The organism is Candidatus Accumulibacter cognatus (assembly GCF_000584975.1).
Taxonomy (GTDB): Bacteria; Pseudomonadota; Gammaproteobacteria; order Burkholderiales; family Rhodocyclaceae; genus Accumulibacter; species Accumulibacter cognatus.
In genome coordinates this window covers 1-115,343 of record NZ_JDST02000003.1, presented here as the reverse complement: position 1 = coordinate 115,343, position 115,343 = coordinate 1, and the positions used below count along the sequence as shown (strand labels likewise).

General features: G+C 59.8%; 104 protein-coding genes, 1 pseudogene and 1 riboswitch (1 of these 106 running past the window's edge). Of the genes and pseudogenes, 39 read left to right on the top strand and 66 right to left on the bottom strand.

The genetic code is table 11. The features are described from left to right. The 3 genes in view from AW06_RS00775 to mnmG are tightly spaced (at most 13 nt apart) and all read right to left on the bottom strand, a layout consistent with a single transcriptional unit that may run on beyond the window. Positions 1–743, bottom strand: the 5' portion of a protein-coding gene (locus AW06_RS00775; RefSeq protein ID WP_034944006.1) for an AAA family ATPase. It extends 70 nt beyond the left edge of the window; only the first 743 of its 813 coding nucleotides appear in the window; its start codon is at positions 741–743; the stop codon falls past the left edge of the window. Positions 744–756: 13 nt separating this feature from the next. After that, on the bottom strand, positions 757–1,392 hold the full coding sequence (rsmG, locus tag AW06_RS00770; RefSeq protein ID WP_034944003.1) for a 16S rRNA (guanine(527)-N(7))-methyltransferase RsmG: 636 nt from the start codon (positions 1,390–1,392) through the stop codon (positions 757–759). Continuing rightward, positions 1,389–3,311 (bottom strand): tRNA uridine-5-carboxymethylaminomethyl(34) synthesis enzyme MnmG, encoded by a 1,923-nt coding sequence (mnmG, locus tag AW06_RS00765; RefSeq protein WP_034944001.1) that lies wholly within the window; start codon positions 3,309–3,311, stop codon positions 1,389–1,391. The genes rsmG and mnmG overlap by 4 nt, the downstream gene beginning before the upstream one ends. Before the next feature lie 192 nt (positions 3,312–3,503). Here mnmG and ahpC point away from each other — a divergent pair, with 192 nt between their 5' ends. From ahpC to AW06_RS00750, 3 genes are all read left to right on the top strand, one after another. Next, positions 3,504–4,067 (top strand): alkyl hydroperoxide reductase subunit C, encoded by a 564-nt coding sequence (gene ahpC, locus AW06_RS00760; protein WP_034943999.1) that lies wholly within the window; start codon positions 3,504–3,506, stop codon positions 4,065–4,067. Between the two features lie 117 nt (positions 4,068–4,184). Continuing rightward, positions 4,185–5,744 (top strand): alkyl hydroperoxide reductase subunit F, encoded by a 1,560-nt coding sequence (gene ahpF, locus AW06_RS00755; protein ID WP_034943997.1) that lies wholly within the window; start codon positions 4,185–4,187, stop codon positions 5,742–5,744. 97 nt (positions 5,745–5,841) lie between these two features. Next, positions 5,842–7,566 carry a response regulator gene (locus AW06_RS00750; RefSeq protein ID WP_034943995.1) on the top strand — a complete coding sequence of 575 codons (1,725 nt, stop codon included), beginning with the start codon at positions 5,842–5,844 and terminating at the stop codon, positions 7,564–7,566. Here AW06_RS00750 and AW06_RS00745 read toward each other — a convergent pair whose 3' ends face one another. The 19 genes and pseudogenes from AW06_RS00745 to AW06_RS00660 all read right to left on the bottom strand — a co-directional run bounded on the left by AW06_RS00745 (position 7,567) and on the right by AW06_RS00660 (position 25,841). After that, on the bottom strand, positions 7,567–8,346 hold the full coding sequence (locus AW06_RS00745) for a TSUP family transporter (protein WP_034943993.1): 780 nt from the start codon (positions 8,344–8,346) through the stop codon (positions 7,567–7,569). A 6-nt stretch (positions 8,347–8,352) separates the two neighbouring features. Continuing rightward, the gene (locus AW06_RS00740; protein ID WP_034943990.1) at positions 8,353–9,114 is read right to left on the bottom strand and encodes a methyltransferase domain-containing protein; all 762 of its coding nucleotides are present in this window, start codon (positions 9,112–9,114) and stop codon (positions 8,353–8,355) included. 6 nt (positions 9,115–9,120) lie between these two features. Beyond that, positions 9,121–9,464 (bottom strand): annotated as a pseudogene (locus AW06_RS19595) (type II toxin-antitoxin system PemK/MazF family toxin). A 536-nt stretch (positions 9,465–10,000) separates the two neighbouring features. Further along, positions 10,001–11,092, bottom strand: a complete 1,092-nt coding sequence (locus AW06_RS00730) for an adenylate/guanylate cyclase domain-containing protein (RefSeq protein ID WP_034943984.1) — start codon at positions 11,090–11,092, stop codon at positions 10,001–10,003. A gap of 301 nt (positions 11,093–11,393) precedes the next feature. Next, positions 11,394–12,278 carry a hypothetical protein gene (locus AW06_RS00725; RefSeq protein WP_273704262.1) on the bottom strand — a complete coding sequence of 295 codons (885 nt, stop codon included), beginning with the start codon at positions 12,276–12,278 and terminating at the stop codon, positions 11,394–11,396. A 190-nt stretch (positions 12,279–12,468) separates the two neighbouring features. Next, complete coding sequence (locus AW06_RS00720) at positions 12,469–14,193, bottom strand: ABC transporter transmembrane domain-containing protein (RefSeq protein ID WP_273704261.1); 1,725 nt, start codon at positions 14,191–14,193, stop codon at positions 12,469–12,471. Between the two features lie 95 nt (positions 14,194–14,288). After that, a complete protein-coding gene (locus tag AW06_RS00715; protein ID WP_034943977.1) occupies positions 14,289–14,684 on the bottom strand; it encodes an MAPEG family protein in 396 nt (131 codons plus the stop codon). A gap of 55 nt (positions 14,685–14,739) precedes the next feature. Beyond that, positions 14,740–15,456, bottom strand: coding sequence for an RDD family protein (locus tag AW06_RS00710; protein WP_046534946.1), 717 nt, complete (start codon positions 15,454–15,456; stop codon positions 14,740–14,742). Beyond that, on the bottom strand, positions 15,453–16,241 hold the full coding sequence (locus AW06_RS00705) for a BPSS1780 family membrane protein (protein ID WP_034943974.1): 789 nt from the start codon (positions 16,239–16,241) through the stop codon (positions 15,453–15,455). Before AW06_RS00705 ends, AW06_RS00710 begins: the two co-directional genes overlap by 4 nt. A gap of 96 nt (positions 16,242–16,337) precedes the next feature. Beyond that, positions 16,338–17,645 carry a DUF58 domain-containing protein gene (locus AW06_RS00700; RefSeq protein ID WP_034943971.1) on the bottom strand — a complete coding sequence of 436 codons (1,308 nt, stop codon included), beginning with the start codon at positions 17,643–17,645 and terminating at the stop codon, positions 16,338–16,340. Between the two features lie 7 nt (positions 17,646–17,652). Further along, positions 17,653–18,642 (bottom strand): MoxR family ATPase, encoded by a 990-nt coding sequence (locus AW06_RS00695; RefSeq protein WP_034943968.1) that lies wholly within the window; start codon positions 18,640–18,642, stop codon positions 17,653–17,655. 10 nt (positions 18,643–18,652) lie between these two features. Further along, on the bottom strand, positions 18,653–19,792 hold the full coding sequence (locus AW06_RS00690) for a DUF4350 domain-containing protein (RefSeq protein WP_034943965.1): 1,140 nt from the start codon (positions 19,790–19,792) through the stop codon (positions 18,653–18,655). Then, the gene (locus AW06_RS00685; RefSeq protein ID WP_273704260.1) at positions 19,789–21,276 is read right to left on the bottom strand and encodes a hypothetical protein; all 1,488 of its coding nucleotides are present in this window, start codon (positions 21,274–21,276) and stop codon (positions 19,789–19,791) included. The genes AW06_RS00690 and AW06_RS00685 overlap by 4 nt, the downstream gene beginning before the upstream one ends. Then, entirely contained in the window at positions 21,266–22,252 is a 987-nt protein-coding gene (locus AW06_RS00680; RefSeq protein ID WP_034943959.1) for a stage II sporulation protein M, read from the bottom strand. The genes AW06_RS00685 and AW06_RS00680 overlap by 11 nt, the downstream gene beginning before the upstream one ends. 14 nt (positions 22,253–22,266) lie before the next feature. Then, positions 22,267–22,998: a serine protease gene (locus AW06_RS00675; protein WP_034943956.1), complete on the bottom strand. Its 732-nt coding sequence runs from the start codon at positions 22,996–22,998 to the stop codon at positions 22,267–22,269. A 145-nt stretch (positions 22,999–23,143) separates the two neighbouring features. Continuing rightward, positions 23,144–23,284 carry a hypothetical protein gene (locus AW06_RS19590; protein ID WP_171047405.1) on the bottom strand — a complete coding sequence of 47 codons (141 nt, stop codon included), beginning with the start codon at positions 23,282–23,284 and terminating at the stop codon, positions 23,144–23,146. Positions 23,285–23,472: 188 nt separating this feature from the next. Beyond that, complete coding sequence (locus AW06_RS00670) at positions 23,473–24,225, bottom strand: amino acid ABC transporter ATP-binding protein (protein ID WP_034944084.1); 753 nt, start codon at positions 24,223–24,225, stop codon at positions 23,473–23,475. Positions 24,226–24,244: 19 nt separating this feature from the next. After that, positions 24,245–24,898 (bottom strand): amino acid ABC transporter permease, encoded by a 654-nt coding sequence (locus tag AW06_RS00665; protein ID WP_034943953.1) that lies wholly within the window; start codon positions 24,896–24,898, stop codon positions 24,245–24,247. 151 nt (positions 24,899–25,049) lie between these two features. After that, positions 25,050–25,841 carry an amino acid ABC transporter substrate-binding protein gene (locus tag AW06_RS00660; RefSeq protein ID WP_034943950.1) on the bottom strand — a complete coding sequence of 264 codons (792 nt, stop codon included), beginning with the start codon at positions 25,839–25,841 and terminating at the stop codon, positions 25,050–25,052. Between the two features lie 175 nt (positions 25,842–26,016). On the opposite strand from AW06_RS00660, the gene AW06_RS00655 reads away from it, so the two are divergent. Further along, positions 26,017–27,180: a CaiB/BaiF CoA-transferase family protein gene (locus AW06_RS00655; RefSeq protein ID WP_034943947.1), complete on the top strand. Its 1,164-nt coding sequence runs from the start codon at positions 26,017–26,019 to the stop codon at positions 27,178–27,180. Between the two features lie 123 nt (positions 27,181–27,303). On the opposite strand, the gene AW06_RS00650 is transcribed toward AW06_RS00655, so the two are convergent. Continuing rightward, on the bottom strand, positions 27,304–27,549 hold the full coding sequence (locus AW06_RS00650) for a hypothetical protein (RefSeq protein WP_034943944.1): 246 nt from the start codon (positions 27,547–27,549) through the stop codon (positions 27,304–27,306). Between the two features lie 59 nt (positions 27,550–27,608). Here AW06_RS00650 and mgtA point away from each other — a divergent pair, with 59 nt between their 5' ends. From mgtA to AW06_RS00635, 3 genes are all read left to right on the top strand, one after another. Beyond that, a complete protein-coding gene (mgtA, locus tag AW06_RS00645; RefSeq protein WP_273704259.1) occupies positions 27,609–30,206 on the top strand; it encodes a magnesium-translocating P-type ATPase in 2,598 nt (865 codons plus the stop codon). Between the two features lie 465 nt (positions 30,207–30,671). Further along, entirely contained in the window at positions 30,672–31,406 is a 735-nt protein-coding gene (locus AW06_RS00640) for a queuosine precursor transporter (RefSeq protein WP_034944077.1), read from the top strand. A gap of 177 nt (positions 31,407–31,583) precedes the next feature. After that, the gene (locus AW06_RS00635; RefSeq protein WP_034943941.1) at positions 31,584–32,063 is read left to right on the top strand and encodes a hypothetical protein; all 480 of its coding nucleotides are present in this window, start codon (positions 31,584–31,586) and stop codon (positions 32,061–32,063) included. A gap of 220 nt (positions 32,064–32,283) precedes the next feature. On the opposite strand, the gene AW06_RS00630 is transcribed toward AW06_RS00635, so the two are convergent. Together AW06_RS00630 and AW06_RS00625 are read right to left on the bottom strand one after the other, a co-directional pair. Then, positions 32,284–32,643 (bottom strand): SUMF1/EgtB/PvdO family nonheme iron enzyme, encoded by a 360-nt coding sequence (locus AW06_RS00630; RefSeq protein ID WP_171047208.1) that lies wholly within the window; start codon positions 32,641–32,643, stop codon positions 32,284–32,286. A 97-nt stretch (positions 32,644–32,740) separates the two neighbouring features. Further along, complete coding sequence (locus AW06_RS00625; protein WP_034943938.1) at positions 32,741–33,190, bottom strand: hypothetical protein; 450 nt, start codon at positions 33,188–33,190, stop codon at positions 32,741–32,743. Positions 33,191–33,275: 85 nt separating this feature from the next. Here AW06_RS00625 and AW06_RS19585 point away from each other — a divergent pair, with 85 nt between their 5' ends. Then, positions 33,276–33,443: a hypothetical protein gene (locus tag AW06_RS19585; RefSeq protein WP_273704258.1), complete on the top strand. Its 168-nt coding sequence runs from the start codon at positions 33,276–33,278 to the stop codon at positions 33,441–33,443. A 132-nt stretch (positions 33,444–33,575) separates the two neighbouring features. On the opposite strand, the gene AW06_RS19580 is transcribed toward AW06_RS19585, so the two are convergent. From AW06_RS19580 to AW06_RS00600, 4 genes are all read right to left on the bottom strand, one after another. After that, a complete protein-coding gene (locus AW06_RS19580) occupies positions 33,576–33,707 on the bottom strand; it encodes a hypothetical protein (RefSeq protein ID WP_273704257.1) in 132 nt (43 codons plus the stop codon). Positions 33,708–33,855: 148 nt separating this feature from the next. After that, a complete protein-coding gene (locus tag AW06_RS19575) occupies positions 33,856–35,436 on the bottom strand; it encodes a diguanylate cyclase (RefSeq protein ID WP_273704256.1) in 1,581 nt (526 codons plus the stop codon). A gap of 1,396 nt (positions 35,437–36,832) precedes the next feature. After that, entirely contained in the window at positions 36,833–37,099 is a 267-nt protein-coding gene (locus tag AW06_RS00605; RefSeq protein ID WP_034943929.1) for a hypothetical protein, read from the bottom strand. A gap of 79 nt (positions 37,100–37,178) precedes the next feature. After that, a complete protein-coding gene (locus tag AW06_RS00600; RefSeq protein ID WP_034943926.1) occupies positions 37,179–37,682 on the bottom strand; it encodes a hypothetical protein in 504 nt (167 codons plus the stop codon). Between the two features lie 574 nt (positions 37,683–38,256). Between AW06_RS00600 and AW06_RS00590 the strand changes: the two genes are divergently transcribed. After that, positions 38,257–40,038 (top strand): gamma-glutamyltransferase family protein, encoded by a 1,782-nt coding sequence (locus tag AW06_RS00590; protein WP_034943919.1) that lies wholly within the window; start codon positions 38,257–38,259, stop codon positions 40,036–40,038. 107 nt (positions 40,039–40,145) lie between these two features. On the opposite strand, the gene AW06_RS00585 is transcribed toward AW06_RS00590, so the two are convergent. The 8 genes from AW06_RS00585 to rapZ form a co-directional block, all read right to left on the bottom strand. Further along, complete coding sequence (locus AW06_RS00585; protein WP_273704255.1) at positions 40,146–41,396, bottom strand: hypothetical protein; 1,251 nt, start codon at positions 41,394–41,396, stop codon at positions 40,146–40,148. Next, positions 41,397–42,119: a hypothetical protein gene (locus tag AW06_RS00580; RefSeq protein ID WP_034943913.1), complete on the bottom strand. Its 723-nt coding sequence runs from the start codon at positions 42,117–42,119 to the stop codon at positions 41,397–41,399. Further along, positions 42,119–42,676 carry a hypothetical protein gene (locus AW06_RS00575; RefSeq protein ID WP_034943909.1) on the bottom strand — a complete coding sequence of 186 codons (558 nt, stop codon included), beginning with the start codon at positions 42,674–42,676 and terminating at the stop codon, positions 42,119–42,121. The genes AW06_RS00580 and AW06_RS00575 overlap by 1 nt, the downstream gene beginning before the upstream one ends. After that, entirely contained in the window at positions 42,676–42,951 is a 276-nt protein-coding gene (locus tag AW06_RS00570) for a DnaJ domain-containing protein (protein WP_034943906.1), read from the bottom strand. The genes AW06_RS00575 and AW06_RS00570 overlap by 1 nt, the downstream gene beginning before the upstream one ends. Positions 42,952–43,098: 147 nt before the next feature. Further along, positions 43,099–43,947 (bottom strand): methylenetetrahydrofolate reductase [NAD(P)H], encoded by an 849-nt coding sequence (metF, locus tag AW06_RS00565; RefSeq protein ID WP_034943902.1) that lies wholly within the window; start codon positions 43,945–43,947, stop codon positions 43,099–43,101. Between the two features lie 13 nt (positions 43,948–43,960). After that, complete coding sequence (gene ahcY, locus AW06_RS00560) at positions 43,961–45,367, bottom strand: adenosylhomocysteinase (protein ID WP_034943899.1); 1,407 nt, start codon at positions 45,365–45,367, stop codon at positions 43,961–43,963. A gap of 106 nt (positions 45,368–45,473) precedes the next feature. Then, positions 45,474–45,546: riboswitch (S-adenosyl-L-homocysteine riboswitch) on the bottom strand. 40 nt (positions 45,547–45,586) lie between these two features. Then, a complete protein-coding gene (locus tag AW06_RS00555; RefSeq protein ID WP_034943896.1) occupies positions 45,587–45,961 on the bottom strand; it encodes a NusG domain II-containing protein in 375 nt (124 codons plus the stop codon). Beyond that, the gene (rapZ, locus tag AW06_RS00550) at positions 45,961–46,839 is read right to left on the bottom strand and encodes an RNase adapter RapZ (protein ID WP_034944072.1); all 879 of its coding nucleotides are present in this window, start codon (positions 46,837–46,839) and stop codon (positions 45,961–45,963) included. Before rapZ ends, AW06_RS00555 begins: the two co-directional genes overlap by 1 nt. A gap of 472 nt (positions 46,840–47,311) precedes the next feature. Between rapZ and AW06_RS00545 the strand changes: the two genes are divergently transcribed. The 3 genes from AW06_RS00545 (at position 47,312) to AW06_RS00535 (ending at position 50,965) form a co-directional block, all read left to right on the top strand. Continuing rightward, positions 47,312–48,487, top strand: coding sequence for a M20 aminoacylase family protein (locus AW06_RS00545; RefSeq protein ID WP_034943893.1), 1,176 nt, complete (start codon positions 47,312–47,314; stop codon positions 48,485–48,487). Between the two features lie 338 nt (positions 48,488–48,825). Then, entirely contained in the window at positions 48,826–49,506 is a 681-nt protein-coding gene (locus AW06_RS00540; protein WP_034943890.1) for a response regulator transcription factor, read from the top strand. Continuing rightward, on the top strand, positions 49,475–50,965 hold the full coding sequence (locus AW06_RS00535; protein WP_246148294.1) for a sensor histidine kinase: 1,491 nt from the start codon (positions 49,475–49,477) through the stop codon (positions 50,963–50,965). The genes AW06_RS00540 and AW06_RS00535 overlap by 32 nt, the downstream gene beginning before the upstream one ends. Positions 50,966–51,037: 72 nt before the next feature. Here AW06_RS00535 and AW06_RS00530 read toward each other — a convergent pair whose 3' ends face one another. Continuing rightward, on the bottom strand, positions 51,038–51,949 hold the full coding sequence (locus AW06_RS00530; protein WP_034943887.1) for a LysR family transcriptional regulator: 912 nt from the start codon (positions 51,947–51,949) through the stop codon (positions 51,038–51,040). A gap of 116 nt (positions 51,950–52,065) precedes the next feature. Between AW06_RS00530 and AW06_RS00525 the strand changes: the two genes are divergently transcribed. From AW06_RS00525 to tkt, 3 genes are all read left to right on the top strand, one after another. Then, on the top strand, positions 52,066–53,148 hold the full coding sequence (locus AW06_RS00525; protein ID WP_034943884.1) for a class 1 fructose-bisphosphatase: 1,083 nt from the start codon (positions 52,066–52,068) through the stop codon (positions 53,146–53,148). Positions 53,149–53,197: 49 nt separating this feature from the next. Further along, positions 53,198–54,073: a phosphoribulokinase gene (locus AW06_RS00520; protein ID WP_034943881.1), complete on the top strand. Its 876-nt coding sequence runs from the start codon at positions 53,198–53,200 to the stop codon at positions 54,071–54,073. 67 nt (positions 54,074–54,140) lie between these two features. After that, positions 54,141–56,159: a transketolase gene (gene tkt / locus AW06_RS00515; RefSeq protein ID WP_034943878.1), complete on the top strand. Its 2,019-nt coding sequence runs from the start codon at positions 54,141–54,143 to the stop codon at positions 56,157–56,159. A 22-nt stretch (positions 56,160–56,181) separates the two neighbouring features. Here the strand turns inward: tkt and murA are convergent, their stop codons facing one another. The 10 genes from murA to AW06_RS00465 form a co-directional block, all read right to left on the bottom strand. Next, entirely contained in the window at positions 56,182–57,441 is a 1,260-nt protein-coding gene (murA, locus tag AW06_RS00510; RefSeq protein ID WP_034943875.1) for a UDP-N-acetylglucosamine 1-carboxyvinyltransferase, read from the bottom strand. Next, positions 57,434–57,679 carry a BolA/IbaG family iron-sulfur metabolism protein gene (locus tag AW06_RS00505; RefSeq protein WP_138677337.1) on the bottom strand — a complete coding sequence of 82 codons (246 nt, stop codon included), beginning with the start codon at positions 57,677–57,679 and terminating at the stop codon, positions 57,434–57,436. The genes murA and AW06_RS00505 overlap by 8 nt, the downstream gene beginning before the upstream one ends. A 3-nt stretch (positions 57,680–57,682) precedes the next feature. Continuing rightward, positions 57,683–58,438: an ABC transporter permease gene (locus tag AW06_RS00500; RefSeq protein WP_034943868.1), complete on the bottom strand. Its 756-nt coding sequence runs from the start codon at positions 58,436–58,438 to the stop codon at positions 57,683–57,685. Continuing rightward, complete coding sequence (locus AW06_RS00495; protein ID WP_034943865.1) at positions 58,435–59,358, bottom strand: ABC transporter ATP-binding protein; 924 nt, start codon at positions 59,356–59,358, stop codon at positions 58,435–58,437. The genes AW06_RS00500 and AW06_RS00495 overlap by 4 nt, the downstream gene beginning before the upstream one ends. Before the next feature lie 35 nt (positions 59,359–59,393). Beyond that, the gene (locus AW06_RS00490; RefSeq protein ID WP_034943863.1) at positions 59,394–59,687 is read right to left on the bottom strand and encodes an STAS domain-containing protein; all 294 of its coding nucleotides are present in this window, start codon (positions 59,685–59,687) and stop codon (positions 59,394–59,396) included. Beyond that, positions 59,684–60,292, bottom strand: coding sequence for an ABC transporter substrate-binding protein (locus AW06_RS00485; RefSeq protein WP_246148301.1), 609 nt, complete (start codon positions 60,290–60,292; stop codon positions 59,684–59,686). The genes AW06_RS00490 and AW06_RS00485 overlap by 4 nt, the downstream gene beginning before the upstream one ends. A 55-nt stretch (positions 60,293–60,347) precedes the next feature. Further along, the gene (locus AW06_RS00480; protein WP_138677335.1) at positions 60,348–61,028 is read right to left on the bottom strand and encodes a VacJ family lipoprotein; all 681 of its coding nucleotides are present in this window, start codon (positions 61,026–61,028) and stop codon (positions 60,348–60,350) included. A 73-nt stretch (positions 61,029–61,101) separates the two neighbouring features. Beyond that, positions 61,102–61,572 carry an outer membrane lipid asymmetry maintenance protein MlaD gene (gene mlaD / locus AW06_RS00475; protein ID WP_034943857.1) on the bottom strand — a complete coding sequence of 157 codons (471 nt, stop codon included), beginning with the start codon at positions 61,570–61,572 and terminating at the stop codon, positions 61,102–61,104. Next, positions 61,572–62,384 (bottom strand): lipid asymmetry maintenance ABC transporter permease subunit MlaE, encoded by an 813-nt coding sequence (mlaE, locus tag AW06_RS00470; RefSeq protein WP_034943853.1) that lies wholly within the window; start codon positions 62,382–62,384, stop codon positions 61,572–61,574. The genes mlaD and mlaE overlap by 1 nt, the downstream gene beginning before the upstream one ends. Continuing rightward, on the bottom strand, positions 62,371–63,189 hold the full coding sequence (locus tag AW06_RS00465; protein ID WP_034943849.1) for an ABC transporter ATP-binding protein: 819 nt from the start codon (positions 63,187–63,189) through the stop codon (positions 62,371–62,373). The genes mlaE and AW06_RS00465 overlap by 14 nt, the downstream gene beginning before the upstream one ends. A gap of 129 nt (positions 63,190–63,318) precedes the next feature. Here AW06_RS00465 and AW06_RS00460 point away from each other — a divergent pair, with 129 nt between their 5' ends. From AW06_RS00460 to AW06_RS00405, 12 genes are all read left to right on the top strand, one after another. Further along, positions 63,319–64,776 carry a sigma-54 dependent transcriptional regulator gene (locus AW06_RS00460; RefSeq protein ID WP_034943846.1) on the top strand — a complete coding sequence of 486 codons (1,458 nt, stop codon included), beginning with the start codon at positions 63,319–63,321 and terminating at the stop codon, positions 64,774–64,776. Next, a complete protein-coding gene (locus AW06_RS00455) occupies positions 64,776–66,164 on the top strand; it encodes an AAA family ATPase (RefSeq protein ID WP_034943843.1) in 1,389 nt (462 codons plus the stop codon). The genes AW06_RS00460 and AW06_RS00455 overlap by 1 nt, the downstream gene beginning before the upstream one ends. Before the next feature lie 88 nt (positions 66,165–66,252). Further along, positions 66,253–68,091, top strand: coding sequence for a type II and III secretion system protein (locus AW06_RS00450; protein WP_034944063.1), 1,839 nt, complete (start codon positions 66,253–66,255; stop codon positions 68,089–68,091). Continuing rightward, positions 68,088–69,308 carry a tetratricopeptide repeat protein gene (locus AW06_RS19570; protein ID WP_273704254.1) on the top strand — a complete coding sequence of 407 codons (1,221 nt, stop codon included), beginning with the start codon at positions 68,088–68,090 and terminating at the stop codon, positions 69,306–69,308. Before AW06_RS00450 ends, AW06_RS19570 begins: the two co-directional genes overlap by 4 nt. A 51-nt stretch (positions 69,309–69,359) precedes the next feature. Then, complete coding sequence (locus AW06_RS00440) at positions 69,360–71,078, top strand: GspE/PulE family protein (protein ID WP_273704253.1); 1,719 nt, start codon at positions 69,360–69,362, stop codon at positions 71,076–71,078. A 5-nt stretch (positions 71,079–71,083) separates the two neighbouring features. Next, positions 71,084–72,286, top strand: coding sequence for a type II secretion system F family protein (locus tag AW06_RS00435; RefSeq protein WP_034943840.1), 1,203 nt, complete (start codon positions 71,084–71,086; stop codon positions 72,284–72,286). Between the two features lie 70 nt (positions 72,287–72,356). Next, positions 72,357–73,820 carry a hypothetical protein gene (locus tag AW06_RS00430; protein ID WP_273704252.1) on the top strand — a complete coding sequence of 488 codons (1,464 nt, stop codon included), beginning with the start codon at positions 72,357–72,359 and terminating at the stop codon, positions 73,818–73,820. Continuing rightward, a complete protein-coding gene (locus AW06_RS00425) occupies positions 73,820–74,422 on the top strand; it encodes a hypothetical protein (RefSeq protein ID WP_034943834.1) in 603 nt (200 codons plus the stop codon). Before AW06_RS00430 ends, AW06_RS00425 begins: the two co-directional genes overlap by 1 nt. A 36-nt stretch (positions 74,423–74,458) precedes the next feature. Beyond that, the gene (locus AW06_RS19565; RefSeq protein WP_273704251.1) at positions 74,459–74,899 is read left to right on the top strand and encodes a hypothetical protein; all 441 of its coding nucleotides are present in this window, start codon (positions 74,459–74,461) and stop codon (positions 74,897–74,899) included. Positions 74,900–74,976: 77 nt separating this feature from the next. Beyond that, complete coding sequence (locus AW06_RS00415) at positions 74,977–75,948, top strand: hypothetical protein (protein ID WP_273704250.1); 972 nt, start codon at positions 74,977–74,979, stop codon at positions 75,946–75,948. A 107-nt stretch (positions 75,949–76,055) separates the two neighbouring features. Beyond that, positions 76,056–76,793 carry a prepilin-type N-terminal cleavage/methylation domain-containing protein gene (locus tag AW06_RS00410; protein ID WP_034943830.1) on the top strand — a complete coding sequence of 246 codons (738 nt, stop codon included), beginning with the start codon at positions 76,056–76,058 and terminating at the stop codon, positions 76,791–76,793. Next, entirely contained in the window at positions 76,793–78,073 is a 1,281-nt protein-coding gene (locus AW06_RS00405) for an adenylate/guanylate cyclase domain-containing protein (RefSeq protein ID WP_034943826.1), read from the top strand. Before AW06_RS00410 ends, AW06_RS00405 begins: the two co-directional genes overlap by 1 nt. On the opposite strand, the gene AW06_RS00400 is transcribed toward AW06_RS00405, so the two are convergent. After that, a complete protein-coding gene (locus tag AW06_RS00400) occupies positions 78,070–79,785 on the bottom strand; it encodes an ATP-binding protein (RefSeq protein WP_034943824.1) in 1,716 nt (571 codons plus the stop codon). The two genes, AW06_RS00405 and AW06_RS00400, sit on opposite strands and share 4 nt — an antisense overlap. A 191-nt stretch (positions 79,786–79,976) precedes the next feature. Here AW06_RS00400 and AW06_RS00395 point away from each other — a divergent pair, with 191 nt between their 5' ends. From AW06_RS00395 to AW06_RS00365, 7 genes are all read left to right on the top strand, one after another. Next, positions 79,977–80,684, top strand: coding sequence for a prepilin-type N-terminal cleavage/methylation domain-containing protein (locus AW06_RS00395; protein WP_034943821.1), 708 nt, complete (start codon positions 79,977–79,979; stop codon positions 80,682–80,684). Between the two features lie 216 nt (positions 80,685–80,900). Continuing rightward, the gene (locus AW06_RS00390; protein ID WP_034943818.1) at positions 80,901–81,884 is read left to right on the top strand and encodes a KpsF/GutQ family sugar-phosphate isomerase; all 984 of its coding nucleotides are present in this window, start codon (positions 80,901–80,903) and stop codon (positions 81,882–81,884) included. After that, positions 81,884–82,435 (top strand): 3-deoxy-D-manno-octulosonate 8-phosphate phosphatase, encoded by a 552-nt coding sequence (locus tag AW06_RS00385; protein WP_034943816.1) that lies wholly within the window; start codon positions 81,884–81,886, stop codon positions 82,433–82,435. Before AW06_RS00390 ends, AW06_RS00385 begins: the two co-directional genes overlap by 1 nt. Beyond that, positions 82,432–83,025: an LPS export ABC transporter periplasmic protein LptC gene (gene lptC, locus AW06_RS00380; protein WP_034943814.1), complete on the top strand. Its 594-nt coding sequence runs from the start codon at positions 82,432–82,434 to the stop codon at positions 83,023–83,025. The genes AW06_RS00385 and lptC overlap by 4 nt, the downstream gene beginning before the upstream one ends. After that, on the top strand, positions 83,022–83,639 hold the full coding sequence (gene lptA / locus AW06_RS00375) for a lipopolysaccharide transport periplasmic protein LptA (protein ID WP_034943811.1): 618 nt from the start codon (positions 83,022–83,024) through the stop codon (positions 83,637–83,639). Before lptC ends, lptA begins: the two co-directional genes overlap by 4 nt. 254 nt (positions 83,640–83,893) lie before the next feature. Continuing rightward, positions 83,894–84,445: a phasin family protein gene (locus AW06_RS00370; RefSeq protein WP_034943809.1), complete on the top strand. Its 552-nt coding sequence runs from the start codon at positions 83,894–83,896 to the stop codon at positions 84,443–84,445. A gap of 54 nt (positions 84,446–84,499) precedes the next feature. Beyond that, positions 84,500–85,048, top strand: a complete 549-nt coding sequence (locus tag AW06_RS00365) for a phasin family protein (RefSeq protein ID WP_034943807.1) — start codon at positions 84,500–84,502, stop codon at positions 85,046–85,048. A gap of 68 nt (positions 85,049–85,116) precedes the next feature. On the opposite strand, the gene AW06_RS00360 is transcribed toward AW06_RS00365, so the two are convergent. From AW06_RS00360 to AW06_RS00320, 9 genes are all read right to left on the bottom strand, one after another. Further along, entirely contained in the window at positions 85,117–85,872 is a 756-nt protein-coding gene (locus AW06_RS00360; protein WP_034943805.1) for a molybdopterin-binding protein, read from the bottom strand. Between the two features lie 18 nt (positions 85,873–85,890). Further along, positions 85,891–89,823, bottom strand: a complete 3,933-nt coding sequence (gene hrpA / locus AW06_RS00355) for an ATP-dependent RNA helicase HrpA (RefSeq protein ID WP_273704249.1) — start codon at positions 89,821–89,823, stop codon at positions 85,891–85,893. A gap of 242 nt (positions 89,824–90,065) precedes the next feature. Then, positions 90,066–90,866, bottom strand: coding sequence for an enoyl-CoA hydratase (locus AW06_RS00350; protein WP_034943803.1), 801 nt, complete (start codon positions 90,864–90,866; stop codon positions 90,066–90,068). Between the two features lie 117 nt (positions 90,867–90,983). Further along, positions 90,984–92,621 (bottom strand): acyl-CoA synthetase, encoded by a 1,638-nt coding sequence (locus tag AW06_RS00345; protein ID WP_034943800.1) that lies wholly within the window; start codon positions 92,619–92,621, stop codon positions 90,984–90,986. 25 nt (positions 92,622–92,646) lie between these two features. Continuing rightward, entirely contained in the window at positions 92,647–93,276 is a 630-nt protein-coding gene (locus AW06_RS19560; RefSeq protein WP_273704248.1) for an ABC-type transport auxiliary lipoprotein family protein, read from the bottom strand. After that, a complete protein-coding gene (locus tag AW06_RS00335) occupies positions 93,273–94,208 on the bottom strand; it encodes an MlaD family protein (protein WP_034943797.1) in 936 nt (311 codons plus the stop codon). The genes AW06_RS19560 and AW06_RS00335 overlap by 4 nt, the downstream gene beginning before the upstream one ends. Positions 94,209–94,210: 2 nt before the next feature. Then, positions 94,211–95,017: an ATP-binding cassette domain-containing protein gene (locus tag AW06_RS00330; protein WP_171047207.1), complete on the bottom strand. Its 807-nt coding sequence runs from the start codon at positions 95,015–95,017 to the stop codon at positions 94,211–94,213. Position 95,018: 1 nt separating this feature from the next. Further along, the gene (locus tag AW06_RS00325) at positions 95,019–96,137 is read right to left on the bottom strand and encodes an MlaE family lipid ABC transporter permease subunit (protein ID WP_034943794.1); all 1,119 of its coding nucleotides are present in this window, start codon (positions 96,135–96,137) and stop codon (positions 95,019–95,021) included. Between the two features lie 17 nt (positions 96,138–96,154). Beyond that, positions 96,155–97,678, bottom strand: a complete 1,524-nt coding sequence (locus AW06_RS00320) for a Ppx/GppA phosphatase family protein (RefSeq protein ID WP_034943792.1) — start codon at positions 97,676–97,678, stop codon at positions 96,155–96,157. Between the two features lie 203 nt (positions 97,679–97,881). On the opposite strand from AW06_RS00320, the gene ppk1 reads away from it, so the two are divergent. Beyond that, positions 97,882–100,002 (top strand): polyphosphate kinase 1, encoded by a 2,121-nt coding sequence (ppk1, locus tag AW06_RS00315; RefSeq protein ID WP_273704247.1) that lies wholly within the window; start codon positions 97,882–97,884, stop codon positions 100,000–100,002. Positions 100,003–100,043: 41 nt separating this feature from the next. Here the strand turns inward: ppk1 and AW06_RS00310 are convergent, their stop codons facing one another. Next, positions 100,044–102,266, bottom strand: a complete 2,223-nt coding sequence (locus AW06_RS00310; RefSeq protein ID WP_034943788.1) for a bifunctional (p)ppGpp synthetase/guanosine-3',5'-bis(diphosphate) 3'-pyrophosphohydrolase — start codon at positions 102,264–102,266, stop codon at positions 100,044–100,046. A 66-nt stretch (positions 102,267–102,332) separates the two neighbouring features. Between AW06_RS00310 and AW06_RS00305 the strand changes: the two genes are divergently transcribed. The 4 genes from AW06_RS00305 (at position 102,333) to AW06_RS00290 (ending at position 106,714) form a co-directional block, all read left to right on the top strand. Beyond that, positions 102,333–103,238 carry a DMT family transporter gene (locus tag AW06_RS00305; RefSeq protein ID WP_034943784.1) on the top strand — a complete coding sequence of 302 codons (906 nt, stop codon included), beginning with the start codon at positions 102,333–102,335 and terminating at the stop codon, positions 103,236–103,238. Next, positions 103,235–104,023: a M90 family metallopeptidase gene (locus AW06_RS00300; protein WP_034943781.1), complete on the top strand. Its 789-nt coding sequence runs from the start codon at positions 103,235–103,237 to the stop codon at positions 104,021–104,023. Before AW06_RS00305 ends, AW06_RS00300 begins: the two co-directional genes overlap by 4 nt. A gap of 103 nt (positions 104,024–104,126) precedes the next feature. Continuing rightward, a complete protein-coding gene (locus AW06_RS00295; RefSeq protein WP_138677324.1) occupies positions 104,127–106,118 on the top strand; it encodes a PAS domain-containing sensor histidine kinase in 1,992 nt (663 codons plus the stop codon). Next, the gene (locus AW06_RS00290) at positions 106,115–106,714 is read left to right on the top strand and encodes a response regulator (protein ID WP_034943779.1); all 600 of its coding nucleotides are present in this window, start codon (positions 106,115–106,117) and stop codon (positions 106,712–106,714) included. The genes AW06_RS00295 and AW06_RS00290 overlap by 4 nt, the downstream gene beginning before the upstream one ends. Positions 106,715–106,736: 22 nt before the next feature. On the opposite strand, the gene tilS is transcribed toward AW06_RS00290, so the two are convergent. The 7 genes from tilS to AW06_RS00255 all read right to left on the bottom strand — a co-directional run bounded on the left by tilS (position 106,737) and on the right by AW06_RS00255 (position 114,495). Next, positions 106,737–108,143: a tRNA lysidine(34) synthetase TilS gene (gene tilS, locus AW06_RS00285; RefSeq protein WP_138677323.1), complete on the bottom strand. Its 1,407-nt coding sequence runs from the start codon at positions 108,141–108,143 to the stop codon at positions 106,737–106,739. Continuing rightward, positions 108,112–109,080, bottom strand: a complete 969-nt coding sequence (locus AW06_RS00280) for an acetyl-CoA carboxylase carboxyltransferase subunit alpha (protein ID WP_034943776.1) — start codon at positions 109,078–109,080, stop codon at positions 108,112–108,114. The genes tilS and AW06_RS00280 overlap by 32 nt, the downstream gene beginning before the upstream one ends. Positions 109,081–109,174: 94 nt before the next feature. Continuing rightward, positions 109,175–109,753, bottom strand: coding sequence for a DNA-3-methyladenine glycosylase (locus AW06_RS00275; protein ID WP_246148291.1), 579 nt, complete (start codon positions 109,751–109,753; stop codon positions 109,175–109,177). Positions 109,754–109,909: 156 nt separating this feature from the next. Further along, on the bottom strand, positions 109,910–110,413 hold the full coding sequence (locus AW06_RS00270) for a universal stress protein (protein WP_034943769.1): 504 nt from the start codon (positions 110,411–110,413) through the stop codon (positions 109,910–109,912). A gap of 222 nt (positions 110,414–110,635) precedes the next feature. Further along, the gene (locus AW06_RS00265) at positions 110,636–112,852 is read right to left on the bottom strand and encodes a SulP family inorganic anion transporter (RefSeq protein WP_034927201.1); all 2,217 of its coding nucleotides are present in this window, start codon (positions 112,850–112,852) and stop codon (positions 110,636–110,638) included. A gap of 247 nt (positions 112,853–113,099) precedes the next feature. Then, positions 113,100–113,816 (bottom strand): hypothetical protein, encoded by a 717-nt coding sequence (locus AW06_RS00260; RefSeq protein WP_034927198.1) that lies wholly within the window; start codon positions 113,814–113,816, stop codon positions 113,100–113,102. A gap of 112 nt (positions 113,817–113,928) precedes the next feature. Continuing rightward, positions 113,929–114,495, bottom strand: a complete 567-nt coding sequence (locus AW06_RS00255) for a hypothetical protein (protein WP_273704246.1) — start codon at positions 114,493–114,495, stop codon at positions 113,929–113,931. Positions 114,496–115,343: the final 848 nt, after the last annotated feature.

Here is a 115,343-nt window from a genome sequence, read left to right as displayed (position 1 = left end):
ACCTCCTGCGCCAGCAAGAGATATGCTTGTGCGCCCTTCGAGCCACGGTCGAATGCAATCACTGGCTTGCCATAGGACGGAGCCTCGGCCAAGCGTACATTACGCGGAACGATCGTCCGATAAACCTTCGAACCGAAATGACGTTCAAGTTCGCGGGAAACCTGTTGGGTCAGCGTCGAACGCGGGTCGTACATGGTCCGCAACAGCCCCTCGATCTCGAGCACCGGATTCAATTTGGCTCGCACCTTCTTCAATGTCGCCACCAAGTCCGTCAGGCCTTCCAACGCGTAGTACTCACATTGCATCGGGATCATCACGGTATCGGCAGCGACCAGTCCGTTGACGGTCAGCAGGTTCAGTGCGGGCGGACAATCCATCACGATGAAGTCATAGTCGCCACGGATGTCGGCAAGTGCGTCGCGCAGCCGATACTCGCGCTTTCCGAGATTGATCAGATCGATCTCGGCACCCGCAAGTTCGCGATTCGCGGGCATCAGGTCGAAGCCGAATTCAGTACGCAGGCTGGTGCCACGCATCGTCGAGCGACCGATCAGAATCTGATAGACCGTCGACAGAGCGTCGCTCCTGACGACACCGCAACCGGTCGTGGCGTTGGCCTGCGGATCAAGATCGATCAGCAACACGCGCTGGCCGATTTCGGCGAGACAGGCCGTGAGGTTGACGGCCGTCGTCGTCTTGCCAACGCCGCCTTTTTGGTTGGTTACCGCGAGTATTCTTGCCAAATCGACTCCCTCCTCAATGCTGCGCCTGACTGCTGCTCATGATTACCAGGTGCCGTTCACCGGTGATGCCCGGCACCTTCAAGCGATGCACTGCGTCCACGACCACATCAACCGACAGATTTGCCATTTCGTCCTGCGGCCGAAGGCCTTTCATGGCCAGCCAATGACCCCCCGTTTGCAACAGGTGACGCGACAGTCTCACGAACTCGCCGAGATCGGAAAATGCGCGTGCGCTGATCGCTGAGAAACTGGCCACGGGCCTGTACGCTTCAACACGGCCACAGTGTACGGCAATATTCACCAACCCAAGCTCAATCGCCACCTGTTGCAGAAAGGCCGTCTTTTTCGCATTGCTGTCCAGCAGGACCACCCCCAGTTCCGGGCGGGCGATGGCCAGCGGGATACCGGGCATGCCGCCACCGCTGCCCACGTCGAGTAGTGTCTTCCCCTCGATAAAGGGCAGGATCGCCAGCGAATCGAGCAAGTGATGGCTAACCGCCAGCGACGGATCTTTCAGGCCGGTCAGACGATAGGTCTTATTCCACTTGTCGAGCAGGGTCACGTAAGCGAGCAGCTTATTCTGTGCGGCGTGCGAAAGATCGATCCCCAGGACATGCAGTCCCTGCGCGAGTTCCGTGGCCGGCGTCATGAACCACAACCGGCGATTCGCTGGCGCTGCGCATTCAGTTGTGCACGCTTCAAATGCACCAGCAGGATCGAGACGGCCGCCGGGGTCACTCCCTGAATGCGGGAAGCCTGCCCCAGAGTCTGTGGACGATGCAGAACGAGCTTTTGCTGAACCTCCCTGGACAAGCCCGTAATGCTGCAAAAGTCGAAATCGTCGGGAAAGAACGTTTCCTCGTTGGCCAGATGCTTGTTCACATCATCCCGTTGACGTTCGATGTAGCCCTGATACTTGGCTTGGTTCTCGACCTGTTCGATGACCTGTGGATCGCGCAGACCCGTGTCCACCGAAACATCGCCCAAGCACAACGTCATCAAAGCAGAGTAACTCACGTCCGGGCGGCGCAGCAGATCATGCAGGTTGTATTCGTGCTCCAGAGGCTTGCCGAAGATCCTGCTCGTGTCTTCATCTGCAAGCTTTGCCGGCTGTACCCAGGTCGACTTCAGGCGCTCCTGCTCGCGTACGATCGCCTCCCTCTTCTCGCAAAATACTGCCCAACGCTGCTCGCCCACCAGCCCCAAACGATGGCCTTGTTCGGTCAGACGCAGGTCGGCATTGTCCTCACGCAGTGACAAGCGGTACTCCGCGCGACTGGTAAACATCCGGTAAGGCTCTGAGACGCCACGAGTGATCAGATCGTCGGCCAGAACGCCCAGGTAGGCCTCGTCCCGACGAGGTGTCCAGGGCTCCTTTTCCTGCACCTGCAGGGCGGCGTTGATACCGGCCAGCAGGCCTTGCGCCGCAGCTTCCTCGTAACCGGTGGTACCGTTGATCTGACCGGCGAAGAAAAGACCACGCAAAGCCTTCGTTTCCAGTGAGCTGCGCAGGCCGCGCGGATCAAAGTAATCATATTCGATGGCGTAGCCGGGGCGCAGGATGTGGCAGTTCCCGAGACCGCGCATCGAGCGGACGATGGCCAACTGGACATCAAAAGGCAGACTGGTCGAAATCCCATTCGGGTAAATCTCGTGGGTTGTCAAGCCTTCCGGCTCAAGAAAGACCTGATGGCTTTCCTTAGCCGAAAAACGATGAATCTTGTCTTCGATCGACGGGCAATAGCGCGGACCTATACCTTCGATCACACCGGTGTACATCGGAGATCGGTCGAGGTTCTCCCGGATGATCGCATGCGTCCGAGCGTTGGTGCTGGTCACCCAGCACGGCAACTGTCGTGGATGCTGGGCAGCGTCGCCAAGAAACGAGAAAACTGGCAAGGGATGGTCCGAACATTGCTCAGTCAAGGTCGAGAAATCGATGGTCTTGCCATCCAGCCGTGGCGGTGTGCCGGTCTTGAGCCTGCCGGCCGGCAATTGTAATTCGCGCAGGCGGGCGGCCAGCGAAACCGACGGTGGATCACCCATACGGCCACCGCTATGATTGGACAAACCCACGTGAATCCGGCCGTTCAGGAAGGTGCCAGCCGTAAGGACTACGGTTCGCGCGGAGAAGCGCACTCCCAACTGGGTCACGACACCTGCAACATGGTCGCCTTCGAGGATCAGGTCATCACATGCCTGCGCAAAGATCACCAGATTTGGCTGGTTTTCGAGGCGACGGCGGATCGCCTGCCGGTACAGCACGCGATCTGCCTGCGCACGCGTCGCGCGCACCGCCGGACCCTTGCTCGCATTGAGAATCCGGAACTGGATGCCGGACTCGTCGGTAGCCTCGGCCATCGCCCCGCCCAGAGCATCAATCTCCTTGACCAGATGCCCCTTGCCGATGCCACCGATCGACGGGTTGCAGCTCATCGCGCCGAGTGTCTCCAGGTTGTGCGTCAGCAGCAAGGTCCTGATGCCCATCCGCGCGGCAGCGAGCGACGCTTCCGTGCCGGCATGGCCACCCCCTACAACAATGACCTCGAAACGCTCAGGAAATAACATGGGCCGTCGCCATTTGTAGCATGCGGAAGACTCTGGAAAAGATCGGCATTTTACGGCAATTTGTTGAAAGGCCGGCCAAATAGCCTTGGACTATGGCTTGAATTACCAGAATTAATTGGAACAATTCTAGCGACTCCACTATGATCCAGCCGTCGCTTGTTTTCATTCACCGAACTCGAAGGAGAGCTCAAGATGTCACTGATCAACACTGAAATCAAACCGTTCAAAACCACTGCTTTTCACAACGGCAAGTTTGGTCCTGTATCCGACGCCGACCTGAAGGGCAAATGGTCTGTCGTGGTCTTCTACCCGGCTGACTTCACCTTCGTCTGTCCGACCGAACTGGGTGATCTGGCTGACGAGTACGAGTCATTCCAGAAGATCGGCGTCGAAGTATACGCGGTATCTACCGACACGCATTTTACACACAAGGCCTGGCACGACGCTTCCGAGACCATCAAGAAGATCCGGTATCCGATGCTCGGCGACCCGACCGGCACCATCACCCGCAATTTCGACGTGATGATCGAAGAAGAAGGCCTGGCGCTGCGCGGCACCTTCGTGATCAATCCCGAAGGCATCATCAAGGTCTGCGAGATCCACGACCTCGGCATTGGTCGTGACGCCAAGGAACTGTTGCGCAAAGTTCAGGCCGCCCAGTACGTCGCCAGCCACCCGGGTGAAGTCTGCCCGGCCAAGTGGACGCCGGGTGACGCCACGTTGGCCCCGTCGCTGGACCTAGTCGGCAAGATTTAAGAACCGTGTGAGCCACGCGGCAGGGGGCTGCTTTCCCTGCCGTGATTCGGGGTCTCAGTGCAAAGGGGCCGCTGCTTGGCGGCCCCTTTGCAATGCCACTCACCAGGGACAAGACGCATGTTAGACGCAAACATCCAGACTCAACTGCGGGCATATCTTGAAAAAATCCAGCATCCGATCGAACTGGTCGGCACGCTCGATGGCAGCAACAAGGCACAAGAGATGCTGGCCCTGCTGCAGGACATCGCCTCCCTTTCAGACAAGGTCAGCGTCCGGCAAGATGGCAATTCAGCGCGCAGGCCCTCCTTCTCGGTCGGTCGGCCCGGCGAACCCGCGCGGATCAGCTTTGCCGGCATCCCGGTGGGACATGAATTCACTTCGTTGATTCTGGCCCTGCTGCAAACCGGCGGCCACCCGCCAAAAATCGAAGCCAGCGTAATCGCGGAGATTCGCTCCATTCCCGGGCAGTTCCATTTTGAAACCTTCATTTCGCTGTCGTGCCACAACTGCCCGGATGTCGTGCAGGCGCTCAACCTGATGGCGGTGCAGAACCCGGGCATCAGTCACCAGATGATCGACGGTGGGCTGTTTCAGGACGAAGTGACTGAACGCCAGATCATGGGCGTGCCAACGGTTTTCCTGAATGGCGAACCTTTCGGGCAGGGTCGCATGACGCTCGAGGAAATCATCGGCAAAATCGATACCGGCGCCTTGCAGCGCGAGGCGGAAAAGGTCTCGGCGCGCGCACCCTTCGACGTGCTGATCGTCGGCGGCGGCCCGGCCGGCGCCGCTGCAGCGATCTACGCAGCCCGCAAAGGCATTCGTACCGGCGTGGTCAGCGAGCGTTTCGGTGGACAGGTGCTCGATACCCTGGCGATCGAGAACTTCATCTCGGTAAAGGAGACTGATGGTCCGCGACTCGCCGCCGGGCTCGAGGAACACGTCAAGGAGTACGATGTGGACATCATCAATCTGCAGCGCGCCGAAGCCCTGCTGCCGGACAGTGAAGGCGGCCTGACCGAAGTCCGTCTGGCCAGCGGCGCCAGGCTCAGGAGCAAGACGGTGATCATCGCCACCGGGGCACGCTGGCGCGAGATGAATGTTCCCGGCGAGAAGCGGTATCGCGGCCATGGCGTCGCCTACTGTCCGCACTGCGACGGACCGCTGTTCAAGGGCAAGCGGGTGGCCGTGATCGGTGGCGGCAACTCCGGCGTCGAAGCGGCGATCGACCTCGCCGGTGTTGTCGGCCAGGTCACCCTCCTCGAATTCGAAGCCATCTTGCGTGCCGACGCCATATTGCAGAAAAAGCTTTTCAGTCTGCCCAACGTGAAGGTGATCACCCAGGCCTTGAGCACCGAAATCACCGGCGATGGCCAGAAGGTCAACGGCCTCTTGTACACTGATCGTGCCAGCGGTGAGTCGCAGCGCCTCGACATCGAAGGGGTGTTTGTACAGATCGGCCTGCTCCCCAACAGCGAGTGGCTCAGGGACACCATCGCCCTCTCTCGGCACGGCGAGATCGAGGTCGATGCGCGCTGCGAAACCTCGCTGCCTGGCGTCTTCGCCGCTGGTGACGTCACCACGGTTCCTTACAAGCAGATCGTCATCGCCATGGGCGAAGGCTCGAAAGCCGCACTCAGCGCCTTCGACCACCTGATTCGCCGCTCGCTTTCCTGAAGGAAGGTTCTGCCATCAGCACCTGCGGGTGCTGATGGCCAGAAGGGACCCTTCTGACGGCTTGATCACCAGACCACGCTCAGGTAAGGTTCAAGCCATGAAGATCCCCGAGACGACTGCGGACCTGCAGCAAACCCTCGGCAAGGAAATGTCGAGCAAGCGGGCACTGCTGATTGATCGCTATCCGAACGCCCGCACTTCGCTGCGCATGATGCTTTCGGCGATGGGTGTTGGCCTCATAGACAATGCCGGCACCTCGGCCGACGTCTTCCGGCAACTCAGGGCGCACCGTTTCGACATCATCCTCTCCGACTACCTGCTCGAGGACGAGCGCGACAGCCAGCAACTGCTCGAAGAGTTGCGCGCACAACAGCTCCTGCCACGGTCTACCGTATTCATCGTGATCACCAGTGAACGCGCCTATCACAACGTCGTCTCGGTGGCCGAACTGGCGCCGGATGACTACCTGGTCAAGCCCTTTACCGCCCACGAACTGAACGTACGTCTGGCGCGCGCGCTCCACAGGAAGCGCTTCTTTGCGCAACTCTACGAGCACCTCGACAACGGTGCTTACGTTGAAGCGCTGGGAACCTGTGAACGTCTGATCAGACAGGACAGCGGCTTTCGGTTTGACGCCCTGCGGTTCAAGGGAGAGATACTCAATACGCTGGGCAGCCATGCCGAAGCGCAGCGCGTCTACCAGCAGGTGCTGGCACAGCGGGCCGTCCCCTGGGCCCGCATGGGCTTGGCCATGGCGCTGCGAGGACAACAACAAATGTCCGAGGCAGAAGCATTCGGGCAATCACTCATCGACGACTTCCCCGAATTTATTGCGGCCTACGATTTTCTCGCCGAAGTGCAGGAGGAAGTGGGCAAGCTTCCGGAAGCCCAGGAAGTGTTGCAGCGAGCAGCGATGATTTCACCCAACAACTCGGCACGACAACGCATGGTTGGCGACGTGGCGGCACGTAACCAGGATCTCCAGGCCGCCGAAAGAGCCTACGGCAAGGTGCTCCAGCGTCGCCGCAACTCGTCACTGAGGGACATTGACGACTACACCAATCTTTCACGGGTGATGCTCGACCGTGGTCATACCACTGCTGCCCGCTTGGTCACCGAAGAACTCCGCCGTGACTGGCGGGGCAACCAGCAAGGCGAATTTGCTGCGCTGGTCATGGAAAGCCTGTGTGCAAACAAGGAGGGCGAACCCGCCAAGGCCAAGCGGGCAGTGGAAAAGGCGCTCATCCTGCATGAAGCCTTGAAAGACGAAGGCCGTAGTGCAGCGGTTTCGGAGAAACTAGCACTCGACCTGGCACACGCCTGTCTCGTCACTGGCGACGAGAAAAACGCACGCGAGATCGTCCGCAGGATCGCCGCCGAAAACCATGAAAACCGCATCATGATCGCCCAGGTCCAGAGCATCTACGCCAAAACCGGCAAGGCCGCAGATGGTCAGGCGCTGCTCGCACAGGTCGGTCGAGAAATCGTCGAACTCAATAACCGCGGCGTTCTGGCCGCCCGCCGCGGCGATGTCGAAGGCTCGGTGAAGTTGTTGATGGAGGCCGCGGAACGGGTACCCAATCTGCAGTTTCTGGTCAATGCCACGAAGGCGATTTTCACCCTGCTGGAACGGAAAGGCTGGGATCCTGTGCTCGCCAGGCGAGGCATTCGTTTCCTGCAACTGGCACAGGCCAGGGAAATGCGCAACCCGAAGGTGGTTTCGGCGCGCGAGCTGTACCAGCGCGTCGCACGCAAATACGGCGTCGCCACGGTTCCGTTCAACGCTTCGAGAACGTTGCGCGGCAAGGGTAGCTTCCCATAGTCATTCCAATCGAATGGTGTCGATCGCGAATTTGATAATCAGGACGCTCACCACGCACAAGAACCCCTTCCTGATGAAACCGCTGCCATGGCGTATCGCAAGATGCGTGCCGAGGAACGAACCGAGCACGTTGCAGCTCGCCATAATCAACGCCAGCAAAGGTAGAAAGTGGCCGTGCGGAATGAAAAAGCCCAGCGCGGCGATATTGGTGGCAACATTGACGACTTTCGACGCTGCCGAGGCGTGCAAGAAATCAAATCCAAAAAGACGGACAAATAGAAAAATCAGGAAACTGCCGGTCCCGGGTCCAAAAAAACCATCGTAGAAACCGATCGCACCGCCCAGAATCAGGGCATAGGCGAACTCTTGCCCACCTTTGTGCCGAGGCTGATGAATCGCCCCAAAATCGCGCCGAAAAAAAGTGTAAGCGGCCGCTCCGACAAGCAACCCCAGGATCAGCGGACGCAACATCGCCGGATGCAGCCAGGTGACGGCCATGGCGCCGGCATAGGAGCAGGCAAACGCCGCCAGAGCGGCCGGCAATGTCGTTCGCCAGGGCATCTCGACACGGCGTGCGTAGCGCCAGGCTGCATTGCTGGTGCCGAATACACTCGAAAACTTGTTGGTCCCGAAGAGAGTCGCCGGCATTTCCTGCGGCAACGCGTTGAACAACGCCGGGATCTGGATCAGCCCACCACCACCAACCACGGCATCGAGCAGGCCAGCGAACAGAGCGGCCACTGCCAGGCCGGCCAGCAGCGAGTAGTCAGGGGCCGCCATCGCGGCTCAGCTCTGCGCGACGAAGAAGAGGCGTTTGAACGGAAACAGCACGTGTCCATCAGGCTGCCGCAGATAGGTGGTGCGCAGCCGTTCTCGATAGATAGCCAGAAAGCGCTCGGCTGCCGCCGAGTCGAGGCGTGCCAGATAAGGCACCAGCGTGCTACCTTTCATCCACTCGAAAACCGCATCGTCACCGCTGAGCAACTGCCAATAGGTAGTCTCCCAGAGTTCCAGGTGACGACAATGCGGTGTCAATAGCTGCTGGTATTCGGCAGCCGACAAGACGCAACCCATGCGGACGCCGCCAAGCACCTCGCGCCACTCGGTCTTGGCAGCCAGTTCGCGCAGAATTCGATGTGAGGGAGCATTGAAATTGGCCGGCATCTGCACCGCAAGCATGCCACCCTTAACGAGTTGGCCGAGCAACTGTGGCAGCAGCTGCAGGTGATCGTCTAGCCAGTGCAGTACCGCATTCGAGAAAATCAGGTCAGGAGGGAAGTCGGCCTGCCAGCTGGAAATTTCCGCTCGCCGCCAGTCGATCATTGGCGCCGTCGCAGCGGCTTTAGCCAGCATCGCCGAATCACTGTCGACACCGATGATCTGTGCGCTCGGCCAGCGTTCGGCCAATAGCTGCGTGATGTTGCCGGCCCCACAGCCGAGATCGACGATGCGGCTTGCCGACTTGCCGTCAAGCCGGGCCAAGAGATCCCGAGCCGGTCTTTGCCGGGCGGCAGCGAATTTCAGGTATTGCTCGGGGTTCCAATTCATCTTGATTTACAAGGAAAGGGCGCGTCGGAGCCCGTCATCAACAGAAGCCAACAGGCTCGGCGGTACGCGTCCAATCCTCTCTGTGAGAAATGCCTTGTCGACGGTGATGATGGGAGAGACGTTCACCACTGACGGTTTGGCGATCCCTGTGCCGCACGCCGGCAAGCGCACCTTGCCTGAGGCTTCTGCCAGCCGTAGATGGAGGTGATGATAGCGGCGATTACAGTGCTAATCCGGCTGATGTTGAAACTATTGGCAGAGATGATCAGGCACGGCCTGCAGTACACAGACTCCGAACCCGATGGCTCGGGCAGAGAGGCCCACCAAACCTCCCCGCGTTGTATTACCACTTCTCACGGGAAATGGACCGTGATTGAATTACGACTAGTTCGTTATCTAGTGACGACTCTTCCCCGTCCTGGCCGTACACTTTGTTGAGCTTGGAAGTGATGTCATCTTCGCTGTGTTGCTCAAGGAGCGAGACCAGTGCTCGCGCATAAAATTGACTACGTGAGACTCCTAGCCGGACTGCGAGCTTCTCGGCTGATTGGAACACTGGATCGGGGATTGAAACGGCGGTCTTCATGTGCCAAGTATAACCGCGGTCATGCTTTCGTCAACCGCCGACTCCGCGAGGGCCAATCGGGATAGGAGAAAGCCTGGCGGCCTCCCGCTCCCACACCACCTGACGAACGGGTCACGTATCCGGCGGTTCGATGAAGCCAATTTCTACCGAGGCGTCAGGCTCAATAGTCCCATTTGTTCGAAGAACCGCAAGGATAGCGCGCTCGACCAGGTCGGCGTCTGCAACACCGGCAATGGAGCGTGTGCGGACTGGCAAATGTTACATGCTTCACGCACGCCAGCTGCCAGAGCCACGCAACACTCAAGACCTGTCTGCGAAAACCAGAAGTTGGACAAAAAGCTGAATCTTCATGTTCGCCTCCGGAGGGAGTGAGGTGAACTCGGAACCCATGCGCACAATTCCGTTCGCAGGCTTGCGATTCAGAATCTTGGCGTAAACGTCGCGCGCTTGATAGGCCACTATCGGCAAGTCAAGGCTGAGTTTGATTTCGCAATAAATCGGCAGTTGGCATTCCAGTTCAAGCAGAGCGCCGTGGTAGCCAAGATCGAGAATCGTGCCTGGGCGAATTTCGGGAAAGACGATACCGTTTTCGATGATCTGGTAACCAAACGGCAGTTTGACCCGGATGCGGTGAGAACGACGTTTCTCCTTGCGCGGAACATTGAAACCCAGCGAAGGAATGCCAATCAATTCGCGCAGGCTCACGGGTACCGGCTTCCCCTTGAGATAAATGTCGATCGGACCTCTGGTGTCGACGAAGTCCTGGCAACGCTCATAGGTGCTCTGACTGATCAGGACCTGACCGCGCAAACTGAGAGCCTCGATGCGCGACGCCAGATTGACTTCATTGCCAATGACGGTGTACTCATGATAGAGGTCTGATCCCAGCGTGCCCACAAGCACCTCGCCGGTGTTGATGCCGATGCCCATGTACAGTTCCGGCCATCCCTGATCCCGGTGCGCCTGGTTGAGGGCATCCATCGTGATCTGCATTTCGACAGCGCAAGTGAGTGCTCGCTGAACATCGTCAGTACGCCGCACTGGCGCGCCGAACAGCGCCATGATCGAATCCCCCATGAATTTGTCTATGGTTCCCTGATACTTGAAAATGATCTCGCTCATCCTGACGAGGCAGGGATTGAGAATCTTGATGACATTACCCGCCGGTTGATTGGCGACCATTGCCGTAAACCCGCGCAGGTCGGCGAACAGAATGGTGACCTCGCGGCTCAGAAACTCCCGCCCGAGATGCGCAGGAGGAGAGCGCGTGTCGAGTTCATTGAGCAAGGTCTCGACCTCTGCTTGGGCTGGGCCGCTGAGCGTCCTTCCGGTATCTCTCGCAATGATGCCGTGCAGACATTGCAGCACACGCTGTACCGAACTAAGTCTCATATCCTGAGGAGGATACGATGCGTCAACCACGCATCGTTCTTTTGCAGAGGGTCATGCTTGCGCAGGCACATCATGTTTTATCCAAGGCCAACTCATGTTTTATCCACGGCCAACATGAGGTATTATGACATACAAATCGATGTTGCGACAATGAATATTGATGTGGCAGGACATGTCCGGTTGTATGCGTCTTCAATGATGCGGCGTATCGCTTCCAATAAGATTGAGCGATACGATATCGGCGACGAACCCGGAAGCAGCACCTTCGTCCAGGCAAGCCGCTCCCCGGCGCTTCTGGCGTTCATCTGGAGGGGATGGGTAGGCGCTCGACTTCAAGAACCCGACCGCGGCCCTGCTCGGCAAGCAACAGATGGCCCGGTGCCAGCGACAGAACGGTTTGCCCCGAATGCAGACCGCTCAGGATGGTCTGCAACGATCCGGTCCTGTCGAGCAGCAGCAGGCGTGCCCGATGCGTGGCATCTTCGGTGATCCACAGCCCTTCATCGTTGCACATCAGAAAACCCGGCGCGTTGAGCTGTTCGAGGACCAGCACGTCGGCGCCGTCTGCCTGCCACCGCTTGACCCAGCGTTTTCCCTTTTCAGCGTAGAACAACTGCCCGTCGGGACAAATCGCGACGCCCTCCGCCTCGCTGAGACCGCTGCGCAAGACAGTCAACACCCTGGTGAGCGGGTCGAAGCGCAACAGACGCCCGTCACCCTTCCGATCTTCGACGGCGTACAGAGACTGGCCATCAGTGGCGAGACCTTCGACACTTCGACCCTGGAATAAGGTGTCCATTTGGCCGCCATGCAACCAGAGCACCGGTAGATCGCCTTCTTCCTGACTGATCACGATGCCCTCTCGAAACGCCACCAGCCCGTCTGGCTTGGACAGCCCGACCACTATCTGGGTCAGGCTGGCATCGGCTGCACGGCTGAACAGAATGCCGCGCCCATTGCCGAGTTCCTTGCTGATGTATAAGGCACCCTCCCGGTCTTTCGCTAGGGCGCTGACATGCGGAATTCCGTCGAGGTAAACCCGGAATGACCAGCCATCCGCGACCGTCACCGGGGCGAAATGCTGCCATCCAAAGAAGCCGCCGAGTAGCACGGCCAGCAGCGCTGTCAGCCATAGCCCCTGCTTCCTACATGTCGACGAAAACGGCGTGGCAGTCATTCTATTCATCGGAGGTGTCGTATTGGATCCTGCCACGATAGTGGACAGCTGACTGCATGCGTTTTCCTCTCCGAACATGCGCCCCGAGAGGGATCGGAGCGTATCCTAAGCCATGGGATCCTGCATACGCAGGCTGAATTGAGCCTTAAACCGCGCTTGCCGATGCACACCGCAGCCAGTCTCTTCAAGTCAAGTCAAGTCAAGTGCCGAACTGTAGCGCCGCCAAGCGAGCATACAAGCCGCAGCGCTCGACCAGCGACGCGTGCGTGCCAACCTCGATGACCCGACCCTGGTCAAGAACGATGATCCGGTCGGCGCGTTGCACGGTGGCCAGGCGATGCGCAATGACGATGGTCGTTCGCCCGGCCATCGCGGCTTCGAGCGCGGCCTGCACGACGCGTTCGCTTTCGGCGTCGAGGCTGCTGGTTGCTTCGTCGAGCAATAACAGTGGCGCGTTCTTCAATATCGCACGCGCAATGGCGATGCGCTGGCGCTGGCCGCCGGACAGGCGGACACCGCGTTCACCGACGAAAGTGGCGTAGCCGCCGGGCAGCCGCTGCACGAATTCATCGACGAAGGCAGCGCGCGCAGCGGCATAGGTTTCCTCATCGGAGGCGACAGGTTTGCCGTAGCGGATGTTGTCGGCAATGCTGCCCGAGAAGATCACCGCCTCCTGTGGCACCACCGCGATGCGCGCGCGCAACTCGGCCAGGCGCGCACGCCGCAGGTCGATGCCATCAATCCGGACAGACCCCGCATCAACGTCGTAGAAACGTTGCAGCAATTGGAAGAGGGTCGTCTTGCCGGCGCCCGAAGGGCCGACCAGGGCAACCGTCTGTCCGGCCTCGATGGTGAAATCGAGCCCTTGCAACACCACTTGTGCCGGGCGTGACGGGTAGGCGAAGCGTACCCCGCAGAAGCTCACCTGCAGGCCTGCCGCGGCTGCCGGCAGGGCGATGGGTCGCGCCGGCTCGGTGATCGGCGAGCGTGCACCGAGCAGTTCCATCAACCTTTCAGTGGCCCCCGAAGCGCGCAGCAGATCGCCCCACACCTCGGCCAGCACCGCCACGCTGCCGGCGACAACCATTACATAGAGCGCCGTCTGGCTCAGTTGGCCAGCACTGATCTGGCCGGCAAGTACCGCCTGGACGCCGCCGTACATGCCGTAGAGCAGTGAGGCAAAGACGCCGATGATGACGAAGGCGGTGAGCAGCGAGCGCGTACCGCTGCGGCGGATCGAGGTGGCAAAGGCCTGTTCGTTGGCAGCCGCAAAGCGTATCGTCTCGGCGCTTTCCTGGGTGTAGCTCTGGACCACAGGAATGGCATTGAGGATTTCGCCGGCGATGCCACTGGTATCGGCAATGCGATCCTGGCTGGCACGCGAGAGCTTGCGCACGCGACGAGCGATGAGCGCCGCCGGCAACACCACCAGCACGATGATCACCGCCACCGTCAGCATCAGCCGCGGCGTCGTGGTAACCAGCATGGCCAACCCGCCAACCAGCAACACCAGGTTGCGCAGGCCCATGCTGATGCTCGAACCAACGGCGCTGTGAATCACCGTCGTGTCGGTGGTCAACCGCGACAGCACTTCACCAGTCTTCAGGGTCTCGAAGAACTGCGGACTCTGCCGCAGCACATGCGCATAGACCGCCTGCCGCAAATCGGTGGTCACCCGCTCGCCGATCCAGCTCACCATGTAGAAACGTGCGGCGGTCGCCAGCCCGAGTACTACCGCGACGGCGAACAAAACGATGAAATGGTCGCGAATTGCCGGCAGTCGAGCGTCGAGCGACCAGCCAGCCGGCGCCGCGAGACCGCCGTCGACCAGCAGTTTCACGGCGTAGGGCAGCGCCAGCGTCGCGCTGGCGGCGAGCAGCAGGAACACCAAGGCCAGTGCGACCTGCCCACGGTAGCGGGCCACGTAGGGCAGCAGCGTGCGCAGCGGCCGCAGTTTGCGTGCCGGTCGCAGTGGTTGCGCGCCGTCGTCGGTTGACGTGGGCCAGGAAGGTTCTTGGTTCAGACGAGCAGCCCACGCAGTACACCCCAGGCACCGCCGAGGGCCAAGGCGCCGAAGGCAAGCATCGATACCAGGAAGCCCTTGCCGCGCGTCTTCGGATCGCATGCATAGGCCCTGGCATACCAGACCCGGCCCAACAGCCAGACGCATCCGATCCCCGTCGCCCAGAGGCTCGACAGGAAGATCGCGAACACCCACAGTACCGGCAGGAAAGCCACTGTATTCTCGAGGGTGTTCAACTGGATCCGATAAGCGATCTCGAATTGCGGGTGACCACTGGTTGCCGGCGCCTGGATGCCGAACTGGATGCGGCAGCGGCCGACATAGGCCGCACAGGCGAACAACAGCAGCGCCGTGGCGAGAGTGACCAGAGCCGGTCCTGGATAAGCATTCATGAGGTCGATCCGTATCAGGGCAGAGCAGGCAAAGACAGCGGGAAGCCGGGAAGATTCAAGATACCTGACTCCCGAGCAGGAAGTTGCCGATGCGCAGCAGACGCCGCCGCGCTGCCTCACCGTCGAGACCAGCACTCAGCGGCCCGGCGGCGACGGCCAGTTCGGCTGCCCTCTCGGGTGTCAGCAGCGCGGCGCGCTGGCTGTACTCGATGATCGCCAGCTGTTCTTCGCGTGTCAGCACACAGGGGGGGGCTTCGCTGCCGAACTCGCTACCAGCACTGGCTGGCCGGCGTGTAGCGCCATCAACATGCACCACCAGCGTACCGGCAGCCAGGTCGCCCAGGCGTTTACCCTCGGCATTAAGCAGGCTGGTGACGAAACCAGCAGCGTAGAGCAGCGGCAGGAAATCGACGCTGCGCAGCGTGTTGCGGATGAACGCGGCACTCCAGCCGACGGGGCAACCATCGTCATGGACGACCGCCAGGCCGCAGGCTTTCTTGCCCGGCGTCTGGCCGTGGCGATACACCTCGAATATGATCGGATACCCCCACTCGAGCAGGAATGCACCGAGCAACAGCAGGCCAATGCCGAAATCGCCGATCTGCCCGGCAGCCATCGCCAGCAACAGCCAGAGTCCCAGGCGGAGCAGAAAATCGAGAATCCAGGCACGCGCGCGCGTGAACGGTCCAGCCACCCGCAGTTCGATCTCGCAGCCTTCGGGCGTGGCGATGCGGCGGAGGCTGTCCAGCGGGGCGGCAAGCACAACGGTCATCGATGTTCGGCGAAGAACAGCTCCCGGTAGGCCGCGTACAGCGAAGCATAGAGCACCGGCAGCAGCACCAGCCAGCCGAGCAGCAGCGGCAGGCTGGCCAGCACTGCGGCGACCAGCACCAACAGGACGTAGACCAGAAACGACGGGAAATTGCGTAGTGCAACGAGGACGCCGGTCTTGATCGCCTGATAAGCGGACAACTCGTGAAAGAGCAACAATGGCGGCGCCAGCCAGACTGCCATGGCCAATGGCGCGAACACCAGGATCATGGCCAGAAAGGAAACCACAACGGCCCACGCGGCGGTACTCCCGGCGCCGTCGAGACCGATCGTCGCCAGCGCGGCGATTCCGGTGACGGTGGCAATGATGCCGACCGCGACGGCGACCACCAACAAAGCCAGCAGGTAGAGCAGCCCGACCATCAGCAAACCTCCCGGTTGACGCGAAAAACCGGCAAACAGGTGTTCGAAGCGAATTCCCTCGCCCTCTTCAATGGCACGACAGCCCACGCTGATGCCGCCGATGAATACCGGGATCAGCAGGTTGGCGAGGATGTTCAGGAGCGGGAGCATCCCGGCGATCAGCATCACCGCCATGAAGGCAACGGCAATGCCGATCCAGGTGCCCGGCGCAGTGCGGAACATCTCCCAGCCGCGCAACAACCACTGCAAACCGCTCCCGGCCGACACCAGCCGGCCCTCGGGAATGAAAGTGCCAAAGTTGCTTTCACTGTAGTCATACAGCCGCGCAGAAGGTCGCCTGAACGGATTGTCGTCGATCTGCATTGCGGCCCCCTGCCGTCAAAATAGTGGAGTCACGATTCTTCGCGATCGGGCAACCGGTTTCTTTGCCCGGCGGCAATGATCACACGGCGCATACTATCACGCGCCAGAACGCTTTCTGGCCCAGTAGTGATTGATCAGCGCCACCGGCAGTTGGCGCGCAGCGACGTCGAGAACTTCGACGCCACCGTGTCGCAACAGCGCCACCTGCCGCCGCCTCGTCTGCAAGTATTCAATGCCGGCAGCGCGTACCAGCGCGGCTTCAAAATCATTGACCGGCGCTTCGAGCAACTCGTCGAGTACCGCTTCGCGCAGGCTGGCAACGCTCACCGCATGACGGCGCCGCAACTGTTCGACTGCCGGCAGCAGCGTGTCGTCATCCTCGTCGCGAAGGTTGGTGACCAGAATCACCAACGCCCGTTTGCGCAGGCGCTGGCTGAGGGTTTCACTGGCGCTCAGATAGTCGGGCACCTGCAGTGACGGTTGCAGGTCGTAAACTGCATTCATCATCGCTTGCAGGGTCGCCAATGACTTGCGCGGCGGCAGCACGCGCGGTGTGGGGTGGCCAAAGGTTGCCAGTCCCACGGCGTCGCCCTGGCGCAGGGCAACCCAGGCGAGCATAAGCAAGGCGTCGAGGGTGTGGTCGAAATGCGAAAGCTCACCGTCGCGAGAACGCATCCGGACACCACAATCCAGCAGAAAGACGATCTGCTGGTCGCGTTCATCGGCGTATGCACGCGAGATCAGGCGGCCGACGCGGGAACTGGCTTTCCAGTCGATCTGCCGCGGCGAGTCGTCCTGACGATAGTCGCGCAACTGCTGGAACTCCATTCCCTCGCCACGCCGCCGACGCTGCAGGATACCGATCTGCGACAGGCGGTGATCGGTCGCCAGCAGCGTGTAATGTGCAATGCGCGCGAAATTCGGGAAGACCCGCACCACGTCCTGCTCTACGACGCTTTCTTGCAGCAACCACAGGCGCAGCGGCGACGAGCAGCGCAGGCTGACGCCTTCGAACACTTGCCGGCCGCGCTCGCTCACCGAAACCCGGTAGGCGACGCGCAGGCAGCGATCGGCGGTGACCGTGAAGCGCAGTGGCAGGCCCTCGCTGAGGAAAGCTGTCGGGTGCCGGTCGATCAGCCAGCCGGTAGCCTTCCCTGAATCGCAGTGAAGGCGCAGGCCAACGTTCTGCCAGGTTCCGACCGGCATGGCATGCGAGAGGTCGCGCTGCACGGCGATGCGGCCGCGATGGCGCCAGGCGCTTAGCGCGTCGGCAGCGGCCAGGCCGAACAGCGTTGCCGCTGCCGCCTGCCAGAGGGCCAGCAGGCTCGGCACGACGGCCACCGCCAGACCCAGCCACAGCCACAGCCCGGCAGCAAACAGCAATCTGCGGTCGGGAAGCAGCATTTGACCGTCAGGTCCGCGGCGCCGGCACACGTTCGAGCAACGCGCACAGCAGGTCGTCGGCGCTGAGCCCTTCGATCTCTGCCTCGGCGGCCGGCGTCACGCGGTGGCGCAGCGCCGGCAGCGCCACCGCCTTGATGTCGTCGGGCGTGGTGAAACCCCGCCCGGCCATCAGTGCCCGCGCCCGTGCTGCCCGCACCAGCGCGATCGGGCCACGTGGACCGGCGCCACTTGCCAGCCCCGGTGTTCCGCGACTGGCACGAACGATAGCCACGGCATAAGCAACGACGCGCTCGTCGACGGTGACATGCGCCGTCCATTGCTGCAGGCCAACCACCGTTGCCGGCTGGATCAGCGTGGCGACCGCCTCGACGTCGAGGTCACCGCCGGTTCTCGCCCTCGTCACCTGCCGGGTCAATGCCACTTCCTCCTCCTCGCTCGGGTAATCGATGCGGATCTTGAACAGAAAACGGTCGAGCTGCGCTTCCGGCAATGGGTAAGTGCCTTCCTGTTCGATCGGATTCTGGGTCGCCAGGACCATGAACGGGCGCGGCAAGGGTGAGCTTTTCCCTTCCAGGGTGACCTGTTTCTCCTGCATCGCTTCGAGAAGTGCCGCCTGCGTCTTGGCGGGCGCCCGGTTGATCTCGTCGGCAAGCAACAAATGCGTAAACACCGGCCCCTGGCGAGTGACGAAATTGGCCGTCACCGCGTCGAACAGCGTGTGGCCGACCACATCGGAGGGCATCAGGTCGGGGGTGAACTGAATGCGCCGGGTCTGACCGCCGAAGGTTCTGGCCAGAACTTTCACCAGCAGCGTCTTGCCGAGACCCGGAACACCCTCGATGAGCACATGCGCATCGGCCAGCAAACCGATCAGCACTTCGTCGATGACCGCCTGCTGGCCGATCACCGCCTTGGCGATTTCGGTGCGCAGCGCACTCAGCAGTTGTCGTGCCTGTTGGAGTTTTTCTGCCGGCAGAACCGGCACGGGGGTATTCATGGCGGGGTTCTCAGAGCTGACGTTCGAGGTCGCGCAGGGTGCGCAGGGCATCGGTAAATGCGTGCGGGGCATCGACCCGGCCATCGAGGGCGGCGGCGATGCGCTCCGCCGACAGGCCGGTGAGGGCCGCCAGGGCGGTAACCTGTATCCTGGTGGGATGAGCGGCGATGCCCGGCTGACGCAGCGCGAGGCGGTTGCGAAAATGCTCGCGCGCGGGGACCAGCAGCGTCGCCAGCGCACCCGACCGCCACAGGTAGCGAGCGACGGCAGCCAGGTGTTCGCGTAGTTCGCGGCTCGCCGGCGGCACCTCCGGCTGCGCTCTCCCGAAGCGCGGAACGATGCGCCAAAGCCAGAGGACGAGCAGCGTTGCCGCAGCGACGCACGCTGCCCCGGCATTGTCCAGTAGCCAGTCCAAAAGGGTCGGCATCTGCAGACGCGACAGCAACAGAACCTGCGGCGGTGACGAGCGGTCATGCTCGCCGAGCAGTGTCCAGAAGAGTTCGGCATGATCCATCGCGCCGATGCGCTGGTTGCTCAATTGCCGGTCAAGCTCGCTGGCGATCGTCAGGTGCCCACGACCGAGGTTGAAATGCAGGATCTGTTTCCCGACCCCGTCCGCATTCTCGCCGGCCGACCAGTCCGGTTGCCGCCCGCCGGCCTCCAGGTGTTGCCAGCTAGCGTCGATCCGCAGCGGTCGGAGCATGCCGGGCAGTGTCACTTCAAGTACGCGCTGCTGCGCGCGCGGCGCTTCCGGAAGTGTCTCGGAGTGCCTCACCCCGAGGCTGTCGAGCAGCGGATCGGCGACGCCAGGACGTTCGGCGACAGCGATCAGGTAGCCGCCGTCCTCGACCCAGGCGAGCAGGCGATGCAAGCGCTCGGGCGGCAGCCGATGTGCGCGCTGGCGATCGAGAAACAGCGTACCGCCCGCCGGCAGCCGATCGATGACGCGCGCGTCCGATTGCCGTGTCAGTTGGCCACCCATGCGCATGGTGAAGCGTTCGAGCGCCAGATAAGGATTACGCCGGGCCTCGGCCTGCGGCGCTTCGCGGTAGGTGACCGGCACCCGTTCGAGATGGTTGCCCAGCCAGCCAGCGAACAGTGCCAGCATGACGAGGGCGAAGATCGATGCCATGCGCTGGCGGCGCGTCATGGTCGTGACGCCGGCTTGCCGAACAGGACATCCCAGCCTGCCAGCAGTTCCTCGATTCGCTCGACCGGGATCGACAGGCGGCCGTAGGCCGCCATCCGCCAGGTCTCGACGATCGCATTGAAACGCCGGTCAAGCGCCTCGGGGACGCGCCCGGCGATGCGGCGCAGGCAGTCGTTTTCGGTGTCTCCAGAGGCAAAGTCGATCTGCCGCTGATGCATCAGGGCAACCAGAGCACCGCGGTAGAGCAGACTCAACGCTTCGACGCTATCGCCCTGATCCAGCGCCGCGTGCGCCGCCGCCGCCACATCCGCCGGCAGGGAAGTGGGGCGCAGGTCGAGACCGAACAGAAACTCCGGAGCCATGGGTGCAGTGCGCACGCGCAATCCGGCCTGCCGATGGCGAAGCACCAGAAATATCGCCGCCGCCAAAGCGAAGCCGGAGAAGATCCAGAGCAGGCTCCTGAGCCACTCGGCGAGGATTTCGAGGATCCGCAAGATTCCCATGATCCAGTTGCTCTGATGGTCATCGAGGTTGTCAACAGGCGAACTCGACGGCTGCCAGCGCCAACGCCAACGCAAGTCGTTCTTGACCTGACCGAAAACCGGATCGGCGAGGACTGCGTCGATCGTCTGCCTGGCCATGCTGGGCGGCTGCGGCACTTCTTCGGCATGCACGGGTGCCGCTGGCGGCACCGCCAGTGCCAGGAAAACTACCAGCAGCGATGTCGTGATGGCTGTCGGAGACTGCCGCTCGGCCAGGCGTCGGAATGCAAGCTCGATATCCCAGGCTTCGAGTTCGCTGCGCCGGTTCAGATAGAGCGAAAACCCCGAGGCCACATAGAGCGGCTCGACCACCGTTTCGGCAAGCATGAACATCAGGTTGCCGGCGAAATACCCGGCAGTCGAGCGCTCGCCCCCGAACCACTGCCAGGGCGACAGATCCTGCCCATTTCCCGGTACCAGCACCAGCAGCACGATCACGATCGAAACCAGAAGAATCGTTGACATGTTGGCGCAAAAGAAGGTCAGCCAGACAGCCTGCGCCCGGCAGCGCCTCGACAACAGCCGGAAACGCGCACGCGCGCGCGCGCCGGTCTGCTGCTCGAGCTGCCATACCGGCAGCAGCAGCGAGCGTGCCAGGCTGCCGCGGCGCAGCGTCAGGCCGGAGACGACGCCCGGCCCGCGCAGCAGCCGCGGCAGTGCGCGCAGCAGGTCGCGCATGCGACACTCGTCGCCGAAGACCGAACGGCTGAAAACGAATAGCAGTACCCGGTCGAACAGTGGCTTCAGCCACCACAGCACGAGCATCGCGTATTCCGGCCACGGCCACATGACGAGCAGAATGACGACCCCGACCGGCCAATAGGTCGCGAACCAGGCGCGGTAGACCCGACCGCTCCAGTGGCGCAACAGCACACGCCCTAGATCCAGCGCCTCCCAGGGGCTGCGCCGGCGCAACCGGACGGTCATCTGCTCAAGTTGCACGGGATCGGCGTCCAGCCAGCAGCAGATAGGCGCCGGTGAGTAACCAGAAAGCGCAACCGACCGCAATCTTGACTGCCAGCGGCAAGCCGCGCAGAGGCGACCAGAAAGCCTCGATGAATGCGGCCAGAAAGGTCAATGCCGCCGCGCCATAAAGCAGCCTCACCGCAACGCGGCCGTTCTCCTGCAAGGCCACCAGGCGCGTCCGGAGACCTGGCGCAAGTAGCGCCATCCCGAGCTTCAGTCCGGCAGCGCCGGCAAGCACCGCGCCGGTCAATTCGAAAGCGCTGTGGCCGGCGACAAAACCCCAGAACGTCTCGACCAGGCCGATCTGCGTCAGATGACCGGCAATCGCCCCGATGTAGAGGCCGTTGTAGAGCAGATAGAATACCGTGCCGAGACCAAAGGCGATGCCACCGGCGAATGACTGAAAATCGATGCGCACATTGTGGCCGATATAGAAAGCCCACATCGCCCACTCGCTCGACGCTGTGCGTGGACGGCCGAAGTGCGGGGCCGCCGGCGAGTACATCTCTTCGATCTCGCTGACGGTATCCGGTGAGAGCAGCAGGAAAGCAGCATCGGGCCAGACCTGAATGGCCATCAGCATTGCCAGCAGGGGCCCCAGCAGAAGCAGCATCGCGGCGACAACGACCCGCCACTCGCCGCGCACCAGCACCGGCAAATCGCCGGCGAAGAAACTGAGCAAGGCATTGCCTTCGGGCTTTGCAGCTCCGTAGATGTACTGATGGACAGCCAGCACGCGCTGTTGCAGCTCCTCGGCCAGCGTCGCCGAATAATTCCGGTCACGTACCAGCGCCAGGTCATGGCACAGGCGGCGAAAGCGCTGCGGCAAGCCGGCAGGATCGATGGCGAGCAGCTCCGGCATGGCAGCGACAGGCCGTTTCGCTGGCGCCAGCCAGCGGTCCCAAGCCTGCCATTCTGCCTGCCGGCGAGCAATGTATTGGCGTTCCTTCACAAGGCAGTACGCAATCAGTAAGCGGTCAGCGTCATCAGGATGTCGGCATACCAGGCGCAATTGAGGCCCAGCGCTTCATCGAGCTTGCGGTCTCGACCGCCGACGTCGAGCCGCGCCGAATGAATACCGAGCAGTAGCCACGGCAGATCGCCGCGCGTCGGATCCTGGCCGTAGGTGCGCATGACGACCGCTGCGCCGCTGGTGCCGCGGTGCGTACGCGCATCGGTCAGAAAGTACCCTTCGCCCTTGAAGCGCAGGCCGAATGACGATGACAGCACTGCTTGCCGAACCACCGGCATGTGGTGCAGGGTGTCGTGGAAGCCGAGTGGAAAACCGACCACCAGCAACGAACTGCCGACCTCGACGGCGTCCCCGCAGGCGGGCAGATGCCCAGGAGTGAAGGCGCGATAGAGAGTCGCGGCCGGCAGGGCGCTGCGGTCGATCTCGATCACCGCCACGTCGATGTCCCCAGCTGTGTCCAGTCCCTGCCGCCAAAGGCTTTTTCCCCCGTTGTACAGCGGAATCGAGAACCTCGTCGACCCGGCCAGGTTGTTCGGGTCGATGTGTAACTCGATCTCGATACGACTGGGGAAATGCCGGCTCGGCTTGTCGAGCAGCACATGCCGGCTGGTCACCAGAAACAGTCGCTGGTCGCGCGCGAAGAAAAACCCACTCGCGTTCGTCAGAGGCCACTGCTGCTCGAAAGTGCAGATGCGCGCAGCGGTGAGCAGAATGGTGTCAAACATGGAACATGAAAACTTGAATCCGGAAGATGAACGGGGTTGATTGATTGAATGCTGGTCTTGCCATCACTGTAGGGTATGAGGTATCTGCTTACGCTGCGCCAACCCGATCTGTGCGCTACCCGTGACACGCCTTCAGCGCAACCGACTACTTCTTGTTCTCGCCTTCCGGGCTGGGCGGCGAGGCATCCTGCTTCGGCGCATCGCCGAGCACCGTTTTCAGCGGGCAGATCGAAAACGCCGGACATTTCTTGCAACCGGCAACAATGGCGATTGGACACAGAGTCATGGCAATGCTCCTTCAGAGTGGCAACCTCCCTAGCATACAACGGTTTAAGTCACGTAGATCAGCTTAGCCCGACGGAAGCCGACACCCCAGCCGAAGCTTTCACTCCTGCCTTTCCGCCGGACGTATTGCCGCCCAATACGGAAGACACATTTCTTCACACCCGGTTTGATCAGGCATCTTGCTTCGCTTTACAGCATATGTTCGAGAAAAGCCTGCGTACGCGGATGCTCCGGACTCGCAAACATTTCGCCCGCCGGACGCGCCTCGACGATCTCGCCTTCGTCCATGAAGACGACGTTGGTCGACACCTCGCGGGCGAAAGCCATTTCGTGGGTCACCACAAGCATCGTCATGTGCTCTTCGGCAAGCTGGCGCATGCTGCGCAGGACTTCGCCGGTGAGTTCTGGGTCGAGCGCCGAAGTCGGCTCGTCGAAGAGCATGATGTCGGGTTCCATGGCCAGTGCTCGAGCGATGGCGACGCGCTGTTTCTGGCCGCCAGAAAGGCGTGATGGATAACTGTCACGCTTGTCGAGCAGGCCGACCTTGCGCAGCAATTCCTCGGCTTTGGGAATGATCGTCGCTCGCGCCAGACCCTTGACGGTGATCGGTGCTTCGATGATGTTCTGCAGTACGGTGAGGTGCGGAAACAGATTGAACTGCTGGAAAACCATTCCCATCTTGCGGCAGATGCGGCGCAGCTCGGTATCCTGCGCGTAGCGGCAGACACCGGCGGCGTCAGTACTCACCAGCGTTTCGCCCGCGATCACGACGGCACCGGAATCGATGCTCTCGAGGTGGTTGAGGCAGCGCAGAAAGGTGCTCTTGCCCGACCCCGACGGGCCGATGACCGCAACGACGTCACCCCGGTCGACTTCTAGCGAGACACCCTTGAGGACATCGACGACGCCAAAACGCTTGCGGATATCACGTGCGACGATCATCGGCAGCACGCCGGACAGCTTATTCGTCGTAGACGGCATGTCGCTTTTCCAGGTAGTTGAATCCCCAGGTCAGGGCCAGCGTCATCAGCAGGTAGAAGGCGGCGGCGACGACGAAGGGCATGGTCGTGAAATCGCGCTGGACGATCCCCCGCGCGGCGCGCAAGAGGTCGTTCATCGCCAACACATAGATCAGCGAAGTATCCTTGACTAGGGTAATGGTTTCGTTGCTCATCGGCGGCAGGATGCGTTTGACGACCTGCGGCAGGACGATGCGGCGCATGGTCTGGCCATACGTCAGGCCGAGCACCCTGGCCGCCTCGTACTGCCCACGCTCGATCGACTGGATGCCGGCGCGAAAGATTTCGGCAAAATAAGCGGCGTAATTGAGGACGAAAGCGACGATCGCCGCCGGGAAATCCGGCAAGCGTACGCCGATCACTGGCACAAAGGGCAAGGCAAAGTAGATGAACAGCATCTGCAGCATCAGCGGCGTGCCACGCATCAGCCAGATATAGCCATTGACGATGCTACTCGCAAGCCGAAAGTGTGAGACGCGCAGCAGCGCCAGGACGAGCCCGAGCGGCACCGAGAGCAGCAAGGTCAGCAGGAAGACCTGCAGCGTCACCGCCGTCCCCGCGAGCAGCGGGCCGAGAATCTGGATGATGTAGTCCATGGAGTCAGCCTGGTCAGCCGAAAGGCGCGGCACTGGCGGAAAGCAGCAGCGAAGCGCAGCTTGCGCAGAATCTCTTGCCGCGTAGAGGCAGCGCGAGAATCCCCTTCCGTTTCTTGCCGGGGAATGCCTTCCCGATCGGCAAGATACAGAATTACTTGACGATGTTCTTGCCGAACCACTCGCTGGAAATGCGGGCAGCGGCACCGTCTTTCTTCATTTCATCCATGGTCTTTTGCAGTTTGCCGAGCAGCTCGGTGTCGTCCTTGCGGACACCGACGCCATATTCCTCTGTGCCGAAATGGTCTTCGAGCACGAGGTATTCGCCGGGTTTCTTGGCCAGGTAATAGCGGCCGACGACTTCGTCCACGACCAGCGCGTCGAGGCGACCGGTCGAAAGGTCCATCAGCGCCGTGACGTTGTCGCCGTACTTCCTGACTTCCTTGATCGATTTGGCGACGCCATCCTTCTCGACCGCTTCGACCGCGCTGCTGCCTTCCTGCAGTCCGACGATCTTGCCGGCGAGGTCAGCCTTGCTCTTGACCGGCGACTTGGCGGTGACCACGACGATCTGCCGGTTTTCCAGGTAAGGCGTGGTGAAGGCGATCTTTTCCTTGCGTTGCTCGGTGATCGTCAGACCGTTCCACAGGGCGTCAACGCGCTTGCCGTTGAGTTCGGCCTCCTTGGCGTTCCAGTCGATCGGCTTGAACTCGACCTCGGCACCGAGACGCCTGGCTGCTTCACGCGCGAGGTCGATGTCGAAACCGACCAGCTTGTTCTCCTTGTCGCGGAAACCCATCGGCGGGAAGTTGTCGTCGAGGCCGACGACGATTCTGGTGACCGCAACCGGCTGGGCCGCCGCCTGCGACTTCGGCGCCTCCTGCTTGCCACAGCCAATGAGCAGGACGCTGGTAGCCAGCGCGCCGAGCAGCAATGAAATTTTCATACATTTTTCCCTGATTGAATGGACATGAAGTAGCACGAGATCGCCTGTTGTCCCGGCAGCCGACCGATTTTTTGAGGATGGCGAGTACAAACCTCGAACAGGCGGCGATTATCCCGGAAAATGAGTCCCTCAAGCCTTTTTCCCCAGCAAAACACTTTCTCGAAAGCCCATTCCCATGCGTTCTCCCCCTCTCGCCGGCCTGCGTGTCCTCGACCTGACACGACTCTTGCCGGGGCCTCTGGCCAGCATGCATCTCGCCGACCTCGGCGCCGACGTGATCAAGATCGAAGATACCGGCGCCGGTGACTACGCGCGTAGCGCCGGTGCAGTGCACGGCGACATCAGCTACTTTCAGCTCGTGAACCGCAACAAGCGCAGCCTCACCCTCGACCTCAAGCAGGCTGCCGGTGTCGCGGCATTCATGCGCCTCGCCGCGACCGCCGATGTCATCCTCGAAGGCTTTCGCCCTGGCGTGGTAGACAAACTCGGGATCGGCTACCAGGCAGTGTGTGCGATCAACCCGCGCATCGTGTACTGCGCGATCACCGGCTATGGGCAGAACGGGCCGTATCGTGACCGTGCCGGCCACGATCTCAACTACCTCGGCTATTGCGGTCTGCTCGACCAGATCGGCGTCGCCGGCGGCACCCCTGCAATACCGAACTTCCAGATCGGCGACCTGCTCGGCGGCTCCTTGAGTGCGCTGGTCGGCGTCCTCGCGGCCGTCCACGATGCCCGCGGCAGCGGCAGCGGCCGCTACGTCGATGTGGCGATGGCCGACGCGGTTTTCGCACACACGATCTTTCCCTTGCTGGCCGTACTTGGACTCGGCCGGGCCTTGCCCCGCGGCGAGGACGTGCTCTCCGGCGGCATGCCCAGTTACGGGGTTTACGCAACCAGCGATGGCCGCCATTTGGCGGTCAGTGCGATGGAACCGAAGTTCTGGGAGATGTTGTGCAAGGCCATCGACCGCCCGGACCTCAAGCCTTTCGCTTTCGCGACCGGTGCCGAAGGCCAGCGCATCCGCCACGAACTCGAAGCCGCTTTCGCAAAGCGCAGCTTTGCCGAATGGACGGCGCTGTTCGAGCGCGTCGATTGCTGCGTCACGCCGGTGCTTCGTTTCGAGGAGAGCCTGCAGAACGAACAGTTGCGGGCGCGCGGAATGATCGTCGAGGTCGCCGGCGTCAGGCAGTTCGCACCGCCCTTCAAAATCAGTGAACTGCCTTTTGAAACCCGTCTGCCGCCACCGGAAGCCGGCGAGCACAGCGAGGAGATTCTGCGCGAGAGCGGTTTCAGTGCCGACGAGATCGCCGACTTGCGCGCGCAGAAGGTGATCTGAGAGGCATCTCCTTCAAGGTATTTTGACCGTGGCGTCGCAGAGGAAAAGGGCGGTGGAGAGATGTTTGCGAACCACAGCGGCATCGACATCAAACCCGGGCTGTTCCTTCTTGGAGGAGCGCTTTCAGGTGGCCACACGGCGCGGTGAGACTTGACTGTCGTGAATCTGTTGCTGGAACACGGCGGCGTCGATCGACAGTCCCTTATCGAGGAGAAGAATGGTCCGCGCTCGCCGACGTTCGCGCCAGTATCTGTCACGCTCGTCTATCTGCTTGAGTTGGCCGCCTTCCTCATCGGTGAGCGTCAGCGTTCTGGCCTTACGGGACAGGGCGAGGCTTTCGGGAGGTGGGGGTGGCAAGTATTCGCGCATAAGTCGGAGGATTTTTCCGGAAGCGCTTATCAGAGCCTGGAACACTTGCGGAAGTGGCGATGGATTTCCTATCCTTTGGTGGCAAACTTGCCGGCAGCCGGGAGAGCCAAGCGATGAAGGACGCGAATCTGCAATCGGCAAGCGCGCGCAGTGCCGGTGGCGAGGCCGTGTGCCGGCTGGCCTTCTGGAGCGCTGGCGCGCACGCTGCGGCGCAGGCCGAACAGCAACTCGCGCGCTGTGGACCGAACGTCCTGCGCGGGAAGTCTGAGCCGGCGCTGATCGTCGAATTCCTGGCCCGTTTTCGCAACCCGCTGGTACTCGTCCTGCTTGCCGCCAGCGGGATTTCCGCGCTGACCGGCGAAGAAGCGAGCTTCCTGATCGTCGTGGCCAGCGTCACCCTCGATTTCTTCCAGGAGTACCGCGCAGGACAGGCAGCCGAGCGCCTCAGCGAATCGGTCACCGTTCGCGCCAAGGTGCTGCGCAACGGGCGCGAGACCAGCATAGCCGCTACGACGGTCGTTCCGGGCGACGTCATCGTCGTGGCTGCTGGCGATCTGGTGCCTGCCGACAGCGTGCTCATCGAGGCGAAGGACCTCTTTGTCAATCAGTCGTTGCTGACCGGCGAGTCGTTCCCCGCCGAAAAACGCGCGCAAACGCCAACGGGCGCGAGCACCGACCCGAGTTGCGCCAGCAATGCCCTGTTCATGGGCACTTCGATCATCAGCGGAACGGGCAAGGCGCTCGTCTGCCGCACGGGACGATCGAGCGAATTGGGCGAGATCGGCGAAGCGCTGGGGCGGCGAGCACCGCCTACAGCCTTCGAGCACGGAACGCGCCAATTCGGCATGCTGATCATGCGTCTCACGGTTCTGCTGGTGCTCTTCGTGTTGCTGGTCAACACGCTGCTGCACCGGCCGTTGCTCGAATCGTTTCTTTTCGCCATCGCGCTGGCCGTGGGACTCACTCCCGAGCTGCTGCCGATGATTGTCTCGGTCACGCTGTCGCGTGGCGCGCTGCGCATGGCGCAACATGAGGTGATCGTCAAGCATCTGCCGGCAATCCACAACCTCGGCAGCATGGACGTGTTGTGCACCGACAAGACGGGAACGCTGACCGAAGCACGGATCCGCCTCGAGCGGCACGTCAACGTCGCTGGCCAGGACAGCGTAGAGGTACTGCACCTGGCCTTCCTGAACAGCTTCTTTGAAACCGGTCTGCGCAGCCCGCTCGACGCGGCGATCCTCGAACACCAGGAAATCGACGTCAGTGCATGGCGCAAGATCGACGAAGTCCCTTTCGACTTCGAGCGCCGGCGCGTCTCGGTGCTCGTCGATGACGGGCAGCACCGGCGCCTCGTCGTCAAGGGAGCGCCGGAAGACATTCTCGGACTGTCGACGCACTGCGCTGACGATTCGGGCCAGTTGCAGTGCCTCGACGAGCAGACGCTGGCGCGCGCCATGGCGGTACACGACCTGCTCGCCGCCGATGGCTTTCGTGTTCTTGGCATCGCCTGGCGCGACGTCGCTACCGAGCACATACACGCGCGCATCGACGACGAGACCGAACTGACGCTGGCCGGCTTTGCCGCCTTTCTCGATCCGCCGAAAGCCGGAGCAGCCGCCGCGCTGGCCGCGTTGCAGGCCAGCGGTGTCAGCGTCAAGGTGGTCACCGGCGACAACGAGCTCGTCACGCGTCACGTCTGTGCCGAGCTCGGCCTGGCGATCAGCGGCGTTCTCCTCGGCAGTGAAATCGAAAATCTCGACGATCCGGCGCTGCTCGCGCGTGTCGAACGCGTCAACGCCTTCTGTCGCGTCACGCCGGCACAGAAGAATCGCGTGATTCTGGCGCTGAAGGCGGGCGGCCACACGGTTGGCTACCTCGGCGACGGCGTCAACGACGCCCCTTCGCTGCACTCGGCCGACGTCGGCATATCCGTTGACAGCGCGGTCGATGTGGCAAAAGCTGCCGCCGAGATGATCCTCCTGCGCCACGACCTTGGCGTCCTCCACGAAGGGGTCATTGAAGGCCGGCGTACGTTCGGCAACATCATGAAGTACATCATGATGGGTACCAGCTCGAACTTCGGCAACATGTTCAGCATGGCCGGCGCGACGCTGTTTCTGCCTTTTCTGCCGATGCTCCCGGTGCAGGTGCTGCTGAACAACCTCCTCTACGACATCTCAGAAGTGCCGATTCCGTTGGATCGCGTAGATGACGATTACCTAGCGCAGCCTCGTCACTGGGACATGAACTTCATCCGCAACTTCATGCTGGCGATCGGCCCGGTCAGCTCGCTCTTCGATTTTCTGACCTTCGCCGCGTTGATCGTCCTGTTCCAGGCCGGCGAGGGACTGTTCCGCACCGGCTGGTTCATTGAATCGATCGCCACACAGGTTCTCGTGATCTTCGTCATCCGCACGCGTGGCGCCGCGCTGCATAGCCGGCCGAACCCGATGCTCGCGCTGGCCTCGCTGGCCGTCGTCGCTCTCGCCTTTGTGCTGCCGTTCACCCCCGCGGCGGCGCACCTCGGGTTCGTCGCACCGCCGCCGCAGTTCTTCGTCTTCGTCGCGCTGATGACTGCTCTCTACCTGTGCGCAGTCGAAATCGTCAAGCGCGCTTTCTATCGCCGCTTCGGCCACGGCCCGACGGCCAGCTAGCGTCGGCATGGCGATTCGCCCGGCAGCGACGGAGTTGCACCTGGCGAACACCGAACATCTGATGTCATCGTTATATCATCTTTCTGTAGTGTGATACACGGTTGCGCTGGCTCTCTTTGCGATGGTGAAAGGCCATGTACTCCTCGAAGTCGCCGCTGGCACAAAGCGAGCGCAAGCGGAACACCGCTTCAGCACCGTCGTGACCCGGCGAACGCGTGCAGCGGTAGGTTTCCCGTCGGACCGACGGGAAGTCTTGCGCAATGACGCTGATCCTGGCGCCACGGATCGCTCGGCGCAGCGCCGGCGCGCTCCGGCTTACGCCGAGGGAAAATGCCCTGCCGCCCTGCTCGCGGCAATGGACGATTTCTGCCGGACCGTCCGGCCAAGGGCCATACCGAACGCGGTCAAGGCACTTGCGGCGCAGGCCTTTCGGCCATGGCCGATGTTCCGTGGTATAAAGCCGCCATGTCCACCGACGTGCAACTGCCTTCGACGCCACAAGCCAGCAGCGGGTACCGGTATTACGACCTGGTCATGGCTGCTTTCGTCGCCGTCTATCTGTGCTCGAACCTGATCGGCCCGGCGAAGGCGGCGCAACTGACGGTCCCGGTGATCGGACCGGTGACTTTCGGCGCCGGCGTCCTGTTCTTCCCGATTTCGTACATCTTCGGCGACATCCTCACCGAGGTCTATGGCTACGCCCGCGCGAGACGCGTGATCTGGGCGGGTTTCGCGGCGATGACTTTCGCCTCGCTGATGGCCTGGGTCGTCGTCCATCTGCCGCCGGCGCCCGCATGGCAGAATCAGGCAGCGTACGAAATCGCCTTTGGCTCGACCTGGCGCATCGTTCTCGCTTCGCTGACCGCCTTCTTCTGCGGCGAATTCGTCAATTCCTTCGTTCTCGCCAAGATGAAGATCCTGACGCACGGGCGCTGGCTTTGGACACGCACGATCGGCTCGACGATCGTCGGCGAGGGCGTAGATTCGCTATTGTTCTACCCGCTTGCCTTCTACGGTTCCGGACTCATTCCGAACGAGATTCTCTGGCGTGTGATGCTCGCGCAGTTCGTCACGAAAGTCGGCGTCGAAGTGGTCTTTACGCCACTGACCTACAAGATCGTCGCGGCGCTCAAGCGCGCCGAGCACGAGGACTACTACGACATACGCACCAACTTCACGCCTTTCCGCCTGAGGACCTGAGACGCTGTGAACAAAGCCACCGTGCGGCCGAACTGCGGCGTTGCACGCTCGCGCCACGCACCTCGGCCGGTTCGCGACGATTTCTGCACCAGCTCCCGCTCATGCCGCGCGTGGCGCTGGCCCGGCGCCAGCGCTGTGTCTGCATTGCCCAAGCAAACAAGGAGGAAGACAGTATCCATGAACCAGTCGCTCGTACGCATTCTCTCGACCGCCGCAGTGGCCGTGCTCAGCCATTGTCCGGCATTCGCCGACAGCACGCCCAGCGCGAGCGCCGCTCCCGACACACTGGCGCAAGCGCGTGCGTACGTCGAGGCCAGACAATGGACAGCGGCGATTGCCGAACTGAAGCGCATCAACGATCCGGCCAGCGCGGACTGGAACAACCTGATGGGGTACAGTCTGCGCAAGTCTGCGTCGCCGGACCTCGAGGCTGCCGAGCGCCACTACAACGAAGCGCTGCGCATCGACCCCAGACACCGCGGCGCGCTCGAATACTCCGGCGAGCTCCACCTGATGCGGGGTGACCTTGCCGCGGCAGAGAAACGCCTCGCTGTCCTCGACAAGGCGTGCCTGTTCGGCTGCGAAGAGTATACGCATCTGAAGAAGGCGGTCGAGCGCTTCAAGGCATCCGGCGGCAAGGCAAGCACTTCTCAGTAGCGGGCGATCGCCACACGCAAGCGTTCCGGCGCCACCGCGCGCTCACCGTGCTCCCAGGCACCGATCGCTTGCGCGACTTCGCGCGCGCGCAGTCCGCGCCGGGCGGCTTCGCGCCTGGCGGAGGACGCGGCTGCGCCGCGTCCGTGGAATCGCCACTGCGCGGCGATTCAGAGTTTCCGTGGACCAGAGTTGCCAGAGATCAGCGTTCCAGTGGGCAGCGTTACAGGATGGGGGAGAAACACACCAACCGCAACCCCAGGGACTTCGCTCCGGAGGCCTGGATCGTTGGCGCGGCGGTAGGCGCCGCGCGCGTAGTCACTGGAGTTGCCCAGGAGCCGCCGCGCACCACAAGCCGGGTATCCGCCTGGCCCGCGTCCTCGCGCCCATCGTCGGCGACGTACGGATACTGCCCGACCACGCTGTTCGTCCACTCCCCGACGTTGCCGCTCACATCGGCCAGGCCTTCCGGAGTATCGCCGCAGAGAAAGACGCCGACCGGAGTCTTTGCGCACACGTTCTTACGGTACTCTTCGGCGTTCTCGCGTATCCATTGCAGATCGTCGCGTAGCTGCTGCTTCATTCCGTCGGCGCTTCCCTCGCCACTGCGCCAGCGCTTTGCCACCAGCGCTCGTCGTCGTAGCCGCCGGCTTCGAGGAACATCCGCCATTCGGCGTTGGTCAGCGGAAAGCGTGCGATCGCGAACTCGCCGACTGCGAGCGTGTGCGCGGGCGCCTCGTCGGGGTCGATTCCCTCGTCGCTGCCGATCGGGTACGTTCCGGCCGGAATCGTGACCAGCGGCAGCAGGTAGTCGCCGTACGCGCCTTTGCACCGTTCGAAGCGCGGTTCGCCGAGCGAGCGCGCAGGTCGGCGCTGGCGTCGCGGCTGCGCTCGAACAGCGTCTGCTGCAGCATGGCGCGCAGCGCCGGCGAGATCGACACTTCGGGCTGCGCCGCGCAACGCCCGGCGAGCGGCACGTTGTGCGCCAGCAGCGCGCGGACGAAGCCTTCGCTGTCGGCGGCCAGCGCATCGGCGAGGACGAACGTTTCCTCCCAGCCGGTCGGCGGCGCTGCCGGCAGTGCGTCGGCAACGGCGAGACCGGCGAGCACTTCGGCCAGGCCGGACTGCATCTCGGCGGCGCGCCACGCGCTCGCCGTGAGCGCGGGCTGTGGCCGGACGGCAAGCGCGTGCGGCGAAGTATTCCTGCAACAGTTGATGGACGAAGAACACTTCGTCCCATTGCACTTCGAGCGCCGGCAGCGCGACGCCGGCGTACAGCAGGTCTTCGGCAGACGTGAGCGCGTGCAGCGCGAGCAGCGCGAGCGCGTCGTTCCTGCATCGCGTAAGCCAGGCGCGCCAGCGACTGGCGGACGAAGCCGGTGAACAGCGCGTCGGTGCCATCGTTTGCCTGCGCGAGCAGCAGCCTGAGGTAATACGGCGGGCGGAACAGGTCGAACTGCGCCGTTCCGCGCAGGTGCTGCAACAGGCACGGGCCGCGTGCGGCGTCGTAGAGCGTCAGGAAGAGTCCGACAGCGCTTCGACGCGCAGGTGTAGCACCGGCAGGTCAGCAGTCGACAACGATGAGCTGTAAGTGAGACGGTATTCATCGAGGCTGCGCGCCGGGTGGTGAACGATTTTCTGCAGCATTGTTCAGCATATGGGATGCCCAGGCATGGGGTGCGGACCTGCCTCGCGGTACTCATGGATGAGGCCCTGCGCGACCAGGCACACCGCCGCCAGGACCTCGGACACGATGCAGCAGGTTCCCGTACGGAGAGTTCTGCGAGTGCGTGCGTCAACTCGGCGATGGATCAAGATTCCATGGCCCCCGAACCTCGCCGAAACGGGCGTGGGCATTCCGACCCTTTGCCGGAACCGGAACGACTTGATTCTTACCTCCCTGTTTCGCCAGATACACGCCTTGATCGGCCCGTCGGATCAAGCTGTCCTCCGTTTCCGGTTCCGAAAGCTCGGTCGCACCAATACTTGCCGTGATCTTCAGGGGAATGCCCGCAGCGGTGGTTAGCGGTTCTTCGGCAAGACACCGACGAAGGCGTTCGGCAAGTCGAACGGCACCCGCCAGGTCCGTCTCCGGAAGCAGGAGAGCGAACTCTTCTCCACCATATCGGAATGCAGCATCGAGCCCACGCAGGCAACGCCTGATCACTGCACCGGTCGTTGCAAGGGCCTGATCCCCTTCAAGGTGGCCGAAGGTATCGTTGAGTTGCTTGAAGTTGTCGAGGTCGATGACGAGCAGGGAAAGTGTTCGATGGTACCGTCGCGCTCTTTCGGTTTCGATTTTGAGGCGCTCGTGAAAATGACGCGCATTGAACAGAGAGGTGAGAGCATCGGTGATGCTCATCGTGCGATGAAGGCGTTCGCTTTCACGCAGCGCTTCTTCGGCGCGCTTGCGCTCAGTGATGTCTTGGAGTGTTTCGATCGCGCCGATCAGGTTGCCTTCCACATCATGGAGCGGTGCCGCGGTAAAGAACAGCCACAAGCCGCTTTCTCCGAGATGGGGAAAGAAGTCTTCGATCTCGTACGCCCCATCGAGCACTGTGGAGGGGCGAAACTTGCCTTTGTAATAACGAGAAACGCTTTCGTCCACGGCAGATTCCAGGATCAGATCGGCAAAAACGGGGCGTTGGGATTCGTAGAACGGTTGCCATTGATTCCGGGTACCCACCATCTTCTGCGCGGAATGGCCGGTGATCAGTTCGCAAGCACGGTTCCAATGGGTCAGCCGGTGCTCGCGGTCGATGACAAAGGTGGACACCGAGCTGCAGTAGACGATCTGACGCAAAAAGCCCTGGCTTTCCAACAGCAGGGCTTCGGTGTGATGTCGAGCGGTGACGTCGAGCAAGATCTCGATCGCGCCAACGATCTGCCCGTCTGCATTCTTGAGCGGTGCTGCGGTAAAGTGCAGCCAGAGACCGTCCGGACCAAGGCAGGGAAAGAAGTCACAGACTTCGATGCCGCCCTCGACCAAGGGCGAACGATGGTATTTCCCGTGATAGAGTTTTTCCACCTTTTGATCCACGGTCCCGTCGACGATCAGATCGGCGAGAGTGGGTCGCGGTTGCGTATGAAATGCCCGCCATGAGTCGCACGTGCAACACATCCTTTCGGCATCGAGGCCAGTCAGTCTGGCAAGCGCCTTGTTCCAGACGATGATCTGGTGATTCTGGTCAATGACGAAAACGGGAATCGACAGTTCCGCCGTGGCTTCGGTCAGGAGAAATGGCGCCAGCGGCCCGAAGTGGTTTGCCTGGGACAGGAGGTCGTGCTGGTCTGCCCAGGAAGTACTCTCCTCACTCGCCCGGTTTCGCACGACTCGCTCGCTGTCGGACGTCCTTTCTGTGTCTTTGTCACTCATGTGTTTCCTCCTCCTTGTTTTTTTTCTACCAATGACTGAAGAAAGTGGTGTGATCCAGGCCGGCTAAGGATCAGCGACAAGAAGAGGGAAGTTTGCCATGCAAGGCGGCGATATTGCTATGCATGCAGGGACAATTCCTGCACTCCAACATTCTGACTGCCCATGTTACTGCCAGAATCCTCCGCTACCCATGGGGTAGGCGATCACTCGCGCAGAATTCTTCCAATGGATGTGCTACTTCGGTTGGAATCAGGCAGTTTTTCGGGTGGAAACTCGATGTTCAAGTTTTTGCTATCTGACGACCAGCGGCTAACATGAAAGTATTGTTCCGGAGGGTTCTGCCATGTTTGCCGACACCTTGCCCTTTGCCAGCCAGTACGTGTCCCGTTGAGGGAGGAACTGAGCCGGCGGCATCCCTAACATCGCCTGAGCCGGCTCCAGCAGGGCTGGCTGAGTTTCTGCCTAACTGGGCGATTGCTTGGGGAGCCTGAACTGGTCGGCGTTCGAACGTATGGGCTTGGGCCGCTATAATATTGGCGCGCTTTCCTGGATGTTTCGCTATGCCCAATTGCCGTGATCGAAACTGCTCCAGGCCGGCGTCTCTCTTCTTCTGCGCCGCTTCCACCTCAAGCGCGGCGTTCTGGTTGCCGATGACACCGACCATCAGCGGGCGAAAAGGACCACGCTGATCTACGGCGCCCACAATCTATTCGACAAGAAGAGCGGCGGCTATTTCAACGGCCAATACAAGGAGATGTCGATCCAGGACAAATGCACCCGGCATCAGAGCACGCCGCAAACGGTTGCACAGCGAGGCGCGGAGTCCGTCCAAATGAGGATCAACAGTGCCCGCCTGAAGGTCAAGGCGCATGGCACGCAGCGTTTTGTGATTGCAGTCAAGCGCGTTGATGAAGCGCAATACCGTTATTGGGTGGCGACCGACTTATCCTGGCGAACGCTAGATATCGTAGGTTGCCATACGTTCAGATGGCGGCTGGAAGTGTTCTTTGCGGACTGGACAGCCGGACGAAGACGGATCAGTACGAGGGTTGCCCCTGGGCCTGCTGCTAGACCATGCCTTGCTCATCCACCCTGAGCAACGTGCCTGCCTGGAAAACAGGGCACCCGCGTGCACCGTGAGTAGCCTGAAACAAGCCGCCTGTGCCGAAACCGTCATGCGGCTTGTCCGGAACATTCTGGCCGCAGGCGGAACCTGCACGAATGCCTTATGAACTGGCTGAAAAGCTCAGCATGCTGTTCTCGCTGGCGCCCTCGGGAAAACACATGAGCGATCGGGATCTCGTCCGACTTGAACCTTCGGCGTCACTTCGCTATCAGGCCGCTGCACCATAAGGGGGTGACAATCCCGGCATGAAAACTTGAACATCGAGTCACATCACTTGGATATCTTGCCATCCTTGATGATCAGCGAGTCGTTGCCGCTGGCCGTCGCGCTCGAACCGGTCTTCTTGACCGTCACGGTACACGGCCCATTGCCCAGATCACGCGTTGAGCTGGCGCCCACGCTGCCGTCAGTGGTCGAGGAGCATTTGATCAGCACGTCGTGCGAGGTGCTGTCCCGGTTGACCAGCTTGACAGCGGCCAGCGCCGACTGACTGACACAGAGCATGCCGGCGATCGCGGCCATCGAAACGATTCTCATGATCTCTCCTTGGTCAGAACCGATTGTGGCAACTGACGCCAGTCACCTCGGGTCATGCTACTCCGGTGTGTCGTTTATTTCAACGACAACACGACTGGACATGTGCAGCGTGGCGTTCGCGCAAATCGCGCCAGATGGTCTCGGGTACCAGCGCCTGGATCTGCCCGGCCAACTCGTCGGCCAACCGGGCGTCGTCTGCGGACAGTTGCGTTGGTACCTGCACCTGGCGGTCACCCCGGCACAGGCTAAAGGCGCGATGGCTACCCCCAACCATGAGGCTCGGAGATTCCGGCCATGGCCGCTCCACGATCCGCTGGCCGCGTACCCAAGCCTTCAGGGCCGCGGCACGCTCGGGCGCGATGGGAAAAGGTTGCACCCACTGAGGCGGCGCCTCAAAAGGGTAGCCCGGAACGAAGACGATCTGACCGTTCCCGCCAGTCCAGCCCTTGATGCTGAACCAGTAGTGGTGTGGTGGCGGCACACTGCCTTCATGCCAAACGTATTCGAACTCGATCTCGGCACCTGACGGATCGACCTTTTCGGCCGACCATGCGGTACCCGGCGACGGTGATGAATCGGACATGGTTGCACCTGCTGAGGTTATGTGTTGCACGACACTCATCAATGGCCAGGGCCCCTGCGGGAATACGCGACCTAGAGAGAGGAGGCATCGCAGGGAACATGGCCAGGACAATGTAGCCGAGCAAGCGAGATCCAGTCAAACCGCCAGCGGGTCAGCTCGACCAGTGGCGCGAGCTCAGTCACGACACGAACCAGCATGCCTGCGGTCGATAGGGCTTGGTCCGGCCAGAATAGGAGACGACCGTCCCGGCCCGGCACCTTCAGCATCGAGACCTCGGAACCCATGGCTTAGCGCGGCGGTTGACGGCAATCAAAAAAGCTCCGCCTCGCGTTGCCGGCGTATTTATGCCGTCGTATTTAATTTGCGAGGACAATATTCTCAACCCCAAGCAGGAGGTAGGCCACCACACGGCAACGGAGGCGATATGGGCATTTTCCTCGAAAACACCGGGAATCAATCCTGGATATATTTCAACAAGCACAATGTACCAGCGGCATCGTCTGCGCACCGGCCAGCTTGACGAGTGATAGTCTTGAATGAGACAAAGCAAGGGTCTCCCGATTGGAGTATAGCCATGCACATCATTTTCCTCGTTCTGCTGATGCTGGTCGTGGGCTGCAGTCATTCCCCATCGCTGACTGCGAGCGCAACTGCCGAAAGCCGTCAACCTGAAGGCGCCTCGGGCCTCAGTGCACAGCCCGGATGGCACGGCCAGAAGTTTGCCATTGCCACGGCCAATCCACTGGCCAGCGCTGCAGGACTCGCCATGCTCAAAGACGGCGGCACGGCGATCGACGCGGCGGTTGCCGCGCAGATGGTGTTGACCCTCGTCGAACCACAATCCAGCGGCATCGGCGGTGGCGCTTTTCTGCTCCACCACGATGGTCGCCAGACGGTTGCCTTCGACGGTCGCGAGACAGCACCAGCAGCAGCCAGTGAGAGTCTGTTCGTCAAGGCCGACGGCAAAGTGATGACTTTTCAGGAAGCCATCGTTGGTGGCCGCGCCGTCGGCGTGCCAGGTGCCCTGCGGATGCTCGAAGTGGCGCACGCCGAATATGGCCGGCTGCACTGGCCGACCCTTTTCGAACCGGCGATCCGGCTAGCCGAAAATGGATTTCCGGTCAGTCAGCGCCTGCACACACTGCTCAAGGCCGACCCCCATCTCCGGAAGGATCCGCAGGCCGCTGCCTATTTTTATGATCCGGATGGTCAACCCGTCACCGTCGGCAGCCTTTTGCGCAATCCCGAACTGGCTGGCGTCCTGCGCAGGATCGCCAGCGAGGGGTCACGGGCACTGCACGAGGGCGAGATCGCGCAGGCGATCGTCGATAAGGTGCAGCAATATCCGGAAAACCCCGGCCAGCTTACCTTGGCGGATCTGGCCGCATACCAGCCGCAGCGCCGCCAGCCGCTGTGCAGCAGCTATGCGCCCAAACGGGTTGAGCCACCGCGAACTTACCTTATCTGCGGTTTTCCGCCTCCAGGTTCGGGAGCGATCGCCATCGCCCAGATTCTCGGCATCATCAATCACACCGAAGCTGCATTCCTGCCGTTTGCCACCCCACTCTGGATGCACTATTACAGTGAGGCAGCACGCCTGGCTTTTGCCGATCGCGCCCAGTATGTCGCCGATCCGGATTTCGTCGCTGCACCGGTGGGCAACTGGTACGCGCTGATCCAGCCGGAATACCTGGCTGAAAGAGCGAGGCTGATTGGCCCGCACAGCATGCAGGTCGCCAGACCAGGCTCGCCATCGCCGGGACCAATGACCCAGGCAGCGATGCCCGAACAGCCTGAATACGGAACCTCGCACCTCAGCATCGCCGACCAGTACGGCAACGTCTTGGCAATGACCACCACCATCGAGGATGCCTTCGGAGCACGCCAGATGGTACGGGGATTTCTCCTCAACAACCAGCTCAGTGATTTCGCCTTTACCCCGACCGATAACCGAGGTTTGCCCATCGCCAACCGCGTCGAACCGGGCAAGCGCCCGCGCTCATCGATGAGTCCAACGTTGGTCTTTGACCAGGACAGCGGTGAGCTGGTGATCAGCGGCGGCTCACCGGGCGGCGCGTTGATCATCCACTACACGGCCAAGCTGCTTTACGCGATGCTGAACTGGGGATTAAAACCGCAACAGGCCATCGACCTGCCCAACTTTGGTTCGCTGAACGGGCCGACACTGCTTGAGGAAAAGCGTTTTTCCCCGTCCTTTGTCGAAGCGCTTAGGGCCCGCAGCCACGTGGTGAACGAAGTCGGCATGAACAGCGGTCTGCAGGCCATCGAAAAGACCTCGGCTGGATTCGCCGGCGGAGCCGATCCACGCCGTGAGGGCCTGGTGCTGGGCGAGTGATGATCACGCTTCCATGCCCTCGCTGATGCGGGCAGCAAGCGAACCGGGGACTTGGCCTGCCAAGCAACGTCACCAGCAGACCACCCTCACGGCGCCACAGCACACCACTACATCACATAACAGTGTTCTTTAAGGAAAGCCACTGCCTCGCCAAGGGTCGTATCAGAGCTATCGAGCAGATAGCTTTGAGCCTCCGGAAAAAATTCATTCCATAATTTTTCCAGGCCTTCCTGCATCTCATGGGGCGCGCACTGACGAATGAAGCCGAGCACTGGTTCCTGCTTTAAACCGTCTGCACGAACCTTGCGGATCAGGGCTCTCGCTGCCGATCGTGTCAGAGTAGGTTTGGGAACCGTATCGGCTGCGATGCAGACAAAAATCGTCAGCAGCGAGTCATCGTCAGTCTTGCCTGCAGTCATCTTTTGCCACTCCTTCGAAACTGCGGCATCGAATAGACTGGCATCTTCGAGATCGACATCCCGCAGAAAATACCCTTTCTGAACAGTCTCTTCGAACAACTTGTCGATCGCCAATGAGGAATCGAGAATCCTCGGAAGATCCTCTGTTTCGACCTCCTGCAAGTGGCGTCTGGCAATCTCCTGGTACGATTCAGGCAGGATCTGGAATATCTCCTTGACTCGCTTTCTGCCTTTCGGCGCTATCCCTTTCTTCCTGATTGCCTTCAGAATACTGACTAAGCCGGCAGCATTGGGGAATGCAGGTGGGGTGTTTCCGCCAAGATAGACGAGCATGGCCGTACGCAGGAACGATCCAACGGGCACCATCGAAAGGCTGGAGGGGGCTACTCCAAGGTTTTCGGCAAACCAGAGTGCCGCTTCAATCGCCAAGTGATACGCCTTCCTTTGTTCGAGGGCGATTCGATATTCGGCATGCTCCCTGAGCGACCACTCAGCCAGGAATTCCCTTTGTGACTTCGCGCTCATACCGCCAATGATGTCACAATCGGGCAAGGCCCAGAGCGCCTTGATCATTTCGGAACCGCCACGCGAATGTGACAGAAAAGTGTGGTCCCGCAACGATCGAGCTGCTTTGTCGAGGTCACCACCGCTGCGGTCAGCAAGAAAAAGACTGACCAGATTGACGATCCGCGTACGCGCCTCCTCGATATTCGGCCGCAAATACTGCGTCCCGAAATACTCGGCAATCTGCAGCATTCCCTTTGGGGCGTCATTCAGGATACTGACAACTCTATGCTGATCGATGATCCCATTGCGCACCCCGTGAGCGAGGGCCTTTTCGAAAAAAGACCGCGCATCGAATACTGCGATTTTCTGGCAGCTAGGCGGCATGGGCGGTAACATCCTTCTGTGAGTAGCCGGTAATTCAGAAACCTGCAACTATAGCGCTGACTCCTCCCCCAGCTCGACCGGCGACCTGTCCGCAGGCCTGGGCCTTGCCAGGTCAGGCGACACGAGTTCTTCGGCCCTGCTACGCGCACGCAGGATCAGCAGGACATCCCGAAAGATCTCGGGGTATTGGTAACGAAGTATCCAGGTCAGCTCCATCCAGTCGTGATCGTTGACTTCATTGTGCGTCAGGAAAGGACGATTGACACCGGGATCAGCGAGCGCGTCCAGACGTTCTTCGTCGGTCATGTCGTCGGCAGATTCCTCTGCATCGGCGAAGAAATCAAAGGTCGCCGTCTTGAAGAAATGCTCGACGTTTTCGACACGCTCGCAGAGATAATCGGCCAGGACCTCGCAGCCGCCTTCGAATTCTCCGATCGCCTCGAGGAATTCGCCGGGATCGCTGCCTGCCCGGAAAACCACTGAATTGATCATGCCGTGCAACCGCTCATGACTTTGCTCGCCGTAGCGCCGTTCGAGGACGATTGCACGGGCGAACTGTTCTGGCGAGACCAACAGGTTCACCACTGATTCCCGAGATGAATCGAAGTCGCGCAGAACAGCCAGCAGGTCTTTGGCTGGAAAGTCATCGAGAGCCACCACCAAGGCATCGTCACCATCGCTTTCCGCCAGCGAAGCCAGGGCTGCTTCGGCACCGACGATGTTGCCGAGTTGGATCAGTCTCCCTGCTTTCACCAGTACCGGATGGCCCATCAGTGATCCTCCGAAAATTGATCTTTCCGATCAAAACCCTGTTCGGCAAGCCAGTCGGCACCGGACTCTGCAAGGTCGAGGCTGTCATCGAAGTCCTGCTCGTTCTGGTCGCTGTTGACAGCGTCACGCGTGTCTGTCGACCGTTCAGGCTCTGGCTCAGACGACGCTGCAAAGCGCCCTTGCAGATATTCCAGGCAGGCGGTCACCACCATGAACCGGTCACCGTTCGGGTCCTTGAGGACGACCTCGGCGAAGGCTTCGGCCCAGGATTCCAGCTCCACCGCCGTCAGCAGTGTTGACCAGTCGGGCAGGTCTTCGGGCTCCTGTGCGGCAAGCTCCCGCATTACTTCCGGACTGGCAAAACGCATGCCGCCGTGAAAGGCAACGGCTACCATTTCAGGATTGCACTCAATCATCGGCAGGAGTTGCGCAAGCTGCCCGCGCTTCGCCTTGAGCCGCTTGGCCAGGACATCGTGCCCTGCCGAATCGGTCATCAAGTCGTCTAGCTCGGCGTCATAGGCAGACTTCAGATCTTCAAAGAATGGCGACAGCCTCACTACAGTACTCCTTCAAGATAATTTTTCCAGATTTCCCGCGCAGTTTCCAGAGGCTTATCGAGAAGATTACGGCGTCGATTCTCATCGTAGACCTGTCGACGACTGGTGTCAGAAAGTGTTTCATAGGCTTCCTGAACGTCGCGAAAATGGTCGGTCGCTTCCGGAGCCTTGTTGCGGTCTGGATGAAGTAACCAGGCCTTTCTGCGATATGCAATCTTGACCACATCTTTTGAGGCATCACTGGCGATCCCGAGTATGGCGTAATAGTCTTTCATGCATTCTCATCAAGACGGTTGCTCCGGAGGCTTCGACCAAAGGCCATGACTTTATCATGGTCAGAGCCACTGCCGTTCCCTTCGCCCCCGAACCTTCTTCGGCGTGCGGGCGAGTGAAGGTTCGTGAGTTGCTGACGCGATTTCACCTTAATATCGCCTAGAAAGGCCGAGACGCTGCCACAGGGTAGTGGTCAGCTCCACTTGGTTGAGTGTATAGAAATGCAAACCAGGAGCGCCACTGGCCAACAGTTTTGCACAAAGCGAGCTGACCACATCGAGACCGAAAGCGTGGATCGACAAGGTGTCGTCACCGTAGCTTTCAAGTTTTTTCCTGACCCAGCGCGGTATCTCCGCACCACAGTTATCCGAGAAGCGGGCAAGACTGCTGTAGCTGGAGATCGGCATGATGCCGGGGACGATCGGCACATCAATGCCGAGCGCCTGGCACTCGTCGATAAAATGCGCGTAGGCGTCGAAGTTGTAGAAATACTGCGTGATTGCCGAATTGGCACCAGCGTCGAGCTTTCGTTTGAAAGCCAGGAGATCCTCCATCGGGCTTTTTGCCTGCGGATGGTATTCCGGATAAGCCGCGACTTCAATATGAAACCAGTCGCCTGTTTCGGCGCGAATGAACTCGACGAGCTCGTTGGCATAGCGAAAGGTGCCCGGCCTGGCCATACCCGACGGCAGGTCACCGCGCAGTGCAACCAGATGGCGAATACCATGTGCCTGATACTGTTCGAGAATGCTGCGAATGCTATCCGGAGTCGACCCGATGCACGACAGGTGCGGTGCCGCCTGATGACCTTCGCGCTGGATTTCAAGCACAGTCTCGAGCGTGCGGTCACGCGTCGAACCGCCGGCGCCAAAAGTAACCGAGAAAAACCTGGGCTCCAGAAGCGCCAAGCGAGCACGCGTGCCCCGCAACTTTTCCGCTCCCTCGAGGGTTTGCGGCGGAAAAAGCTCTAGGCTGAAAACGGGAGGCTGCGGGGTCATGAGTCGGCAAATGTCAGTAGCGATATTGCTCGGACTTGTAAGGACCTTCCTTCGCTACGCCGATGTAGGCAGCTTGCTGATCCGTCAGCTCGGAGAGCTCGGCATTGAGTTTCTTGAGCTGCAGGCGGGCCACCTTCTCGTCGAGGTGTTTGGGCAGGGTATACACCCCGACCGGATAGTTGGCATTGCGTGTAAACAGTTCGATCTGGGCAATCGTCTGGTTGGCGAACGAGGAACTCATCACGTACGAGGGATGGCCGGTACCGCAACCGAGGTTGACCAGACGACCTCTGGCCAGCAGGATGATGCGCTTGCCATCGGGGAAGATCACATGATCGACCTGCGGTTTGATCTCTTCCCAGACATAGGTCTCGATCGAGGCGACGTCGATTTCGTTGTCGAAGTGGCCGATGTTGCAGACGATCGCCTGATTCTTCATCCGGGCCATGTGCGCATGGGTGATCACGTGATAGTTGCCGGTACAGGTAACGAAGATATCGGCCTTGTCAGCCGCGTAATCCATGGTTACCACGCGGTAGCCTTCCATGGCCGCCTGCAAGGCACAGATCGGATCGATTTCGGTGACCCACACCTGTGCGGACAGGGCGCGCATGGCTTGTGCCGAGCCCTTGCCAACATCGCCATAGCCGGCGATCAGGGCAATCTTGCCAGCGATCATCACGTCGGTGGCGCGTTTGATACCATCGACCAGCGATTCGCGGCAACCGTAAAGGTTGTCAAACTTCGATTTGGTAACCGAGTCGTTGACATTGATCGCCGGAAATTTGAGCTCACCCCTGGCGTGCATCTGGTACAGGCGATGCACGCCGGTCGTGGTTTCCTCGGTCACGCCCTTGACCGCTGCCAGACGACGCGAGTACCAAGTCGGATCATTGGCCAGTTTGGCCTGGATCGTCGCAAAGAGGATCGCCTCTTCCTCGGAAGTCGGGCTGGCAAGCACCGACGCGTCACCTTCGGCTCGGGCACCAAGGTGCAGGAGCAGCGTCGCGTCGCCGCCATCGTCGAGGATCATGTTGCTGTAACCCGCATCCGGCCATTCAAAGATGCGATGAGTGTAATCCCAGTAATCTTCCAGCGACTCGCCTTTGACGGCGAAGACCGATACTCCGGAAGCTGCGACAGCCGCAGCAGCGTGATCCTGGGTCGAAAAGATGTTGCACGAAGCCCACCGTACTTCAGCACCAAGAGTAACCAGGGTCTTGATCAGTACGGCGGTCTGAATCGTCATGTGCAGCGAACCAGTAATGCGTGCGCCCATGAGGGGCCTGGTGGTCGCGAACTCTTCGCGAATCGCCATCAGTCCCGGCATTTCGGTTTCGGCAATACGAATTTCCTTGCGACCCCATTCGGCGAGGCCAAGGTCAGCAATCACATAGTCTTGAGTAACAGCATCCGACATGGCAAGGCTCCTTAAGAACGGTGACCAGGGGAAGGAAGCTGTCGGGCATATCTGCTGAAGGACTTCAGCCTGCGCCCATCCCTCTCCTCGCGCCCGGCACGGGTTGGTTGGATGAGCGCCGTTTGAAAAATCCGAGCCTGAAACTGTCGGACGACAGCCCTGCAGCGCTCCTCGGATTGAACCCGGATTATAAACTGGCTCGGCAAGTACTGGCCAGTATTAGTACGCGAGCGAATCATAGGTCCGTTGCCTTCCCTGGATTTCGACGCTGACCTGATTGGGTGCACAGATGGCGATTTCGCCAGGGCGAGTTAGCCAACCTTGGCGCACGCAATATTGCCGGGGACCTGGATCCGCAGCGACACGCACCCGACGCTGGTCGACGACAACCGTCGTCATGCCCAGTGGCCCAGGGACTTCAATGCGGCGATTGCGTGCCAGATCGAGTTCTGAGAATACTTCGCCGCCGCGCTTGACGATGGCTTTTTCAGCGACGCCGGCCCGCCATGCCCAAGGAAACGACGCGGCGCAAATGCACAAACCCAAGATGACCAGCATCCAGTCGCCGGACCTGAGCAGCCCGACCCAGCTCATCACGGATTTTCGACAATCACCATTGGAAAGCGCAACTCGCGGTGACGAACCAGAACACGCGCACAACCACGAAACTCGCGTCCCAACCATTCGGCAAAATAGACCGAGCGATGCTGGCCACCCGTGCAACCGATGCCTACCGTCAGATAGTTGCGGCTGTCCCGAACATATGACGGCAACCACGTACGAAGGAAACCGGCGATATCGCCACGCATACGCAGCACTTCGGGCTCGGCTTCGAGGAAATCAATGACGGGTGCGTCACGACCAGTGAGCAGACGCAGGATGGGATCGTAGTGCGGATTAGGTAGGCAACGAACATCAAAAACGAGGTCGGCATCGAGCGGCATGCCATGCTTGAACCCGAACGATTCGAAAAGCAGGGTCAGTCCCTGACAGGAATCTGAAGGAAGATCTCTAGTCACGAACTGGCGGACCCACTCGCGCAGTGCGCTGGCCTTGACGCCGCTGGTATCGATGTGATGACCAAGGGCGGTCAACTCGGCAAGACGAACTCGTTCTTCGGTAATGGCCTCGGTCAGCGTCAGCTTGTCACTGGCCAGAGGATGTCGGCGCCGGGTTTCAGAGTAGCGCTTGATCAAGGTTGCATCCTGCGCATCAAGAAACAGGAATTGCAGGTCGAGATCGTTGGCGCGCAGGGCATCGAGTTGCAAGGGAAGCATGGCCACGCTATCGCCCCCGCGAATATCGATCACAACTCCGACATGGTCGTAACCCTGCTGCTCAAGTTGTCCGACAAGCGGCTGCAACAACTGAGATGGCAGGTTGTCCACGCAATAATAGTTGGCGTCCTCAAGAACTTTGAGGGCGATCGATTTACCCGAACCGGACAGGCCACTGATGAGAACGAGATGCATGCCTCGCAGCATAACGGATGCCAGGCTTGACGGGCAAGCCATTCGTCAATAACGTTTTATAACATGCTGAATTAAAATATGTTTTATTTATTTTTTGGGCCCGTGTAGGAACTCATGGTGGGATTCCTTCGGTGCAAGTCGCAGTAGCCTTCTCTTTCTCTGCAAGCCGGGTATCTGATCCTGTATCAGAAGAATCTATATATAAATACTACCATAGCTATAGTGACAACAAACCTGTTGATATGTTTTTTTCTCTCTAAAAATCAAAATGATATACCGTCTTTTCGGGTTACAGAAAGACGGTATGAAGCTGTGGAAAAAATCTGATAACTTACCCACAAGCGCTTTTTGCTAAGCTTATTCACTGCTTCTCAGAGGTTTTTCCCCTGACTTTTCCCAAGACCCGGCGGCTTCTCGAGGCTGCCATGCGATCTCGCATAAATTCTTCTTTCCAAGCAATTGGTTCGAACTCATGACAATTCTGAATATCCCTTTCCTCGTCGACCTCGTGGCAATTCGGCGCGATATACATGCTCACCCTGAACTAGCCTTCGATGAACTGCGAACAGCTGAATTGGCGGCTCGCGAGTTGACCAGCTATGGACTGGAAGTTGATTGTGGTCTGGCACGCACTGGCGTCATCGGCATCCTGCGCAAGGGCAGCAGTCCCCGTGCCATTGGACTGAGAGCTGACATGGACGCGCTTCCTATGTGCGAGAAGAACGACTTTCCACACTGTTCGAGAAACGATGGACGTATGCATGCCTGTGGTCACGACGGGCATACGGCGATTTTGCTCGGTGCCGCGCGCTACATGGCCGAGCACCGGAACGATCTGGATTTCGACGGCACCGTTTACTTCATTTTCCAGCCTGCCGAGGAGTCCGAGGGAGGCGCCGAGGTGATGATTGCTGAAGGGCTGTTCGAGAAATTTCCGATGGACGCGGTGTTTGGTCTGCACAATTGGCCGGGTATCCCGGTTGGTGAGATGGCAGTGATGCCGGGGCCAGTGATGGCGGGCACATCTACCTTTGAAATCTTGGTACGGGGGCAGGGTTGCCATGCCGCGATGCCGCATCAGGGGGTCGACACGCTGGTTGTAAGCAGTCATCTGGTACTCGCGTTGCAAACTATCGTTGCCCGCAACCTGCATCCCTGCCAGTCGGCGGTGGTGAGCATCACCCAGGTGCATGCTGGTGAAGCCTGGAATGTCATCCCCGACGATGCTGTTCTACGCGGTACGATCCGCAGCTTCAACGTCGAAACCCAGAATCTTGTCGAAGGCGCAATCGAGCGGCTGTGCAATGGCATTGCTCGTACATTCGGAGCGCAGATTACCGTTTGTTTTGACCATCGCTATCCTCCGACGGTAAATAGTGTTTCGGAAACGGAAATCTGCCGGCGTGTGGCAAGCGGCCTGCTTGGTGCTGATCAAGTGCATGTGCATGAGCTGCCCTCGATGGGGGCCGAGGATTTCGCTTACATGCTTCGCGAAAAGCCAGGTTGCTACGTTTGGCTAGGCAATGGTCCGGGCTCCGGGGGCTGCACCCTGCACAATCCGCATTACGATTTCAACGACGAGATTCTGCCGCTAGGGGTGAGTTACTGGGTCAGGTTGGTTGAAGCGGTGTTGGGGCGTAAGTCGTGACTGGAGCAGCCCGGCTGTCCCTTCGGGGCAGGGCAGGTTGTGTCTCAGCTGGCCCTGGAAACCATGGGCAGATTCGCGCGTACGTTTGCCAACGAAACCAATGTCTTTTTTGTTACACTCGCCAGGTGAACCCATGGGCAGCGTACCCGAGGATTGGCAAAACGCGCCGATCCCCCTATTTCAAAAAATGGTGGGGAGTACCCGGTGCAGTATTCAGGCACCCCCCGAGTCCGGGCCAAAACCAGAACTCCCAGGACCATAAAAGGAGAACAGCAAGGATAGTGTAATGGCGGGGACTTACAAGCAACTTACGCCAGTTAAAGCAAGAACGGTACGCCGTGCGAATTCTCCTCGCTGAAGACGACCGAATCATTGCTGATGGTCTGTGCCGGTCACTGCGTCAGGGAGGCTATGCGATTGACTGTGCCTATAACGGCACTGACGCCGATACGGCCTTGTTGACCAATCCCTACGATCTACTGATTCTCGATCTTGGTTTGCCGAAAATGCCGGGTTGGGATGTGCTGCGTCGTCTGCGGGCGCGCAATGCAACGACGCCGGTCCTGATTCTGACTGCGCTTGACGGCATCGACGATCGGGTGAAGGGACTCGATCTCGGGGCTGACGACTACATGGCCAAGCCCTTTGAACTGGCTGAACTCGAGGCTCGTGTTCGGGCGCTAAGCCGTCGGTCGTCCGGTACTTCACGGATGATCCAATGCGGGTCGCTGACTTTCGATCAGACCGACCGCTGCGCGCTGGTAAATGGCGAGATGCTTGATCTTTCGGCACGCGAACTGGGTCTGCTCGAGGTTCTTCTGTCACGGGCAAAACGCCTGGTCAGCAAGGATCAATTGGTGGACCACCTCTGCGGTTGGGGTGAGGAGGTCAGCCACAATGCAATCGAGGTCTATATCCACCGCTTGCGCAAGAAGCTCGAATCAACCGGAGTCAATATCATTACCGTGCGCGGGCTCGGCTACAGTCTTGAGAAACCTGCGGAAGAGAGAAAATCCTGATATCCAGCGCTCGCTGTTTGGCGAGATTCTCGACTGGATGCTGGCCCCGCTTCTTTTCGTGTGGCCAATCAGCATTGCGTTCACTCACTACTTCGCCAACAGTGTTGCCAGTTTCCCGTACGATCAGTCCTTGCGCGAACATGTTGCCGCGATATCGCGCCAGGTCAGCTTCGTCGACGGGCAGCCGCAGTTGGCCTTGCCCAGTCTGGCACAACTCTTCCTGCGCTCGGACGAGATCGATAACGTCTATTTCCACATGCTCGACCAAGATGGTCAGTTGATTGCCGGCGATCCGGAGCTGCCCGTGCCGAAGATGGCTGGCACGCTCTTGAAGAATGAGCATAATGAGGTGTTTTTTCGCGATGACGAGTACCACGGACAGTCCCTGCGTATAGCCTACATATCGCTGTTCGAAGCAGGGCCTGACGGGCGTGGTGTCCTGATTGAAGTCGGTGAAACCACTGAAAAACGTTCTCAACTGGCGAACAAGATCATCGCCAGTGTCATCCTTCCACAGTTCGTGATCATTCCGCTCGCAGTGATCCTGGTTTGGTTCGGCTTGTCGCAGGGTTTGCGCCCGCTGACGCGTTTGCGTGACCGGATTGAAGCTCGTCGCGAAGCGGATCTATCGCCGATTGCTCTGCGCCGTATCCCTGAAGAATTGCGCCCGCTGACCGAAGCATTCAATTCAATGTTGGCAAGGATGCAGCAAAACGTGGCTGCACAGCGCCGTTTCATCGCCGATGCTGCGCATCAGATGCGGACCCCGCTGACCGGCCTGAAGACGCAAGCTCAGTTGGCGATGCGCGAGACCGATCCAGCCGAACTGCGGCACGCCCTCAGGCAGATCTTGAACGGTGCTGATCGTGCTTCGCATCTGGTCGATCAGCTACTGGCTCTGGCCCGTGCGGAGGCAAGCGAGCACTCGCAACAGACCCTGGTGGCGCTCGATCTTGATCACTTGCTGCGAGAGGTCGTCGAAAACTGGGTTGTGCAGGCACTCGAAAAATATATTGACCTGGGTTATGAACCTGCCGGTAGCGTGCTTATCCTGGGCAATGCCTTTCTCTTACGCGAAATGATCAACAACCTGCTCGATAATGCTTTGCGCTATACGCCTTCTGGCGGACGGGTGACCGCGCGGGTGGTTGCGCAAGGCGATTTCGCCCTGCTTGAAATCGAGGATAGCGGACCAGGGATTTCCGATGCCGAGTCCCAGAGGGTTTTCGACCGCTTTTACCGCGTCGATGGCAGCGACGGGGAGGGCAGTGGCTTGGGATTGGCCATCGTTCGCGAGATCGCTGAAGTCCATCAAGCCGCAGCCAGTCTGCGTCCAAACAACAGAGACACAGAGACTGATGAGCCCAGTGGTTGTGTCGCTAGAATTGTCTTCCCGGTGTTTAGCCCGCAGCGTTCCCAGGCCTTGGCACAGGATCCTGTTCAGACTGGTTTTGCCTGATTGCCTATCGAGGATCGAGCATTCAACGCTCAAATGTACCAGTGGACTCGGTGCCTTCTGTGCGGGACGTCGTCAGACCAGCTTTCGCAGTTGGGCGGGGGCCACTTCGACCATGAAATCCCAGAAGGCGGCCAGTGCAGGGGTCAGGTGTTTGCTCTTGTGGCGAACGATGTGCCAGCGACGCATCACGGGTGTTCCTTCGACCTTGAGGATGCGCAGACGTTCGGCTTTCAGTTCGAGGCCGAGCGTGTGCTGGGAAATGAAACTGATGCCAAGACCCGCCACCACTGCCTGCTTGATGGCTTCATTGCTACCCATTTCCATGCCGATGCGCGGCTTGACCGAACGTTCGAGAAAGAATTCCTCCATTGCCGATCGTGTGCCCGATCCCGATTCGCGGACGATCAGCATTTCGTCCGCAAGGTCCTCGACGGCTACATTGGGCAGCCGGCTCAAGGGATGTGCGGTGCTGGCAATGATCACCAGCGGATGCGGTGCAAAGGCCACCGCTACAGCGTCGAGTTCGGCCGGCGGACGGCCCATGATGGCCAGGTCGACCTCGTTGCCGGCGAGAAGGCGATTGACGGTATCCCGGTTGTCGATCAGCATCCGGATACGCACGTCGGCCTGGGTCTTGCGAAACTCGGCCAGCAGTCCTGGCGCGAAATATTCGGCAGTGCTGGCCACGGCGACGGCAATGCGTCCGCCCTTCAATCCTTTCAGAGCGAGCAGCGCTTCATCCGCCTCCTTCAGCGATTGCAGGATCTGGCGCGTATGACCGAGGAGAATTTCGCCAGCTTCGGTCAAAAAGACGCGTTTGCCGATCCGTTCGAACAGCAGGGTGCCGCTGACTTCCTCCAGCTGTTTGATCTGCAGAGAGATGGCAGCATGCGTCAGGTGCAGCTTTTCCGCTGCGCGCGCAAACGACAAATGACTGGCGGCGACCGAAAAGATCTGGAGTTGGCGGATCGTGGCGTTTCTCATCGATAAGGTTATATTAAATTAAATGAACAATACGTTTAACTGGCGTTTTTGTATCAGACCGCTAGAATCCGAACAATCCCCGGTTCGACAAGATTTCAATCGCCTGGAGTATCACCATGCTATGCGGACGCACTAACGTTAACAAATTCCTGATCGAGGAACAGCGCCGGAATCCAGCGCTATTCGGAGATTTTTCGATGCTCATCAGTGACGTCGTGCGCTCGTGCAAGGCCATTGCACAGGGAGTTTCGCGGGGCTCACTGGCCGGTGTGCTGGGTGATGAGGGCCGTGAGAACGTTCAGGGCGAGGCCCAGAAAAAACTTGACGTGCTGGCCAACCAGGCGTTCATTCACCACTGTGAATGGGGTGGCCATCTGGCTGCAATGGCGTCGGAGGAAATGGAAGACATCTATCCGATTCCATCCGAGCATCCTCGTGGCAAGTATCTGCTGGTCTTCGACCCGCTCGATGGTTCGTCGAACATTGACGTCAACCTTTCTGTCGGCAGCATTTTTTCAGTCCTGCGATGCCCCGAGAATTGTAATGCCGACGCACCGATTGCAGCCGATTTTCTACAGCCCGGCAGCCGTCAGGTTGCTGCTGGCTACGCACTTTACGGTCCATCGACGATGTTGGTGCTCACCGTTGGCAGTGGCGTGTATGGGTTCACACTTGATCGTGACATCGGCGAATTCCTGCTGACGCACCCGCATCTCGTGATTTCCCCGGAAACCCGCGAGTTTGCGATCAATGCTTCCAACGAGCGTTTCTGGGAGCCGCCGGTGCAGCGCTACGTCAGCGAGTGTCTGGCAGGCAAGACCGGCATTCGCGGCAAGGACTTCAATATGCGCTGGGTGGCTTCGATGGTCGCTGAGGTCCATCGGATTCTGATGCGCGGCGGAGTTTTCTTGTACCCGCGCGATAGCAAGGATATCTCCAGACCCGGGCGACTGCGCCTGATGTACGAGGCCAATCCGATGGCGATGATCGTTGGCCAGGCCTGCGGCCTGGCATCGACCGGCAGGGAACGTATTCTCGATGTGCTGCCGACTAGCCTGCACCAGCGGGTGCCGGTCATTCTCGGTTCGCGCGACGAAGTGGAGCGTATCGAACGCTACCACCGCGAACATGAAACCGGCGAAGACCAGCCTTACAAATCGCCCCTCTTCTCGACGCGAACCCTGTTCAGGAATGATTGAGCAGCACCGCGAACCGGAAAAACACTCTTTATGCAACGGAGCCACACCCATGTCGATCAAAAATCCAGTTATCGCAATCACCGGTTCTTCGGGTGCCGGCACGACCTCGGTCACGCGCGCGTTCCAACACATCTTTCGGCGCGAGAAGCTGAACGCTGCGATCATCGAGGGCGACAGTTTTCACCGTTACGACCGAGAGGCGATGCGCGCAACGATGGCTGAGAGAAGCCTCGCTGGCGACAACCATTTCAGCCATTTCGGACCCGAGGCCAATCTGTTGACCGAACTTGAAGGACTGTTCCGCGAATACGGCGAGAGTGGCCGCGGCAAGAGTCGCCACTATGTTCACGACGATGCCGAGGCCAAGCTTTATGGCTCGCCACCGGGAACTTTCACCGAATGGGTCGATCTGCAGCCGGGCAGTGATCTGCTCTTCTATGAAGGCCTTCATGGTGCTGCCCAGACCGACGCCATCGACATCAGTCGCCATGTGGACCTCTGTGTTGGTGTCGTGCCGATCATCAATCTCGAATGGATCCAGAAACTGCATCGCGATAAGGCGCAGCGTGGTTACTCGACCGAAGCGGTGATGGATACCATCCTGCGGCGGATGCCTGATTACATTCATTACATCTGCCCGCAATTCTCCAGGACGCACGTCAATTTCCAGCGCGTACCGACGGTGGATACTTCGAATCCCTTCATTGCCCAGGATATTCCGTCGCAGGACGAAAGCATGCTGGTGATCCGTTTCGCCAATCCCAAGGGGATCGACTTTGCCTATCTGCTGAGCATGCTGCACGATTCGTTCATGTCGCGGCCGAACATCATCGTCTGTCCTGGCGGCAAGATGGGTCTGGCGATGCAGATCATCTTCACGCCGATGATTATGCAGTTGATGGACAAGAAGCGTCGTTCGCGCTGAATGCGGCAAGCCGTGTTGCCTGCCCCATTGTGTTGTCTAAACCTAGCTCTGATTAAAGGAGATTGTCTTGCCCACTGAATCCCGCAAATTCCGCCGCCGCTGCGCCAATGCGCTGCGCTTTCTTGCCATCGACGCCGTTCAGGCAGCGAATTCCGGCCACCCTGGAATGCCGATGGGAATGGCAGACATCGCCGAAGTGCTCTGGCGCCACCATCTCAAACACAACCCGGCCAATCCCCGATGGCATGACCGCGACCGCTTCGTGCTGTCGAACGGGCATGGTTCGATGCTGATCTACGCCTTGCTGCACCTCAGCGGTTACGGTTTGTCGATCGACGAATTGAAGTGCTTCCGGCAACTTCATTCAAAAACCCCTGGACACCCAGAGTTCGGCATCACCCCCGGCATTGAAACGACCACTGGCCCTCTCGGTCAGGGCCTTGCCAACGCAGTCGGCATGGCCTTGGCAGAAAGGCTGCTCGCCGAGACCTTCAACCGTGATGGTCATCGAATTGTCGACCACTATACCTACGCCTTCATTGGGGATGGCTGTCTGATGGAAGGCATTTCGCACGAGGCCTGTTCGCTGGCTGGCCGACTGTCCTTGTCAAAGTTGATCGTATTTTACGATGACAACGATATTTCGATCGATGGCCATGTACAGCCTTGGTTTGCCGACGACACGGCAAAACGCTTCGAAGCTTACGGATGGCGCGTGGTCTCCCACTGCGATGGCCATGATGCCGATTCGATCGAAGCTGCAATCCGTATCGCCAGGACCGCAACCGGGCGACCCACGCTGATCTGCTGTAAGACGATGATCGGCTTCGGGTCACCAAACAAGGGTGGCACACACGATGTGCACGGCGCGCCCCTCGGTGCCGAAGAGATCGCCAATACGCGTCGCCAGCTTGAATGGCCTTTCGCCGCTTTCGAAGTGCCCGCCGACGTACGCGCCGGCTGGAATGCAAGAGGCAGGGGAGAAGCCGCAGAATATGCCTGGAAAGCAGACTTTTCAGCCTATCGTGCCGCTTTTCCCGCACTAGCTGCCGAATTCGAACGCCGGATGGGGGGGGAATTACCCGCCGAATGGCCGGATCATGTAGCCGCGCTGCTCGCCCAATGGACGAGTCAAACCACTGCCGTGGCCACACGCAAAGCCTCGCAGAATGCCATCGAAGCGATTGCCCCGCTGCTGCCTGAACTACTGGGCGGTTCGGCCGACCTGACCGGATCAAACCTGACCAACTGGAGTGGTACCCGGCCGGCCAACCGGGAGGCCGGCGGCAACTACATCAACTACGGGGTGCGTGAATTCGGGATGACCGCGATTGCCAACGGCATTGCTTTGCATGGCGGCTTCATTCCCTACACGGCAACCTTTCTGGTGTTCTCGGATTATGCGCGCAACGCGATCCGTCTGGCTGCACTGATGAAACTGCGGCAGTTGATGGTCTATACGCATGATTCCATCGGCCTTGGCGAAGATGGCCCAACGCACCAGCCGATCGAGCATGCAGCCTCCTTGCGGCTGATTCCAGGTCTCGACGTCTGGCGCCCAGCCGATGCCATGGAGACAGCTGTAGCTTGGACTTCAGCACTTGAGCGGGACGATGGTCCTTCATGCTTTCTGTTGTCGAGGCAGAACCTGCCGGCGTTGCCCCGCAGTGCCGAGCAGATAGCCAGCATCCGGTTGGGTGGCTATGTCCTGCGCGAGGCCGAAAGTGGAACGCCAAGTGTCGTGTTGATCGGAACCGGCTCAGAACTCGGCCTCACCCTGAATGCCCAGGCCATTCTCGCTCGGGAAGGAATCGCTGCGCGCGTTGTCTCCATGCCTTGTACCCAACGCTTTGATCGGCAGCCCCTGGCTTATCGCAGGGGAGTGCTGCCGCCATCGCTGCCGATGCTTGCCGTAGAAGCCGGACACCCCGATCTGTGGTGGAAATACGTTGGGCTAAACGGAGCCGTGATCGGTATCGATCGCTTTGGCGAATCGGCGCCAGCGGCCGAGCTTTACGAATACTTCGCAATCAACGTCGCGAACATCGTCGCGCAAGCGCGCTATCTGATCGCACCAGAACCTTGAGGAAAGTGGCAATTCTTCAGTCTCAGCGGAGCCGCCTGACTTGCGCTCCAAGTTGTCCGAGTTTCTCCTCCATGCGTTCGTAGCCCCTGTCAAGATGGTAGATACGCTCGATTAGCGTCTCGCCCTGCGCGACCAGACCGGCAATAACCAAGCTGGCCGACGCGCGCAGGTCGGTAGCCATCACTGTTGCACCTTCGAGACGCTCGACGCCGGTGACCATCGCATTGCTGGCGTCGATCTTGATGTCTGCCCCCAGGCGAATCAGTTCAACAGCGTGCATGAAGCGATTCTCGAAGATTGTCTCGCGGATTACTGCCGACCCCTCCGCGACACAGTTGATGGCCATGAATTGCGCCTGCATGTCGGTCGGGAACGCAGGATAGGGCGAGGTGCGAATGCTCACTGCCTTGAGCCGTCGCGGTGCCTTGAGAGTAATCGCTGAACGCTCGGCTGTGATGTCGCAACCGGCGTCGAGCAACTTGTCGACCACCGCATCAAGGCAAGCAGCCGAAGTTCTGGTCAGACGAATGCTGCCACCGGTCGCAGCTGCCGCGCAGAGATAGGTGCCGGTTTCAATGCGATCGGCCATGATCGAATGCGATGCGCCGTGCAGGCGCGCAACGCCGTGGATACGAATCTTGTCGGAGCCGGCACCGGAAATCCGCGCACCCATTGAAATCAGACAGTTGGCCAGGTCGACGACCTCGGGCTCACGCGCAGCATTCTCGATGATCGTTTCGCCTTCGGCGAGGACCGCTGCCATCATCAGGTTTTCGGTTCCGGTGACGGTGACCATGTCGGTCACGATATGGGCTCCCCTGAGGCCTCCAGCACCTGACTTGGCATGAATGTAACCGTGCTCGACATGGATCCTCGCACCCATTGCCTGCAAGCCCTTGATGTGCTGTTCGACCGGCCGGGCACCAATCGCACAGCCTCCCGGTAGCGATACCCTTGCTTCGCCATGACGCGCCAGCAACGGGCCGAGCACCAGGATCGAGGCACGCATGGTTTTGACCATGTCATAGGGAGCTAGCGGGTTGTTGAGACCGAGGCTATTCAATAGCACACCATCGACTCCCTCACGAGTAATCGCGACGCCCATTTGCTCGATCAGACGGAGCATTGTCGAGACGTCCTTCAATCGCGGCACGTTGCTCAGATGTAGCGTCTCGGGCGCGAGCAAGCTGGCGCAGAGGACCGGCAGCGCTGCATTCTTTGCACCGGAAATGGCGATCTCGCCTGAGAGCGGCAGCCCCCCCTGGATCAACAGCTTATCCACTCGCTGTACTCCACTCTTCAGGAGTCTGGGTTTTCATCGATAGGGCGTGCAAGTCACCGCTGTCAAAATGCAGCCGCAATATTTCGTTGACGCGCTGCTGCCGCTGTACGCGACTTCTGCCAGCAAACTCAGTACTGACGATCAGCGCCTCGAAATGCTGGCCATCACCCACCACTTGCAGATGCTCGCAGGGAAGGCCTTCGGCGATGATTTTCTGGAGTTGTTCAGGGTGCATCATGATTCAGGACCTCAGTTTGTAACCGCTCCGGAGGAGTGCCAGGGTTGCCGCCGACACCAGCAGGAAGCTCGTGCCAACGACCGTCAGACTATTTTCCGGCGGCACGTCCGAGACGCCGAAAAACCCGAAGCGAAAGCCATCGATCATATAGAAGACGGGATTGAAACGCGATACCTGCTGCCAGAATCCGGGTAGCGAATGCAGGGAGTAGAAAACGCCGGAGAGCATCGTCAGTGGCATGATCAGGAAATTCTGAAAACCCGCCAATTGGTCGAACTTGTCAGCCCAGATGCCGGCGATCATGCCCAATGCCCCCATCGTTCCACCACCGAGAACGAGAAACAGCAGAATCCACTGAGGTGCCACCATGGCCGGTACAGCAAACCAGATCGTTATCAGCAGTACGCCCAGAGCCACCATCAAAGCGCGCAGTACCGCCGCGACGACGTAGGCGAAAAAGAATTCGACGTAGGATATCGGCGGCAAGAGAACGAAAATCACGCTGCCCGTCACCTTCGACTGGATCAGGCTCGAAGAACTGTTGGCGAAGGCGTTCTGTAGCGCCGACATCATCACCAGGCCGGGAATCAGAAAGCTGGTGTAGGCGACACCATGCACCCACACTTGAGCTTCGAGTACATGCGAAAAGATCATCAAATAGAGGAGAGCCGTCAGCACCGGCGCAGCGATGGTCTGAAAGTTAACCTTCCAGAAGCGCAGAACTTCCTTATAGAGCAGGGTCCGAAAACCGGATATCATGACACGGTTTCCTTGCGGTAACCGCTGCTCTGCATCACTCCCAGGAAAACGTCTTCCAGGTCGGCCTGCGTCAGGCGCAGATCGTCAATGACGCAACCGGCCTCGCGCATTGCGGCGAGAAGCGGTTCGATTTCGCCAAGACTGCCGAGATGAAAGGTCCACATGCCCTCGTTTTGCGTTGCGCGCGCAGAGAGCACTGATGGCAGCCTAGCAGCACTTGCCAGACGCAGGGTCAGGGTATGACCCGCGAAGCGTGCCAACAGGTTGCTGGTCGTATCCAGAGCGACCACACGCCCCTGTTTGAGCATCGCAATCCGTCCACACAGGGCTTCGGCTTCTTCGAGATAATGCGTGGTCAGAATCACCGTGTGCCCATCTCGATTCAGGCGCCGGATGAATTGCCACAAGCCTTGCCGAAGTTCGACGTCTACCCCGGCGGTCGGTTCGTCGAGAACAATGACCGGCGGTTTATGCACCAGTGCCTGGGCGACGAGAACCCGGCGCTTCATGCCGCCGGACAGACGACGCATATTGGTATCAGCCTTGTCGGTCAGATCCAGATTGGCGAGAATTTCGTCGATCCAGCCTTCATTGTGGCGAATTCCAAAATAGCCGGATTGAATGCGCAGGGTCTCACGTACAGTAAAGAACGGGTCAAAAACGAGTTCCTGCGGCACCACCCCAAGCAGGCGCCGTGCGGCGCGGTAATCGCTGACCACATCGTGTCCCATCACTACCAGCTTGCCGGCACTTGGACGAGAGAGGCCGGCCAGGCAGGAAATCAGGGTCGTCTTGCCGGCACCGTTGGGTCCCAGCAAACCAAAGAACTCTCCTTCACTGATCTGCAGGGACACGCCAGCAAGCGCCACAAGGGAGCCAAAGCGCTTTTCAACACGCTCAACTGCAACCGCGACAGGCATGGAACTTGTCTTGGCGACGAGGCTTGTGTGCCCGCTCAGGTGAGCGGTAACAGTTCGGCGACGCCATATAGGGTTGCCAGACTGATCAGATTTGCCGGCGGATTAGCCATCCGCAGGTTGATACCGTACTCGGAAGCGGTACGTAGCCAGGCAAGAATAATACTCAGTGCCGAGGAGTCCACCTCGGAAACGGCTACGAGGTCAAGAACCACTTGCTTGCTCAGGCGGCCGGAGCGCAAGTAATGACGCCCGGCCTCCAGCAAGGAACGCGCGTTGACAATGAGCATTGGCGCGGTCACGCGCAGGCTGTTGCCAGCATGCTCGATCATTTCTTGCCGGCTGCGAGTTGCTTGTTGCGATTGCCGAGCAAGGTGATCAGGCCGTCGATCCCGGAGTTGTTCACTTCCTGCTTGAAGGTATCGCGATAATTGGTGACCAGGCTGACACCCGCAACAACAACGTCGTAAACCTTCCAGCCATTACCTTGCTTCTCGAGCGTGTAATCGAGCTGGATTGGCTTGCTGCCGGGCTGTACGACTTCGGTCCTGACCACCACATTCGTCTCGCCTTCCGGGATTTTGCTGGGCTTATAAACGACTGTCTGGTTCTTGTAGGAGGTCAGCGCGTTTGAGTAGGTGCGTACCAGCAGCGTCCTGAACTCTTCCGTGAGGATCTTCTTTTGTTCCGGCGTCGCCTTGTTCCAGTCACGTCCTACAGCCAGCGCGGTCATTCGCTGAAAGTTGAAATACGGAAGCACCTTGTTTTCAACCAGATCGATTGCCTTCCGGGTATTGCCGCTCTGAATGTCCTTGTCCTGACGGACGACGGTTAATACATCCTCGGTCACTTGTCGAACCATGGCATCCGGAGCCAGTTCCTGGGCCGTGACGGGTGCCAGCACGATCAACAGAGCAAACAGCATTGACAATATCATTTTCATGGATATTTCCTGGGAGATCGGGAATTCTGGTGAAGCAGCGAGTATCGGCCTAGCGCAATGACTGATCCTCGGGAACCTCGTGCGGCACTTCTCCGTCGAGGATCTCGCTGCGGCGATGTTGCAGGTAAGCATCCCTGATGTAGTTGTATTTGTCGAAAGCAGCTTCTTCGACCACCTTGTCGGTAGGCAGCAGGCTGGCCCGCAAGTGGATATAGCGTGTTGCCAACAGGCTGTTGCGCAATGGGATATCATCAAGACGCCACACCGGATCGTAAAACAGAAAAGTGTCGACCATCCAGCCGAAGGTATCACGTGTCGTTCGTGGTCCGATCAGTGGCCAGTAAAAGTAAGGGCCATCGGCGACTCCCCATTTGCCAAGAGTTTGCCCGAAGTCTTCCGAGTGCTTGGCCAGACCCATTTCGGCAGCCACGTCGAAGGCACCTCCAATACCGATGGTGCTGTTGACCAACACTCGGCCGGCATCGGAAACGGCTTGCTCACCCTTACCCTGCAGCAGATTGTTCAGCGCTGTCCACACATCCCAGAGATTGCCGAAGAAGTTGCCGACAAGCACCTTCACCGGTAGCGGAGCGACGTAGTCATAGCCTTGGGCAACTGGCTTGACCACCACGTCGAGGCCTTCGTTGACAGCGAACATGGCACGGTTGAAACCCTCAAAAGGGTCTTTGGGATTATTTGCGGTCGTCGCGCAGCCGCTCGCAGCAAGCATCACTGCCGCGTAGGCCAGACAGGATACGCGTATTGGTATTGGAAAGCATGGTTGCACTGATTTCCCCTTTATCCTATTTCTCGACCGGTCCTTCGGACGCCTTGTTGAACATGAACTGACTGATCAGCTTTTCCAGTACCACCGCCGACTGCGTCTTGACGATCACCTCGCCGGCCTTCAGCATCGCCTCATCTCCGCCCGGATCCAGTCCAATATACTGTTCGCCAAGCAAGCCGGCGGTCAGGATCAAGGCAAAGGTATCCTTGGGAAAATGATAGCGGCCATCAATGTTGATGGTCACCACCGCTTCATAAGTCGCCGGGTCAAAACGGATATCCGCAACACGTCCGACGACCACGCCGGCGCTCTTGACTGGGGCACGTACTTTCAGTCCCCCGATGTTGACAAATTTGGCGGTCAAAGGGTAAGTCTCGGAAAAATTGGCGGCGGCCAGATTGCCGACCTTCAGTGCCAGGAACAGCAACGAAGCAAAGCCCATGGCAACAAAAATACCGACCCACAGGTCGAGCAACTTACGACTCATCAAGCCTCCCGGAACATGAACGAAGTCAACACAAAGTCGAGTGACAGGATCGCCAGTGCCGACTTGACGACGGTGCCCTTGATTGAGCTTGAAACGCCTTCGGCAGTTGGTTGCGCATCGTAACCCTCGAAAACAGCAATCAGCGAAACGGCAATGCCGAAAACGAAACTTTTGACGATGCCGCTCCAGACATCATAGCGAAAATCAACCGATGCCTGCATTTGCGACCAGAACGCGCCTTCGTCCACGCCTATGAACACTACCCCGATCAGATAGCCACCGAACACTCCGGTGGCCGAGAAAAGCGCTGCCAGCAAAGGCATCGAGATCACCCCGCCCCAGAAACGCGGTGCAACGACACGGGCTATCGGATTGACCGCCATCATGTCCATGGCGGTAAGTTGCTCGGTCGCTTTCATAAGTCCGATTTCAGCTGTGATCGACGAACCGGCCCGCGAAGCAAACAATAAGGCAGCCACTACCGGGCCAAGTTCCCGCACCAGCGACAGCGCGACCAGCACTCCGAGGGCGTCGGCCGAGCCGTAGCGCTGCAGGGTTTCGTAGCCCTGCATGCCGAGCACCATGCCGATGAACAGTCCGGAGACCATGATGATCAGCAGCGATTGAAAACCGGCATAATAGACTTCCCGAATCGTCAGGTGTAGGCGTCGGAAAGACTGGCTGGACCAGAGCAGCAGCATGACGAAAAAACGTGCCGCAAAACCCAGGCGCTGAAGCGCACCATTGACATGGTGACCAAGACGGGTTAGCACCGCTACGATCGCACTTGGACCCTGCCTATGGCCGCGCATACGCACCTTTCCCGAGTAGTTCCTGGTTGAGCGGAGCCGCCGGATAGTGAAAGGGTACCGGTCCATCCGCCTCGGCGAAAACAAACTGATGGACAAAGGGATGCTTCGATGCACGAATCTCTTCTGGTGTTCCGAGCGCGACAATTTTTCCTTCGGACATGAAATAAATGAAATCGACGATCAGCAAGGACTCCTGGATGTCGTGGGTGACCATGATGGTCGTGGCGCCCAATGCATCATTGAGACTGCGGATCAGATGCCCGATGACGCCCAATGAAATCGGATCGAGCCCAGCGAAAGGTTCGTCATACATGATCAACATCGGATCAAGCGCAATCGCCCGCGCCAGTGCGACTCGTCTGGCCATGCCCCCAGAAAGCTCTGCCGGCATCAGATGATGCGCGCCGCGCAGGCCAACAGCATTGAGCTTCATCAATACCATGTCACGGATCAATTCTTCGGGCAGATCGGTGTGTTCCCGCATTTGATAGGCTACGTTGTCAAATACCGAGATATCGGTGAACAGTGCGCCAAACTGGAAGAGCATTCCCATCCGCCGACGCAGAGCATAGAGTTCGTCGTTGCGCAAGCGCTGCACCGCCTGGCCATCGACCAACACCTCGCCGCGGCTTGGCCGGAGTTGTCCGCCGATCAGCCGCAACAGTGTCGTCTTGCCACAACCCGAACCACCCATGATGGCCACAACCTTGCCGCGCGGGATCTGTAGACTGATGCCGTTGAGGATCAGTCGATCTTCGTAGGCAAAGTCGAGATCCCTGATCTCGACAAGATGATCAGCAGCCACAGCATCGCACCCAGGACAAAGCGCGGATTATACCTGACCCCCCTTGCACGTCACCGTGAAATACTTGCCGCCAATATAATTGTGGAATAATGTCCATCAGGCACTTTCTGCCACAACCACAAGCCTTGCATGCTCACTCTCTCAGGAAACTCTCTGCCCGAGAAGCCTCTGTTGCTCATCATTGATGATGATGCGCTGATCTGTGACACCTTGAGTTTTTCGCTGAGTCCGCTTTTTGAAGTGATCACCAGCCATTCTCGCCTGCATTGCCTGCAATTGCTTCGACAATTGCGCAAGACGCCCGAGTTGGCGCTGGTTGACCTCGGCCTACCGCCCGTGCCGCACCGTCCGGATGAGGGTTTTTCGCTGATTGCAGACCTGCTCAAGGTTGCGCCCAAGATCCGCATCGTGGTCCTCTCCGGACAAAGCGACGAGGGCAATGCGCGTCACGCACGCACTCTCGGCGCCGTTGATTTTGTTGCAAAACCGTGCAGTCCTGGTGACTTGCAGCAAGTGCTTACGGGTGCGCTAACGTTTAGCATGGTGGACGACGTGCGCCACGAAGGCTCTTCGTCGTTGCTCGGCAACAGCCCGGCCATACAAAAACTGCGGTTGCAACTCCTGCAGTATAGTGACCTACAGTTTCCGGTACTGATCGAGGGGGAATCAGGCAGTGGCAAAGAGGTCATCGCCTCAAGCTGTCTGCATTACCATACCAAGCGCCGCGAGCGGCCGTTCCTAGCGATCAATTGCGCAGCGATATCGCCCAACTTGGTTGAAGCGACCTTGTTTGGCTACGCCAGAGGCGCTTTTACCGGTGCGGTGACGATGAAGGCAGGTTATTTCGAAGATGCTGCCGACGGCACTCTGTTCCTCGACGAGATTGGCGAATTGGCACTCGACCTCCAGGCCAAACTGCTGCGAGTATTGGAAAATGGGGAGTACCAACGCGTTGGCGAAACCCAGAAGCGCTTCAGCCGGGCACGCATCATCGCCGCTACCAACCGAGACCTGCGCAAGGAGGTCAAGGCAGGCAACTTCAGGTCTGATCTATATCACCGGCTGTCGGTTTGTTCGATCGTCGCACCGCCATTGCGCGAGATGGGCGAGGACAGACTCGTCCTTCTCGACCACTTCAGGGAGCTCTACGCGGCACAGACACAGCAGCGGCCGTTCAGCTTCTCGGAGGAGGCGACAGATTTGTGGTGCAGCTACAGTTTCCCTGGCAACGTTCGCGAGCTACGCAACATTATCATCCGCTTGACCACCCGGCACTCTGGACAGATCGTCGACACCGCAGCGCTAGCAGCAGAACTTGATCTACCCGACGAGCCGCAGGAGGTTGCAGCGAGTCCGCCAAGCGGGACGGATGCGGCGACCGGAGATGCAATCATCGCTGCGGCAATACATCGCTTGCGGCAAAGAGTTCCCTTCAACCTCGATCGTCTGCTCGATGCCACCGAACGCGGCTACATCGAGGCTGCATTGAAACTGGCGCACGGGAATGTCAGTCAGGCGGCACGCCTGCTCGGCATGCACCGCACGACACTCTATAATCGCATGGAATCGTCGGCGCGGGAGCAGTGATGTACCTGGACCATTTCGGACTGCAGCAGGCGCCTTTCCGGATTACACCGCACACCGAGTTTTTTTTCGCAGGGGCCAACCGAGGCGCTACGCTCGAGGCGCTGATCTACGCGATCACCCATGACGAAGGTATCGTCAAGGTCAGCGGAGAGGTCGGTAGCGGTAAAACGATGCTCTGCCGGATGCTGCTGGAAAAACTTTCGGGTCAGGTCGAGACGATCTATCTGGCCAACCCCTTGCTGTCGCATACCGAGATCCTTTGCGCCATCGCTGAGGAGTTGCGGATTCCGCTACAGCAAGGGTATGGTCATTTGCTGCTGCGGTCCTTGCAGGAGCGTCTGCTGGAAATCTACGCTGACGGTCGCCAAGTCGTCGCCCTGATCGATGAGGCGCATGCCATGCCACTGGCCGCACTCGAAGAAGTGCGCCTGCTCTCCAACCTTGAATCGAGCCGGCATAAGCTGCTACAGATCGTGCTATTCGGTCAACCCGAGCTGGATCAGCGCCTTGGTGAACCCGCCCTGCGCCAGCTCAACGACCGTATTACCCACCACTTCAGGCTCGAACCGTTGCACCCTAATGACATCGCTGCGTATCTGATGTTTCGCCTGCGCGCTGCCGGCTATCATGGCCCGGATCTGTTTACCAGACGCGCCATCCAATTGATCAGCCGGGCTTCCGAGGGTCTGACCCGGCGCATCAACATCCTTGCCGATAAAGCCCTGTTGGCTGCATTTTCCGAAGGGGTGCACCAGATCGATGGCAGGCAGGTCCGGGCAGCGATTCGCGACGCCCAGTTCAAGCGTATCGCAGACCCGGCGCGCGCGCGCTGGCTGTGGGTGGGTGTAAGCACCGCCCTCTGTGCGCTTGGCGGACTAGCCTACCTGGCCAGCGGCAACAATGCCGGCGGTCTACCGACAGCGGCGGCGAACAAGGCAACAACTTTGGCACCGGCCACGCTGCGGGAAACTGAATCCTCGGCCATGTCCACAATGGCTGAGCCAGAGCCGACTTTCTCAAGGACGGCAACGCTCGGCACAGCCAAACTGGACACACTTGCCGAGCGAATTGCCGCAACCGAAGTCTGGTTGGCGCAGACCCCGGACAGCCATTATTTCATTCAACTGTTGATGACCGACGCCGGTAGCCAGCGGGAAATCTCGGATTTCATCGTTAACCACAAGCGAACCCTCGATTTGCGGCAGCTTCGGGTTTATCGTTCACGATTCGGCGGTCGAGAAAGACTCGGCATCATTTACGGTGACTACCCTTCCCGCGAGCAGGCGAATGCCGCGCTGGCGACACTTGGAGAAGTCAGCCAAGAGAGCAAGCCCTATGTGCGTGCGGTCGCCAAACTACGTTCGTCACAACTGGGAAGGCTCGAATAATTATCACTAATTCAATAAAAATCATGCGCTTGTGTGGAATTTCCGGCATGGTATCATAAACTCCCCTTTGACTGGATCAGGCTTGAGCGTGTCCCTGAAAAATCTGCGCATGCTGCGCATTCCTGGTGTCATTTCTCTTGCCATGCTGCTTTGTGCCTGCACTCCGAGCACGCTGAGCAAGGGGCCATCTGCCGGACATCTGCAGGCCGCAAGCGTGCCCAAAATCCAGGGGGCAATTCCCCAGCCCGTACAGCAAAGCGTCTTGCTACCCAGACCCAGGATCATCGGCAAGACTGAAACCTACAGCGTCGTCGTTAACAACGTGCAGGTTCATGACCTGCTATTTGCCCTCGCCCGCGATGCCAGGCTGAACGTAGACATTCATCCCGGCCTCACCGGGCTGGTGACCCTCAACGCGATTGACCAGACGCTGCCACAATTGCTCACCCGCATTGCCAAACAGGTCGACATGCGCTTTGAGATGGAAGGCCCGAACCTGGTGGTGATGCCTGACTCTCCCTACCTCAAGAACTACAAGGTTGACTACGTCAACATTGCCCGAGATGTCACGGGAACAGTATCGACTAGCACACAGATCTCGACCAGCGCGCTGACGACCGGTAGCGGTGGCGCCGCCGGCACCGGCAACACCTCGCGTATCCAAATCGACAACAAGTCGAAAAACCGCTTTTGGGAAACTCTCGAGAAGAACCTGAAAGAACTGCTGCACGAAACCGACAAGATTTTCCCGGAAGGGTCGACCGAGACCGTTACCGAACAAACCGCGGCGCAGAGTACAACTGGCACTGGTACGCCAGCCCCGACGGGTACCGCGGCGCGTGTGGTAAGCCAGATGGTGCAGTCCCTGGCTGGCAGTCCGAATCCCGCCACGCTGCAAAACACCGGAGCCTCTGTAGTCAAGCGCATGACCTTCCGCGAGGCAGCGTCGGTGATCGCCAATCCGGAAGGCGGAGTGATCACTGTCAGAGCCACTGCCAGGCAACACGAAAAAGTGCAGGAGTTCCTTGATCGGGTCATGAGTGGTGCAAGAAGGCAGGTACTGATCGAAGCGACCATCATCGAAGTCACGTTGAGCGACGGCTACCAACAAGGCATCGAGTGGAGTCGCTTGACTAGTGGCACCGACTACAGCATCAGCAAGCCGACGCTGACGACCAACGTGCCCAGTACCGTGACACCATACGTCATCAAGTACAGACAGATCAACCCGCTGAATTTGCTGGCGACCGTGGAGTTGTTACGTGCTTTCGGTACCGTCAAGGTGCTCTCCAGCCCTAAGCTCGCGGTGCTCAACAACCAGACGGCAACGCTCAAGGTTTCCGAGGATTTCGTCTACTTCAACGTCAAGCAGGACGTCGTTCCCGGCAATACCAACACTAACGCCACAGTGACCACGACGACGACGCCACAATCCGTTTCGATCGGCTTCTTTATGAGCCTGACCGCTCAGATCAGTGACAACGGCACCGTCACCCTGAGCGTACGGCCATCGATTTCGAGTATTGCCGAACTGAAGCAGGATCCCAATCCGGAACTTGCCAAGAACAACATCAAGAACCTGGTGCCGCAGATTCGCATGCGCGAGATCGAGTCGATGATGCGTGTCGAAAGTGGCGACATCGCGGTCCTCGGCGGTCTGATGGAAGATCGGCTTGATAACCGCGACGGTCGTCTACCAGGCTTTGGGGATATCCCTTTTCTTGGTGAAGTGTTCAATACCCGCTCGAACTCCTCGGCCAAATCCGAACTCGTCGTGCTCCTGCGCCCCACGGTGATCAGGGACGCTTCCATCGAAGGCGATTTCAGCAGCTTCAGGGAGTCCCTGCCGAACCGGGATTTCTTCAAGAACGACCAGGTCTATCGCCCCTTCTCGTCGCCTGACCAGCCTCTGGAGCCGCTGCAGTGAGCCTGCTGATGGATGCGCTGCGCCGCGCCGAGGAGGCCAAACGGCAGGCTGCTGGCCCAAGCGGCAGCGTCGCCCCACTTGAATTGCGCCTAGACCCGCTGGAAACACCCGCGCCGAATCCTCAGAGACGGACCCTGCCGCCGCTCTCCAGCCCTCTCGATACAGACGCCCCGGGTCTAGCAACCGACGCCACGGCAACGCCGCCAAGCAGACCTCTGCCAGGACTGCCTCCGACCGACCTCGGCGGTAGCGACACCGCGGCACGAATTGCAGCGGGAAATGTGTTTGCCGTCAAGCAGATCCCGAGGTCACGCACAGCCCTATGGCTTTTCCTCGGATTCTGCGGTATCATGATGCTGGCTATCGGCGGCTATTTCTGGTGGCAGTTGCAGACCATCTCAGGTGGCTCGCTGGTCAGACCGACAGGCTCTACACTATCAGCAAGCCCGCCGCCAATTCAGCCACCCGAAGCGCCACTGCAGGCGGCGGCGGAAACGCCCCTGGCCCTGCCGACAATTGCCGTCGAATCGTCACGTGCGGCGCCGGCACCGAGCCCCCGCGCAGCGCGTCCGGAGCGGCTGCGCGGAAGCGCCACAAGTTCGCTGCCAAGCGAAGCGGCGGGCGTTTTTCGGACCGGCAACCGGCGGCTGATACAGAACCAGACGCTGAACCAGGCCTACGAAGCATGGCAGGCGGACAGGCTTGACGACGCACGGAGCGGCTACGAGGAAGTGCTGCGTAGCGACGCTAGAAATCCCGATGCGCTTCTCGGCCTGGCAGCGATAGCCATTCGCCGCAGCCAGTTTGAGCATGCGCAGGACTTGTACCTGCGGGTACTCGAATCCGACCCCGGCGATGCCACCGCGCAGGCAGCACTGATCAACCTGCGCGGGCAGAACGACATGGGGTCATCCGAAAGCCGTTTGAAGACCCTGCTCGCCAGCCAGCCGGACTCGGCTGTACTCCATTATGCACTGGGCAACCTGTATGCCCGACAGGGTCGTTGGCGCGATGCGCAGCAGGCTTATTTTCAAGCCTATGCGGCAGACCCCGATAATGCTGACTATATTTTCAACGTCGCGGTCAGCCTTGACCATCTTCGCCAGAGCAAGCTGGCGGCACAGTACTACCGGATGGCGCTGAGCGCCGCCGCAACACGGCATGGCACCTTCGACCGGCAGGCCGCCGAACAACGCATCCTTGAATTGCAACCGTGATCGTGTCCACTTGCAACGAGCCATTCGCCTGAGTTGCCCGTCAAGCCGCTTATGAACCTACATTCTTTCGCTGATCATTCCCCTTTGCGGCCGCTTGGTCAGATCCTGATCAGCAAGGGCATCCTCAGTGAGGATCAGTTGCGGATCGCCTTGTTGGAGCAATTAAAGTCGAATCATCCGATCGGAAAACTCCTGGTCGCGCTCGGCTTCGTCTCCGAAGCAACCCTGCGCGACGCGCTCTCTGAAAGCCTGGGCAAACAAAGCATCGATTTATCGAATGCGATTATCGATCCTTCGGCACTGAGACTGGTCCCGCGCGACCTCGCCAAGCGTCATCATGTGCTGCCTCTCGACTACGATGCAGAGAATCTGCGCCTGACAGTCGCCATTGCCGACATCAACGACATCGTTGCCCTGGACAGGATCCGCAGCCTAACCGGCGATGAAATCGTGATCGACACCCTGCTCGCCGGTGAAACCGAGATCGATCGCAGCATCGATCAGTGCTATGGTCATGAACTGTCGATCGACGGCATCCTGCACGAAATCGAAACCGGCGAGATTGACATCCGCGGCCTGCAGTCTTCCTCTGACGAATACAGCCAGCCGGTAGTCCGCCTGATTGACTCGATCCTGACTGACGCCGTCAAACGTGACTCTTCCGATATCCATTTTGAGCCGGAGGCGAGCTTCCTGCGCATCCGTTACCGAATCGACGGCATGTTGCGGCAGATTCGCTCGTTGCACAAGACCTACTGGCCGGCAATGGCGGTGCGGATCAAGGTGCTGTCGGGAATGAACATCGCTGAAACGCGTGCTCCTCAGGACGGCCGCATCTCGCTCAACATGCGTGGTCGACAGGTGGATTTTCGAGCCTCGGTACAACCGACGATTCACGGCGAGAATATCGTTTTGCGAATTCTTGACCGCCAGAAAGGGATTGTACCGCTCGCGGGGCTGGGTCTTGCCGAGACGCAACTCAACCTGCTCAAACTGATGATCGCCCGTCCCGAAGGAATTATTTTCGTGACTGGTCCAACCGGCAGCGGCAAGACGACAACGCTCTATTCGGTACTCAGTCACATCAACTCCGAGGGTGTCAACATCATGACTCTCGAAGATCCTGTCGAATACCCGATGACACTGGTCCGGCAGACCTCCGCCACCGACTCGATGAAGCTCGATTTCGCCAATGGAATCCGCTCGATGATGCGCCAGGATCCAGATATCATCCTGGTTGGCGAGGTACGTGATGCCGACACCGCGGAGATGGCGCTGCGTGCGGCGATGACCGGTCACCAGGTGTACTCGACGCTGCACACCAATTCTGCACTGGGCGCCATTCCGCGCCTGCTGGATATCGGCATCCTGCCAGACATTATGGCCGGAAACATCATCGGTATCGTAGCGCAACGGCTGGTACGACGTCTCTGTGTGCACTGCAAGATTCCCTATCAGCCCGAAGCACACGAGACTCGCCTGCTGGGCAGCCCGGCCGAGGCACCGCGACCGGTCATCTACCGGCCAGGTGGTTGTGAGCGCTGTGAGTTCCAGGGTTATCGTGGACGCCTGGCGATCATGGAGTTGCTGCGGATTACCGGTGACATGGACGAACTGATCTCTCGTCGCAGCACGATTCGCGAAATGCGGCAACTTGCCGACCGCCAGGGTTTCGTCACCCTTGCCGACGACGGCTTGCGCCGAGTTCTCGATGGCTCCACCTCCCTCGAAGAAGTTGGCCGTGTCGTCGACCTGACCGACCGGATGTAACCACCATGCCCCTCTACACCTACAAGGCGGTCAGTCCAGAGGGACGCATGGTTTTGGGTAAGATTGACGCCATCAACCTCGTGGACCTGGAGATGCGATTGCGACGCATGGAGCTTGACCTGGTCAACGGCGAGCCGGTCAGCAACCGCAGCCTGCTTGATCGTGGCAGGGTGCCGCGCCGGGAGCTCATCCACTTCTGCTTTCATCTGCAGCAACTGGTGCGCGCCGGTGTGCCCATTCTCGACGGTCTGACAGATCTGCGCGACAGTCTCGAGCACCCACGCTTTCGCGAAGTGGTGGCCAGCCTGATCGAATCGATCGAAGGTGGCCAGACCCTTTCTCAAGGCATGGACAGTCATCCGCGTGTCTTCAACAAAGTCTTTGTCAGCCTGATTCGTGCTGGCGAGGCCACCGGTCGCTTGCCGGAAGTCCTGCAGAGTCTCGACGAATCGCTGAAGTGGGAGGATGAACTCGCCGCACAAACGAAGAGGATCATCGCCTACCCGGCGTTCGTTGCAATGACGGTGCTGGCCGCCACTTTTTTCCTGATGGCCTACCTGGTTCCGCAGCTCAAGATTTTTGTGAAAAGCATGGGGCACGTCCTGCCCCTGCAGACGCAAATTCTCTTCTTCATTTCCGATCTGATGGTTGCCTATTGGTACCTGCTACTGTTGCTGCTGGCACTGATCGGAGTCGGGCTGCGAATTCTGCTGTACAGCAATCCCTTGGCACGTTTCCGTTTTGATGTCCTGAAGCTGGGGCTTCCGCTGTTTGGAGATATCCAGCGCAAGATCGTCCTCTCCCGTTTTGCCAATACTTTTGCCCTGCTCTATGCATCCGGGATCCCGATTCTGGAGTCGATCCGAACGACGCAGGATATCGTCGGCAACCTGGTCATTCGCCAGGGTCTGGAGCGAGTCGAACAATTGATCGGAGAGGGACAGAACGTGACGGCCGCATTTCGTAGTATCGGTTTCTTCCCACCGCTGGTGATCAGGATGCTGCGCGTTGGCGAAAGTACCGGCGCGCTTGATGCGGCGCTCCTGAATGTCAGTTATTTCTACAACCGCGACGTCAGGGAATCGGTCCAGAAAGTGCAGCAGGTGATTGAACCGCTGCTGACGTTGGTGATGGGCAGCCTGCTCGGTTGGATCATGCTGTCGGTTCTCGGACCCGTCTACGATGTGATCAGCAAGCTCAAGGCCTGACTTCATGCACTCCCGTTACCTCATCTACCTCAGTCCGCATCAGCTGACGGCCTTCCATTGGCGAGCCGGGATGTTGACCAGAGAAGGCACCTTTGAAGCGACTGACGCAGGCAAGCTAGAATTCAACCACTATCTCGGGAATCATTCCAAAAGCGTTGTGACCATTCTGGCCAACGTTGCGGAAGAAGGTTTCCACATCGAAACGATCCCTTTCCTGCGTGGTGCAGATCGCCGCTCGATCATCACGCGCAAACTCGGGCAGCAGTTCTTCAATGCTTCCCTGACGACCTCGGTCTCGCTCGGACACGAAAAATCACGGCGCAGGAACGAGCGCATTATGCTCGCAGCACTCACTAATAACGAGGCTTTCACACCCTGGCTAACGGCCCTGGCCAGCGCCGAGACGGCCCTCGCCGGCATTTATTCGCTCCCCCTGTTAAGTCCATTGCTGCTCAGGAAGCTCGGAATCGTAGACGAGCGCTGCCTGTTGTTGACGATTCAGGATCAAAGCATCCGGCAGACCTATGTGGAAAGGGGAGAACTACATTTCAGCCGCTTTACCCACCTAGCAAACAACAGCATGGACAGCATTGCGCAGACATTTGCGAGTGAAGCGCGCAAGCTGCAACAGTACCTTGTTAGCCAGCGCCTCCTGGGTCGTCAGCAACCGATCCGCGCGTATCTCCTTGTGCACGCGAACGCCAGAACAGCCGTCGAGAGCCGGTGTGTGAACAGCGAAACCTTGTCGTTCGCAATCCTCGATATCGAGGATTGCGCGCGCATCTGCCATCTCAAGACACTGCCAACGGACACCCGTTGCGAAACCCTCGTTCTCCATCTGCTGGCCACAGATCCACCTCGCACCCAGTTTGCCAGCGCCCAGCAGCGCCATTACTATCATCTCTGGCTGATCCGCGCGGTCCTTCGGAATATGAGCACAGTCGTGCTGCTCGGCTGTCTGCTATGGTCTGGCAAACAGTTCTACGATGCCTACCGACTTAGCCGGGAAGCTGAAATGATTCGCGCGGAAACGGCGCTGGCTCACCAGCGTTACGATCGCATTATCAGCACCTTTCCTTCGATTCCAACGACCACCGAGACCTTGCGCCGAGTCATCGACCACTATGTCGAATTGACAAAAGGCAACACCTCGCCCGCTTATTTGTTGCGTGACATCAGTCAAGCCCTGCAGGGCGACAGTTTGGTCGAACTCGACAGCATCGAGTGGAAGGTGGCTGTGCAGGCGTCGCAGGAGGCTGTCACGGCAGGAGCACAGCGCACGCCTTCTGTCGATAGCGAGATTGCGGTTGTGCGCGGTACTCTGCGACCGGGCCCCGACAGCCATCCGAGGCAGATACTGGCTGTGTTCAACAGGCTGGTCGATGCCCTGAAGCATCATCCAAAACTGCAGGTCGAGGTGTTGCAGCAGCCTTTCGACGTTGAGTCGGGGAAGTCGCTCAAAGGAGGAGACGCGGCGGTCGATGACCTGCAGCCGCGCGTGTTCAAACTGCAGATCCGCAGAACGATCGACTGATGAAGATCGACTTCGCTGACCTTCGCAAGTTGAGGGCGAGCATTCTGGTCGCCGTGTCGATGTTTGCCACTGCAGCGGCGTTGTTGTATCTCGCGCATCACACCAGAGATAGCGCCCAACTCGCCAGGCTGGTCGCCACCACACAGCGTGACGAAGCGGACGGCAAGCTCAAAAGGGTGCGTGACGAGGAAAACGAGATCAAGCAGAAATCAATTCTTTTCAACAAGCTGCAGGAGCGTGGCATGATTGGCGACGAGCAGCGCCTGGACTGGGTGGAATTGCTCAAGGAGATTCGTGACAAACGTCGCCTGCTTGATCTGCAATACGAGATCGCACCACAACGCTTTCTCGACGGCAACTTGGCCGGTGATTTTTCCTTTGCCAGCAGCACCATGAAATTGCAGGTGAAATTGCTCCATGAAGAAGACCTCCTGCGGTTGCTCGGCGATTTGCGCAGTCAGGCGAAGGCGCTGATCCTGATCAAGGCCTGTACCATCGAACGCCGGCCGACAAACGCTGATGAGAGTGCTGGCGGACGAGAAAATCTTTTCGCCCACTGTGAAATCGACTGGCTGACGCTGCACAAAGTGAGTCGGAAGTAGGAAAGAGAAAAACCATCCATGATCAGGTTCTCGCTCATGGCTAGGAAAGCCTGCGTTGTCGGGCTGCTTGGCTGGTGGTTGGCAAGCCCGGCAGCAGTTGCTGAGGAGGCGATCGGTCGTTTGTTCTTCACCCCTGAACGGCGTCAGCAACTTGATCGGCGTCGAGAAATGAATACCCTCGACAAACCACAGATTGCGACTGATGCAACGCTCACGATAAACGGAATCGTCACCCGTAGCAGCGGCAAGCGTACGATCTGGATCAATGGCAACCCACAGCCGGAAGATGGAACCGCCAATGACTTGACCGTGATCGCGCAGCGCGGGAACCCGGGAAGGGTGGTGGTTCAGTCCGGTGCTTCTCTGGCCACCAGGGCGCGCGTCGGTGAGACGGTGAACCTGAATACCGGCGAAGCAAATGACCTGCTGAACGGTGGTCAGGTACGTGTTCAGCCTGGCTCAAGAGCGACGAAATAGACCCTGAAACGATGCGACGACTGGCGACAAGACTCCGAACATCGATCAGACGGAGATCGTCGACGAGGGTGAAACACGTGCGCCCAGAATACTGCGCCAGGATCGGTCAGCAGCGCCAGAGTGGCATCGCGCTGCTGGCGATGCTGACCTTGCTGACTCTTTGGGGGCTGTACCTGTTCGTCGGCCAGCTCAGTGCGCTTCAACTCAAGATGGCAGGTGAGCGGAATGCCGAGGCTGCGCTGACGGAGGCGAAACACGCCCTTATCGGACGCGCCGCCACCGACCAGAACCGGCCTGGCAGCTTACCCTGCCCTGCGATCGACGAGACCGGCGTAGCCCCACTCCTGATAGGCAATCAGTGTCCTTCGTACATTGGCCGCCTGCCTTGGAAAACACTGCGAGTGAGCGATCTGCGCGACCAGTCTGGCGAGCGCCTCTGGTATGCCCTCGCGCCCGCACTGCGTGACGACGATTCGGCGCAACCGATCAATTCCCAGACGCTACCGGAACTCACGCTCGACGGTAAGTCAGGCATTGCAGCCATCGTATTCTCCCCGGGGGTGCCCCTCTCGGACCAGAACGGCCGACCGAGCAACGCTGTCGCAGACTACCTGGACAGCAGCAACAACGACGGTGATTACGCCTTCGTTTCCGGGCCGCTTTCACCGACCTTCAACGACCGGGTATTGTCCATTAGTTGTGGCGACCTCTTCCGCGCAGTCAATCAGCGCGTTCTTGGAGAAGTGCGTGGCCCTGCCGATAATCCGGAGGGGCCGCCGACCTACGCATTGCGCCGTTACCATGCGGAGCATGCTACTTTTCCCTGGGCCGACAAAAACGGTGACGGATTCGGCGATATCGACACGACTGTTGGCAAACTGCCCAACAATGATCTTGTATTGCCAAACTCCCTCGCATGGCTGGGCACCAATGGCTGGCTGCCCTTGCTCACCTATCAGCGACTGAGCCCCAACTCGGCTAGGGTCGGAATAGTCGGCAGCAGCAATACCCTGAACGTCCTGCCCTGCTCAGGTTCGCCCTGCCCGTGAACGCTCTCGCCAGCAACGGCCACGGCAAATCACTCCGGGGTGCTTTCTCTCCGGGCAGGCCGTCCATTCTTCCGAATTCACGAAATCCATATCATCGGCAGCCTGCCATGAAGGATCCGTCCTTCCAGACTCCGACAAGCCGGGGCTTCACCCTGACCGAACTGGCTGTCGTGCTGGTCATCACCTCGATCCTGATCGGCGGGCTACTGGTGCCCCTGTCGTCGCAGATCGACGCACGCAACAGCAATGACACCAAGGCAGCCATGGCCGAGATCCGTGAGGCGCTGCTGGGTTTTGCCGCCGTCAACGGTTATTTTCCCTGTCCTGCAATACCGACCATCGCCAGCGGGAGTCCGAATGCTGGACTTGAGGGGGGCCGCAATGCGGGTAGCTGCATCCATCCAGCCGGGGTATTGCCATGGGCAAGCCTGGCGGTCGCAGAAAAAGACGCCTGGGGACGGCGCTACAGCTACCGGGTGACCCCGGAATTCAGCAACGCACCCCCCCTCCTCCCATTCAACCTCTCGTCCAGCGGCGATATCAAGGTCTTGTCCGCAGCCGGTGGCGTTGCTATAGCGACCGTCGTACCGATAATCGTGATCTCCCACGGCAAGAATGGCAACGGGGCTTACACGGCCGAAGGAGCGCAGTTACCTGAAGGAAGCGATGCCGATGAACTCGAGAACCGGGTCCTGATCACGCCTGCAGGTGTGTGGTCAGACGGCTCCGTTGCCAAGGAGTTTGTCAAACGGGCGGCACCAGCGCTCACTTACGACGATGAAGTCGTGTGGATTGCCCCCGGCGTGCTCTTCAACCGCATGATCATTGCCGGAAAACTTCCTTGATGTCGCTCGCAAGAACCTTTCTCGACCGGCTGCGCAATGCCGGCATCACCGATACCGACAACGAAGAACAACGTCTGCAGAAATCCCTGTTATTTTTTGCAACCGGGCTGATCTGTCTGGCTTCGGTTGTCTGGCTGTTGCTGTACTGGCAACTCGGGCCCCGATTTCCGTCTAACCTGTCTTTTGCCTTGCAGTTGCTGCTCGTCGGCAATCTTCTCATCTACCTGAAAACGCTCAACTTCAACGTCTTCCGCTGGATCCAGCTATCTTTGTTCTTGTTCACGCCCTTTATCGCACAATGGAGCATCGGCAGTTTCATCACCGCCAGTGGCATGAGTCTCTGGGCTTTGCTGGCACCGATCGGCGCAGTGCTGTTCATCGGCCCAAGAGAGTCTGGGGCCTGGTTTTTTGCCTATGTTTTTCTAACAGCCCTCTCGGGTGGCTTCGACTACTATCTCGCGGATTCGCTGAGCTTGGCGCAGCACCCAGTTCCACCGCAGACCACTGCATTCTTCTTTGCCCTCAATTTTGCGGCCGTATCAGCCATTGTCTATGTGCTGCTCCGCTATGCCGACTCCCAAAAGCACCAGGCTCAGCAACGCCTGCAGGAAGCTCATCGGCTACTGCAAAGTGAACAGGATCGTTCTGAACGACTGCTCCTGAACATCCTTCCCGCGCCGATTGCCAGGCGCTTGAAGAACGGCAACCAGACGATTGCGGATGGCTTTTCTGAAGTCTCGGTGATGTTTGCTGACATCGTGAGCTTCACGCGCGTTGCCGAAGGACTGACCCCCCAACAAGTCTTCGCCATGTTGAACAAAATCTTCTCCTGCTTTGACGAGCTTGCCGAAAAATATGGCCTCGAGAAGATCAAGACCATTGGTGATGCCTACATGGTCGCCGCTGGCCTCGACACCACAAGCAAGAATCCAACCGAGGCGCTGGCCGATATGGCGTTGGAAATGTGCAGCCTGCTTCATCATGACTTCAGCATCAACGAGATGCGCCTCGAACTGCGCATCGGCATCGGTACGGGCCCGGTGGTTGCCGGTGTCGTCGGCAAGAAGAAATTTATTTACGACCTCTGGGGTGACACGGTGAACATCGCCAGCCGAGTGACCACCGAGGGCACCCCTGGCATGGTTCAGGTCGATGAACGAACCTACCGGTGTCTGCAATGGGGTTTCGATTTTCAGGAACCCCGGACGATCTTCCTGAAAGGCAAAGGGAACATGGTCGTCCATCGCCTGATTGGCCGCCGAACCGCCGACAGCGCTTAGGCGGCTGGCTTGCCCGGGGGCAGCCTCCGCAACTCGAAGCATACCTGTCCAGTGACATTGTTTGCCAGTCGCAACACGTAGCCGCAGCTTTCCGCCTGCCGAGCTGCATGATAAAGCCCGACCCCAAGACCGCTTTCGGAAGTTACGGGCGCGCGCAGCAGGTCACCCAGGATATTTGGGTCAAGCGCGCTGCCTGTATCGCAGATACGTAGTACCGCGGCATCAGCGGTGATGGAGACGCACACCTGCACGTCGCTGTCCACTTGTGCCTTGAGGAGTGCGTTCTGCAACAGGTTGTCAGCGACGCTGTCAAAAAGCGCTACCGGCAGCAGGGCTTCGGGGTTCAGATTGACCGCTACGAAAGTAACCGGCGTCGTGGCGTAACGCTGTTGCTGAAGCTGCCACCACACCGCTACCGGCAGGAGGCCACCCGCCTCGGTTTGTGGCTTCTGGAGTTTGCTCAGGGTTTGTTGCAATCGTTGCGTGATCTGCGGCAACTGCCGCTGCAACAAGCGATCGAGCCGTTCGCCCTGCTGGCCGTTCATCGTCTGTGCCAGGTAACACAAATTGCTCAGCGATTGCAGCAGATTCTTGACATCATGCGTAAGGCGAGCACCCGTTTCATGAATCGCGCGCAGATAGCTCACCTGCTGCAACTCGCGAGCCCGCAACTTGGCGATGTAGTACTCGTTGGCTAGTTGCACCAGCAGATGAAAATGCCAAATCAGTGCCGGACTCAGCTTATGGCGCGTATGTAGGGTAAGTTGCAGGGGTTGTCCAGAAAAATCCTGACGAAAGCGCGACTCCCTGCCGAAGGTGCCGCTGCGCGCTCCGGCAACCCAGCTTCCCCCATCGACCCATGGTAAATCGAGCATTTCCGCGAGCGCCTGTGACAGGAACTGTTCCGGCTCGCTTTCGCTGCCGGCCAGCGTCGTCAGGCGATGTAACCACGTTTCAAACGGTAGCCCGATGGTCAGTAGATAGCGAGAGAAAAAGACGTCGAAACCGGTAAATCCAGGACGTGTGTTCCAGGCCCAGCCGATCAGCAGCAGCAGCAGGGCAATCGAGATCAGCGCGTTGAGTACCGCCTCGAGATATCCTGATTGGCGCAGCAGCATGAAAGCCAGGCTACCCAAGATCAATACTGCAATCAGGAGGAAAATGAACAGGCTGTAGAACAGGTCGATCATCCCGCCGCCGGGCCGGTCGCTTTCCTGTGAGAGTGGCAACAGCAGCATCACCAGAAAGAACACGAGTATTCCCCAGGCAAATTCTCGATCCAGTGACGGCTCGGTCAGCGCAGCATGCGGTACCACCTGGGGTACCAGCCAGAGTAGCAGCGCGGCTAGAAGGTAGGCAAAGGCGATCAGGTAGAATATACGGGTCGGTCGATGATCAATGAACATGACCCGTCCGCCGACCAACGCAGCCAGCATGACCACCCAGACGATCAGCAGCCACCAGCCGTACCAGGCGACGCCACAGCCAAGCACCAGGGTGAGCACCACCAAACCGCTCAAATCAACATTTCGTTCGGCGTAAGTGAACGGTTGCCAGAGAATGAACAGTCCGACATTGACTAGCCAGCAAAGCAAACCGATCGTCGTATCTGCCCCGGAGACCAGTGCCAGGTGCAACACCAGCAGCAAGGAAACCAACAGCCAGCGCTGACGCTGGCGCAAAGCGCTAGCGACACGCTGCAGCAAGGTCATGCAGCGTCCTTGCCAACTACCCGCAACCCTATCCGCACGCCCATGGCCAGTCCAACTCTGGTCAAGGGTGTCGAAATACCGACAGGTCCGAAGACCCCGACCGGCAAATCGGCGGGATTTTCCCGGTACGAGTCCGGGCACGGAACGTGCTCTGGATCCACCACCATATTCGACAGTCACCGGAGAATGACATGAACCAGCCGCACAAGCTGCAGTCGGGCTTTACCCTCGTAGAGGTTGCTATTGTACTCGTCATCATCGGCTTGCTGCTTGGTGGAGTGCTGAAAGGACAGGAATTGATCAACAGTGCCAAGGTAAAGAATTTTGTCAATGATTTTCGCACCGTTTCAGCCTTGATCTATGCTTACCAGGACCGCTTCAGGTCATTCCCGGGCGACCAGAATCAGACGCAACTGGATAATGCTTTTGGTGCCAACGTAGCGAACGCGTGTACCCCTGCTGCTGATGGTAAATGCAGGCAAAACAACGGACGCGTTGAAGGCGCCTGGGATGCCGGTGGCGCCGATGGCAAGGGGGTTGCCACCGACGAAAGCGTCGTCTTGTGGCAGCATGTTCGCTTGGCCAATCTGGCTACCGGCCCCACGGGGTTTGACTCCACTGACTACCGGCCGCGCAATGCCGATGGCGGTTTCATCGGTATCGAGAGCAACGGCGGAGTGACTGCGCCGTACATCAAAGACATGCGAGGGTCGTTCTTTGTTTGCTCGGCCGGCATCCTCGGCCGCCACGTCAAACAGATCGATACCACCATGGACGACGGTAATACCGCCGGCGGATCGGTTCAGGCAGTAGCGAATGGTGCCGCCCGTGGCAGTACGGCCGTCAAAACCATCGACATTCAGGAAGGGACCTCGTACACGGTCTGCGCCGCCTTCTGAACAGGGCCGTCACCTCGTCCACAAAATTAAGCACAGCCGGCTGCTGGCGGGCTCCCTCCTCCCTTACGGCAGCAAGCCAAGATCAATGCTGGGCTGGGTCTCCATCTTTCACGCCATTGTCGGTCGGCAGGGTGCCGCGAGTCCAGGGTTGCCGGCGCGGGCTGAGTGCTTAGGGGGCTTCTGCTATACTTGCGCCATGATCAGCGCTGCCTTCTCATGAGCCCAATACTGCCTTCTCCGAAAGCGCTCGACCTGGCCCGCCAAGTCCTGCGTATAGAAGCTGATGCCGTACTCGCACTGGTCGACCGCCTTGACGGCGGCTTCATGAAAGCGCTGCGGCTGATACTCAATTGCCATGGACGCGTAATTGTCAGCGGCATGGGCAAGTCCGGTCATGTCGGACGCAAGATCGCTTCGACCCTGGCCAGTACCGGCACGCCCGCCTTTTTTGTTCATCCGGCTGAGGCCAGCCATGGCGACCTCGGGATGATTACCCGCGACGACGTGCTGATTGCGCTTTCCAATTCCGGCGAGAGCGTCGAGTTGCTGACCATCGTGCCGAGCATCAAGCGCCAAGGCGCCAAGCTGATCAGCATGACAGGCAATGCGCAGTCGTCGCTGGCGACTGAGGCCGATGTGCACCTGGATGCCGCAGTTGCGCAGGAAGCCTGCCCACTCAATCTCGCGCCAACCGCCAGTACCACCGCGGCGCTCGCACTCGGCGACGCGCTAGCGGTAGCCCTGCTCGATTCCCGCGGTTTTGGTCCGGAAGATTTTGCCCGTTCGCATCCAGGCGGCTCGCTTGGTCGTCGGCTACTGACGCATGTACGCGATGTGATGCGCGTTGGGTCGGCTATTCCGGCCGTCCTTGCAGATACCAGCCTGTCCGATGCCATTCGCGAGATGTCGCGCGGAGGCATCGGCATGACCACCGTGCTGGCTCCTGATCGACGGGTGATCGGCATCTTCACCGATGGTGACTTGCGGCGTGCGTTCGCCACTCAGCAGGATCTGCGCACCCTGTCGATAGGCGACATCATGTCGCCAGAGCCGCGTACGATCGCCCCCGACCGGCTCGCGGTGGAAGCTGTCGAGATGATGGAGCAGCACAAGATCAACCAGTTGCCGGTAGTCGACGGCATGGGTATTCTCGCCGGCGCACTCAATATGCACGACCTTTTCAAGGCCAAGGTGATTTGATGTCGGACGCCCTCGACGACAACGCCAGGGCGCGCGCGCGCCGGCTCAAACTGATGGCTTTTGACGTCGACGGGGTGCTCAGCGACGGCTCGTTGTTCTACAGCGACGCCGGCATCGAGATCAAGGCGTTCAACACGCTCGACGGGCTTGGTTTGAAAATGCTCCAGCAGGCTGGAATCACGGTCGCCATCATCACTGGCCGGCGAGCCCGCTGCGTCGAGCTGCGGGCGCAGGACCTGGGTATCCAACACCTCTATCAGGCGGTCGACAACAAGCTTGAAACCATGCGTTTGCTACTTGCCGAACTCGGTCTCGGTACTGATGATGCCGGTTACATGGGCGATGATATACTCGACCTGCCGGTGATGACTGCCTGTGCCTTCTCTGCCACACCGGGCGATGGACATGCGCTGGTACAGCGCTATGCTGCGCTCACCACAGAGCGTCACGGTGGTCACGGTGCAGTACGCGAAGCCTGTGAGTTTATTCTTGATGCACAAGGCAAACTGGCAGCCGCGCTGGCACCGTATCTGACGATGGCCAGCCGATGAAAAAGTGGAGTAGCGCGCTGCTGCCGCTGAGTATTTTGCTCGTTTTGGTCGTCCTGACCGCCTGGCTGCGCTACGTCACCGAATTCCCTGAAGTACGCAATGACGGCAGGAATCGTCACGATCCCGACTACATCATCAGCGGTGTGCAAGGGCGTAAGCTCGATTCCTCGGGAAACCTGCTATACACCCTGAGCGCAGACGAGATTCGTCATTACCCCGACGATGATACGACCGACCTGCTCAAGCCGACACTGATCTACTTGGACCCCAAGCAACCGCCGGTCACCATCAGATCAGGGCATGGACAGGCGACCTCGCAAGCCCAGCGCATCGAGCTTTGGGACCAGGTGGAGATATACCGTGCTGCGAATGCCAATGAAGGGCAACTGGTGGCCACGATGTCCGAGCTGACGGTGCTGACCGAAGAGGAACGGGCTTTCACGAAGAGCCGGGTACTGATCACTCAGACCAACTCCTGGGTACAAGGTGTCGGCATGCAAGTTAACAACCAGTTGCGGACTTACCTGCTGGAATCTGATGTGACCGGACAAATCGAGAGCCATTTTTCTAGAAAGAAAGCTCAGAGATGAAGAAGATCCATTGCTGTGCCTGCGCCGCCAGCTTCCTGCTGCTCGCCCTTTCACTACCGGCGCAAGCCGAGCGTGCGGATCGCGACAAGCCTATTCATCTTGAAGGAGATCGCCTGAGCATCGATGACATCAAGAACGTCAAGATTCTCGAAGGTAATGCGGTCCTGATTCAGGGCAGCATGGAACTTCGTACCAGTCGCCTGGTGGTTACCCAGGACGCCGATGGTTTCCAGAAGGCCGTTGCCACCGGTGGTGCCAACGGCCTTGCGCATTTCAGGCAGAAGCGGGAGGGCGTCGACGAATTTACTGAAGGTGAAGCCGAGCGCATCGAACACGACGCACGCAACGAGATCACGCAGTTTTTTGTTCGTGCCTGGATCCGCAACGGCCTTGACGAGGTCAAGGGCGCGTACGTTTCCTATGATGCGTTGAACGAAAAATTCCTGGTCACCACGGCTGGTGGCAACAACAAGAGCGCCACCGGTGCAGGACAGGCACGCGTGCGCGCGATCATCCAACCAAAGGCCAAGAACGCGGATCCCGCGCCTGCTGACAAGAAAAGTGCCCCCCTGACCCTCAAGCCCGCAGCAGGAATCAACCCCAGATCCGACTGAATCGGCTGGTACCGGCGCCGCCGACAAATCATGACATGCATGACTGAAGAGGGAACTTGGTGATCGGGAAGCCGATAAAATGATGGCTGCTTGATGCGGCGCAACAAAGTGCTTGACAGGGTTCATCGAAAGTCTATAATACGACGCATGGTGCAGTGCAGCAAAAGAATCGCGAAGCCAAATGGTGCCGCGATCGGCGAGTTAACCATTGCACATGTTGTGTTGTACCCACGCTTTTATTGAGGAGATTAACCATGTTTAACACCCCAGAACAATTTGCCGCCGCCAACAAAGCCTCCGTTGATGCGATGCTGACCCTTGCCAACACCGCGCTAGCCAGTGCCGAACGGATTGCTGCTCTCAACCTGAATACCGCCCGCTCGATGCTCGAGGATGGCGTTGCCAATGCCAAGGCGATGCTGGGTGCCAAAGACCCGCAAGAGTTATTCTCGCTGCAGAGTTCGCTGGCACAACCCGGTCTTGAGAAGGCTGTGGCCTATTCCCGCAGTGTCTATGAAATCTCGGCGCAATCGAAGGAAGAGATCTCGAAGCTTCTCGAAGCACAATTCAGTGACTTCCAGAAACAGGTCGTCGGTCTGCTCGAGAAGGCCACCAAGAATGCACCCGCTGGCTCTGATGTCGCGGTTAACGCCGTCAAGTCGGCAATCGCCGCCGCAACCTCCGCTTTTGACAGCATGAACAAGGCTGCCAAGCAGGTTGCGGATATTGCAGAAACGAACGTTGCCGCAGCAACCAACGCCACCGTCAAGGCGGTGGGCACCGCTGCCGCAGCAGCCAAGAAATAAGCCTGTTTTTAGAATCCGGCACACGCCTTTCCATTGCCATTCACGGAGGACTCCATGAGCACCATCGACCTAGAACAACTCGCCGAGAGCCAGAAAGCCAACGCCCAAGTCATGATGACCCTGGTCCGCACGGCCTTCCACGGTCTCGAACAATTGTCAGCACTCAACCTCGCCGCTAGCCGCGAGCTGTTCAACAGCACTGCCAGTGGCGCACAACAACTGCTGGGCGTCAAGGATCCAAAAGATCTGGGCAACATCGCCGGTTCTCTGGCTCGCCCCAATGTCGATAAGCTGATGGAATACTCCCGCAGCCTTTACGATCTGGCAGCCAACATGCAACGCGAAATCACTTCGGTGATGGAAGATCAGTACAGTAGCATGCGGCACAACGCTTCCGGCCTGATCGAAAAGGTCGGTGTTGCCAACCCGATCTCGAGCGATGTCTTCGGAGCAGCAATGAAGCAGATGATGACGGCTTCGAGCACGGCATTTGAAAACATCTCGCAGATGGCCAAGCAGATGACCGACATCGTCGACACCAATGTCAAGGCGGTTACCAACGCCACCGCTCAGGCTGCTGCCGCCCTGACCCCGAAGAAGTAATCCGCTTGCTTCCTGGCGCCTGACTTGCGAAAACCCCGGCTATGGTCGGGGTTTGTTCGTTTACGAGATCAGGCCCGCCATTGCCAACGGATGCCCCGCCTCTCTACCTCTTGCCGTATCGACTCCATGGCTGCGTCAACGAGTGGCGGCTCTCCTTCGACCCCGAGTTCAAGATAACGCCGCTGCCCCTCGTCGGACATTGACGGCAGGCTGTACAGCCGCAAGGCAGGAAAGTCCGCGACGATGCGCTCCATCAGATCGAGGAGCGCACTCTCATAGGCATTCACGCCAGTGAGCAAGAAAGCCTTGTCCACGCAAGCCTGTGGGGCGAACAAATGCGCGTAGAAAGTATCGAGCACCCATTCGGCCATCGGATGCGCCATTTGCGGAAAGCCCGGCAGGAAGTGATGATCGCGTACGCGAAATCCTGGAATACGGTTGAACGGGTTCGGAATGATCTCTACCCCGCGCGGGAAGGTACCCAGCAGCAAGCGAACGTCGGTGATCTCGGCGCCAAAACGAGCGCGGATTTCGTGCTCAGCATCGGGATGCAGGACCAGGTCGACGGAGAGCGCCGCCGCCGCTGCTTGCCGGGTATGGTCGTCTGGCGTGTTGCCGATGCCGCCGAAACAAAAGACCACGTCCCCGGCAGCCAGGCTGCGCTGCAGCGTCGCCGTGATGCATGCGCGTTCGTCGCCCAGATATTCGGCCCACGCCAGGCGCAAACCACGTACCGACAGCAGTTCGGCAATTTTCGAAAAGTGCCGGTCAACGCGTTTTCCCGACAGGATCTCGTCACCGATGATGATTGCCCCGAAACGCATGCTTACTCCTTCAATAGTTCAAAGGCCTTCCCACATCTTCTGCAAGCGCTTGCTCGATACCGGTACCGGCGTGCGCAGTTCCTGCGCGAATAACTGCACGCGCAATTCTTCGAGCAACCAGCGGAACTGTTCGAGCCGCGCATCGGTCACTCCCTGCTTGGCCAGCACACTGGCACGGCGCTCGTAATTTGTCCAGAGCAGTGCGAACTCAGCCAGCAGGCGTGCATCCCGAATTGCACCTGGAGCGCCGCCCGACTTCAGTTTGTCGAGTCGCAGGGTGATCGCCTGGAAGTAACGCGGATACTGCTGCAGGCGTTCGAAAGGCGTCTCGGCAATGAAACGCTTGTGGATCAGGCGCTTCAATTGTCCTTCGATATCCTGCAGCGTACTGGCGAATGCCCTGAACGACGGCAGTTTTTTCTGCAGCGCCTGCCAGTCGCCGAGAATCTTCCCGAGCAGATGGCAGATTTCCTGCGCCAGCAGCCCAAGCCGCGGCTTGGCTTCGAGGCAACGCGCGTGGAAAGTGGTCGCATCGTTCGGCCATGGATCGAGCAGGCAGGCACGAATGAAGCTCAGATCGATCAACTGCCGCCGCAACTCATCGAGCGTACCGAGCGCCATGAACTGCAGTGCCATCTGGTTGAGCCCCGGCAGATTTTTCTCAAGGTACTTCTGCTGTTCGCGGAACTGCAACATGAACAGTCGCAATAGCCCAACCGCATGCGCCTGGCGCGCTTCATCGGGAGAATCGAAGACGCACAGCGAGACACTGTCACCGTTGTCGACCAATCCAGGGTAACCGAACACCCGTTGTCCACCGCCCACCCCAACTTCCATCCGCTCGGGCAGTTCGCCAAAGGTCCAGTCGCTCATTCCCGAGTACTCGCCAGGTGTTTCGTGCAGTTCGGAGAACTCCTGCTGCGCTTCACGACCCCACTCTGCGCGCAGGTCGCTGAGGCTGCGGCTCATTCCAAGCTGGCGCCCGCTTTCGTCGAGCAGGCGGAAATTCAGGGAGAAATGCGCGGGCAAGGCGTCGGGGCGAAATGCATCAGGCGTAATCTCCCAACCACGCGCGTTGAGTCCTCGCGACTGCAGGATGAAGGCGATCAAGGCGACTATCAGCGGCTTGTCCGAAGGCGACACCTGCGCGACGAACTCGGCCGCGAAGTCGGGTACCGGCACCAGTTTGGCACGCAAGCGCTGCGGCAACGTCTTCACTAGCTGCACGACCTTTTCCTTGAGCAACCCCGGCACCAGCCACTCGCAGCGCGAGGCCGGAATCTGGTTCAGTTGCGCCAGCGGCACGCTCAGCGTCACCCCATCGCGTGCGCTGCCGGGATCGAAGTGGTAAGCCAGCTCATAATCGACTCCGCCGAGCCGCAGCTGATGCGGAAAGGCCTCGCTGGTCACGCCGGCGGCCTCGTGCCGCATCAGGTCTTCGCGCTGCAGGTATAGAAGACGTGGTGTGGCGCGCTCGGCGTCGCGTCGCCACTTGTCGAAGCTGGCACCGCTGTAGATGCCCTCGGGGATGATCTGATTGTAAAAGGCAAAGATCAGCTCGTCGTCGACCAGTACGTCGGGCCGGCGTGACTTGTGCTCGAGTGTCTCGATTTCGAGCATCAACTGCTGGTTGTGCTGATAGAAGGCCCAGCGCCGTTCGAACTCTTCGCCGACCTCGCCGCCGACCAGCGCCTGGCGGATGAAGAGCTCGCGCGCCGCCTGTGGATTCAACGGCCCGAAGTTCACTCGCCGGCGCGCATCGACGACGATGCCATACAGGGTGATCCGCTCGAAAGCAATTGCCTGCATCGCCTTCTTCTCCCAGTGTGGGTCGAAGCAGCTGCGCTTGAGCAGGTGTGCGCCGACCTGCTCGAGCCATGTGGGGTCGATGCGCGCGACGCAGCGCGCGAAGAGCCTTGTAGTTTCGCTGATCTCGGCGGCGACGATCCATTTGCCGGCCTTCTTCTGCAGCGTCGAGCCCGGATGGATCAGGAACTTGATGCCGCGCGCGCCGAGATAGTGCGCAGATTCTTCCGACTTGCATCCCAGGTTCCCGAGCAGGCCGGCGAGCATCGCGCGATGGATCGCGTCGTAAGTTGCCGGCAACTGATTTTCCTGCCATTGGTGCTCGGCTGCGACGGCTTGCAACTGGCCATGAACTTCGCGCCACTCGCGCATGCGCAGAGCCGAGAGGAAATGGTCGTGACAGGCCTCGACGAGTTTGCGCTGCGACTTGCGGTGCTCGAATTCGGCCTGATACCAGTCCCAGAGCCTGAGCCAGGAAAGAAACTCCGATCTCTCGTCGGCGAATTTCCGGTGCGCGGCGTCGGCCGCCCCCTGTCGCTCCTGTGGCCGCTCGCGAGGATCCTGTACGGAAAGGGCAGCCGCAATCACCAGCACCTCGCGCAGGCAGCCTTCGTCGCGAGCGGCGACGATCATCCGCGCGAGCCGCGGGTCGAGCGGCATCTTCGCGAGTTCCTGGCCGGTTGCGGTCAGCGCATGCTCGGCACTCACCGCACCGAGTTCGAGCAGCAACTGGTAGCCATCGCTGATCGCCTTGCGCGGCGGCGCCTCGATGAACGGGAAATCCTCGATGTTACCGAGGCGCAATGCCTTCATGCGTAGGATCACGCCGGCCAGTGACGAGCGCATGATTTCCGGATCGGCAAATGCTGGCCGCAGCGCGAAGTCCTGCTCTTGGTAGAGACGGATACACACCCCTGCCGCCACCCGGCCGCAGCGCCCGGCCCGCTGGTTGGCCGAAGCCTGTGCGATTTTTTCGATCTGCAGTTGCTCGACCTTGTTGCGATACGAATAGCGCTTGACGCGCGCCAGACCCGAATCGACGACGTAGCGAATTCCCGGCACGGTCAGCGAGGTCTCGGCCACATTGGTCGCCAGCACGATCCGCCGACCGACGTGCGGCTTGAAGATCCGGCTCTGTTCCTCTGCCGAAAGGCGGGCAAACAGTGGCAGGATCTCGGTGTGCGGTGGGTGGTGCTTGCGCAGCGCCTCGGCCGCCTCGCGGATCTCGCGTTCACCCGGCAGAAACACCAGCACGTCGCCCGGCCCGACGCGATGCAACTCATCACAGGCGTCTGCGATCGCATCGTAGAGATCGCGTTCGTCGTCGGGAGCCGCTTCCTCCTTTTCCATCTGCAGCGGGCGATAGCGCACTTCGACCGGATACAGGCGGCCCGAGACCTCAATGGCCGGCGCACCGTCGAAATGCCGCGAAAAACGTTCGGCGTCGATCGTCGCCGAAGTGATGATCAGCTTCAGGTCGCGTCGCTTCGGCAGGAGCTGCTTGAGGTAGCCGAGCAGGAAATCGATGTTCAGGCTGCGTTCATGCGCCTCGTCGATGATCAAGGTATCGTACTGTTCGAGCCAGGGGTCGCCCTGGGTCTCGGCAAGCAGGATGCCGTCGGTCATCAGCTTGATGAAGGCATCTGGAGAAGTGCGATCGCTGAAACGAATCTTGTAGCCGACGAGCGTTCCGAGTTGGCTCTGCAACTCCTGTGCGATACGCGCTGCGGTGGCACGCGCAGCGATGCGGCGTGGTTGCGTGTGTCCGATCAGACCGGTCGTTCCGCGTCCAATGTCGAGACAGATCTTCGGGATCTGCGTGGTCTTGCCTGAACCCGTTTCGCCACAGACGATCACCACCTGATGCCTGACGATCAGCGCCTTGATTTCGTCGCGGCGCAGGTTGACGGGCAGATTATCGGCAAATTCCGGTCGGGGTAGCCGCGCGCGGCGGGCCTCGACGGCCACCCGCGACCGCTCGAACAGGCGATCGCTTTCGGCCTGCAGCGCATCGCGCTTCGTCCCGAACAGATGCCGGAGATCGCGCGCCAGCGAGCGCAGCCGGCGCTGATCGAGCGCCAAGCAATCGGCAAAGGCCTTGGCTGGCTGGCGAGTGTGCGAGGAAGATACGGTTTCTAGGGTCATCGGTCAGCAAAGCAGGCGTACAACCGAGTTGCAAGGGTTCAACCCGACGACAGATCCGGAGTCGATTTCAGGAGCCGTGAGCCATCGGTTCATTCTCGACGAACTGTTGCAGCATATCGAAGAAAGGACATCGCGCATTGCCCGTTCCGACTCGCGACGGCTCGGTGGGTGGGCGAGCGAGAAAAATGCACGGACACCCCATAATATGGGAGCCGGGGACTACTGTGCATGATAGGTAAATCTTACCGGCCCTTCCACTCGGCTCGACGCTTGCCAATGAACGCGTCGATTCCCTCGCCCGCGTCGTCGGTCATCATGTTGCAGGCCATCACTTCGGAGGCATACTGGTAGGCAGCGTCCAGCCCCATTTCAAGTTGCTTGTAGAACATCTGCTTGCCCATTCCGATGGCTACCGAAGACTTGGCAACGATCGACCGGGCGAACCGGTCAATCTCGGCATCGATCGCATCGGCAGCGACGACCCGATTCACCAGACCTTGCTGCAAAGCTGTTCGGGCATCGATGAAATCGCCGGTGAGCAGCATCTCGAGCGCCTGCTTGCGACCGAGGTTGCGCGACAGTCCGACCGCCGGCGTTGCGCAGAACAGGCCGACGTTGATGCCAGAGGTGGCAAAGCGCGCACTGTCGGCAGCGACCGCAAGGTCGCACATCGACACCAGCTGACAACCGGCGGCAGTGGCAATGCCATGCACTCGCGCGATCACCGGTTGCGGCATCTGCGTCAGGGTGGTCATCATCTTGCCGCAACGCCGGAACAGATCCTGCATGAACGCATGGTGGTGATTGGCCCGCATCTCCTTGAGATCGTGTCCGGCACAAAAGGCCTTGCCGGCACCAGCGATGATCACGACGCGAACTGCCGGATCCGGCGCGATCGCATCCAGTTCCGCCTGCAAGGCCGCAATCATCGCCTGCGACAAGGCATTGAACTGCTGTGCGCGATTCAGCATCAGCGTCGCGATGCCCTGGTGATCGGTGCGGATAACGTAGGGGTCTTCCTGGGTTGACGTCGGGGGATGCATGCTTCTCTCCTGGGAACGGGTTGTAGGGGATCATTTTCGAGGGCCGGACAAGCGTACTGCCCCAGACGGTCGACAAGCGGCGTCCAACCGCTTGCCGGCCGCAGCGGCAGCTTCGGCTCACTCGATCGCGGCTGCGGATTTCGCCTGTTCGCGCAACACGTACTTCTGGATCTTGCCGGTCGAGGTCTTTGGCAAAGTACAGAAGATCACCCGCTTGGGAACCTTGAAACGTGCCATGTGCTGACGGCAGAACTCGATCACCTCCTGCTCGCTTGGCGCCGCCCCTTCGCGCAGCTCGATGAAGGCGCAAGGCACTTCGCCCCAGGTTCGGTCAGGCGTGGCCACGACCGCCGCAGCAATCACCGCAGGGTGCTTGTAGAGGACGTCCTCGACCTCGATCGAAGAAATGTTTTCTCCCCCGGAGATGATCACGTCCTTCGAACGGTCCTTGATCTTCACGTAGCCATCGGCGTGCATCACCGCCAGGTCGCCGGTGTGGTACCAGCCGCCGGCAAATGACTCCGCGGTCGCTTTCGGATTCTTGAGATAGCCCTTCATCACCAGATTGCCACGGAACATGATCTCGCCCATGGTCTCCTTGTCCCAGGGTACCTCCTCCATGCTCGCTGGATCGAGCACGGTGATCGCCTCCTGCGCGTGGTAACGTACGCCCTGTCGACCGTTCAGATCAACCTGTTCGGCCACCGGCAGCGCGGCCCAGTTGGCGTGTTTGGCACACACCGCCGCAGGCCCGTAGGTTTCGGTCAGGCCGTACACATGTGTGAGATCGACGCCGATGTTCGCCATCGCTTCGATGACCGCGGCCGGCGGCGGCGCGGCCGCGATCAGGCCGGCGACCTGGTGTGTGATGCCGGCTCGCAAGTCGGCCGGCGCATTGGCCATCAGACTGTGCACGATCGGTGCGCCACAGTAATGGGTGACACCGTGTGCGCGGATCGCTTCGAATATCAGCTTCGGATCGACGCGGCGCAAACAGACGTTGGTGCCGGCGTTGGCGGCCATCGTCCAGACGAAGCACCAGCCGTTGCAGTGGAACATCGGCAGCGTCCACAGATAGACCGAATGCGGCGGCATTCCCCAACTGACGATGTTGCTCATCGAGTTGAGATAGGCACCGCGATGATGGTAAACCACGCCTTTCGGGTTGCCGGTGGTTCCCGATGTGTAGTTGAGCGAGATGGCATCCCATTCGTCAGCCGGTCCGCCCCAGGGAAACTCCGGGCTCCCGCCGGCAATGAACTGCTCGTACTCCTGCGTGCCCAGACGTTCGCCGGGGCCGCTGTACTCGGGATCGTCAACATCGATCACCAGGATCGGGCTGTGCAGAATGGCCAACGCCTTTTTCACGGTAGGCGAATACTCGCGGTCGGTAATCAGCACCCTGGCCTCACCGTGTTTAAGCATGAAAGCAATCGTTTCGGCATCCAGACGGGTATTGAGCGTATTCAGAACCGCGCCGGTAACCGGCACGCCGAAGTGGCACTCGACCATCTCCGGGGTATTGTTGAGCATCACGGCCACGGTGTCGCCCTCGCCGATACCGTGCTCGGTCAACGCCGATGCGAGACGTCGGACGCGGGTAAAAGTCTCGAGCCAGCTATAGCGACGCTGACCGTGAATCACTGCAGTGCGCTCGGGATAGATATAAGCGCTACGGGCAATGAATGTCAGTGGCGTTAGCGGCGTGTAATTGGCCGTATTCTTGTCGAGACCTTCTTGGTAAATATTTGGCATCCCCAGCTTCTCCTCTCAGGTGATATCAGTGTGATGGGCTTTCGCCTGCCGTTGACCGACAGCCCTTCAGCCTGCCACGTTTCTCCAGATCATTCAACCACGCAGCAAACTCTCGCCCGAGTTCTTCGCTAGCGGCAACCAGGGCAATGACGCCACCTTGGGCATCGGCGGTCGGCGCCGACTGCTCGATGAGCAGCCGGCGCTCAGCAACGACGAGCTGGCGCCTGCCGTCGAGGATGCCGGCCTGACCCTGCAGGATGCCGCGACTACGCTGCGGGGTATCGAACGCTTGTGAAAATTCCTGCAATTCGAAACGCAACACGCAGCCGGCGGCGATCTGCCCACCAACGCCCGGCAAACCCAGTTGCTGTCGCAGCCGTTGCGACAACAGTAACGCCGGCGCTGCCGCCCAATGACTACGCGCATAGTTTCGCAACTTCAGTGGGTTTTCGTAGAGCAGGCGATACTCGATATCGCGCGCATCAAACCAGTGCGGCGCCCGGATATCGAGCAGCACGCCCGGCCAGCGCCCTTCTTCGGCGAGTGGCTCGACCGGTACTCCAAAATCGTACACTTCGGCCGGCGACAGGTTGCGCGTGCCGCCGACACAGCCAGCGAGCAGACCAGCGACAAGCCAGATCAGGAACCTGTTCATGGACGTTCCTCACGGCTTGGCGGCGCGACAAAACCGGCCTCACCGGGTCCCGGAGCAGACGCAGGCGGACCAAAAACAAGGCTCTGCGGTGATTCTTCGAGCATCTGTAGTACGCGATTGAGCTGGCGCGAGTTTCCCGACAGATCGTTGCCAACCCCATTCAGACGGGCAACCAGGGCGGTAATCCCGTCTGACGACGGTTCGCCGACCAGGCGATCCAGTTTTTCACCCAGCGGCTGCAGGCCAACCATCAGCCGGCGCGATTCGACCAGCAGCGGCGCCGCCTCGGCTGCCGCCTGCTCGGCACGCACCAGGGTGGCATGGAGCAGGCGCAGATTTTCCGGTGCCAGTAACTGGCGCAACTGGCGTGTGACCTCGTTGGCGTGACCGGTCGTCGCTTCCAGGTTGGCCAGAATTGTGGCCAGATGCTGCCGGTTTTCGCTGTCGAGCGCCAGGTTGGCGCTGGCCAGGAATTCGCGCGCCTGGCCCAGTACAGCCGCGCCGGAATCCGATAGTTCCTGGATCAGGGAGGATCGCATCTCGATGCGCGGTGAGTCCTTGCCACCCGCCAGGCGCGTCGGATCGTTGCCGCTGTCTTCAAGCAGAATGTGGGCGATGCCGGTGACTCCCTGATAGCCCAGCCTGGCGGTCGTCGCACGGGTCACTGGCACCTTGCTGTCGACACTGATACGAATCAGGATATTGTGTGCATCCTGAGGATCGAGCTCGATCGCCTGTACCTTGCCGACCCGGATACCCCGATAACGCACCTGCCCTTGCAGGCTGAGGCCAGTGACGTTGTGTCGGGTGACCACGGTGTACTCGACGGTCGCTTCGTGCTTGCCACCGAACCACCAGATCGAGAGCGCTCCCGCGAAACCCAGAAACAGGGTGAACAACCCGGCCATCAGGGCATGCGAACGATTTTCCATGACTAGCTCGCTCCTTGTCCGAAAGCCATCGCCGCGGCGCGCCCGGAACTGAAAAAATTGCGGATGAAGGGATGCTCGACCGACAATACTTCGGCTGCCGTCCCACAGGCGATCAGTCGCTGATCGGCAAGCACGGCCAGGCGCGTCGCCAGCCCGGCCAGTGTCTCGGGATCGTGGGTCACCATCACCACCGTAAAACCGAGTTCTTTCTGGAGCATTCTGAGCAGCTTGACGAAGTTCTCGCTACGATCCGGGTCGAGGCCGGCAGTCGGCTCATCGAGAACGAGGAGTTCGGGTTCCAGCGATAGGGCCCTCGCCAGAGCCACCCGCTTGACCATGCCCCCCGACAGCTCAGCGGGCATCAGGTGGGCGTGCCGCGCTTCAAGTTCGACCATGGCGAGTTTGAGCATGACCAGATCGGTAATCATCGCCTCGTCGAGCGTGTGCAGTTCGCGCAGCGGAAAAGCGATGTTGTCATGAACGGAGAGTGCCGAAAAGAGTGCTCCCTGCTGAAAAAGCATGCCGAAACGGCGGCGCAGCGCGCGCCGGCGCGCCGGATCTGGATCGAGCACCGCTTGGCCAAAAAGCCTGACGCTCCCCTGGCTCGGCGCCAGCAGCCCGACGATCTCGCGCAGCAGCGTGGTTTTGCCGCTGCCCGAACCGCCCACCAGGCCGAGCATCTGTCCGGCTTCGATGTCGAGATTGATGTCTCGATGGATCACGACATCGCCGAACTGCGTGCACAGACCGCGAATCTCGATCGCCGGCAGCCGGCGCGGGCAGGCCTGACCGCGACAGTCGCTGAGCACGCTAGGGAATCCCGAGGTTGCGCGTCAGCACCGCAAAGACGGCATCGACGATGATTGCCACGGTGATCGAGGTCACCACCGAAGTGGTCGTTCGCGACGACAGGCTTTCGGTATTCGGCTTGACCTGCAGGCCAAAGTGGCAGGCAATGAGGGCAATCAGCAAACCGAAAACCACACCCTTGCCAATGCCGATCCAGACGTTGGCAACCGGCACCACCCTGGGCAGGGTATCGATGAAGAAGCCGTAAGACAAATCCATCTGCAGCTTCGCCGACACCATGCCGCCGATGATTCCTGCGGCCGAGCACCAGATCACCAGCAGCGGCATCGCCACCGCCAGGGCCAGGACCTTCGGCAGGATCAGACGCTGGCTGCGCGAGACGCCCATGGTGGCCAGCGCATCGATCTCTTCGGTTACCCGCATGACCCCGATCTGTGCGGTCATCGCCGAACCCGAACGTCCGGCCACCAGTACCGCGACCAGCACCGGCCCGAGTTCTCGAACGATGCTGATGCCGAGCAGATTGACGATGAAGACATCGGCACCGAAGGTCTTCAATTGCAGGGCGGACAGATAGGAAATAACGACACCGATCAGAAATCCGATCAGGGCGGTCACCGGCAAGGCCTGGGCACCGGTCTTGTAAAGGTTCGCAGAAAACTCGCGCCAGGGTATGTCACGTGGGTGTACGCACAGATAAGCGAGGTCGAGAATCATCTGGCCGATCAGGGCGACCATCGCCAGGAGATGGCTGGCGGCGACCCACGACCCCTGACCAAGGGCGAGTAGCCAGGCCAGTAACCGTGACTGCTTCGGCAGGACCGGCTCGACATCGACGCGGACCCCCTCGATACGTCCGAGAAGCGCCCGATGCCCAGGTGAAATCGCCAGTACGGCCGGCCATTGTCTTCCCCAGGCGCGCCACAGCAGGATCGCACCGGCGCTGTCCAGGCGGGTGATCGAGCGCAGATCCCAGCCTGGGTGTCTTGCTGCCAGATCGCAAAGACAGCGTTCAAACGCAGAAATCGGCTGAGGCAGGGTCGCCAGGGTCCAGTCACCGGACAGTACGAGCCGCTCCTGGTCGGCATGCTTGACGGACTCGATCGCGGCCACCGCCATGGCCACTCAGAATTTCTTCACAGCACCAGCGGTACTGCAATCTGGCCAGGCACCGTCGACCGGATTCGCAGCTTGATGCCAATGCGGCGCCAGAGCAGCGCTTCCTCGGCCAGTGCTGCGGCCATCATCGGATTGGTCTCCTGCCAGCCGACGGGCAGGTCGAGCTGGAAACCGACCGGATCTTCGAGAACCGACAATTCGGAGAATGGATGAGCGTCGCGCGCACGATGCAGAAGCACGGCCAGGCGAAGACAGAACACCAGGCGCCAGTTCGGATCGCCGATCGGCATGGCAGCCAGTTTCTGGAGTTTGCCGCGCTGGCCGAGCACCAGCAGGGCCAGGCGCGCCTGATCGCGCTTCGAGAAACCCGGCATGTCGGCATGACCCAGGATGTAGGCGCCATGCTTGTGGAACTCGGTATGCGCCACCGAGACGCCAATCTCATGCAGGGAGATTGCCCAGCGCAGAAAGTGGACATTGTTCTCGTGCTCCGGCGAATCGAGCTTGATCAGCTGTCCAAGAAGCGCCAGGGCGGTTTGCTCGACGCGACGGACCTGTGCCGCGTCGACCTGGTAGCGGCGCCGGAAATTGAGGACCGTTTCGTCGCGCGTGTCATGATGCTCGAAGCGCCCAAGCAGATCGTAGAGAACGCCCAGCGGTAGCGCGCCATCGGAATAGGTCATGTGTTCGATAGCCAGTTCCGAGAATACTGCGGACATGATTGCGATGGCACCGGGAAGAATCATCATGCGGTCACTGCGCATGCCCTGCAAACCCAGTGCTTCCGCGGAACCAGCCCGAATCAGCAATTGACGCAGCCTGGCCAGCCCCTCCCGACTGATGCCGCTGATCCCTTCGGGATTGAGATCGTTCATTTCCAGGATGTCGGCGAGTTCCTGGGCTGACCCTGAAGAACCGACGGCTTCCAGCCAACCGAAGCGCTGGTAGTCGGCAGCGATCGCTTCGACCTCGCGGGCCGCCGCAACTTCGGCCGAGTAGAAGCGCTTCTTGTCCACTTTGCCTTCCGGAAAGAAACGCTGCCGATAGCTGATGCCGCCCATGAACAAGGACTCCATCAGCAACGGTTCGGTATTCTCGCCGATGATGAACTCGGTCGAGCCGCCACCGATATCGACCACGAGACGCCGGTGACTGGCTGCGGGCAGGGCATTCGCCGCACCGATGAAGATCAGGCGCGCTTCTTCGCGCCCCCCGATGACCTCGATCGGAAAACCCAGAGCCGCCTCGGCCTGTGGTAGCACGATGCGCGCATTCCGTGCCACCCGCATCGCATCGGTGGTCACCGCGCGCACGGTTTCCGGATCGAAACCGCGCAGACGCTCGCCAAAACGCCGCAAGGCCTCGATCGCACGCTGTTGTGAGGCATGATCGAGCAGTTTCTCACGGGTCAGACCGGAACCTAGCCGGACGTTCTCTTTGAAGGTATCCAGCGGGTGGATGCGATTGCCAACGACACGCCCGATCTGCAGACGAAAGCTGTTGGAACCCAGGTCGACCCCGGCAATTAGTTCGTAACTCATGACTGTTTTGGTCTGTACGGCGAAGAAAAGGCTGCAGGCCGGCCATTTTACACTGCCGGCAGGACATCATGCCCTGGCAAGCACGGATAGCACAGTACCATCGAGAAAACAGCGCGCCAATCGACCCACAACGAAGGGATGGCTGTAATATGCTCGCTTTCATATCCCCCTTGCTGATCTATCTTTCCTGACGGAACGCACTCATGAATATCGTCGCCACGACCACTGAAACCCCTCCCATCCAGACCGCCAGCGGGTTCCCGCCGGAATATTTTCAGAATCGCGAGATGAGCCTGCTGGCTTTCAATCGGCGAGTCCTCTGGCAGGCCAGAAATCCCCGCACACCCCTGCTCGAACGTTTGCGCTTCCTGTGCATCGTGAGCAGCAATCTGGACGAGTTTTTCGAGATTCGCGAGGCTGGCATCAAGGAACAACTCAAGCTGAATTCGGTGGCGATCACCACCGACGGCAAGACCGCTCGTGAAGTCTATCGACTGGTCAGCGACGAGGTTCACGCGATCGTCAAGGAGCAGTACGCGCTGCTCAACGAAGAGATCCTGCCACAACTGGCCACTGAAGGCATCCGCTTCCTGAAACGCGGGGACTGGAACGACGCGCAGCGTGAATGGATCCGCGGCTTCTTCTTCCGCGAAGTCATGCCGGTGATCACGCCGATCGGCCTTGATCCCTCACACCCGTTCCCACGGGTACTCAACAAGAGTCTCAATTTCGCCGTCGAACTCGAAGGCCGTGACGCCTTCGGTCGCAGTTCAGGCGCTGCCATCGTACAAGCGCCACGGGTTCTGCCGCGCGTCATCCGGCTGCCACGCGAACTCGGCGACTGTGAGTACGCCTTCGTTTTTCTGTCGTCGATTCTGCACGAGTTTGTACACGAGTTGTTCGCCGGAATGAAGGTTCTCGGCTGCTACCAATTCCGCGTCACGCGCAACAGCAATCTCTTCGTCGACGAGGAAGAGATCACCAATCTGCGCGCCAAGATCCAGGGCGAGTTGCCACAGCGCCATTTCGGTGACGCTGTACGGCTCGAAGTGGCCAACAGTTGCTCGGAAGCGATGACCCAGTTTCTGCTCGGACAGTTCAACCTCAGCGAGAGCGATCTCTATCGCGTCGCCGGTCCGGTCAATCTGGTTCGCCTGATGCAGGTGCCCGACTGGGTGCTGCGCAGCGATCTCAAGTTTCAACCCTTCAATCCGGGAACCCCGAAGGCACTACAGAAGTGCCACAGTGTCTTCGACAGCATCCGTGGCGGCGACATCCTGCTGCACCATCCCTACCAGAGCTTCAATTCGGTGATCGAACTCCTTGAACAGTCCGCCAACGACCCCTTGGTGGTCGCGATCAAGATGACCGTTTACCGCACCGGCACCGACTCGGTATTGATGCAGTCGCTACTGCGAGCAGCGCAGAACGGCAAGGAAGTCACGGTGGTCGTCGAATTGATGGCGCGCTTTGATGAGGAGGCCAACATCGGATGGGCAACCAAGCTTGAGGAAGTAGGCGCGCATGTCGTCTACGGAGTGGTCGGTTACAAGACCCATGCCAAGATGCTGATGATCGTCCGTCGTGAGGAAGGAAAGGCCGGCAACAGCATCCTGCGTCGCTATGTGCATCTCGGTACCGGTAACTACCATCCCAAAACCGCTCGTTTGTACTCCGACTTCGGTCTCCTGACCTGCAACGAAGAGATCGGTATCGATACCAATGAAGTCTTCAAACAGCTCACCGGCCTCGGTCGCGCGCAGACCCTGACGCACCTTTGGCAAGCCCCGTTCACGCTGCAGCCGAACGTCGTCGCCGCGATTCGTGCCGAGGCCGAAGCGGCACGCGCCGGCAAGCGTTCACGAATCATCGCCAAGATGAACTCGCTGCTCGAACCGGAAACCATCGCCACGCTCTACGAAGCCTCTCAGGCAGGTGTCAAGATCGACCTGATCGTGCGCGGTGTCTGCGGCTTGCGCGCCGGCGTCAAGGATCTGTCGGAAAACATCAGCGTACGCTCGATCATCGGCCGTCAGCTCGAACATCACCGGGTGTTCTATTTCTACGCTGGTGGCGAGGAAAAGGTCTATCTGTCGAGCGCCGACTGGATGGAGCGTAATTTCTTCCGACGTATCGAACTGGCGTTTCCGGTGCTCGACCGCAAACTGAAGCGTCGGGTCATCTCCGAAGGCCTGCAGATCTATCTCACCGATAACACCCTGGCCTGGGAACTCGGACCCGATGGCACTTACCACCAGCGGCGTGGCTCACGGACCAGCCCGCATTCGTCGCAAGCCGAGTTGATCGAATTGCTACAGGCCTGAAATCGACAGGGGGACACCAGTCCCCTCTGCCCTGGAAGACTTCACGCGCGGCGTGCGCCGACGACACCCTGTACTGAGTGCAGCAGGGTCAGGGTGCGGTTGAGCTGCGGGATGCTGCCGACTTCCGCGGTAAAGAGCATATGCGCGTTGCCCTGACGGGACTGCGTGTTGACGGCGATGACATTGATTTTCTCGCGCGCGAGAACGTCCGAAACGTCGCGTAGCAGTCCCTGCCGGTCGTAGGCGTCAATCACGATATCAACGGCAAAGACGCTGTCGGTGCCTCGTCCCCAACTCGTTTCGATGACCCGCTCCGGATGCCTTGTCTGCATGTTGGAGAAGTTGCTGCAGTCGGCACGATGCACCGAGACCCCCTTGCCGCGGGTGACAAAGCCAACGATGGGGTCAGGCGGCGCCGGCTTGCAGCAACCCGCAAGCTGCGTCAGCAAGCGATCGACGCCAACAATCAGGATTCCCTTTTCAGCCACATCGCTGTCACGTTGCCGGCGTACAGGCAATTCGGTGAGCACACGCTCATCCACCGGTGTCTCACCCCCGCGCACCGCCACCTGCAACTGACGCATGTTCAACTTGGCGCGAGCCACCGCAATGAACAGATCGTCGCTACAGGCAAAGCCCAGCCTGGCCGCAAGATCGTCGAGGTTGCTGCTGGTCTGCCCCATTCGCTGCAGTTCGCGGAGAACCACCACACGCCCCTCGGCAAGGGTATCCTCGAGCGCTAGGCTGGCGAACCATTGTCTGACCTTGAGACGCGAGCGATGCGTAAACAGATAGGCCAGCGCAGGGTTGAGCCAGTCGCGCGAAGGCCCCCCCTGTTTGGCAAGAATGATCTCGACGCGCTGGCCGGTGCACAGTATCGTGTTGAGCGGTACCAGTGCACCGTCGACCTTGGCACCACGGCACCGGTGGCCAATGTCGGTGTGCACGCGGTAGGCGAAATCGATCGGTGTCGAGCCATGTGGCAGATCGATGACACGGCCCTGCGGCGTCAGAATGTAGACCGTTTCGTCAAAAGCCGCCTGCTTGTAGTGTCTGACCCAGTCAGAGGAATCGGCGACTTCGTCGCGCCAGGTCAATAGCTGCCTCAACCAGGCGATCTTCTCGTCGTAACGGTCTTCCGGAGTGCTGCCGCCTTCCTTGTAGCGCCAGTGTGCCGCAACCCCCAGTTCGGCGTGGCTGTGCATCTCGCGGGTACGAATCTGCACCTCGAGCGCGCGCCCATCAGGACAATGCACTGCTGTATGCAACGATCGATAATTGTTGCCCTTGGGATGCGCAATGTAGTCGTCGAATTCCTGGGCAATCGGAGACCAGATATGATGCACGATGCCCAGGGTGGTGTAGCAGTCCCTCACTTCATCAACGATGACGCGTAGCGCGCGCACGTCGTAAACCTCGGAAAACCCGACCTTCTTCTTGCGCATCTTGTTCCAGATGCTGTAGATGTGCTTGGGACGGCCGGAAATCTCGACGTTGCCGACGCCAGCGTTGAACAGCTCATGGCGCAGGCGGTCAGCGGCTTCGCTGATGAACCTCTCGCGCTCGGTTCTCTTCTCGTCGAGGTGCCGCGCAATCTCCTTGTAGATCGCCGGATGCAAAAAGCGGAAGGAACGATCCTCAAGTTCCCACTTCAGCTCCCAGACACCGAGCCGATTGGCGAGCGGCGCATAGAGCGCCAGTGTCTCGCGTGCCACCGGCACGCGCAATTCATCGGGCTCGCTGGCAAAGTGGCGCAGTGTTTGCGTGCGCGAGGCCAGCCGCAGCAAAACCACGCGGATGTCCTCGACCATGGCCAGCAGCATCTTGCGCAGCACCTCGATCTGCGCTTTCATTTCCTGCGGATTCTTTTCACTACTGTCGACGGAATGGGCGATAAAACCCCGCGTGATTGGCCGCATGCGGTTCAGGCGCGAAATCCCGTTGACCAGTTGCGCAACGCCGGGTCCAAAATCGCGCTCTATCTGGAGCAAGCCATGTTCGAGTTGCGCTGGCACTGCAAAGAGCAGTGCCGCCAGCCGTGAATCCGCGTCAAGCTTCAAACCGGCGATGATCAGCGCCATTCCCAGTGCGTGCCCCCAGACATCCTCGGCACTGCCGAGCAGGCGATGGCCATAGATCGAACGGGCAAAGTCGACGGCCCGTTGCAGCCGCTCGACCTCGGCCGCAGCGAGACCTTCGCCGAGCATCAGCAGGGATTGTTCGAGGTCGCTCTGGGCGGCGACCGAGTGCACGACGGAAACCATCAGCTCATTATAAGGTCATCTCCGGGCATTCATGCATAATGCGCCTTTACCTCCCGCTTGCCGTCGATGCCTGCCAACCTGCAACATCCCTATCTGCTGCTCGTGCTGACCACTCTGTTCTGGTCGGGCAACATGGTCATCGGACGCGCCATTCGCGACCAAGTGCCGCCGCTCTCGCTCGCCTTTTGGCGTTGGGCAATCGCTCTGGCACTGGTGTTGCCGCTGGCCCTGCCCCACCTGCGCGCGCAGTGGCCGCTGCTGCGATCCGGCTGGAAGGCCATCATCGTTCTCGGCCTGCTCGGTGTCGGCGGCTACAACACGCTGGCTTACATCGGCCTGCAATACACTCCGGCAACCAACGCCGTTCTGCTCAACTCCTTCATTCCGATCGCCACGATCACCCTGTCGTGGATCTTTCTGAACAAGCATCTGCGCAGCGTCGAGTGCCTCGGTGTGCTGCTCTCCTTCATTGGTGTCGCAACGATTGTCTGCCGCGGCGAGGTCGAGACTCTGGCCAGGCTGAGTCTGAATGTCGGTGACCTGTGGATGCTGGCGGCAGTGTTTACCTGGGCACTGTACACCATTGGACTGCAATGGCGGCCGGCCGGCGTAAACCCGATGCTATTGCTCGCCGCATTCACAATCGTCGGCCTGCTCGCGCTGGCCCCCGGCTACGCCTGGGAAATCGCGCAGGGCAAGACGATCCGGGTCTCGGCCGGCGTGCTGGCGGGAATCGCCTACACCGGGATATTTCCCGGCTTCCTCGGCTATGTGTTCTACAACCGCGCCGTTGCCGAGGTCGGAGCCAGCAAGGCCAGCCTGTTCATTCACCTGATGCCAGTGTTCGGAACGCTCCTTTCGGCGATCTTTCTCGACGAGATTCCGCAGCTCCATCACTATCTCGGCATCACCTTGATCTTCGCCGGCATTTACCTGACCACGGCGACCCTGCCGCAAACGAAAACCGAATGATCGACAAACTGCTCTGCTGGCTGCGGCATCGCCAGGCGCCAGTGCCGGATGCCCTCTGGAACGTGGTCATTGCAGCGCTGCCGTTCCTCCAGGCACTCAACAAGGACGAACAACTGCGGCTTCGCCGTCTAGCCGAAGGTTTCCTGGCCGAGAAGGAATTCACTGCCGTTGGTGAACTCGAACTGTCCGATGCGATCTGTGTCTCGATTGCCGCGCAGGGTTGCCTGCCGATCCTCGAACTCGGCCTCGACTACTATCGTGGCTGGGTAGGGGTGATCGTCTACGCAGACGAATTCATCATCCCGCGCAGCGTCGAGGACGAATTCGGCATTGTCCACGAGTATCAGGAATTGGCTTCAGGCGAGGCCTGGGACGGCGGACCACTGCTGATTTCGTGGCGCGACGCGCAGATGGCCGGGAGTGGCTATAACGTGGTGATCCACGAGTTCGCGCATAAACTGGACATGCGCAATGGCGAGGCGAACGGCATCCCGCCGCTGCCCGCACAGCTATCGCCGAGCCACTGGCAACAGGTTCTGGACACTGCTTACGACGATTTCTGCGCGCGCGTCGACGCCTCCGCAGACAGCGCGCAGGAAATGCTGTTCGACCCCTATGCCAGCGAGAACCCAGGCGAGTTCTTCGCAGTCATGAGCGAAGCGTTTTTTGAGACACCCGCGCTCCTGCGCACCGAATATCCGGCGCTCTACGCACAACTAGCCGGTTTCTACCGGCAGGATCCGGCTTCGCGAATTTTCCGGAAAACGGCTGGCCGACAGCCGTAAGCGGAGGGAAAAACGCGGATGGCCGCTTCTCTTCTCAGCGCGCCGCAGAACGGAGGGGAAGCGGACGCCAGACATTATGCCAGGCAGTGTAAGATTAGCCGTCATGAAAGAGCTTGCCCTCTCCTACCAGTACGACCGCCGACGCCCTACTTCGCTGAAGTGGTCGAACTGGTATTTATCGATCCTCAAGCTGGCGGTTGGTCTGCTGCTGGTACTGCTGATCGCACTGCTGTGGTTGCTGCACCGCAACGAAGTCGATGACCAGCGTTCGACCCTGATTGCCGATGTACTCTGGCTTGAGCAAAGCATGCGTTTTCACCTCGAAGGCAATTCCGAGCAGCTGCAGCAACTCGCACTCGACCTGGCACGGGCAAGAAAGCCAGGGGAAATCTTCGACCTGCGTGCCCGCCACATTCTCAAGAACAACCCCGAACTTCGGCAGTTGCTGTGGCTCGACGCGGGGGCCAGAATCCTTCACGGAATGCCGACGCAGAGCCTGCCGCGGGCCGGACAGGAAACATCTGGCGAGGACCCCCTCAAACGATCAATCGAACTGGCACGCCTGGGCAAACCCATCTACAGCGATGCCTATCGGACGACCGAGAACAGCCAGTTCGAGGTGTATGTCCCGATCTTTGACGACGGCCACTACCGAGGCATCCTGCTCGGAGTCTATTCGCTCAACGGCCTGCTCAAACAGCAGATCCCCTGGTGGTTCGCCGAAAAATACCAGGTGCGCATCGTCGACGGCAACGGCAGCTTGCTGGCCAGCAAGTCAAAGATCGACGCCTCACCAACTACGCTCAGCTACCCGGTCAGCCTCGACCCACCCGGCTATGGCATGGTGCTCCAGGTGACGGTTTACCGTGGCGCGGACAACCTGGCGCAAACCCTGATTGCGACACTGATCATCATTCTTGCCGCAGCGGTTTTCTGGAGCCTGTGGGCGGTGCGCGGACTGATCCAGAGACGCCTGTTTGCCGAACAGGCTCTGCGCTCGGAGTATGCTTTCCGCAAGGCGATGGAAGATTCGCTGGTGATTGGCATGCGCGCGCGCGACCTCGATGGCCGAGTGACCTACGCCAACCCCGCCTTCCTGCAGATGGTCGGATTCAGCGCCGAAGAATTGATCGGCCGGGAACCGCCCATGCCCTACTGGGCACCCGAAGAAATGGAACGGACACTGTTGCTCAACAATCGCGTTCTGCAGGGCAAGGCGCCACACGAGGGCTTCGAAATTCGTCTGATGCACAAGAACGGTAGCCGCTTCGACGCCCTCATCTACGAAGCCCCGCTGATCGACGCTGATGGCCGGCAGACCGGCTGGATGGGATCTATCATCGACGTGACCGAGCGCAAGCACGCCGAGGAACTCGCCCGCCAGCAGCAGGAAAAACTGCAGGTCACCGCGCGCCTGGTGACCATGGGCGAAATGGCGTCGACGCTGGCGCACGAGCTGAATCAGCCACTGGCGGCGATCACCAGCTACAACACGGGCTGCCTGAACAAGCTCGAATCCGGCAATTTCACCACTACGCAGCTCAAGGAAGCGCTCGGCAAACTGGCGGTGCAGGCGCAGCGGGCGGGCCACATCATTCGCCGCGTGCACGACTTCGTGCGCAAGAGTGAGCCCAAACTCGCTCCCTGCGACCTAGCCGAGGCGGTCGATGACAGCATCGGCTTCATCGAAGGGGCCGCCAAGAGCCGTGGCGTGCGTATCGTCCGCGAGATCCAGGGGATGCGTCCGGAACTGCTGGCTGACCAGGTGATGATCGAACAGGTTCTGCTCAACCTGATGCGTAACGGCATCGAAGCAATGGCTGAAGCCCCGGCCGATCGGCGGCGCCTGACGGTCAAGCTCAGCCAGCGGGAGAACCAGATGGAAATCAGGGTGATCGATCATGGCCCCGGCATTCCGCCGGAAATCGAAGAGAAACTGTTCACCCCCCTGTTCTCGACCAAGGCCGACGGCATGGGCATGGGACTGAACATCTGTCGTTCGATCATCGAATTTCACCACGGCCGCCTCTGGGTCGAGAGCAATCCCGAGGGCGGTTCGATCTTTGTCATGACGCTCCCGATCGGCCGGCAATGACCCCGCACGCCTATCTCGTCGACGACGACGAGGCCATCCGCGATTCACTCAGTTGGCTGCTCGAGTCACGTGGTGTCGCCTGCCTCAGCTACCCCTCGGCCGAGGACTTCCTGGACGTCTGGCAACCAGAGCTCAGCGGCTGCCTGCTGCTTGACATCCGCATGGACGGAATGAGCGGTCCAGAGCTGTTTGATGTCTTGTGCGAGCGTGGCAACCGCCTGCCGGTGATCTTTCTGACCGGTCATGGCGACGTGCCGATGGCCGTCTCGGCGCTCAAGAAAGGCGCTTTTGATTTTGTCGAGAAGCCCTGCAACGACAACGAACTCGTCAATCGCGTCATCGAAGCCCTGCAGCTCGACAAGGACCAGCGCGCTGCAGCATCGGGTGCGGATTCGGTCAATACCCTCTGCAGCCGCCTGACGACACGCGAGCGACAGGTCATGGAAAGGATTCTGGCCGGCAAGCTCAACAAGGTGATCGCCGACGAACTACAGATCAGCATGCGCACCGTCGAAGTCCATCGCGCCAATCTCTTCGAAAAAATGGGCGTCAGGACGGCTGTCGAACTGGCACAACTCCTGGCCGGAAAGCGTTGACCACACTGAGCGAGCGCCGCTTTCAGCGCTGCGAGAACAGATGACCGGCGGGCGGCGGAACGACCCTCTGCCAGGCTAGCAGGAGTCCAGGCTCACCCGGAGGACAGGCAAAGGCCGCATCGACGCCGATCCCGGCCACCCAGACCAAATGCTCACCACTCCACAGCAGTGGCAGGCGGAACCGTTCCCAGGGTGGAACGGCGGCCTCCTGCAGCAGATTCTTGAGGGTTCTCAAGGGTCGCCGAGGGTCAGGTTGCAGGCGTTCACCGCCTTGCCGGGAAGTGATCCGGAGCGGCGCGCCGGAGAGCCTGTGACGGTTGATGCCGGCGCCCGTGGTCGGCGTGAATGTGACGCGGTCAGCCCCCCACGGTAGTTCCTCCTCACCACACCAGGGCAGGTCGCCCGCGGGAACGGCTGAAGGCCGGCGACAGACATGCAATTCTCCCCGGTAGGCGTGGATTTCCCCATCGGCTGAGCGGATGCAGGTTTCTGAAACCGCATCGACCGTCGACAACTGGCGCAAGGCCTCATCAAGCCAGCGCGCCGCGGGGGCACGAAAGCCCGCTGAAAGCAGCTCGGAACGCAACAGATTGCGCGCTCTTGGCGTGCTCAGCGAATTGAAACGGGCCAGACCGATCCGCCCCGAGGAAGTCGCCGCCAGCGCCCGATCGGCCTGCGCCAGTTCCTCGAGCAGCAGCGCGGCTTCGGCAAAGTGGCGCCCGGCACGCGCCAGCGACTCTGCCGCACCGGGAAACTGCATCTCGATGCGCGGCATCACCTCATGCCGCAAGTAGTTCCGGCGGTAGCGCGAATCGCCATTGCTCTCGTCTTCCACCCAGGCCAGCGACTGCTCTTGTGCGTAACGCGCGATCACCGCGCCTGGCACGTCAAGCAGCGGACGAATCAGCCGCGGGCCGCCGCTCTGTCCTCGTTCGGCGGGCATCCCGGTGGCACCACTGACCCCGGCACCGCGCAGCAATCTGAACAGCATCGTCTCGACCTGATCGTCGCGATGATGCGCCAGCGCCAGCCAGTCTGCAGAACAGCCGCCAAACACCGCATGTCGCAGGCGGCGCGCTGCGGCTTCCAGCCCTTCGGCACTGCCCCGCGGTACCTCGACGCGAACGATTGTGAGGGGCACGCCGCAACGCTTGCAGAAATCGCTACAGAATCCGGCCCAAGCGTCGGCACTGGCGCTCAGTCCATGATGGACATGCACCGCCGACAACTCAAAAGCCGGGTTCGACGAGCGCAACGCAACCAGCGCGTGCAACAGAACCAGCGAGTCGCGGCCACCGGAAAAACCGACGCACAAGCGCGCTGTAGGAGCCACGCGCGTGCTGAGGAATGCCGAGAGCGCCTGCTGGATCTGCCGATCGGCTGACAGCTGGGAAAGCTCAGCGCTGCGCTTGCCCTGTAACCCGACCATAGGCCAGCAGGCGGTCCAGGCGCGCCTTGAGCAGATCGGCCAGCGGCAGCGCCTGCAGTTGCTGCAGCGCTTCCTGCAAGGCCTGCTGGAGATTCTTCGCCATCGCCTGATGATCACGATGGGCACCCCCGGCTGGTTCGCTGACGACGCGGTCGACCAAACCCAAGGAGTGCAGCCGCGCCGCGGTGATGCCCATGATTTCGGCTGCCTCGCTCGCCTTGTCTGCACTCTTCCAAAGAATCGACGCACAGCCTTCCGGGGAAATCACCGAGTAGGTCGAGTACTGCAGCATCTGCACCCAGTCGCCGACGCCGATCGCCAGCGCTCCCCCAGAGCCCCCCTCACCAATGATGGTGACGATGATCGGCACTTGCAATTCCGCCATCACATAGAGATTGCGTCCGATGGCCTCGGACTGGCCACGCTCTTCGGCATCGATGCCAGGATAGGCGCCCGGCGTGTCGATGAAGGTCAGCACCGGAATGCGGAACTTTTCGGCCAGGCGCATCAGCCGCAAGGCCTTCCGGTAGCCCTCCGGGCGTGGCATGCCAAAGTTGCGGAAGATCTTCTCCCTGGTATCTCGCCCCTTCTGGTGGCCGATCACCATCACCGGATCACCCTTCAAGCGTGCCAGGCCGCCGACGATCGCGTGATCGTCGGCAAAAGCCCGGTCCCCGTGCAGTTCCTCAAAGTCGGTGAAGATCAGACGCAGGTAATCGAGCGTGTAAGGCCGTTGTGGATGCCGTGCCACCTGGCAGACCTGCCAGGCCGAAAGTCGGTCATAGATCTCCCGGATGAGGTTCTGACCCTTCTGTTCGAGGCGCGTGATGGCATCGGAAATATCGACGGCAGAATCCTCCTGCGCAGCGCGCAGCGATTCGATCCGTTCCTCGATCCTGGCCACGGGCTGTTCAAAGTCGAGAAAACTGGTTTTCATCTAAGGCAGTCTGAAATCATGCTGATCTGAAAGCGCCCTATTCTAACCTGAAAGGTCTTCCCGACGCCTCGTTGAGGCGTGCTGGCGTGCCGGTTCAGTATTCGACGGGTAGCGGATCGAGGCTGCGCCAGAGATACCAGGTCGCCACCGAACGCCACGGCCGCCAGCGTTCGCCGTACTCGGCAAGCAATCGCCGCCCCGGCCGTTCTCCAGCACAATAGTGAATGGCCACGGCTTTCTGCAGGCCGAGGTCATCGAGGGGAAATACGTCTGGACGCAACTGATTGAAGATCAGGAACATCTCGGCGGTCCACACGCCAATGCCGCGCACTGTAGTCAATTCTGCAGTGATCTCGGCATCGCTCATCGTCGTCCAGCGATCAGGGTGAATCTGTCCACCGTCGAAATGGCGCGCGAGATCCACCACATACTCGACCTTGCGCGCCGACAGTCCGCAGCGACGCAGCGTCGCGGCTTCAATGGCAAGCACTGCGGCCGGGGTCACCGCCGGCGGCATGGCGGCGAGAAAGCGCGCCCAGACACTGTCGGCAGCCTGCACGGAAATCTGCTGACCGACGATCGACCGCAGCAGGGTCACGAAGGGGTCACCACGCGAAACCAGCGCGGTTCCGGCAAAACGCCCAACGAGGGTGGCCAGTACCGGGTCGAGCATTGCGAGATCTGCAGAGGCCTGATGCCAGTAGCCAGGGGTCATTGAAGAAGGATAATGATCATCACAGATCGGCAGCGTGCGGCACCATGATTATGGCCTGGCGAATCAACGGTCCAGCCGAGTGCCACAGTTGCCAGCTGCGGTCATGCCCTTCGTTCAAGCCCTTTTCCGTTCTTTTTCGCGGGCTTTGGCCTTGCGGCGGCTCGCGTCGATCTCGGGCGGGCGGTAGACGAGAACCGGGATGCTGGAGTGGGTCAGCACCCGGTAGGTTTCACTGCCGAGGAGCAGCGACGACAGACCGCCGCGGCCATGTTTGGACATGAAGATGAGATCGCAGTTATGGTCCTCGGCGGCGTTGATGATCGCCTCCCAGGGGCTCTCACTCACCACCGCGAGCGCCGTGCACGCAACCCCGGCGTCCTTGCACAGTTTCTTGATGAAACCGAGATATTCGTTGGCCTTCCCTTCGGAACCCGAAACCATCTGCGCGAGCACGGCGGGCTCGACCATGCTGCCATAGCTCTCCGATTCCTGTCCGGGATGCTTGGCATACAGAGCAGTGATGGTGGCATTGGCCGCCTTGGCAAAGTCAACCGCGCGTTGTGCGGTATCTCGGGACAGTTGGCTGCCATCGGTCGGCAGCAAGATATGCTGAAACATCCTCGTTCTCCCTCGGGTTGGCGGTATTCAATAGCCATTGGCGCGCGTGATGATAGCCCATTTTCATTCAGATTCCTTGCAAACACTGCAGATCCCTCTGAAAAAGTCGTTCGTGTTTCGCTGCGGAGGTATCGACCCGGCACATCCGCTCGGAACTACAGAACAGACCCGCCCACCATCGATCTGATGATGCCGGAGGTGGAGCAGTGGCTCCCAGATTACCTATTCCTGCATGGCCATCAGTTCCTTGTCGGCATAGCGCAGGCGCAAGGCCAGCACCTTGGCAAGTTCCTCGACCAGGGTACACGCCAGACGTTTGTGCTCTTCCCTGAGAGTGATGAACTGCTCGCGCTGGAGGACGAAGAGTTCGGTATTTTCGAGCGCAGTCGCATCGTTGAGGCGGGTCATCTGCGACAGGAAAGCCATGCCGCCGAAGAAGTCGCCGCGCCCGTAGGTCAGCGCGTGGTGGCCGCCTTCTTCGACAGGGCTCGGCAGCGTGATGCGGACTGCGCCCTTGCGAATCAGATAGAGCTCGTTGCCAGGGTCGCCAAACGCGTACACCTTCTCGTCCTTGGCCAGCGAGCGTCGCTGCAAGGCTGCTTCCAGGTCGATCAGGGTCTCTTCCTTGTGATCCTTGAAGAGTTCGAGATCCTTCAGTTCCAGTGCCGTCACTTCGGTTGTCGGCACGGTACTCTGACCCTGGTCAAGTATCTGGTCCTCAACCCACTCGACGGCGTCATCGAGTTGACCGAATACCTTGACATGGTCGGTCATCGTCGTCAGTTCCATCTGGTCGAAGAACTCGGCAATATTCCGGCCATTCGGCAGGGTATGCGACAGGCTGCTGAAGATCAGGAAAGCATTGCGTTCGATCAGCGAATCACGTATCTGACTCAAGAGATGCACCGCCGTTACATCGACCGACTGTACGCGCCGCATGTCGAGTACGATGTACTTGCGTTTGCCGAGTTCCGGTTCCAGTGCCGTGTACAACTGGTCCTTGGTGCCGAAGAAAAGGCTGCCCTGCAACTCGAGAATGACCGACTGGTAACCCTCCTTTTCGAGGATGGCCATGTCCTTGCGCAGGCGCACTCGCTTCGAAAAACGGCTACCGCCGTCCATCTTGCGGCGAATCACCGTACTGCTCAGTTGTTCTCGGATGAACAGGAACATCGCCAGGGCGATGCCGACGCCGGAGGCGGCGATCAGGCTGTAACCGACCGCCACGGCGACCACCGCCACGATGACGATGAAATCCATCAGGGTCCACGGCGACTCCAGCAGATGCAGGCTGTGCCGATCGATCATGCGGATGCCGACGACGATCAGGATGCCGGCCAGCGCTCCTACCGGAATCCAGGCGATGAACGCCCCCAGGGCGAGAAAGGCGATCAGGGACATGATCCCTTCGACGACCCCGGAGACGCGGGTCTGGCCACCACTTGCCAGATTGACCAGCGTCGCCCCCATCTGACCAGCGCCGGGCATGCCGCCGGCACAGGCCGAAGCGACATTGCCAAGACCCTGTGCGATCAACTCGCGGTTGGAATCATGGCGGCTGCGGGTCAGGGCATCGAGAACGACGGCGGTTTTCAGAGTGTCGATCGACAGCAGAACGGCCAGCGTAAAAGCCGGTCCGAGCAGACTGCCGATCTGGCTCAGCTTGAGTTCGCCGATTTCCTGCCAGCGGCCGGTGATCGCCTCGAACATGCTTGACGCCGTTCCCCCCAGCGGGCCGATGATCAGCTTGTTGCCTTCGACGACCAGCAGCGACTCGTCGACCGTGGCCAGTCCGAAATAGGTCAGCACCCCGGCCAACAGGCCGAGAATGGCCGCAGGCACGACGCGCGTGAGCATCGGTGCGGTGACCATCACCCCGGCCGTCACGGCGCCAATGAGCGCGCTCTGCCACTGCCACATTTCCGGTGAACTCAGTGCCCGCCACCACGCCGTACCACCGGGAGCCCCCAGGAGTTTCGGGATCTGACTGCCGATGATGATCAGACCAACACCGGTCAGATAGCCGCTGACTACCGGAAACGGAATGTACTTGATCAGGCTCCCGATCCCCATGAAACCCAGCATCAGTTGCACCAGCCCTGAAACCAGGCCGAGCGCGGTCAACATCAGTACGATCGACGGCGCAGCCACGCCATGCTGTACGAGTTCAATCGCAAAAGCCGAGAGAACCGCCGCAGCCGGAGCACACGGCGCCGTAATCAGGCGGTTGGTTCCCCCCATTGCTGGGGCCAGCAAGCCAAGCGCGGTGGCTCCGAGAATCCCGGCCAGGGCACCCAGGCCGGCGTATGCCGGGCCGATCGAGGCGTAGATGGTGACGCCAAAAGCGATTGCCGACGGCAGAGCGACCAGCATCGCAGCCAACCCTCCCCAGAAATCGCCGACCAGCTTGTCATTCTTGAACTTGATTGCCAGTTCCATAAATCCAGGCCCCTCTTCGGTCCCGCATCAACACATCTCGCAACAGACCAGAAGACGGCCTGCACGAGCCAAGCGACGCCCTTTCCAGCAAAGTGGCCCAGGCTACGCAGCCTGGGCCACACGCGATGCTGCGACGAATCTGACACGGATGGTTCTTGTCCAAATCCTTGTTCAGCGCAAGGCCGGACCCCGGCAATGGACCACCGGATCAGGAACGGCCTGCTCAGCTTTGACCGCGATAAAGGACTTAGTGCGTTTCTCCGGCATCGACAGTTGGCAGACCCGCCCGGAAGCGAGCTCGCAGCCCCTGGTCAATACCTTCGGCCTGGTCCGCCACGCGGTCGATCTCCTCGACGAGTTGCGCCAGCGGCAGCTTCACCTCGAGATCGAGGCTGTCGTCGGCAAAGATCTTTCTGAGGATCTGCATCGAGAGACGGTCTGCCTGATTTTCGTACCAACTGACGCCTCGCTCTGCCTTGCCCGGCGATGGTTGTTCCCACCACAGCAACGACGGCCGATAGCTTTCGACCAACACATCAACCGCGGTGCACACCTCATCGGTCAGTTCCTGAACATCCGCAACCAGATTCGCAGGCACATAGCGGTGGGGACTGGAAAACCCCGATTCGATGGCAAAACCGGTGATCTGCCGCTTCATGTCCTTGAGCAAGCGGCTCACGCCGTTCAGCGGGTCGATCATTCCGCACACCAGATTCCCCAGTGCCGATTGCGGGTGTATGCGGGTCTCGAATTTCTGTTGCAGGTCGTCGAGCAGGCGCAGGTGATCAGAAAGCTTTCCGGCGTGCCGCCAGCATGCCCCTTCCGATTCGCTGTTCAGGTAAGCGTCTACCGCTTCCCGGAAAATCGCCGTTGCGTCAGCGATGGCATCCAGATAGCTGTCGAGATCGCTTTCGATAGAACGCGAGGTGACGGACCTTGACGCAGCTTGCACTTGAGTTTCCATGATGACTTCTCCTGCCTGAAATAAAAAAACTGCCACCTGACCCGCTGGTAGGCAACTTGCCCTCAGCGGCCGGTACTTCTTGAAATGCGCGCCTGTCAGCGGGCCACAAACACTATTGCGGCAAGCGGGCAGGACTGACGGCCCCGTAAAGTTGCCGCGACCATACTTTGAGAATGACGCCGGCCCTAGAAAGTTCGCGAGCGATGTCGTAGAGATTTTCGTACAGACCATTCAGCCGGCACGAACGATCCGGAGAAACTCCCGATGGCGAAGTCCGGTGCCACCCCTCGGCGGCCGCCACCTCCCGCTGGTCGTCGAACGTCCGCCAGCAAACCAGCGCACGCTGGCTGGCGATGGCCGCATCGGCATCGAACTCGGCAACGGTTGATCCATTAGCCAGCCGGGTGTAGCCATGCCGCAGGCTCTCGATCGCTTTCCGAATCACCCCCATCATCTGGAAGACGGTGGCGTCCGGGTTTGAGCCCCCCGAAAGGCAGTCGCGAGCGGTCCGGATCAGCACGGCTGCCGCCCGATCCAGGGCTTCCATGGTCGAACGAATCTCTTCAAGTCCGGAATGCGGGAGTGAATCAACGACCGCCTGATGCCGCCGCTGCAGTTCCTGCCGGTGCTGCTCCAAATCGATCAGGCGCAGCGAATGCGCCGATTCCTTCCCCTGCAACACATCTCTGCAACAACTCTCGCCAGATTCACGATCATCCTTGCCTGTTGGTCGATCATGCTGAAAAAGTCCGGGGTATCGGCCGCACCCACGGACGAACGGACTCTACTCACAACTTGCGATACGGCGATGGTGGTCATGGCATTCACCTGTCTTCTGCTGCGATGTTGGTTGGAAAATGGTCATCAGTAAGCGATAGGTCGGACGGCGAGAACGGAATCCCGGTGGGTCCGTTTTCACATGATGGGCTTGAAGCATAATGCGTACCAGCTACAACAAAAATATTGTTCCCGCTTAAAATCAAAGTCCTGGAAGCAATCTCCGAAGCCTTAGCGAGGCCTTTGGGGGTGTAACAAAACACCATCAGAAACTCGCCGAAGAACCGGGAGGAGCTGTTATATCAACATTAATTCATGTAGTTAATGAACAAATCGAAGGACTGCCGGGCGACGCAGTGTTACACCTTCGAGCCATGCATGCCGCCTAAGGGTCATGACTTTTCCAACCCCCCTGATCATGAAAGCGATGACCATTTCCCCTCCCTTGAAGGGTGTATTCCGGATTGCACGCCAGAATCACCCGATGTGCAAGGGGCATGGCTCCGCGAATTCCTCCTTTTACTTCCGACTCGGCTTCGGGATTCGAGAGCGGTGTAACGTTTTCGTATTGCCTCTGCCCCTGATAGCAGACCGTAACTGACTGTTATGTATGGATGATAACGATCGTCGATAGATTGGGCGGCGGCCGATCCGGCCGATTTGTTGCACCCGTGCAAGTTCCGCTGGCTCCTCTGGCTGAACGCCTAGCGGCTTGATCTTTGGGAAGTCTTGGCTCATTATGCGTTTCGG

Bases quoted from the DNA above. Each gene is read 5' to 3' on its own strand.
- mgtA (WP_273704259.1), top strand. From the start codon at position 27,609: ATGGATTTCCTATCCTTTGGTGGCAAACTTGCCGGCAGCCGGGAGAGC.
- AW06_RS00525 (WP_034943884.1), top strand. From the start codon at position 52,066: ATGCTATGCGGACGCACTAACGTTAACAAATTCCTGATCGAGGAACAG.
- AW06_RS00675 (WP_034943956.1), bottom strand. From the start codon at position 22,998: ATGTTTGACACCATTCTGCTCACCGCTGCGCGCATCTGCACTTTCGAG.
- AW06_RS00635 (WP_034943941.1), top strand. From the start codon at position 31,584: ATGAACCAGTCGCTCGTACGCATTCTCTCGACCGCCGCAGTGGCCGTG.
- AW06_RS00275 (WP_246148291.1), bottom strand. From the start codon at position 109,753: ATGCTCGACCCGGTACTGGCCACCCTCGTTGGGCGTTTTGCCGGAACC.
- AW06_RS00265 (WP_034927201.1), bottom strand. From the start codon at position 112,852: ATGGAACTGGCAATCAAGTTCAAGAATGACAAGCTGGTCGGCGATTTC.
- AW06_RS19585 (WP_273704258.1), top strand. From the start codon at position 33,276: ATGGACGAAGAACACTTCGTCCCATTGCACTTCGAGCGCCGGCAGCGC.
- AW06_RS00690 (WP_034943965.1), bottom strand. From the start codon at position 19,792: ATGACGCGCCGCCAGCGCATGGCATCGATCTTCGCCCTCGTCATGCTG.
- ahpC (WP_034943999.1), top strand. From the start codon at position 3,504: ATGTCACTGATCAACACTGAAATCAAACCGTTCAAAACCACTGCTTTT.
- AW06_RS00545 (WP_034943893.1), top strand. From the start codon at position 47,312: ATGACAATTCTGAATATCCCTTTCCTCGTCGACCTCGTGGCAATTCGG.
- AW06_RS00260 (WP_034927198.1), bottom strand. From the start codon at position 113,816: ATGGAAACTCAAGTGCAAGCTGCGTCAAGGTCCGTCACCTCGCGTTCT.
- AW06_RS00655 (WP_034943947.1), top strand. From the start codon at position 26,017: ATGCGTTCTCCCCCTCTCGCCGGCCTGCGTGTCCTCGACCTGACACGA.
- ahpF (WP_034943997.1), top strand. From the start codon at position 4,185: ATGTTAGACGCAAACATCCAGACTCAACTGCGGGCATATCTTGAAAAA.
- tilS (WP_138677323.1), bottom strand. From the start codon at position 108,143: ATGGTCGGGTTACAGGGCAAGCGCAGCGCTGAGCTTTCCCAGCTGTCA.
- AW06_RS00740 (WP_034943990.1), bottom strand. From the start codon at position 9,114: ATGAATTGGAACCCCGAGCAATACCTGAAATTCGCTGCCGCCCGGCAA.
- AW06_RS00485 (WP_246148301.1), bottom strand. From the start codon at position 60,292: ATGATATTGTCAATGCTGTTTGCTCTGTTGATCGTGCTGGCACCCGTC.
- AW06_RS00400 (WP_034943824.1), bottom strand. From the start codon at position 79,785: ATGACCTTGCTGCAGCGTGTCGCTAGCGCTTTGCGCCAGCGTCAGCGC.
- AW06_RS00480 (WP_138677335.1), bottom strand. From the start codon at position 61,028: ATGCTTGCTGCGAGCGGCTGCGCGACGACCGCAAATAATCCCAAAGAC.
- AW06_RS00730 (WP_034943984.1), bottom strand. From the start codon at position 11,092: ATGAGACTTAGTTCGGTACAGCGTGTGCTGCAATGTCTGCACGGCATC.
- AW06_RS00280 (WP_034943776.1), bottom strand. From the start codon at position 109,080: ATGAAAACCAGTTTTCTCGACTTTGAACAGCCCGTGGCCAGGATCGAG.
- hrpA (WP_273704249.1), bottom strand. From the start codon at position 89,823: ATGACCCTAGAAACCGTATCTTCCTCGCACACTCGCCAGCCAGCCAAG.
- AW06_RS00600 (WP_034943926.1), bottom strand. From the start codon at position 37,682: ATGTCCGATTCATCACCGTCGCCGGGTACCGCATGGTCGGCCGAAAAG.
- ahcY (WP_034943899.1), bottom strand. From the start codon at position 45,367: ATGTCGGATGCTGTTACTCAAGACTATGTGATTGCTGACCTTGGCCTC.
- AW06_RS00410 (WP_034943830.1), top strand. From the start codon at position 76,056: ATGAAGGATCCGTCCTTCCAGACTCCGACAAGCCGGGGCTTCACCCTG.
- metF (WP_034943902.1), bottom strand. From the start codon at position 43,947: ATGACCCCGCAGCCTCCCGTTTTCAGCCTAGAGCTTTTTCCGCCGCAA.
- AW06_RS00750 (WP_034943995.1), top strand. From the start codon at position 5,842: ATGAAGATCCCCGAGACGACTGCGGACCTGCAGCAAACCCTCGGCAAG.
- AW06_RS00270 (WP_034943769.1), bottom strand. From the start codon at position 110,413: ATGTTTCAGCATATCTTGCTGCCGACCGATGGCAGCCAACTGTCCCGA.
- AW06_RS00435 (WP_034943840.1), top strand. From the start codon at position 71,084: ATGCCCCTCTACACCTACAAGGCGGTCAGTCCAGAGGGACGCATGGTT.
- AW06_RS19580 (WP_273704257.1), bottom strand. From the start codon at position 33,707: ATGCTGCAGAAAATCGTTCACCACCCGGCGCGCAGCCTCGATGAATAC.
- AW06_RS00305 (WP_034943784.1), top strand. From the start codon at position 102,333: ATGCCTGCCAACCTGCAACATCCCTATCTGCTGCTCGTGCTGACCACT.
- AW06_RS00530 (WP_034943887.1), bottom strand. From the start codon at position 51,949: ATGAGAAACGCCACGATCCGCCAACTCCAGATCTTTTCGGTCGCCGCC.
- AW06_RS00430 (WP_273704252.1), top strand. From the start codon at position 72,357: ATGTTGACCAGAGAAGGCACCTTTGAAGCGACTGACGCAGGCAAGCTA.
- AW06_RS00490 (WP_034943863.1), bottom strand. From the start codon at position 59,687: ATGATCGAGCATGCTGGCAACAGCCTGCGCGTGACCGCGCCAATGCTC.
- AW06_RS00290 (WP_034943779.1), top strand. From the start codon at position 106,115: ATGACCCCGCACGCCTATCTCGTCGACGACGACGAGGCCATCCGCGAT.
- mlaD (WP_034943857.1), bottom strand. From the start codon at position 61,572: ATGAGTCGTAAGTTGCTCGACCTGTGGGTCGGTATTTTTGTTGCCATG.
- AW06_RS00700 (WP_034943971.1), bottom strand. From the start codon at position 17,645: ATGCTGCTTCCCGACCGCAGATTGCTGTTTGCTGCCGGGCTGTGGCTG.
- AW06_RS00670 (WP_034944084.1), bottom strand. From the start codon at position 24,225: ATGATCGTCGCACGTGATATCCGCAAGCGTTTTGGCGTCGTCGATGTC.
- AW06_RS00520 (WP_034943881.1), top strand. From the start codon at position 53,198: ATGTCGATCAAAAATCCAGTTATCGCAATCACCGGTTCTTCGGGTGCC.
- AW06_RS00580 (WP_034943913.1), bottom strand. From the start codon at position 42,119: ATGGGCCATCCGGTACTGGTGAAAGCAGGGAGACTGATCCAACTCGGC.
- AW06_RS00660 (WP_034943950.1), bottom strand. From the start codon at position 25,841: ATGAAAATTTCATTGCTGCTCGGCGCGCTGGCTACCAGCGTCCTGCTC.
- AW06_RS00570 (WP_034943906.1), bottom strand. From the start codon at position 42,951: ATGAAAGACTATTACGCCATACTCGGGATCGCCAGTGATGCCTCAAAA.
- rapZ (WP_034944072.1), bottom strand. From the start codon at position 46,839: ATGCATCTCGTTCTCATCAGTGGCCTGTCCGGTTCGGGTAAATCGATC.
- AW06_RS00370 (WP_034943809.1), top strand. From the start codon at position 83,894: ATGTTTAACACCCCAGAACAATTTGCCGCCGCCAACAAAGCCTCCGTT.
- AW06_RS00350 (WP_034943803.1), bottom strand. From the start codon at position 90,866: ATGCATCCCCCGACGTCAACCCAGGAAGACCCCTACGTTATCCGCACC.
- AW06_RS19560 (WP_273704248.1), bottom strand. From the start codon at position 93,276: ATGAACAGGTTCCTGATCTGGCTTGTCGCTGGTCTGCTCGCTGGCTGT.
- AW06_RS00630 (WP_171047208.1), bottom strand. From the start codon at position 32,643: ATGAAGCAGCAGCTACGCGACGATCTGCAATGGATACGCGAGAACGCC.
- AW06_RS00460 (WP_034943846.1), top strand. From the start codon at position 63,319: ATGCTCACTCTCTCAGGAAACTCTCTGCCCGAGAAGCCTCTGTTGCTC.
- mlaE (WP_034943853.1), bottom strand. From the start codon at position 62,384: ATGCGCGGCCATAGGCAGGGTCCAAGTGCGATCGTAGCGGTGCTAACC.
- AW06_RS19590 (WP_171047405.1), bottom strand. From the start codon at position 23,284: ATGACTCTGTGTCCAATCGCCATTGTTGCCGGTTGCAAGAAATGTCCG.
- AW06_RS00440 (WP_273704253.1), top strand. From the start codon at position 69,360: ATGAACCTACATTCTTTCGCTGATCATTCCCCTTTGCGGCCGCTTGGT.
- AW06_RS00715 (WP_034943977.1), bottom strand. From the start codon at position 14,684: ATGAATGCTTATCCAGGACCGGCTCTGGTCACTCTCGCCACGGCGCTG.
- AW06_RS00310 (WP_034943788.1), bottom strand. From the start codon at position 102,266: ATGGTTTCCGTCGTGCACTCGGTCGCCGCCCAGAGCGACCTCGAACAA.
- AW06_RS19575 (WP_273704256.1), bottom strand. From the start codon at position 35,436: ATGAGTGACAAAGACACAGAAAGGACGTCCGACAGCGAGCGAGTCGTG.
- AW06_RS00345 (WP_034943800.1), bottom strand. From the start codon at position 92,621: ATGCCAAATATTTACCAAGAAGGTCTCGACAAGAATACGGCCAATTAC.
- AW06_RS00360 (WP_034943805.1), bottom strand. From the start codon at position 85,872: ATGCGTTTCGGGGCAATCATCATCGGTGACGAGATCCTGTCGGGAAAA.
- AW06_RS00455 (WP_034943843.1), top strand. From the start codon at position 64,776: ATGTACCTGGACCATTTCGGACTGCAGCAGGCGCCTTTCCGGATTACA.
- AW06_RS00425 (WP_034943834.1), top strand. From the start codon at position 73,820: ATGAAGATCGACTTCGCTGACCTTCGCAAGTTGAGGGCGAGCATTCTG.
- mnmG (WP_034944001.1), bottom strand. From the start codon at position 3,311: ATGTTATTTCCTGAGCGTTTCGAGGTCATTGTTGTAGGGGGTGGCCAT.
- AW06_RS00325 (WP_034943794.1), bottom strand. From the start codon at position 96,137: ATGGCGGTGGCCGCGATCGAGTCCGTCAAGCATGCCGACCAGGAGCGG.
- ppk1 (WP_273704247.1), top strand. From the start codon at position 97,882: ATGAATATCGTCGCCACGACCACTGAAACCCCTCCCATCCAGACCGCC.
- AW06_RS19565 (WP_273704251.1), top strand. From the start codon at position 74,459: ATGGCTAGGAAAGCCTGCGTTGTCGGGCTGCTTGGCTGGTGGTTGGCA.
- AW06_RS00665 (WP_034943953.1), bottom strand. From the start codon at position 24,898: ATGGACTACATCATCCAGATTCTCGGCCCGCTGCTCGCGGGGACGGCG.
- AW06_RS00695 (WP_034943968.1), bottom strand. From the start codon at position 18,642: ATGAATACCCCCGTGCCGGTTCTGCCGGCAGAAAAACTCCAACAGGCA.
- AW06_RS00405 (WP_034943826.1), top strand. From the start codon at position 76,793: ATGTCGCTCGCAAGAACCTTTCTCGACCGGCTGCGCAATGCCGGCATC.
- AW06_RS00705 (WP_034943974.1), bottom strand. From the start codon at position 16,241: ATGCAGATCGACGACAATCCGTTCAGGCGACCTTCTGCGCGGCTGTAT.
- AW06_RS00555 (WP_034943896.1), bottom strand. From the start codon at position 45,961: ATGAGCTGGGTCGGGCTGCTCAGGTCCGGCGACTGGATGCTGGTCATC.
- AW06_RS00390 (WP_034943818.1), top strand. From the start codon at position 80,901: ATGAGCCCAATACTGCCTTCTCCGAAAGCGCTCGACCTGGCCCGCCAA.
- AW06_RS00605 (WP_034943929.1), bottom strand. From the start codon at position 37,099: ATGAGAATCGTTTCGATGGCCGCGATCGCCGGCATGCTCTGTGTCAGT.
- lptC (WP_034943814.1), top strand. From the start codon at position 82,432: ATGAAAAAGTGGAGTAGCGCGCTGCTGCCGCTGAGTATTTTGCTCGTT.
- AW06_RS00495 (WP_034943865.1), bottom strand. From the start codon at position 59,358: ATGCCTGTCGCGGTTGCAGTTGAGCGTGTTGAAAAGCGCTTTGGCTCC.
- AW06_RS00745 (WP_034943993.1), bottom strand. From the start codon at position 8,346: ATGGCGGCCCCTGACTACTCGCTGCTGGCCGGCCTGGCAGTGGCCGCT.
- AW06_RS00320 (WP_034943792.1), bottom strand. From the start codon at position 97,678: ATGAGTTACGAACTAATTGCCGGGGTCGACCTGGGTTCCAACAGCTTT.
- AW06_RS00505 (WP_138677337.1), bottom strand. From the start codon at position 57,679: ATGATGCACCCTGAACAACTCCAGAAAATCATCGCCGAAGGCCTTCCC.
- AW06_RS00590 (WP_034943919.1), top strand. From the start codon at position 38,257: ATGCACATCATTTTCCTCGTTCTGCTGATGCTGGTCGTGGGCTGCAGT.
- AW06_RS00640 (WP_034944077.1), top strand. From the start codon at position 30,672: ATGTCCACCGACGTGCAACTGCCTTCGACGCCACAAGCCAGCAGCGGG.
- AW06_RS00725 (WP_273704262.1), bottom strand. From the start codon at position 12,278: ATGAATAGAATGACTGCCACGCCGTTTTCGTCGACATGTAGGAAGCAG.
- AW06_RS00365 (WP_034943807.1), top strand. From the start codon at position 84,500: ATGAGCACCATCGACCTAGAACAACTCGCCGAGAGCCAGAAAGCCAAC.
- AW06_RS00500 (WP_034943868.1), bottom strand. From the start codon at position 58,438: ATGATATCCGGTTTTCGGACCCTGCTCTATAAGGAAGTTCTGCGCTTC.
- lptA (WP_034943811.1), top strand. From the start codon at position 83,022: ATGAAGAAGATCCATTGCTGTGCCTGCGCCGCCAGCTTCCTGCTGCTC.
- AW06_RS00300 (WP_034943781.1), top strand. From the start codon at position 103,235: ATGATCGACAAACTGCTCTGCTGGCTGCGGCATCGCCAGGCGCCAGTG.
- AW06_RS00625 (WP_034943938.1), bottom strand. From the start codon at position 33,190: ATGCAGTCCGGCCTGGCCGAAGTGCTCGCCGGTCTCGCCGTTGCCGAC.
- AW06_RS00710 (WP_046534946.1), bottom strand. From the start codon at position 15,456: ATGACCGTTGTGCTTGCCGCCCCGCTGGACAGCCTCCGCCGCATCGCC.
- rsmG (WP_034944003.1), bottom strand. From the start codon at position 1,392: ATGACGCCGGCCACGGAACTCGCGCAGGGACTGCATGTCCTGGGGATC.
- AW06_RS00395 (WP_034943821.1), top strand. From the start codon at position 79,977: ATGAACCAGCCGCACAAGCTGCAGTCGGGCTTTACCCTCGTAGAGGTT.
- AW06_RS00295 (WP_138677324.1), top strand. From the start codon at position 104,127: ATGAAAGAGCTTGCCCTCTCCTACCAGTACGACCGCCGACGCCCTACT.
- AW06_RS00650 (WP_034943944.1), bottom strand. From the start codon at position 27,549: ATGCGCGAATACTTGCCACCCCCACCTCCCGAAAGCCTCGCCCTGTCC.
- AW06_RS00385 (WP_034943816.1), top strand. From the start codon at position 81,884: ATGTCGGACGCCCTCGACGACAACGCCAGGGCGCGCGCGCGCCGGCTC.
- AW06_RS00335 (WP_034943797.1), bottom strand. From the start codon at position 94,208: ATGGAAAATCGTTCGCATGCCCTGATGGCCGGGTTGTTCACCCTGTTT.